This window comes from uncultured Gilvimarinus sp. (genome assembly GCF_963972205.1).
GTDB classification, from domain to species: Bacteria; Pseudomonadota; Gammaproteobacteria; order Pseudomonadales; family Cellvibrionaceae; genus Gilvimarinus; species Gilvimarinus japonicus.
Genome location: NZ_CAXAUC010000001.1, coordinates 346,029 through 461,371 on the forward strand (window position 1 = coordinate 346,029; position 115,343 = coordinate 461,371).

Here is a 115,343-nt window from a genome sequence, read left to right on the forward strand (position 1 = left end):
GGCGTTAGTGGATGAAGTATCTGCCGTCGCCGAAATATTGCCGGAGATTTGACGCCGGACGAAACGTTTGCGAGGGCGTTTGGGGGGATGTTTTTGGGTGAAGACATCACCGGATCGCTGATCTATCCGGTGATGTCAGGTGTAAAACCGCTACCTTTTAGAGTTTCGCGAGTGTTTCCAGCTGCTCGCGTAAAGTGACCAACGAGGCGTCAATGTCTTCGAGCTTTTGCTGCTCTTTGGATACGACCTCGGCGGGGGCTTTGTCGACAAATTTAGGGTTTTGCAGTTTGCCAGCGGTGCGCTCGTGATCTTTCGCCAGGCGATCGATCTCTTTGTTTAGCCGTGCGCGCTCGGCGTCCACGTCAATCAAGCCGGCCATGGGCACCAAAATTTCCAGTTTACCCACCAATGCGGTAGCCGATGCGGGGGCCTCGGCGTCAGTTGCGAGCCACTCGATAGATTCTAGGTTGGCGAGCTTTTGCAGGTATTGGCGGTTGTTGTCTAGCAAGCGTTGATCGTTGTCGCTGCCGTGCTGCAGAAACAGGGGGATGTGCTTGCCGGGGGCGATATTCATCTCGCCGCGAATGGTCCGAATACCCACAATCACGCCTTTTAACCACTCGATATCGGCGCTCGCCGATGGGTCGACTTTATCGTTGTCGGCAGCGGGGTAGGCGGCCAGCATGATGGTCTCGCCGGTGGCGCCGGTTAGGGGCTTAATACGCTGCCAAATCTCTTCGGTAATAAACGGGATCAGTGGGTGCGCTAGGCGTAAGGTAGCCTCTAGCACGCGAATCAAGGTGCGGCGGGTGCCTTTTTTCTGCGCGTCACTGGCGTTCTCGTCCCATAAAATCGGTTTGGATAACTCTAAATACCAGTCGCAGTATTCGTTCCAAAAAAACTCGTAGAACGCCTGAGTGGCAAGGTCTAAACGGTAGCTGTCCAGCGCCTCGGTAACGGCTTGCTCGGCTTGTTGCAAACGACTGGTAATCCAGCGGTCGGCCAGTGACAGTTCATAGTTGCCGCTGTTGTCCTGATCGCAGTCCTCGCCTTCGGTGTTCATTAGCACGTAACGGGTGGCGTTCCACATTTTGTTGCAAAAGTTGCGGTAGCCTTCTACCCGGCCCATATCGAATTTAATATCGCGGCCGGTTGATGCTAGTGAGCAAAACGTCATGCGCAACGCGTCGGTGCCGAACGACTCAATACCGTCGGGAAACTCTTTGCGGGTCTGTTTTTCGATTTTAGCGGCGTCTTTTGGTCGCATTAAGCCGGTAGTGCGCTTTTGTACCAAGGTGTCTAAATCAATACCGTCGATGATATCCAGTGGGTCTAAAACATTGCCCTTGGATTTGCTCATCTTCTGGCCCTGAGAGTCGCGCACCAAACCGTGGACGTACACGGTTTTAAATGGCACCTGCGCTTTGCCGTGCTCGTCTTTAACCAAGTGCATGGTCATCATAATCATCCGGGCAACCCAGAAGAAAATAATGTCAAAGCCCGTTACCAGCAGATCGGTGGGGTGGAATTTTTTCAAAAATTCCGTTTGCTCGGGCCAGCCCAAGGTCGAGAAGGTCCAGAGCCCAGAGCTAAACCAAGTGTCCAGTACGTCGTTATCTTGCTTAAGCACGACTGACTCGGCTAATTGGTGTTTGCTGCGCACTTCGGCTTCATCGCGGCCGACGTAGACTTTGCCGGTTTCGTCGTACCAGGCGGGAATGCGGTGACCCCACCATAGCTGACGAGAGATACACCAATCTTGAATGTCGCGCATCCACGAGAAATACATGTTTTCGTACTGTTTGGGCACAAACTGAATGTCGCCATCTTCGACCGCTTTAATAGCGGGCTCGGCCAAAGGCGTAGTGCTAACGTACCACTGATCGGTCAGCCAGGGCTCAATTACCACGCCCGAACGATCGCCGCGCGGTACCTTAAGGGCGTGATCGTCTATTTTTTCCAGCAGGCCAGCAGTTTCTAAGTCGGCGACGATTTGCTTGCGCGCCACATAGCGGTCCATGCCTGCGTAAGCGGTGGGCAGAGTGGTGTCCACTTGATCGTTGCTGCTGCCATCCATGTTAAAGACTTGGGCGGCAGCAAGAATCGCGGCGCTTTCGTCCAATACGTTGATCAGTGCCATGCCGTGGCGCTTGCCGACTTCGTAGTCGTTAAAGTCGTGTGCCGGGGTAATCTTGACGCAGCCGGTGCCGAATTCGCGCTCGACATAATCATCGGCCACGATCGGAATGCGGCGGCCTACTAGCGGTAGCTCAATCTCTTTACCAATTAACGACGCATAGCGCTCGTCTTCGGGGTGCACGGCAACGGCGGTATCGCCCAGCATCGTTTCGGGGCGCGTTGTGGCAACCACCAAATAGCTTTTGCCTTCGGTGGTGGTGGCGCCATCGGCGAGCGGGTAGCGCAGGTGCCACATAAAACCTTTTTCATCGTGATTTTCGACTTCAACATCCGAGATGGCGGTGTGCAGTTTTGGGTCCCAGTTAACCAAACGTTTGCCGCGGTAGATCAGGCCGTCGTCGTATAGGCGTACAAATGCTTCTTTAACCGCATCGGACAAACCATCGTCCATGGTAAAGCGCTCGCGAGACCAATCGAGTGACGAGCCAAGCCGGCGCAGCTGCCGGGTGATATTGCCCCCGGATTGCTCTTTCCACTGCCAGACTTTCTCCAAGAATTTTTCGCGCCCCAGATCGTGGCGGCTAACGCCTTCGGCGGCCAGTTGCCGCTCGACCACCATTTGCGTGGCGATACCGGCGTGGTCGGTACCCATTTGCCACAAAGTGTCGTCACCGCGCATGCGGTGATAGCGAATCATGGCATCCATCACGGCGTTGTTAAAACCGTGGCCCATGTGTAAGTTGCCAGTGACATTGGGCGGCGGAATCATAATACTGTAGGCGTTATCCCCGCCTTGGGGTTTAAAGTAGCCGCGCTCTTCCCAAGTTTGATACCAACTTTGCTCGATGGCTTGGGGCTGATAGGTTTTATCCATGGATGTCACTGCCTTTGATCATTGCTGGGCGCCATCTTTGGGGCGCGCTTTCGGTCGAAAGGGCGCAATTATAACGGGTTTGGCGGCACAAGTAGAGCGCCACAGACGCGTCCCGGTAGGGTGGCGTTAATGGCGCTTGATTTGACGCATTTGATAGGGGACAGTAAGTCTACCAACAGGGAGGCAGATGAGAATCTCATGATAAAACTAGTCTTTGCGGGCGATGTGATTACTGGCTTTGAGCGCGGCCAGGTTATAAGTCAGCTGGCCAAGCTGCTTAAGCGCGATGAAGCGCAGATACGCCGTATGCTGTTTAGCGGTAAAGCGGTGGTTGTTAAGAAAGTCGCGACCGACGAGGAGGCCTACAAATGGCGTAAAGCCTTTGCCAACGCCGGCGCGGTGTTAATGGTGTCAGCCGGAGATCAAGAGCCGGCCGACACAGCGCCAGATGATGAATCAGTCGCGGCAGGGCACTCACCTAAGCCCGCGGCGGTCGAGCCGGGTATTGCGGTCGACGAGTCGCTTGACGAAAACGCCGCCGACGCCAACGATAGCGCCGTGACGGGGGCGGTTGCTGAAGAGCCCACGCTAGCATCTGAGGCGAGCCGCAGCCCGGGTATTCGGCGACGTAATAAAGTGTATGTGCTGCTGGGTGCACTGGTACTGGTGGCCATTGCTTTGACGGTGTTTGTGCTGTGGGTGAGCCGACCCTTGTGGCAGGGCGCTCAGCTGGATGATCAGCAACAGCGGTGGGCCGAGGCACTGGCTTCGCCCGATACTTACGCGCTGGCCCATGTGGATGTCGCACGAGCCGTACAGCTGGAGGGGTTGGCGGGGACTCAGGCCGATTTGCCCTCACCGGTATCCGGGGATGACGATTTTTGGCAATCGTTGGCCCGCGCAGGTATTGATGTGCGTAAGCAGATCGCGCATATGTGGCTTGCGGGTACCCACAGTGCAAAGCATACCGGCGCGGTGATAGTGCTGTCGGGGGTGTTTTCACCGGACAAGGTTAAAAGCTGGCTGGGCGAGCGCTACACCATTGAGAGTGAGTCGGAAGAGGGGCTAATGTTTCGTACCTCCCGCGCCAACGCCTGCGATGCTGGCACCACGATGCGGGCGGTGATCGGCGCTGACCGCATCATCGTGGGTGATCCGGCCAGCGTTGAGCAACTGCAAATGCGCCTTGAGCAAAAAGCCCCGGCCAGCCAATCGCTACAGCGCTGGCAAGAGGTGAGTGCCAATCAGTTGGCCTCACTGGCGGTGTTTATTCCTGAAAACATTGGCGAGGCCGCCGGCGGCATGAGTGGCATGATGTTAAAAAGTGTGGGTGCTGCGGCGCAGCCCGCCGAGGGTTTATATCTTGATTTAGAGCCGGTGGCGGTGCCACCCGGGGTTGAGTTGCGCACCCAGGTGTTTAGTCAGGATGCCGAATTTATTAACAACAGCTATCAAGCTTTTGACGAGCGTATTGCCGAGTGGCGTGCTGAGGCAAAAAAAAATTGGCCCGAGGTTGCCGGGCTGTATGATCGCCTTGAGGTTACCCGTAGTGACGATAGCGTGGGCGCAACGGTCTTTTTTGATCGTCACCTGCAGCGCGATGTGAGCCGTTGGGTCAGCTCTATTTTCTCGGGAATGTTCTCGTCACCGGGTGAGGCGCCCACCGAAGAGCAATTAGAATCAAACCCGCCCGTGTTTACCAACCTGGCTAACGCCGAGGTTAAGCCCTACGCAAGCTATAGCGACTTTCACAATAGCTTTTTTACTCCGACGGCGGAGACGGGCCCTTTTGCCATCGCGGTAGAGTCGCTAACCCTCAACGATCAACAACAGCTGGAGGTCGCCCTTAAAACACTCGCGTATAACTTACCTAATGCACCCACCCGAGGCTCAGCGGCAAGCATGACGTTAGTCGATGTGCTGGATGCGCAGGGGCAGTCGCTACTGCCAACCGTTGAGTGTGGTGAGGATAAAAACCTTGCGCCCTCAGAAATTGGCTCAAGTATGACGTCGACCGCTTTTGTGGATGGTGAGCAAGTGGCCTATACCTCGACTCAGGGAAGTAAAGCGATCGCGCTCGATACGGGCGTAAGCGCCAGTGATGTTGCCGAAGTGAAGGGGTATATCGATTATCGACAAGTAAACGCCATCGAGAAGATTGTGTTACAGCAGCCGCTTGCGGGGCAGGTCATCGAGCGCAACGGCTTGATGGTGCGCTTTATGGACGCTGGTAAGCACGCGCTGCAGTATCGTTATAGTGGCGAGGTCGATAATTTATTGCATGTGGCGGCGTTAAATAAAGACGGCAAAGCCTTGTCATCCGGTAGTGCAATGTGGGGCGGCACACTTATTGGCAGTGGTAAAACCGCATCGGTCGATTATCACGGAGAGGTCGATCGTATTGAGGTGGTAATCGCCAAAAACGCCGAGGTGAAGCGTTATCCCGTTAGTATTAATACGGTCTGGCCAGCCGTTAACAATAGTTTGTTTGGTGCAAAAGCGTTACCGCTTGCAGATCCCGATGCAGTCCAAAAAGCCTTAAAAGCGACGCAACCCCCGTCAGTCACCTACAGTTGGCAAAAGCCGGTGTTAGAGACGGTTGCGGGCCCGGCAACGCTCGCTTTTCAAAGTTTGGAGTTTGATGACCGCTTTGGTATGAACATTAGCTTTAGTGCGTATCTGTCCAACGGTGTGCCATTAGTGGGCGCACTGGGGGCAGGGGCGGTGCGTTTAACAGCGTTAGAGTTTGCCAACAGTGAACCGCAAGCGTTGGCTAACACGGTGTACTTTCCGTTTGTACACGACGGTGGCTATTGGATGAACGGTGAGTATCAACCCGACGAGCAAAAACCCTGGATTAAAGGCGATGCGACGTTCCGTGATCGTGACACCAAAGTGACCTCACCCGAGCGCATACAAGGGGAGTTGCTACTCAATGTGGCTGACGCTTCTCATGTTGAAGAGTTTGCATTTGAGATTGGTGCAACCTGGCAAGATGAAGGCTTAAGTCTGCAAGTTACCGAGTTTAATCCGCGTGAAGTTATATTGAGTTTTAACGGCAATGTGAGTCGTGTGGTCGCCGTGCGCGCTAAGCGTAATGGTGAGCTGGTGAGCGATCCCGCAAAAATGCGTAATATGTTTGGCGAGGCGGGGGTTGTACTTGCGCTTAACGATCGTCCCGATACGCTTGAGTTGGAGCTGGCTGATTCATTGACGACTGAGCGCTATCCGTTTGAGGTTAATTTGGCTGAAGTTGCCGCGCCGTAGTTAGGCGTTACTCGCAACATTAAGCGCACTAAAAAGCCGGGGCATAGCCCTGGCTTTTTAGTGCGCGCTACCCTGACATGGTTTTTGTCAGGGTGTCGATTTAGGCGTTAACGTGTAACTCTTCGTTTAACTGCACGCTAGATTTGTTGGTTAAACATTCAATACGACCGGACATAGAGTTGCGACGGAAAAGTAAATCGGATTTGCCGGCTAAGTCGCGCGCTTTGGCAACATCCACTTCCTTGCCGCTGTCGTCAAGTACGGCAACTTTAGTGCCGGCGGTGATGTACAAGCCGGACTCAACTGTACAGCGATCGCCCAGTGGAATGCCGGTGCCAGCGTTGGCGCCCAGCAGGCACTCTTTGCCCAGGCTGATAACGATATTGCCGCCACCCGACAAGGTGCCCATGGTTGAGCTGCCGCCGCCCAAGTCAGAACCCGCGCCGACAAATACACCCGCCGAGATACGGCCTTCAATCATACCGGGACCATCGGTGCCGGCGTTAAAGTTAACAAAGCCTTCGTGCATGATGGTGGTGCCTTCGCCCAGGTAGGCGCCTAAGCGCACGCGCGCAGTGTGGGCGATACGCACCCCGGCCGGCACCACATAGTTGGTCATTTTGGGGAATTTATCCACGCATGCTACGTCCAAAAGCTCGCCGTTAAGGCGCGCTTGTAACTGTCGCGCGGGGAGCTCAGCCAAATCGATGGCGCCTTGATTGGTCCAGGCGACATTGGCCAGCACGCCAAACAAACCGGTGAGGTTGGTGCCGTGAGGTTTTACTAAACGGTGCGACAACAAGTGCAGCTTTAAATAACCCTCGGGTACGCTGGTGGGCGCTTCGTCGGCGGCGAGTAACGTGGCGACCAGCGGGCGCTCACTGCTGGCAAGAGACTCGGCAATGGCAGCTTGCTCGGCATCACCGGCCGCGCTGAGTGCTTTTGCGAGTTCTGCGGCCTGTTGCTTGTTTAACGCTAACGCCTGATTGCCGCCTTCATAACCTACTGTTTGGCTAATGGCCTGTGCTGTGGCGTCGCTGGGGTTAAGCAGTGGTGCAGGGTAAAACACCTCAAGCCATTCGCCTTTTTGGTTTTGGGTGCCGACACCGAGGCCGAGGCTGTAGAGTTTGCTCATGTGTAATCCTGTTTTGCGGTTATCAAAAGTCGTAAAGTGTTGTGTTAGCTAAAAACGGCAGCGTATTGTTCGGCTTTAAAGCCTACCTGAGTCGTGCCTTCGGCTTCTAATACAGGCCGTTTAATGATGGTCGGGTTGGCGACTATTAATGCCGGAGCTTGGTTGAGGTCAAAAATACGAGTTTTGTCGTCCTCGCTAAAGCTCTTCCACGTGGTGGAGCGCTTGTTGATAAGGGCATCGATCCCCAAGGCATCAATCCATTGCAGCACTTTTGCCTCACTGAGGCCGTCGCTGCGGAAGTCGTGAAATTGGTAATCGGGCACGTTTGTCGCTAACCATTGCCGCGCTTTTTTCACCGTGTCGCAGTTTTTAATGCCGTATAGGGTTGGCTGCATCGCTCGCTCCGCGCAAAAGCGGCCATAATAACAAATCTGTTTGGGTTTAGGGCTTTTGCACTTGCTTTGGGTGTTTACGCGCTGGGTAACAGGCGCGGCAAATCCCGCACACTAAACCGTTACAGCCGCGTGCGCTGCAGTGTTCGCGGCCGTAGTAGATAATTTGCAAGTGCAGCTTATTCCAGCTCTCTTTGGGGAATAAACGTTTTAAGTCTTTCTCAGTTTGCACCACATTTTTGCCGTGGGTTAGCCCCCAGCGCTGCGCTAAGCGGTGTATGTGGGTGTCGACCGGAAACGCAGGCACCCCAAACGCTTGGCTCATAACCACACTGGCAGTTTTGTGGCCTACTCCGGGCAGGGTTTCTAACGCGGCCATATCGGCGGGCACTTGGCCGTCGAATTCATCCACGAGCCTTTGGGACAATACCGAAATGGCTTTGGACTTTTGCGGCGATAGACCACAGGGGCGAATCACCGCTTTGATCTCCTCGATAGGCACTTTTGCCATGTCGTGCGGGTTGTCGGCCAGTTGCCACAGTGCCGGGGTAATTTGATTGACCCGCGCGTCGGTACACTGGGCGGATAGCAACACCGCGATCAGCAAGCTATAGGCGTCAAAGTGATCCAGCGGGATAGGCGTAGTGGGGTAGAGCTCATCCAGTGTTCGCTGAATAAGCGCGACCCGTTCGGCTTTTTTGAGGTTTACCGTAGCGGTTGGTGGCGTGTTGAGCTCGCACATGGTTAAAGGCTTTTTACAAAGTGGCGAATGCGGTGGGCCGCATCGATACATTCGGCCTCGGTGGCGACCAGTGCCATACGCACATAGTACTCTGCCGGGTTGCCTGTGTCGGCATCGCGGGCTAAATAGGCGCCTGGCAGTACGGTAATGTTTTGTTCGGCAAATAAGCGCTGGGCAAATTCCTCGCCCAAAATAGGCAGCTTGGGCCACAGGTAAAAGCCAGCCTCGGGGCGCTCGACGTCCAGACAACCATCTAAGATATTTAGCACCGCGTCAAACTTTGCCCGATACGCATCGCGGTTGGCCAGTACATGATTCTCATCTTGCCAGGCGGCAACGCTCGCCAGTTGTGTCGGCACTGGCATCGCGCAGCCATGGTAGGTGCGATACTGCAAAAATTTGCCGAGAATATCCGCATCGCCGGCGACAAAACCCGAGCGCAGGCCTGGCAAGTTAGAGCGCTTGGATAAACTGTGAAACACCACGCAGCGGCGGTAGTCATTGCGGCCCATATCGCTACAGGCTTCGAGCAAGCCGGCGGGCGCTTGGTTCTCGTGTTGGTATAGCTCGCTGTAGCATTCATCAGAGGCAATCACAAAATCGTAGCGATCGGCGAGTTCAATCAGTTGTTGCAGCTGCGCTGAGCTCATCACCGCCCCGGTGGGGTTGCCCGGCGAGCACAAGTATAAAAGCTGACACTGTTGCCAAACGCTGGCCGGAACCTCAGCAAAATTGGGAATAAAATGATTGGTCGCGCTGCAGTTTAAAAAATGTGGTGTGGCGCCAGCCAGAAAAGCGGCCCCTTCATAAATTTGATAAAAAGGATTGGGGCACACCACCAGCGGGTCGCTGGCGCTGCGGTCGATCACGGCCTGAGCAAAAGCAAATAGTGCTTCGCGGGTACCGTTAACGGGGAGCACCTGAGTTTCGGGGTCAAGCTTTTGGCATAAGTTAAAGCGCTGGTCAGCCCAACGCGCAATGGCCTTGCGCAGCTCTGGTAATCCTTTTGTGGCCGGGTAGTTGGCCAGCCGATCGAGGTTGTCGCTTAAAGCGCGCAGCACAAAGGCGGGCGGCAAGTGTTTTGGTTCGCCAATAGACAGGGCAATATGCTCGAGCGATTGCGGCGGGGTGATACCGGCTTTGAGGGCCGCGAGCTTTTCAAAGGGGTAGGGGTGTAATTGGTTTAAATCGTTATTCATGTGAAGTCGTCAGTGCGTTTGATCGGCAATGCTATGAATCTGTGGCATCGGCTTAAAAATATTTCTATAAAAGTTGCGGCGGCTTAAAAGCCCGCCGCACGGTCGACGCGGTCGTCTAGCTGCCGGCAAATTTCATCTTGCAGGCGCTGACACAGCGTGGGGTCAGAAAGTGGTTGGCCGTTGTTGTCGGTAATGTAAAACATATCCTCGACGCGCTCGCCCAAGGTGGCAATTTTGGCGTTTTGTAAGTGGAGCTCAAAGTCGATAAAGACTCGAGCGATGCACGCCAGTAAACCGGGGCGATCTGGGCTGATAACTTCCAATAGCGTGTAACCGCTAAGCATATCGTTGCGAATGCTGGTGCGGGTGGGGCGAGAGAAGTGTTTAAGGCGGCGCGGTGTGCGACGGGTGCTAAGGTTGCGGTTGTTGTCGCTAACGGTCAGTTCTTCATAGAGTCCGTCGTATATTCGCTGCAGCACTTTCGCGTCGGTGCCCAATGGTTCGCCATCTTGATTTAAGACAAAAAAAGTGTCGAGCGTATAGCCGGATTTTGAGTTGTAAATTCGCGCATCTTGTACGCTTAAATTCATGGCGTCGAGCACGGTTGCGACATCGGCGAAAACGTTGTTGCGCCCTTTGCTGCGAACAAAAATTTGGGTGGCGCCTTCCAGTTCGCGACTGGACGTTTCCTGAATCAAAATCAGCGGCCCGTCGCGATCGTCGTGATTGAGGATCGCCTCGGTGTGCCAGGCGATATCCTGATGTGACTCGCGCAAAAAATACTCGTCGTCGACGTCTTCCCACACCTGGAGGCACTGTTCGGTGCTTACGTGGTGGCGGTTAAGGCGGCTAATGGCCGCTTGCTGAGTCTCCTCGATCCAGTCTTGCTTGTCGATGTTGTTTTCGAGGCCTCTGCGCAGTGCGCGTTTTGTCTCTAAGTACAGGGTGCGCATTAAGCTGGCGCGCCAGGTGTTCCAAAGGTCAGGGTTGGTGGCGTTAATGTCGGCAACTGTCAGCGCGTATAGGTGATCTAAGTGGATCTGATCGCCGACGATTAACGCAAAGCTGTGAATCACATCTGGGTCAGAGATATCTTGTTTTTGCGAAACCGATGACATTAACAGGTGCTTTTCTACCAGCCAGCTCATCAACCGGGTTTCGCGAGGCGACAGGTTGTGACGTAAAGCGAACGCTTCGGCATCAACTGCGCCTAACGTCGAGTGGTCGCCGCCGCGACCTTTGGCGATGTCGTGATAGAGGCCGGCCAGTAGAATAATTTCTACCTTTGGCAGCCTTCGCATTACGTGCCAGGCAACCGGAAAGTCCTCTTTGGCTTGCGGTTGTAAAAAATTACACAAGTTTTGGATGAGCAATAATGTGTGCGCATCTACGGTGTATATATGAAATAAATCGTGTTGCATCTGGCCCGTTACCCGGCCGAACTCGGGCAAGTAGAGGCCCAGGATGCCGTAGCGCGTCATGCGCTTGAGTTCATCGACCAGCTGCGCGGGATACGTAAATAGCTGCAAAAATAACTGGTTGTTTGCGGGGTCTTCGCGAAAGGCGTCATCCAGTAGATGGCGGCTCTCGCGCATCAAGCGGATGGTGGAGGCGCGTACCCCTTTGATGTCTGGGTTTTGCGCCATTAAGACGAAAATTTCTAACAGGGCCGATGGCGACTCTTCAAAGACGTATATGTGGGCGACTTCGATGTAGTCATCGCGGCGCTGGAAGCGCTCGTTAATTGGGGTGACGGTTTTTTTAACGCCACGCTGTAAAATGGCCTCGTACAAAAACTGTAATAAGACGTCGTTGAGTTCGCGCAGCGACATCACTAAGCGATAGTACTTATGCATAAACTGCTCGACACCCAAGCGCTCGTCGGTGTCTTTATAGCCGAACAGTTTGGCCAGCTCGCGCTGATGATCAAACAGCAAACGCTCTTCAGGGCGGTTGGCGACCATATGCAGACCGTAGCGAACCCGCCAGAGAAACTCCTCACCGTTTTGCAATAGTGAGAATTCCTCTTCGGTAAAAAAGCCTTTGCCTTCTAGCTCTTTAAGTGTGCGCACCGCAAAAAAGCGCTTGGCCACCCAAGAGATCATTTGAATATCGCGTAAACCGCCGGGGGCATTTTTTAAGTTGGGCTCTAGGTTGTACTCGCTGTTTTTGTATTTCTCGTGGCGCTGGTTTTGTTCTTCGAATTTGGCTTTGAAGAACTCATCGGCAGGCCACATGTTGTCCGGCGCGGTAAATTTGAGTAGGTGGGCGCGCAAGTTAGGGTCGCCCACGAGGGTACGCGATTCCATTAAATTGGTGGCGACGGTAATGTCGTCGCGAGCGATATCCACGCACTGCCTAACCGTGCGAACGCTGTGGCCGATCTCAAGGCCTATATCCCACAGTAAGGTTAAAAACCGCTCCAGGTTGTCTTGGCAGCGGTCAATCATCAGGCCCTCTTCGAGCAGTATGAGGAGGTCGATATCCGAGTGTGGGTGCAGTTCGCAGCGGCCGTAGCCGCCGACGGCCTCAAGGCTAATGCCCTCGGGCCAGTCGAGCTGGTACCAAGCGTAATGCAGCAGACAGTCGACGAACAGTGCGCGTTCGTGCACCAGCGCACGGATGTCTTCACCCTCGCGAAACCGCACGTCAAACTGCGCATTTGCCGCGGTAATCGCATCTTTAAAAACGGTGATCAGAGGTTTTTCGGCCAGAGCTTTGCGAAACCGGCTCTGATCAAAGAAAAACAGCGGGCGGGTAAAGTAGGGCGTCTGGGCGCTGATCATGGGTTAAAAAGGTTCCTCGGTGCGCTTGGTGAGAACTTCGACGCCATCGGCGGTAACCGCGAGCGTGTGTTCCCACTGAGCCGACAGGCGGCCATCTTTGGTTTCGACGGTCCAGCCATCGCGCTTAAGTTTGGTCTGGGATTTGCCAGCGTTAATCATGGGTTCGATGGTGAAGGTCATGCCTTCTTTTAGTTCTAGCCCGGTGCCGGCACGGCCGTAATGCAGTACCTGCGGCTCTTCGTGGAATACGGTGCCAATGCCGTGGCCGCAGTACTCTCTTACCACCGAGTAATAATTGGCCTCGGCGTGTTGCTGGATAACGGCCCCGATGTCTCCGAGGCGGCAGCCTGGTTTAACCAGTTCAATACCCTTGTAAAGGCACTCTTGGGTAATCTCCACCAAGCGCTTGGCGTGGGGTGCGACGTCGCCGACAAAGTACATTTTACTGGTGTCGCCGTGGTAGCCGTCGTAGATGACGGTGACGTCTATGTTGATGATGTCACCATTTTTCAGAACTTTCTTCTCGGATGGGATGCCGTGGCAAATTACATGGTTAACCGAGGTGCACACAGACTTGGGAAAGCCGCGGTAATCTAAACACGCGGGGATCGCGTTTTGCACATCGACAATGTGGTCGTGACAGCGCTTGTCGAGTTCGGCGGTGGTGACGCCCGCCACCACATAGGGCTCAATCATTTCGAGCACTTCGGCGGCCATGCGGCCGGCGACACGCATTTTCTCGATGTCGGCGGGGGTTTTAATGGATACGCTCATGATTTCTCACTTTGGACTGCTCGCGCCCAAACGGCGCGTTTTTTACGGTAGCGGATAGTTTAACCGATCGGCGCGCAGGACTACAGCCCGTGCAGGGTGCGTGGTTTGGGTGGGGCGTCCTGGTGGACGCTACCTATAAAGGTTGCCGATGGATTTGTGCGTCTTTGATGCCCTGTGAGCGCTCTTTAATTTGGCGTTAAAGTGCCTTTTGTGCGGCCGGTGCCAGCTTAGTAGGCAGGTAAAAACTTCCCTTGGGCTCGTGTGTGTGGTATAAAGCGCGCCGTCCGTGCAAACTCTGGCTAAGCAGAGCTAAAAGCGGGCGAATAAACCTTAACGTCACACATATACCGACACGTTTAGCCTGGGTGCCCTTATGGGTTGGCTTGCGGGGTATATGGAGGCCTAACCCGATACAATCAGGAATACGATTATGCCTACAGTTAGCATGCGCGATATGCTGCAAGCGGGTGTCCATTTTGGTCACCAAACCCGTTACTGGAACCCCAAGATGGGCCGCTACATCTTTGGCGCCCGCAACAAAATTCATATCATTAACCTGGAGCATACTGTTCCTGCGTTCAATGAGACTCTTGAGCTGGTTAAGCAGCTGGCCTCGCAAAAGAAAAAAATCATGTTTGTTGGCACCAAGCGCGCCGCTCAGAAAATCGTTAAAGAGCAGGCCGAGCGCGTTGGTATGCCTTATGTTAGCCACCGCTGGTTGGGCGGCATGCTGACTAACTACAAAACTATTCGTGCCTCTATCCGTCGCTACCGCGAGCTTGAAGCTCAGTCTCAGGACGGTACTTTTGAGAAGCTGACCAAAAAAGAAGCTTTGATGCGTACCCGCGATATGGACAAACTAGAGAACTCTATCGGTGGTATTAAGGATATGGGCGGCCTGCCTGACGCGTTGTTTGTGGTTGATGTTGATCACGAGCGTATCGCTGTAGCAGAGGCCAACAAGCTGGGTGTACCGGTTATTGGTGTGGTTGATACTAACTCAAACCCCGATGGCATTGATTACGTTATCCCAGGTAACGACGATGCGATCCGTGCGGTTCGCTTGTACGTGACGGCTATTGCTGATGCTTGCGCCGAAGGCGTTGCGCAGTCGCAAGAAGTGCCGAATAAAGATGAGTATGTTGCTGCTGAAGGCCAGGCTGCTGCGGAGTAAGACCGCCGCCTAGCTGTCATCTACAACAGATACAGTAAGACGTAAAAGGGGTGGGCCGTCAGGTTGCGCCCCTTTTTTCCAACGGATTTTTAGAGAGGATAGTTACATGGCAGCTGTTTCTGCTTCAATGGTTAAAGAACTGCGCGACCGTACCGGTCTTGGCATGATGGAGTGTAAAAAAGCGCTGGCCGAGGTTGGTGGTGATGTTGAGCAAGCGATTGAGAATCTGCGTAAAGCGAGTGGGCTGAAGGCTTCTAAAAAAGCTGGCCGCACTGCCGCCGATGGTGTTGTGCTGGCTAAAGTAGCCGATGACAACAGTTATGCAGTGTTGGTGGAAGTGAACAGTGAAACTGACTTTGCCGCCCGCGACGAAGGCTTTTTGGCATTTGCGCGCGCTGTGCTGGATAAGGCTTTTGCCGACAAGCAAGACGATGTTGCCGCCCTGATGGCCGGCGACCTCGAAGCGGCTCGTGAGGCGCTGGTACAAAAAATTGGTGAAAACATCGGTGTGCGCCGCGTAGCGGTTGCTGAAGGTGGCTTAATTGACATCTACATCCACTCAAACAACCGTATTGCAACTGCCGTGAAGCTCGATGGTGGCAATGCTGAGCTGGCGCGCGACGTGGCGATGCACGTAGCGGCAGTTAACCCGCAAGTGGTCAAGCCGGAAGATATGCCTGCTGATATCGTTGAGAAAGAAAAGGATATCATTAAGGCGCAGCCAGATATGGAAGGCAAGCCTGCTGAGATCGTCGAAAAAATGACCATGGGCCGCATCAATAAGTTCTTGAAGGAAGGCAGCCTAAATGAGCAGCCTTTTGTTAAGAACCCTGAATTGACTGTGGGTAAGCTGGCGAAAGAGGCTGGTGCTACGATTAATGGCTTTGTTCGCTTTGAAGTGGGCGAAGGCGTTGAGAAAGAAGAGTCGGACTTCGCTGCCGAAGTTGCCGCTCAAGTCGCTGCCTCTAAGTCGTAAGTCCCTCATCTTACGCATAAAAAAGGAGGTCGGATGTCCATCCGGCCTCCTTTTGTTGTAAACTGCCCCCCGTTTTTGACCTTCTTCAGCCATGCGGAGCCCCACCATGCCAAATTCTCGGGATAAAAAGTACAAACGCATTTTGCTCAAGCTAAGCGGTGAAGAGCTAATGGGTGAAGTGGGTTTTGGTATTGACCCCAAAGTGCTCGATAAAATGGCCTTAGAGATCGGCCAGTTGGTGGGTATAGGTGTGCAGGTGGGGCTGGTGATCGGCGGCGGCAACCTGTTTCGGGGCGCGGCCCTAAGTGCCGCCGGGCTCGATCGAGTCACCGGTGATCATATGGGTATGCTGGCGACTGTGATGAACGCGCTAGCCATGCGCGATGCGCTGGAGCGCTCTAACATCTCGTCGCGGGTGATGTCGGCGATCCCCATGAGCGGTATCGTTGAGCACTATGATCGCCGCCACGCTATTCGTTGCTTAAACGCGGGAGAAGTGGTGATTTTTGCCGCCGGCACCGGCAACCCGTTTTTTACCACCGATTCGGCTGCCTGTTTGCGCGGCATCGAAGTCGAGGCTGATATTGTCCTTAAGGCTACCAAGGTTGATGGTGTTTATACCGCCGACCCAATGAAGGATGCCAGTGCTACTAAGTACGACCGTCTTACTTACGATAATGTGCTCGAAGAAAAGCTTGGTGTGATGGACTTAACCGCGATTTGCCTGTGCCGAGATCACGACATGCCGGTGCGGGTATTTCGTATGAATAAAAGTGGTGCTCTGCTGAACATTGTGGTTGGCAGTAATGAAGGCACCTTGATTGAAGAGGATACCTCGGATGCTGGATGAACTGAAAAAAGACGCCGATTCGCGCATGGAAAAAGCCCTGGCCGCGATGAGCAACAACTTCAACAAAATTCGCACGGGCCGGGCTCACCCCAGTCTGCTTGATGGTGTGACTGTGTCTTACTATGGCGTAGATACGCCGCTTGCTCAAGTGGCCAACGTCAATATTGAGGACGCGCGAACTCTGTCGATCAAGCCCTGGGAGAAGCCCATGGTGCCCGAGATCGAAAAAGCTATTATGAAGTCAAACCTAGGTCTGAACCCTTCGACCTCTGGTGATAATATTCGTATTCCCTTGCCCGCACTGACTGAAGAGACCCGTAAGGGGTACATCAAGCAGGCGCGCGCCGAGGCAGAGAATGGCCGGGTTTCAATCCGTAATGTTCGTCGTGATGTGTTGTCTGATGTGAAAGCGTTGCTAAAAGACAAAGAGATCAGTGAGGACGAAGAGCGTCGCACTCAGGATGAAGTGCAGAAAATTACCGATAAGTATATTGCTGAAGTCGATAAAGTTTTGGCTCAGAAAGAAGAAGAGTTGATGACCGTATAAGGTGATCAACTGTGCCCGCCCGGCGCAGGCGGGCACTGAAACCATTATTCGGGTTATGCCCATTGGCCCAGGAGATGTTTGTGACCGGCAGTTGTTTACGTCATATAGCTATTATCATGGACGGCAATAATCGCTGGGCCAAACAGCGAAACCTCGCAGGCATCTCGGGGCATAAAGAGGGTGTCGAGCGTATTCGCGATGTGATGTCCGCGTGCCAAGAGCTCGGTGTCGAGGTGCTCACCTTATTTGCCTTTAGCAGCGAGAACTGGAAGCGCCCCGCCCGTGAGGTGGAAGCCTTGATGTCGCTGTTTCACTTGTACCTTAAAAAAGAGGCGCGCGCCTTAAAGAAAAAGAGTGTGCGCTTGAAGGTCGTCGGCAATCGGCGCAATTTTAGTGCCTCTCTTAATCGTGCTATTGATTCTGCTGAGTCGCTAACTGATCAAGCCGATGCGAAAACCACGTTAGTTATTGCCGCTGATTACGGCGGTCGTTGGGATATCGCCGATACCGCAGCACGACTCGCGGCGCAAGTGGCTGCCGGGGAGTTGGATGCCGACGATATTGACGAAGAACGTTTCGGACGCGCGACCTGCTTGGGTGACTTACCACCGCTGGATTTACTGATCCGCACCGGGGGTGAGCACCGCATCAGCAACTTTATTCTGTGGCAGGCGGCTTACGCCGAGCTGTATTTTACCCCCGTTCTTTGGCCCGATTTTAATGGCGATGTTCTCGCCGGGGCCGCCAACGACTTTTTTTCGCGCCAGCGTCGCTTTGGCAAAACCTCCGAGCAGTGTGAGCCATCATCGAGTTTTAGCACCGGGAGCGGTTCTCATGCTTAAGCAGCGAATTTTAACGGCCTGTGTATTGGCCGCGACCTTTCTTGTCGTCTTGTTTTTCTTGCCGGTTCCGCTGTTTCCCGCATTTGTGGCAACCATTGTGCTTATTGGCGCCTGGGAGTGGTCGAATTTAAGTGGTTTAAAATCAGTTGCGGCCCGTGTTGGCTATTTGTTGGCACAGGCGGCGGCGATTGTACTAGCGGCGCTCTATGTTGGCCTGGTGTCGCTCGGTACGCCACTGGAGCCAACAGCCCCCTCCGTGATCGACAGCCGTTATGCGCACTTACTGCTTATTGGCTGTACTTGGTGGGCGGTCGCACTACTTTGGGTGCAGGGCTACCCCAGTAGTAGCTTGCTGTGGGCGCGACCGATGCTGCGGGCGTTAATGGGCTTTTTTGTACTGGTCCCTGCCTGGGTTGGTTTTAGCTATGTGCGCTTGCAGGATGACGGTGCCTGGTTGGTGTTGATGATTGTCGCGGTCGTCGCGGTGGCCGATATTGGCGGCTATTTTGTCGGCAAGCGCTTTGGCCGGCGCAAGTTGGCGCCTGCCGTCAGTCCCGGCAAAACCTGGGAGGGTTTCTTGGGCGGTATCGGTGCTAATATGCTGTTTGCTTTGGCGCTTTGGCTGTTGCTGGGTAGTCCGTTACTCGCTGTTATCGCACTTGTCGTGCCGACATCCCTTATCTCAGTGATTGGCGATTTACTGGAGAGCATGGTCAAGCGCGAGCGGGGTATTAAAGACAGTAGTGCGTTGTTGCCAGGTCACGGCGGGGTACTGGATAGAATGGACAGTTTAACGGCTGCGGCGCCGGTGTTTGCGTTGGTGTTGGCAATGTCGCAGGGGCCGTTTGGGTAACGCCATGGAGCGAATTACGGTACTTGGTGCGACTGGGTCTATCGGTGTTAGTACGCTGGACGTACTGGCAAGGCATCCCGAGCGCTATCAGGTTTACGCGTTAACAGCCAGTACCAGCTGGCAGCAGCTGGCGGAGCAAGTGCGAGCACACCGGCCGCGTTTTGCGGTGCTAAGTGATGCGACGGCGGCGCAAGCGTTGCGTGAGGCTCTGGCCGACGCCGATTGCGATACCGAAGTGCTCGCGGGTGAGCAAGCGTTGGTCGACGTGGCGGCTGCCGGCGAGGTTGATACGGTAATGGCGGCTATCGTTGGGGCGGCAGGCTTGTTGCCCACTTTTGCCGCGGTGGAGTCTGGTAAAAAAGTCTTATTGGCCAACAAAGAGGTGTTGGTCATGGCCGGCGGCTTGTTTATGGCTGAGGCCCGTCGCTCGGGGGCACAGATATTGCCGATCGACAGTGAGCACAACGCAATTTTTCAGTGTTTGCCGCTGCAAAAGGCGCTGGCGGCGGGTTGTGAGTTGGCAGAGCTTGGCGTGCGCAAAATATTACTAACCGCCTCTGGCGGCCCGTTTAGAAGCACACCGGTGGCTGAGCTGGCCGGCGTAACGCCTGTGCAGGCCTGTGCCCACCCCAATTGGGATATGGGACAAAAGATCTCGGTAGATTCCGCCACCATGATGAATAAAGGTCTGGAGTTAATAGAGGCCTGTTGGCTGTTTAACTGTACACCAGATGATATCGAGGTGCTGATTCATCCGCAAAGCGTGATTCACTCTATGGTGGAGTATGTGGATGGTTCGGTGCTGGCGCAGTTAGGTAACCCAGATATGCGCACACCGATCGCCCATGCGTTGGGCTGGCCGGAGCGTGTCGCATCCGGCGTACCTGCGCTGGATATGGTGGCGGCTGCGCGGCTGGACTTTAGTGCGCCCGATTACGAGCGCTTTCCGTGTTTGTTGCTTGCCGAGCAGGCCGCCAGCATGGGGCTAACGGCCCCGGCAGTCCTAAATGCTGCCAATGAGGTGGCCGTTGCGGCTTTTTTGCAGGGCGATCTGGCTTTTACCGATATAGCCGAGGTTAATAAGCGGGTATTGTTGGCGGCACAATTAACTGAACCGGTGGATTTGGGCGTTGTCCAACTCGCCGACGCAAAAGCTCGCCAACACGCCCGTCGTCTAATTGACGCTGGGCTTGTGTGAGTTAAATGAGGTAGCAGTGGGAATACTACAAATATTATTCTGGTTTTTTGTCGCCATCATCGTATTGGTGACGATCCATGAGTTTGGTCACTTTTATGTGGCCAGACGCTGTGGCGTCAAAGTGCTGCGCTTCTCCGTGGGCTTTGGCAAAGTTTTGTTGCGTCGCTACGACAAGTCCGGCACCGAATACGCGCTCTCGGCGATTCCCTTGGGTGGATACGTCAAAATGCTTGATGAGCGCGAGGGCAAGGTAGATCCGGCGGAGCAGCATCGAGCCTTTAACCGTCAGAGCGTTGCCAAGCGTATTGCCATTGTTCTGGCTGGCCCTGTGGCTAATTTTATTCTCGCTATTTTGGTTTTTTGGGTGTTGCTGGTGGCCAGCGGCGAGCGCGGTATTGCGCCGGTTATCGGTTCGGTAACGCCAAACTCGGTTGCTGCAGCGGCCAACCTAGAGGTGGGGCAGGAGATTCTCGCAGTCGATGGTGTCCCAACGGCCTCGTGGCAAAGTGTTCAGAGGCAGCTTTTGCGCCGGCTGGGTGAGAGCGGCCCGTTAACCTTTACCACTCGGTACCCGGATTCGAGCCTGCGCTACCAGTCTGAGGTAGAGTTAGACGGCTGGTTGCGCGGGGTGGCTGAGCCGGAGCCTTTATCCGGCCTTGGCGTCAAGCCTTTTGTGCCGCAAGTTGCCGCCATCGCGGCCGAAGTAAGCCCGGACAGTCCCGCCGCAAGTGCAGGCCTAATGCCCGGCGATAAAATTATTGCCGCGAATGATCAAAGCATCGACAGTGCGCGCGAATGGATAGATTACGTTAAAGCACGCCCCGGCCAAAGCATAGAGGTGCTGGTTGAGCGCGAGGGCGAGACGGTTACGCTCAGCATGACGCCGGCGGCGATCACCGAGGGCGGTGAAAGTTTTGGTCGGGTCGGTATGGCGATAGCGCCGGGGCAGTGGCCGGAGGATATGCTACGGACGCGCGAGTATTCTTTAGTGAGTGGTTTTGTCGCGGGCGTGGATAAAACCTGGGAAACTTCTGCCTTTGTCCTGTTGTCCGTTAAGAAGCTGATTTTTGGGGAAATTTCCACAAAAAACTTGAGTGGAGCAATCACCATTGCTAAGGTTGCGGGCTCTGAGGCTGAAAACGGCTGGCGCAGCTTTCTCGGGTTTTTAGCGTTACTTAGCGTGTCGCTCGGGGTCTTTAATTTATTACCGATACCGGTACTCGATGGTGGTCATTTAATGTACTACCTTGTCGAAGTCGTAAAGGGCAGTCCGGTATCAGAAAAAGTGCAAGCGGTGGGCTATCAGCTAGGGCTAGTCATGGTAATAGGCCTGACAATACTCGCGCTCTATAATGACATCATGAGGCTCTAATCCAGTAAGGAAACCGGTGGCCATCGGGTGTAGCCCGAAGGTTGACGGGCGTTGTGTTTGTACAAACTCATAATCCAAAAATAGAACGAACTATATGATGCAAGTTTTCATTCGATTATTCGGCCTGCTGTTGGCGGTGTGCTTCTCGGTTGCGGTACACGCTCAAACTTTTCGGGTCAATGATATACGTGTCGAGGGCTTGCAGCGGGTCTCTGCCGGTACTGTGTTTAGTGCGCTGCCGATTCGGGTCGGCGATACCTTGTCCAGTGTCGAGCTCCAGCGCGCCACCCGCGAACTGTTTAAGGTCGGCTTATTTACCGACGTCTCTATTGGTCGCGATGGCGATGTGTTGGTGTTGATGGTTAAAGAACGTCCCGCCATTAATGAAATCACAATTGAAGGTAACAAGGTTATTAAGACTGAGCAGTTGATGGAGAGCCTGACCGACAATGGGTTGTCAGAAGGGCAGATTTATCAAAGCGCCACGCTTAACGGTATTAGCCAAGCTTTGGAACGTGAATACATCGGTCAGGGCCGCTATGGTGCCTCGGTAGATATCGAAATTGAAGATTTGCCCCGCAACCAAGTGAAAGTGTTGATCACCATCGATGAAGGTGAGACCGCTCGGATTAAAAAGATTAACGTTGTGGGTAATGATGCGTTTGACAATGATACCCTGCTGGACCTTTTTGAGCTGCAAACCACCGGCTGGTTTTCCTGGATTACCGGTGATGATAAGTACAACCGTGAAAAGTTAACCGGCGATATTGAGCGGGTAGAGTCTTATTATCTCGATCGCGGTTATCTAGGTTTTAACCTCGATTCCACGCAGGTATCGCTGAGCCCGGATAAATCTCAGGTATTTATTACGCTTAATATTGCCGAAGGTGATGTTTATAAGGTTAGTGAAATTGACCTTGCCGGTGATCCAGCCATCGCCGAAGCTTATATTCGTCGTCTGATTTTGTTGCGCGAGAGTCAAACCTTTTCGCAAACGCTGATGACGACCACCTCCGAATACATTACGAATCGTTTAGGGAATGAAGGCTATACCTTCGCCGAAGTAGAGGGCATCCCCGAGCGTAATGAAGAAGATAAAACCGTAAAAGTTACCTTTTTTATCGATCCTAAAAAACGCGCTTATGTCCGTCGGATAAACTTTCGTGGCAATACCAGCACCAAAGATAATGTGCTGCGCCGCGAAATGCGGCAAATGGAAGGGGGCTCTGCCTCTACCGCGCAAATCGAACACTCTAAGGTGCGACTGGAACGTCTAGGCTTCTTTAAAGAGGTGACAGTGGATACCGTTGAGGTGCCTGGCGTTGCCGATCAGGTGGATGTTGATTTTACGGTGGAAGAACAGCCTTCCGGTAGCATGGGGCTGCAGGTAGGCTATGCGCAGTATTCCGGTTTGTTATTGTCTGGCAACATTCAGCAGAACAACTGGTTTGGTACTGGTAAGCAGGTGGGTATTTCTGCCAGCCATTCACAGTATCAAACGGCTTACAGTTTTAACTATAACGACCCTTATTTTACTCCTGACGGTGTCAGCCGTGGGTTCGATCTGTTTTATCAAAGTAGTGACTACGGCCAGATCAATGTGGCGGGTTATAGCACCGATATCTTTGGTGGTAATGTCAGTTTTGGCTACCCGATTTCGGATATTGAACGATTAAACTTTAGTGTTGGGTTTCGTAACTTGACGGTTAAGCCAAGCTCTTATTCTGTGCGCGAGATCATTCGAACACCGATCTACTCTGATAGTGCTGAGTATATTACTCAAAGCGATTACCTCGACTTGCTGGATGACATCGCGTTCGGGAATCTCCAGGCAGGAGACGATTTCCCCACGACTGCCTATGAAACCTTCCCCGTACCCTCTGACGAGGATGATGTTAACTCAATTAAAGGTGAGCCTGGGTTCTTAGACGTAAACGGCTCTGAGTTTCACGACTTTGTGAGTAAGGCGGCTTGGGCTAAGTCGACCCTAAACCGCGGTATATTGGCCACTCGTGGCGCCTCGCAGCGCTTAGGGATCGAGGTTGCATTGCCGGGTGGCGACCTCGAATATTACAAGTTGACCTACGATGCCCAGATGTTTCAGCCGTTGACGCGAAATCTCACCTTGCGTTTGCGCACCAGCCTGGGGTATGCCGACTCCTACGGCAAAACCGACGAACTTCCGTTCTTTGAGCATTATTACGCCGGTGGCTTTGGCTCGGTGCGTGGTTTTGAGCGCAACAGTTTGGGGCCCCGTGCAACACCTCCAGAGCAACAGTTTGCGCAGTACAGCACTTGGGATGATATAGATGGCGATGGTGTTATTGACCAAGGTGAGACGGGCGACTTTGTTAACGTTCTGTGTGAAGATCCAGAGCTCGGGAGTTTGGATCAATTGACGACTTGTCGCCCTGGTGAGCTTATGACCCGATCGCGTCCGGTGACCGACCAAAGCAGTTCATTTGGCGGCAATTTCTTAGTCGAGACCAGTGTTGAGCTATTGTTTCCGCTGCCTTTTATCGAAGATCAGCGCTCTTTCCAGACCGCCTTTTTTGTCGATGCGGGTAATGTTTTCGATACAAGCTGTAGTTCTACCCAAGTTAACTGTTATGATTTCGCCCTTGATCGCATCAGCTCTGCTGCGGGTATTGGGCTGACTTGGATTTCGAGCTTTGGCCCTATGACTTTCAGTTTGTCTAAGCCGCTGCACAAAAATGAGTTTGATCGCGAAGAGAGCTTCCAGTTCTCCATGGGCCGTACATTCTAGTGGGCGTTAGAGGCTTCGGCTTCGTTAGAACTGAATAAACCGACCGTATAAAGTATAAATACGATTAAAACTATAGAGGAAAGCGTTGTGAACATTGTAAAGAATTTGCTACTTGCTATGACTTTGACTGCCACGGCCGCCACGGCTACCTCGGCATTTGCGGCCGATAAAGTTGTCGTGCTGGATATGCAAGCGGCTATCCTTGGTACCGACCTTGCTAAAAAGAGCATGGAAACCCTACAGAAAAATGCTGAGTTCACGGCCATGCGTGCCAAACTAGAAAGCTTGGTGGCCGATATCAAAGCGTTGCAAGAAAGCGCCGAAAAAGACGGCATGACCTGGTCGGAAGACAAGTTAGCCGAGCACCGTAAGAAAATTGAGTACCTACGGGCCGATTACGAGCTGGCGCAAAAGAAATTGCAGGCCGAACAGCAACAGGTTTTACAACGTGTTCAGCAAGAGTTGGCGCCTAAAGTTCGCCCCGTACTTGAAAAGCTTATCGAAGATGAAAAAATTGGCATGATTGTCAATGCCCAGTCTGTTTTTCACGCTGATGCAGATCACGATATTACCGCGCAATTGGTCGAGCGCCTGAATAAATCTCAGTAAGCTACGTGGAAAAGTGAGTGACTAACTACACCCTCCGCCAGCTGGCGGACTACCTAAGCGCTGAGATTGATGCCAGCAATGCCGGTTTAGTGATAACCGGCATTGCTGGTTTGGCTGCGGCTAAAGATGATCAGATCACCTTTTTAGCGGGCGCCGCCTACTTAAAGCACCTGCCAGCTTGTAAGGCGGGTGCCGTTATATTGCGGCCGGCTGATGCCGAGCACTACAGCGGCGTCAAGCTCTTGGTTGAAAACCCTTATCTCGCCTATGCCCGCCTAAGTAAGCTATTTGATGTAAGTGGCGACACGATCCAGCGCTCGGTGCACGCCAGTGCTGTTGTTGCGTCTGATGCCCAGATTGGCGCGAATGTGAGTGTTGGTGCAAACGCGGTGATTGACAGCAAGGCTGTCATTGCGGACGACGCTATTATAGGTGCGGGGTGCTACATCGGTGCGGATGTGCTGATTGGAGCGCGTACCCGCATTGCGGCCAATGCCTCAATTTATCACGGTGTGGTTATCGGCGACGACTCCCTCCTGCATAGCAACTGCGTGATTGGGGCAGATGGTTTTGGCTTTGCACCGGATGGCGAAGGTGGTTGGTGTAAAATTCATCAGCTGGGCGGCGTCACAATTGGCAATCGAGTCGAGATAGGTGCATCGACGACGATTGATCGCGGCGCGCTGGATGATACTGTTATTTGCGACGGGGTCAAAATTGACGATCAGGTGCATATCGCGCACAACTGTCGTATTGGTGAAAATAGCGCTATTGCTGCAAACTGCGGCTTGGCTGGCAGTACCATCATTGGCCGTAACTGCACCTTGGCCGGCGCAGTGGGTATTGTTGGTCATCTGGAAGTGACCGATAATGTGCACATCACTGGCATGACGATGGTCACTAAATCGATTACAGTGCCTGGCAGTTACAGCTCTGGAAGCAGCGCCATTGACACCCGCGAGTGGCGTAAAAATGCTGTCCGCTTCAATCAGCTCAACGATATTGCCTCTAGGGTTAAAGCCCTGGAGAGCGACCGGAATAAATAATCTACCAAAAAAGCGGCACTTATAAGGTGCCGGGTGGTGGATCAACCTGCGTATTAGTGCTAATAAGGCCACAAAAAAAATGATGGACGTAAACGAAATTCGAGAATACCTTCCGCACCGCTACCCGATGCTTTTGGTTGATCGTGTGGTGGAATTGGTGGAGGGCGAGTCTATCGTCGCCTATAAAAATATCACCATCAATGAAGATGTTTTTAACGGGCACTTTCCCGAGTTTCCGGTGTTTCCCGGTGTCCTGATTTTGGAGGCTCTGGCCCAGGCATCAGGTGTACTTGGTTTTAAAACCATGGATAAAAAACCTCAAGACGGCTCTATTTATTTGTTTGCCGGAGTCGATGACGTACGTTTTAAGCGGCAGGTTATCCCCGGTGATCGCTTGCAGCTGGAGTCGCAAATTATTTCGTCTAAACGCGGTGTTTGGAAGTTTGCCTGTAAAGCGACAGTAGATGGCGAATTGGCGGCATCGGCGACGATTCTTTGCGCTGATCGCAAAGTCTAACCAAGAGGCTGGATTGCGTTGACCTTGATAGCCCCCCAAGCAATTATTCACCCAGATGCCAAGCTTGCTGATGATGTGAGAGTTGGCCCTTGGACGATTATCGGTCCCGATGTTGAAATAGGGGCGGGAAGTGTTATTGCCTCCCACGTGGTAATTAAAGGGCCGACCCGAATTGGTAAAAACAACCAAGTATTTCAGTTTTCTACCGTTGGCGAAGATACCCCTGACTTAAAGTACAACGGCGAGCCGACGAGGCTGGTCATTGGCGATCACAATATTATTCGTGAGGGCGTGACCATTCATCGCGGCACGGTTCAGGATCGCTCTGAGACGACGATTGGTAATCACAACCTGATCATGGCTTACGTTCACATCGGTCACGACAGCGTGCTCGGTGATCACTGTATATTAGTGAATAATACCTCGCTCGCCGGGCATGTGGTTGTGGGTGATTGGGCCATTTTAAGCGGTTTTACCTTAGTCCATCAGTTTTGCAATATTGGCGCCCACAGCTTTAGTGGTATGGGGTGTGCCATAGGTAAAGATGTGCCAGCTTATGTGTTGGTTAATGGTGCGCCGGCGGCCGCAAAAAGCGTCAACGCTGAAGGCCTACGCCGCCGCGGTTTTAGTAAAGATGAGATAGCGGCTGTTAGCCGAGCGTTTAAAGTGATTTACCGCCGTGGATTAACCGTCGATGAAGCGCTATTGCAGCTTGAGCAGCTAGCGCTTGAGTGTCCGGCAATCAGGCCAATGATTGACTCTTTGACCACCTCTAAACGCGGCATCGTCCGCTGACCGGAGCTATGACTCAGACGCTGAAAGTCGGCATCGTTGCCGGAGAGGCCTCCGGCGATATTCTGGGGGCAGGTTTAATTCGTGCCCTAAAAAAACACTATCCGCATATTGAATTCGCTGGTATCGGCGGGCCGCGTATGCTGGCCGAAGGGTTTCACTCGTTTTTTCCTCAAGACCGCTTGGCCGTTATGGGGCTGATTGAGCCCTTAAAACGCCTGCCCGAGCTGTTGCGTATTCGCCGCTTTTTGGTTGAGCACTTTAGTGAGCAACAGCCAGCAGTGTTTATCGGTATTGACTCGCCCGACTTTAATTTAACCCTTGAAGAAAAGTTGCACGACAGTGGTGTAAAAACGGTTCACTACGTCAGCCCTTCGGTGTGGGCGTGGCGCCAGAGCCGCATTAAAAAAATTCGTCGTGCCGTTGATTTGATGTTGACCCTGCTGCCGTTTGAAGCAAAGTTTTATCAGGACCAAGCGGTCCCTGTGCAGTTTGTTGGGCACACACTGGCTGATGATATTCCCCTTCAAACGGATATCGCGCTGGCGCGGGAGAAGCTGAAACTCGATTTGCCTACAGACACCCCGGTCGTGGCATTGTTGCCCGGTAGCCGGCAGGGCGAGGTCGAGCGTCTAGGGCCGGTTTTTTACCAGGCCGCACGTTTGTGTTTAAAGCAACGGCCAGGGCTTAGGTTTGTATTGCCAGCGGCCAGCGGCCAGCGGTATCGGCAAATTCATCAGCAGCTAAGTGAGTACAGCGACCTGCCGGTAACGTTAGTACAGGGCCAGTCTCACGAGGTAATGGCGGCGGCAGATGCAGTGGTGTTGGCATCTGGCACAACGGCCCTTGAGGCGATGTTACTGAAAAAGCCTATGGTGGTTAGTTATAAAATGGGCTGGTTATCGTACAAGATTATTTCAGCAATGTTGAAGGTGCCCTATGTGTCACTGCCTAATTTATTGGCCGGTGAAGAGTTAGTGCCTGAATTGATTCAAAAAGACGCCACTCCAGAGGCCATTGCTGCGCAAGTGCTAGAGTTTTTTGCCAATCCGCAAGAGGTGGCTGAATTAAAAGAGCGGTTTATTCAGCTGCACGACTCTTTGCGCTGCAATGCCAGTGCCACCGCCGCGGCGGCTATCGTCAAATTAATTGAGGGTGATGGTGCTGTGCCTTCAGAGCGTATTGAAGAGCACGCTCAGACCTAGAGGTTTATATCATGGAACCGTTTGTCTCTTGTTATAACGGGGTGTTAGCCGCTGGGGTTGATGAGGTGGGCCGGGGTCCGCTAGCGGGGGATGTCGTTGCGGCGGCGGTTATACTTGATCCTAGCGCACCGATAGAGGGCCTTAATGACTCCAAAAAACTAACTGAAAAACGCCGAAACCACCTTTTTACGCTCATCAAAGAGCGAGCTATGAGTTATTGTATTGCTCGCGCCAGTGTTGCCGAAATTGATTCGATAAATATTTTGCAAGCAAGCTTGTTGGCTATGCGGCGCGCCGTCGAAGGCTTGTCGGTTGAGCCAGAACACATTCTGGTTGATGGCAACAAAATCCCCAAGTGGCGCTACACCGCCGAGGCCGTAGTTAAAGGCGACAGCCGGGTTGCCGCTATCAGTGCCGCCTCCATTTTGGCAAAAGTCACCCGTGATGCCGAAATGGTAGCATTTGATAAAATGTATCCAGGTTACGGGTTTGCGGGGCATAAGGGCTACCCGACCAAGGTGCATATGCAAGCGTTGGCAACCTTGGGGGTTAGTGATATACACCGCCGCTCGTTTGCGCCGGTTAAACAACAGCTAGAACAATTAACTATTTTTTAACGGTATTTATGACTGCACAATTTGTACATCTCCGGCTGCATACAGAGTATTCGTTATCGGATAGCTTAATTCGTATTAAGCCTTTGGCGGCACGCTTAAAAGAGTTGGGTATGCCAGCGTGCGGCGTGTCTGACCAAACCAATTTCTATGGCTTAATAAAGTTTTATAAGGCCATGCAAGGGCAGGGTATTAAGCCAATAGTTGGCTGTGACTTTTTTATTAATGGCGTCGATTCGGAAGCGAAGCCAACTCTTATTACGTTGCTGGCGATGAACGATGCTGGCTATAAAAACATTATTGCGCTTATATCCCGTGCCTATCAAAAAGGTCAGCAACAGGGTGTTGCGTATGTAGAGCGAGGTTGGGTTAGTGAGTTTTCCGGCGGTGTGATCGCGTTGTCGGGTGGGCGCTTAGGTGACATTGGCTTGTCACTGTTGTCGGGGCGTAATGCCCAGGCGCGGACTGAGCTTGCTCACTGGATGAGAGAGTTTCCGGGACGTTTTTATTTGGAGTTGCAGCGAACCGGACGCGAGTACGAGGAGTCGTACTTGCACGCAGCGGTCGCATTGGCCGATGAAGTGCAGTGCCCTGTGGTGGCCACTAACGATGTGCGTTTTTTGCAGAGTGATGATTTTGAAGTGCACGAGGCTCGGGTGTGCATTGCTGAGGGGCGGGCTCTGGATGATCCGCGGCGAGAGCGTCGTTACTCCGAGCAACAGTATTTGCGCTCGGCAGACGAAATGCGGGAGTTGTTTAGCGATATTCCAGAAGCCCTTGAAAACTCGGTAGAAATCGCCAAGCGCTGCACGGTCAATATTCAGCTCGGTGAATACTTTTTGCCACAATATCCCATTCCGGATGGGATGACGGAAAACGAATTTTTCAAAAAAGTCTGCCTAGATGGCATGGATATGCGGCTTGAGAAAATCCTGGATAAAGCGGCGGCGGATTACGCCGAGCGTTATCAGGTGTATCGCGAGCGAATGCAGTTCGAGCTGGATATTATCCTGCAGATGGGTTTCCCCGGTTACTTCCTCATCGTAATGGACTTTATTCGCTGGGCGAAAGAAAACGGTATTCCCGTGGGGCCAGGGCGTGGTTCGGGTGCCGGTTCATTGGTTGCCTATTCGCTAGAGATTACCGATCTTGATCCGCTGCAATATGATTTACTGTTCGAGCGATTTTTGAATCCAGAGCGGGTATCGATGCCTGACTTTGACGTCGACTTCTGCATGGAAAATCGCGACCGCGTTATTAGTTACGTGGCTGAAGCCTATGGCCGCGAGGCGGTGAGCCAGATTATCACCTTCGGTACTATGGCGGCAAAAGCTGTGGTGCGCGACGTGGCAAGGGTGCTGGGTAAGTCTTATGGCTTGGCCGATAAACTCTCGAAGATGATTCCGCCAACTCCGGGGATGACGCTGAAGCAGGCGTTAGAGGAGGTCGATATACTGCGCGAGCTGCTCGAGACCGACGGCGATGCGCAAGAGATTTGGGATATGGCGGTTAAGCTCGAAGGCTTAACGCGCAACGTGGGTAAACACGCCGGTGGTGTGGTTATTGCCCCTAATCAGCTGATTGATTTCTCGCCGCTTTACTGTGACGAATCCGGCAAAGGGTTGGTGACGCAATACGATAAAAATGATGTTGAAGATGCCGGGCTTGTAAAGTTTGACTTCTTGGGGCTGCGTACTCTTACTATTATCGACTGGGCGCTAGAGATGATCAATGCCCAGCGGGCGAAAGCAGATCAGCCCCCGCTAGATATTACGACGATTGAGTTAGACGATAAGCCCACGTTCGATTTGCTTAAGCGCGCCGAAACCACCGCTGTGTTTCAGCTGGAATCGCGCGGTATGAAAGATCTTATCAAGCGCTTAAAGCCAGATAACCTTGAGGACATGATTGCACTGGTGGCTTTGTTTCGGCCGGGGCCACTGGATTCGGGGATGGTGACTGACTTTGTAAACCGAAAACACGGTAAAGCCGAAGTCGCGTATCCCGACGCCAAATATCAGCACAAATGTTTGGAGCCGATTCTTAAACCAACCTACGGCGTTATTGTTTATCAAGAGCAGGTAATGCAAATCGCTCAGGAGCTGGCCGGTTACAGCTTGGGCGGTGCAGATTTGCTGCGTCGTGCCATGGGTAAGAAAAAGCTCGAAGAGATGGCCAAGCAGCGAGAATTTTTTGCCGAGGGTGCAAAAGGCAAGGGCATTGATCCTGATCTGGCGATGAAGATCTTTGATCTGGTAGAAAAATTTGCCGGCTACGGTTTTAACAAGTCGCACTCGGCCGCTTACGCGCTGGTGTCGTATCAAACCGCTTGGCTAAAAGCTCATTATCCCGCGCATTTTCTGGCGGCGACTATGAGCTCGGACATGGATAAAACCGATAAAGTTGTGACCTTTATCGAAGAGTGTCGCACTATGGGGCTGACGCTACTACCCCCCGATGTAAACCGTGGTGAATTAAAGTTCACGGTTGATGACGACAACAATGTTATTTACGGGCTTGGCGCTATTAAAGGGCTGGGTGAGGGGCCTGTCGATAGTATTATCCAGGCTCGTGAAAGCGGCGGTCCATTTAAAGATTTGTTTGATTTCTGTGCTCGCATCGACCCGCGCAAAGTGAACAAGCGAGCTCTAGAGGCTTTGATTCGCTCGGGTGCGGCCGACAACCTTGGGCCGAGCCGCAGTTTGGATCATGACCGGGCGGTAATGTTTGCCGCGATAACCGAGGCCGTTAAAGCGGCCGAGCAAAGTGCAGCCAATGCCAGCGCGGGTATGGTCGATTTGTTTGGCGATGTCGTGCCCGCCGCGACTAGTGCGGAAGACGCATACCGAGATTTTGCCCGCGTGCGCCCTTGGTCGATGAAGGAGCGTCTCACGGCTGAAAACGAGACACTCGGTCTTTACCTGACCGGTCACCCAATCGATGAGTACGACCAAGAGATCAACTTTTTAGTCTCTTCGCGAATTGCCAATATTACACCAGACAAAAGCAGTCAGCGCATCGGCGGTTTAGTGGTGGCAACACGCACCATGAAAACCAAGCGTGGCGACACAATGGCGTTCATTACACTGGATGATCGCACCGGGCGTATTGAGATTGCCGTGTTCTCGGATACTTTTAACGAGTGTCGAGAGCTATTAGTCAAAGACGCACTGTTGCTGGTTGAGGGACAAGTTAGCCACGATGAGTACAGTAATAGCCTCAAGATGCGTGCCGATGCGGTCCGTAATTTAGCTGAGGTACGTCAAGAGAAAGCCCGCGCATTGTGCTTATCCCTTAACGCCGGCGAGCTGGGGGCAAATGCCTCGTCGCGCTTGCGCGAATGCCTTGAGCCGTATCGCGATGGCCGGTGTCCGATTGTGATCGCTTATCAGCGCTCAGATGCTCGTTGCCAGTTGCGGCTGGGGGCTCAATGGTGCGTGCGCCCAGAGGATGAGCTGCTGCAACGATTGCGAGATGACTTTGGTGCCAGTAGCGTGCGGCTTGACTACCGCTAATGAAAAAAGGATTAGTAAAGTAGCGGTTGAAAGGTAAATGCTTAGTACTCTAATGGCTGTAGAGGCAGGTAACCTTGTCTAAAAGAGTATTAGTGCACTAAGCAATATTTGAATGCACGCTTGCAACCTAGGCGGTTTATCTTAATCTACATATAGCGCTGTTCGCGCCGTACAGTGTGGGCTATGCCCGGTTAGTTGTGCTCGTTTTTTTCTATTTCGCCGCGATCTAGGGCCCCAACATCCAGGAAGGGGGAGGCGTCTAGGGTTTCGGCATTCATCATCTCGGCGACTCGTTGCAGTGACGCAATAATCATCCCTTGCTCCCAGTCATTCAAGTTCTTAAAGCGCCTGACAAAGTCGTCTTGCAGGGCTGTTGGGGCACTTTCCAGTATTTTGCTGCCCTTGTGAGTCAGCTGTGGGTAGACTTTACGTTTATCTTGCTGCGATCGCACCCGTGTTATCAGCTCGCGCTTTTCTAAACGGTCGAGCACGGTGGTCACCGTGGCTTGGGACAAGCTCATGTCTCGGGCCAGTTCGCTAATGGTCATATCGCCTTTATTTTGCAGTATTTGCATAAGCAATAGCTGCGGCCCCGTTACCGAAGCCGTTTTAACCAGCTTTTTTGAGTGTAGGTCAGTGGCGCGAATAACGCGGCGCAGTGATACCAGCACCTCTTCTATTTTATCCATTGCGGTTCTCTGGTTGGAAAGTGCGAAATTATAAGCAGTTTTTGCTTCGAGTCCTAATATTTCTGCATCTATTGGATAGTTCGCTGCATTGGCCATAGTAGTGCCTCGATGGAGTAGAGTGTCTCTGGACTTACCAAAGTACTTAGTGTACTATACATTAAAACTTAGACCACTAAACAAATATTTTGCTTGTCTCGCTCGATTAACGACGAAATAAGGCAATAATCAAGAGGTGCCACTGCTAAGCGCGACATTTCGTCATCGTTTGGGGTTTATCGTTTAATTTAGTTTTCAGGGGAATGCATTAGTTATGAGTGATTCAGACACAGTTTTATTGCGCCACCCCACTGCCGCCGATGGTTATGCATTAAATCAGTTGGTTGCGGCCAATCCGCCGCTCGACCCCAATTCGATTTACTGCAACCTCCTGCAGTGCTCGCACTTTGCCGATACGGCAATAGCGGCCTTTAAAGGTGAGCAAATGGTGGGCTTTGCCTCAGGCTATGTGCTCCCTAAAGAGCCTAACGTACTGTTTGTTTGGCAAATCGTCGTCGACCCGGCGGCTCGAGGTTTAGGACTTGCCAAAAAGTTGGTGAAGGCTCAGCTAGCCAGCGACGCCTGCGAGCGGGTGACTCATATGCATACCACGATCACGCCCGACAACGAAGCGTCGTGGGGAGTATTTAAATCCTTGGCCCGGGACTTACAAGCCGAGTTGAACAGCGACGTCTACTTCGAGAAAGAACAGCATTTTGGAGGTGTTCACGACGATGAGCACCGCTTGGTTATCGGCCCTTTTAAGCGCTAACGCTAGGGCAGTTGGGGCGGAGTCGTTAGGCCTGCCATTTACTACGCGAATTTTTGCAAAAGATTACTTATTTGAGGATATAGCATGAAGATTTTTGACGAGATGGAATCAGAAGTTCAGTCTTACGCGCGATCGTTTCCGGTAGTGTTTAACAAGGCTAAAGACTGCTATCTCTACACTGACTCGGGCGAGCGTTACATCGATTTTCTCTCGGGTGCGGGTTCTTTGAACTATGGCCACAACAACGACAACATCAAGCAGGCGTTGGTTGATTATATCGCTGAAGACGGGATTACCCACGGCTTGGATATGCACAGCGATGCCAAGCGCAACTTTCTTGAGGTTTTCCGCGATAAAATTTTAGCCCCTCGCGATATGGAATATGTTGTGCAGTTTACCGGCCCAACCGGTACCAATGCGGTAGAGGCGGCGTTAAAAATTGCTCGTAAAATTACCGGTCGCAGTAATATTATTTCTTTCACTAATGGTTTTCACGGCTGCTCTTTGGGCGCTGTAGCGGTAACCGGTAATCAGCATCACCGGGGCGGCGCTAACGTTTCTTTATGTGATGTTGATCGCATGCCATTTTGTGGCTATTACGGCCGTGATGTCGACACTGTGAAAATGATGGATAAGCTGTTGTCAGACCCATCCAGTGGTATCGATAAGCCTGCGGCAATGATTCTTGAAGCTGTGCAAGGTGAGGGCGGTCTTAACGTCGCTACTAACGAGTGGTTGCAGGCGGTTGATAAGCTTTGTAAAAAGCACGGTATTTTGTTGATTTTGGATGATATTCAGGCAGGCTGTGGTCGCACTGGTACTTTCTTTAGCTTTGAGAAAGCGGGTATTAAACCAGATGTCATCACTCTGTCTAAATCACTTAGCGCTTATGGCCTGCCGTTCGCAGTGGTATTGATTAAGCCAGAATTGGATCAGTGGGAGCCGGGCGAGCACAATGGTACGTTCCGTGGCAACAACCACGCGTTTGTTACCGCAGCGGCGGCTATTGAGCACTACTGGAGTGACAATAAGCTGGAGCTGGCAGTGCAAGAAAAAGCCGAGCTGGTCACCAAGCGGTTCAAGAAGATTATTGATGCTCACGGTGGTATTGCTCTGGGACTCAAAGGTCGCGGTTTAATGCAGGGCATTGATTGCCGTACTGGCGAGCTGGCGGGCAAGGTCTGCGCACAAGCGTTTAAAAATGGTCTGGTGATTGAAACCTCAGGTAATCACAGTCAAATCGTTAAATGTTTTTGTCCATTAACGATTGCGACGGAAGCGCTTTCTGAGGGGCTGGATAAGCTCGAGCAGAGCTTTGCTGAAGTATTCGCTGACGAGAAATTAAAAAAAGCATCATAATACGTGATTAACGTATTTCGATTGGCGGCTTCTAGCCGCCATTTTTAATAGATTTTGTAGGAGTGAGCAATGATTGTTAGACACTTAAAAGACGCGGAAAAAACCGATCGTAAAATTGTATCAGAGGGCTGGGACAGCACCCGCTTGTTATTAAAAAACGATGGCATGGGTTTTTCGTTTCATATCACGACTATTTATCGCGATGCTGAGTTGCACCTGCACTACCAAAACCACCTGGAGACTGTGTACTGCATTAGCGGTTACGGCTCGGTGGAAACCGTTGCCGACGGTAAGGTGTACCAAATTGCGCCCGGCACCGTTTATAACTTGAACTTAAATGATAAACACATTCTTCGCGCCGATGAAGAAATGAAAATGGCGTGTGTATTTAACCCGCCCTTGCACGGTAAAGAGGTGCACAATGCTGAAGGCGCGTATGAGTTAGATGCCGAAGAAGTTTCAGACTGAAGTCACAGCTGATAATAGCCAGGGCTTAAAGTTATGGCTTAATTAAGCCCTGGTTGTTTCGTTTTTGTTCCACTCAGTCACTGGCATTGCAAGGGTAATAGTATGAACCATACAGTAGAGAAAATCGGTGGCACCTCCATGAGTGAATACTCGGCGGTGCGCGATAACGTCATCTTAAAAGGAAACAACAGCAACGACATCTATAACCGGGTGTTTGTCGTCTCGGCCTACGGTGGCATGACTGACCTATTGCTGGAAAACAAAAGCAACGGCAAGCCAGGTGTTTATGGCCTGTTCGCCAACACTAGCAATGATGACGAGTGGCATGAAGCCTTTGAAACTCTGCGTGATAAAATGTTTGCTATTAACCTTGAGCTGTTTGGCGAGACTGAGCTTGGGCGTCAGGCGGACGAGTTTATCTCGGGTCGTCTGAGTGACGCTGAGCGTGTGCTGACTGACTTACAACGCCTGTGTCAGCACGGCCATTTTGAATTGCAAGCACACCTGTTTACTGTGCGCGAGATGCTTGCCAGTATCGGTGAGGCTCACAGTGCGTGGAATATGGCGCATTTGCTACAGCGTGATGGTATTAATGCACGCTTTATCGATTTGTCGGGTTGGCAGGCGGAAGGGGCTGAGAATCTTGACACTATGATTAGCCAGTCGTTTGCCGGTGTTAACTATGACACTGAGTTGCTTATCGCTACCGGTTATACGCACTGCGACAATGGCTTAATGGCCAGTTTTGATCGCGGCTACAGCGAGATGACCTTCAGCCGTATCGCCGTAATTACTGGCGCACGTGAGGCGATTATCCATAAAGAGTACCACTTGAGCAGTGCCGACCCACGTTTGGTGGGCGCCGATAAAGTGGTACCCATTGGGCGCACTAATTACGATGTTGCTGACCAGTTAGCCAATTTGGGCATGGAGGCAATTCACCCTCGCGCGGCAAAAGGCTTGCGTCAGGCGGATATTCCCTTGCGGGTGATGAATACCTTCGAGCCCGAGCATTCCGGCACCTTGATTACCGGTGATTACGTAAGTGATACCCCTAGGGTCGAGATTATTGCCGGCCGCCGCCGGGTTTACTCGATTGAGTTGTTCGATCAGGACATGATGGGCAACATTGATAGTTACGATTCGGCTATACTGAAAACCATTGCACGCTACAAAGCGCACGTGGTGAGTAAAGATATTAATGCCAATACCATTACCCATTATGTGGCCGCAAATTTAAAAACGGTTAACCGTATTCGGCGGGTGCTTGAAGAGGCTTACCCGGATGCCGAGATTAATACTCGCAAGGTCGCGGTCGTCTCGGCGATTGGTAGCGATATGAAGGTTCCGGGCATGCTGGCCAAAACCGTATCGGCACTGAGTGAGGTGAATATCAGTATTCTCGCCATGCACCAATCTATAAGACAGGTGGATATGCAGTTTATTCTCAATGAAGACGATTATGATCTGGCGGTGCAAAGCTTGCATCGCTGCCTGATTGAAGTCCATGATCACGGGGACGCCATATGCGCGGCTTAACCTTCGGCGCGCTGATGTGGTTGGTGTTGAGCGCCTTAGGCGCTCACGCGGACGACACCACAGATAATACTGACGATGGGGCCCAAGTGGCCCCATCGTCAGTTGCGGGCCCTGATGTTGATAAAACCTTAAGAGAAACCGTCGAAAACCTAGACGAGGCAATGTACAGCCCGTTTATTGAACGGTACATGCTGGATGAATTGAAGGCTCTGCGCACCGAGATGGCCGCCCAGCGTATAGAGTTGACCGAGAAGCTGGTTGACCGCCACGTCGAGTCTATCGACCGCGGTGTTAGCTACGCCACCAATACGATCACCTACTTCTTTTATCTTATCGCCGGCGTCAGTTCGATCCTGGTGTTAGTAGGCTGGACCTCCGTGCGTGATATTAAAGAGCGTATGAATAAAATTGCCGATGAAGAAGTCGGCAAGCTTGTTGAGACCTACGAAAAACGTTTACGTTTAATTGAGCACCAGCTGACGCAAAAAACCCAGCATATTGACGAAAACCGGGAAGAGATTGAGCGCACCCAGGAATTACACTCCCTGTGGCTAAAGGCTGCCCAAGAAACGCTCTCAGCCAATAAAATTGCGATTTACGATCAAATCTTAGAAATGCGGCCAGATGACTGTGAGGCTTTAACCTACAAAGCGGACGAGGTGCTAGAGTTAGGTGAGGTGCAGTGGGCTATTAACTTATGCCAGCATGCTCTGACCATCGACCCCGATAATGCCCACGCGTTTTATCAGTTGGCCTGTGCTAAAACTATGCTGGGCAATCACGATCAGGCGATTCACTACTTGCGCGAAACCCTAGAGCGCGCCGATAGTTATCGACAAACGGTTATGGAAGACCCCGCGTTAGAGCCCCTGTACGAGCTTGAAGAATTTAAAGCGTTATTGTCAAATTAAACGAGGTGCTTTTAATCTTGTTGTGCTTCGAACCTAGACCGAAGCACAACACAGGTGTGCCTCGTTCTCAGGTTTTTAGCCTTTCTCAGAGCGTATAATTCCCGCCCCTTAGTGCAACCCTTACCCAACTCTACAAGGGTATGTAAGAGCTACAACGTCGTGTCCACTACGGCTAAAGAGCCGCGGGCTTAATCTCTATTCCTTCTGTGCTTTAGCGCACAAATTTGCTCGCTTTTGTGGCGGGCTGCGCTCTTTTGCACGCAAATGTGGCGGGCATCTTAACTGGCAAGCAAATTGCTCTCGATAGGTTTCTGATTGATCTTGGACTCAAGGTTATCGTATATCAATATCTGATTCGGGACTGAACTATGAGTGATGCGTCGCACAGTTATCGCGAGCAGGGGGAGCTTGAGCTCACCTCTGTGTTAAAACGACTTTTTTACGGTACGTTGTTTTTTACGTGCCTTGCGTTAACTGGATTATCGCTACCAAGCGCTGCCCAATCTGCGCCAGAGGCGACCGCTAATACACCCGATGTGGTGTTTGCGACGGTTAAAGAGCGCGCCCAGGCTCTGGCTGACAAGCCTTACCAAAAGCCCGACCACAATGTGCCAGAGGCATTGGCTGCCATGAACTACGAGCAGTATCGCTCGATACACTTTCGCCGCGAGGCGGGCTTGTGGCAGCGAGACTCATTGTTTGAAGTTCAATTTTTTCACCCCGGCTTTTATTACAATGAGCCCGTAACAATTACCACTGTCGACAAAGCGGGAAGCAATACTCGTGTCCCGTTTAAGTCCGAATATTTTCGCTATGGCGATCAGGCCAAACCAGTGATGGATGCTGTGACGGAGGACCTTGGTTTTGCTGGTTTTCGCGTGCATTATCCACTCAATGAGGCAGATCGTAAAAGCGAGTTTGTGGTCTTTCAAGGTGCGACTTATTTTCGTTTAGTGGGCCCCGGTCAAGTGTATGGCTTGTCGGCTCGCGGTTTGGCGATCGATACAGCCGAGAGCAGTGGTGAAGAGTTTCCGGTATTTCGGGATTTTTGGTTGTTACAACCCGACAAAGAACAAACGACCATGACGGTAGTCGCGCTGATGGATAGCCCGTCTATCAGTGGTGCTTATCGCTTTACCTTAGCGCCCGGTGCGCCAACCGTCGTCGATGTGGATGCTGTCTTGTATCCTAGGACCGAGATCAACAAAGTTGGTGTGGCACCACTAACCAGTATGTTTCACCACGGTGAAAACAGTACCAACTACGTCGATGATATTCGCCCTGAGATACACGACTCGGATGGTTTACTGCTTAACAGCTCACAAGGCGACTGGATATGGCGGCCTCTGAGCAACCCCAAATCGCTGCGTGTGTCCTCGTTACAAGATACCAACCCCAAGGGGTTCGGTTTGTTACAGCGGGATCGGGAGTTCAACAGTTACCTTGACGCCGAGGCGCACTACTCGGACCGCCCCAGTTTATGGGTCACCCCTAAGGGCGAGTGGGGCGAGGGTCGGGTAGAATTGGTGGAGATTCCCACCAACTCCGAAACCAATGACAATATTGTCGCCTACTGGGTACCTAAGCAACCATTAGCGCCAAACACAGAGCACTTGTTTTCGTATCAGTTGCGTACCTTTGAAGAGCGCTTGCCGAGCCAAGGGTTGGCTCAGGTCGAGCGAACCCGTACTGGTTGGGCGGCGATCCCGGGACAAGAGGATGGCCCGCCGCGAACGCATCGCAAATTCGCTATTGATTTTACCGGCGGTGAATTAGACAACATCTCTACCGAGGCCAAGCTGAAGGCAAAAGTGAGCGCCATGGGCGGGGAGATCACACACATCGTCGTTGAGCCGCTGCCGGTTAAAGGAATGTGGCGTGTGGCGTTTACCCTGATTCCCGAAGGCGAAGGGCCTGCCGATATGCAGGTGTCATTAACAATGCGCGATCAACAGCTGAGTGAGGTATGGAGCTATGTCTGGTATCCCGACAGTGTGCAGTGAGGCATCAACCAAACAGCAGGAGTCATGTGTGCCAGCGAAACAAGCTGAAATTTCTATGTCGGGCATCCTAGGGCGTCGGGTGTTGTTTTTTAGTCTGGTGTTTATGCTCGGAGGGTTAGGCATCGGTATGATGTTTGAAATTCTTCGGCCCAATGGGGTAACCCTATTAGAGATAAGCTTGTTGCTGTTGTTTGGCATCACCTTTTTGTGGATTGTCTTTGCCTTTACCAGTGGCGCGATAGGGTTTGTGTTGCAGTTAATGCGGCTCGACCCACTTAGCTTGCGCCGGCAGTCCTCGGTGCCAAATCCCGAGCCCCGTGTTGCGACTCGCACAGCGGTTATTATGCCGGTGTACAACGAGGATACCGCCCGCGTTATTTCGGGTTTCGAAGTCAGCTTGCGCTCGCTTGAGGCTACCGGTCAGCTCGATGCTTTTGATTTTTACCTGCTGAGCGATACCCAAGACGCAGAGCTTGCCCGGGCCGAAGCCGGTGCTTGGCAGCAGCTTTGCCGGCGGTTAGGGCCGCTGGCGGCGCGCGTAAACTACCGTCGGCGAACGGATAATAGCGGCCGTAAAGTTGGCAATGTGAGCGATTTTTGTTGTCGCTGGGGGGATAAGTACGAGTCGATGATTGTCTTGGACGCCGATAGCGTGATGACCGGCGAGTGCATGCTGTCGCTGGTTCACGCTATTGAGCAAAACCCCAACGCTGCGCTGGTACAGACAGTGCCGATCCCCGTGCGGCAGCACACAATGTTCGGCCGGTTTTTACAGTTTGCGGCCGATTTATACAGCCCAATGTTGGCGACTGGTTTAGCCTTTTGGCAAACCGATACGGCCAACTATTGGGGGCATAACGCGATTATCCGGATTGAGCCCTTTATGCAACACTGCGGTTTACCCGAGCTAACCGGTCGCGGTCCTTTTGGTGGCGAAATCTTAAGCCACGATTTTGTCGAGGCGGCCTTATTGCGTCGCGCAGGTTGGAGCGTGGTGCTGTTGGCCGACCTCCGTGGTAGCTATGAAGAAGTACCCAGTAATCTGTTGGATTACGCGACGCGGGATCGCCGCTGGGTGCAGGGCAATATGCAACACTTGGCGTTGCTGACAGGTTCGCGATTGCACGGTGTTAGCCGCTTACACTTTTTGCTGGGGGCGGTGGCTTATGGCTCGTCCTTGTTGTGGCTAATGATGCTGGCGCTTAGCAGTATTGATGCGGTCGTCCGGGCGTTATCAAGCAATGTGTTTTTCACCGCGGGCTTTCAGATGTTTCCCAATTGGCCCATCGCTAAAACGGGTTTGATTTTTTCTCTGTTGAGTTTAACGGTGGCTCTGTTAATTCTTCCCAAAGTTTTTGGCGTGGTGATCGCGTTACAGCAAAGACGCGCCCAGTTCGGTGGCACGTTACGGCTTTTAATGGGCTCGCTGATTGAAACGGTGTTTGCTATTTTAATCGCACCATTAATGATGGTGTTTCACGCTTACTTTGTCGTATCCGTGTTAATTGGTCATAAGGTGAGCTGGAATGCTCAGGCGCGAGAGGGGCGTATGGTTCCTTGGGGCGAAGCTTTTGGGCACACATTTCCCGCCACCTTGGTCGCCATTATTTGGGGTGCCTTGACCTATGTGTTAACGCCGGTGTTTTTCTGGTGGATGACGCCGGTGCTGGCCGGGTTAGTGTTGGCGGCACCTATTGTGCGTTACAGCAGCAGCTTAGCTCTGGGTGAGTGGTTGCGAAACTTAGGTATTTTTATTGCACCCTCGGAGGCCCAAGAGCCTAAGGTGTTATCTGATTTAAGCGTTACGCTAAGCGGCCAAAACGAGGTATACCCAGATGTACCCGAGCCGGCATTGCCCGCTTCGCGCTGGCGGGATATGCCGATTCAGAGCTTTGCGAAATAACCGCTAGCTGGGGTACAAAGGCGCAAGGGGCGAGTTCGACGCGTCGCGCTTTTGTACGCGCAGCTTTTGAATCAAAGGCAGTAATTTACCCGGGTCAAACTCACTGTTATTAGGGCGGTAAATCGCTTGATCCAGTGCCCGTAACTGCCGCAATAGCTCTTCCTCATGCTCAGCGTTTGTAGCAAAGCCAGCGATTCGCTCAAGACGATTGATCGGCTGGGAATAGTGCATCTGGGCCCACCGCAAAAGTGCGCTGCGCAGTTCTGGTAAGTCGTGCTTTGCTCCCGCTTTTTTAATTGCTCGCCACAAATTGTGATCTTGTTTGTCGGACGATTTTATTTGTTGCGGCTGACTGCTCCGCGCGCGCAGATAGAGCGCTGTAACGATCACAAGCAGTATTAACGTGATCGCTTGTGAAATAATGAGATAGCGTGAAACGGCGCCATATTGATAGCCCGTGGCGGTTTGTGGGGCACCGCTTAATGATGTCGCTGTCGGCTTGGGCGGCGTTGCCGCCGCCGCAGGAGTATTGCCACCTACCGGCATTGCTGTTTTCGTTTGCGTTGCCGGTAAGCGGGCGGTTTCAAATTCACCGGTTGTGGTGTTAAACCACTTGAGCTCTATTGGCGGCAAGGTTTTACGGCCAGCCTCACTGGGCACCATGGCAATGGTGTCTGTGCGCTCACTGCTTAACCCCGTTTCAGAGCGACGCTCTTGGGTTTGAGGTTTGTCAGCGTAAGTACTAAACCCCGCTACATCGGGTGTTGCAATAGGCGGCAGTTGGCTTGGGTGTAAACCCTCGGCCTTTAAGGTAATGCTGCGTGTAATAGGTTCACCGGCGGTGAGCGATTCGGTATCGTGACTAAAATGCTGAGTCAAACTGATTGAACTGGCGGGTAGCCACGGTCCGTTACCATTGGTCGCCGGTATAGGTTTTACTTCAAGCTCGGTGGGTGAGCTGCGCCCGCGTCTAACATCGCCGCCACCAAAGCTGAGTATTGATTGGCGGCGTGAGCGCAAGCGCACTGCGTAATCGAGTGAGGGCAGGGTCAAGGTGCCGCTTTTTTGTGGGTAAAGAGCAAAGGTTAGCTCATAAACAGCATAGGGTGTACCGCCCACCTCGGTTACGTATTTATTCTCGGCAATTGCCTCAACTAGCGCGTCATCTAGTGTGAAGTCTTCTATTTCTTGGGCGTCAAAATTCTGTCTTGAATAAATCTTAGCGTTGAGTAGCACTTGTTCTTGAACATAGACACTGCTTTTATTCGGTTCGAGCGTCATAAAAAGCTCCGCACCGGCGGCCGCTGGGTTTTCTGGCGCATCACTGACGGAAATGGCGATAGACTCTGATTGGGCGCTTCCGGTGCGGATACTGGGAATAATTAGCTCGCCGCGGCGTTTAGGGGCAAGGGTTAAGGTCCACTCAAAAAACGCGTCGTGTTTGCCGTTGATATTGGTCGATCGCTGACTGCGATACGTTGAGAGTATTTCAAAGTCTTCTTGTACTGGCGAGAAATCAGGCTCGGAGTTCTGGCTGCCGCCGCGCAACCGAAACTTAACGTTCAGTTGATCGTTTATGTTGATTTGCGTGCGGTCCGCCTCGGCACTTAAGGTGGCGCTAGCCGCCTCAGCCGAAATGCTGATGCCGGCGACGCAGACGGCCAGTAGTACCAGCAGCCGCAAAAAGTTAGCGCTTAAAACCAGTGGTTGGGTCATAGTCTTACTTCTACTCATCGGTTGTTACCAGCGTTGTTCAGAGTTGCCAAACGTGTTCAGCTTTTTCTGTTGCCGATCCTGGCGTTGTTGGTTGTATTCATAGCGAAATTTATTGCGCAGCAGCCCAGACGGATCATCCGGTATTTGCCGTAGCCATTGTTCGGTAGCTTGGCGAGCCTCTTGCTCTTCAGGCGTCAGTGGTTGTGCCTGGGCCTCGATTTCTTGCTCACCTTCACCGTCTTCTCCAGTATTCTCGCCAGTGTTAGCGCCGGAGCTGGCGCTAGAGGTTTGTTGTTCGCTTTGCGCTTGATCTTGAGCGCTTTGTGAGTTGGCAGAGGACGATTGCCCGTCGCCGTTTTGTGTGTTTTGTTCGGCCTCGCCCTGAGACGGATCTGAGGAGGCTGCAGAGTTTTGCGGATCGGATTGCCCCGGCTTATCCTGTGGGTCTGAGGGCGAGCCGGATGAGGAGTTGGCTCCAGATTGAGAGTCAGCACTGCTGTTGTCACTCTCGCTATTTTGCTCGCTTTGCTGCTGATCCTGCTGCGAGTTTTGTGATTGTTGTTGCTCAGATTGTGACGAGTTTTGCCCGGATTGATCTTGTTGCTGCTGACTCTGTTGTTCTTGCTGTTTTTGTTGTTCTTTGAGCTGCTCTACGAGTGCCTTGTTGGCCTTGGCGTCGGTCATTTCCGGGTCTGCTTTTAGTGCTTGTTTGTAGGCAGTCAGTGCTTCGTCTAATTTACCAGCGCGGGCCAGAGCATTGCCCCGGTTGTAGTGGGCCAGTGGGCTGTCATACTGGGCAAAGCTGTTGGCGGCAGCCTCAAAGTTACCGGCGCGGTATTGCGCTGTACCTTTCCATAGCGGATCTTTAAACGCTTCGGCTGCGCTAGCGGTATCACCATCACTCAGTGCTTTGGCCCCGCGCTGGTCTGGCGTTAAAAAGGCCTTGTTTAAAATAGGGCTCTCTAACGCTTGTGCCTGTAAGGGAGGTGACTGGACGGCCAATAAAGGCAACATTAATATGGCCACAACCGTGCCGCGACGAAAGCTTAACAGTAATAGTGGCAGTAATAGCAGTACCAACCACGGACCGCGATCGAGCCATTGATCCATTTTTTGGTTGCGCGTGTTGTCATCCTTTGGCCGCTCTAAAAGACTGCCAGCAGGGTTTAGGTAGTCGATATCTTGCTGGTCGACGGTGTTGGTAATGTAACGTCCGCCGTTATTCTGCGCGAGTTTTTGCAATCGGGCGCTGCCTAAACGGGCGATCACCACATCGTTACTAGCATCGCGAACAAAACCACCGCGACCAGAGGGAATGGGGGCGCCAGCATCGGTGCCAACGCCCAAAATCAACAAACGAATACCGGTGTTTTTTAAAGTTTTGTTGATATTATGCGCTGCATCGGTTGTCACCTCATCTGTGACCAATAAAATGTGGCCGTGGTCGTAGCCGGCATCGCTAAACATTTTTAAGGCCCGCTGTATGGCTGCCTCTGGGCGGCTACCGGGGACAGGCATAATAGAGGGCGTTAACGTGGGCAACATGGATGCAATGGTTTTGGTGTCGTCAGTTAACGGGGTCACTAAATGGGCGTCGTCGCCGTATACGATGAGCGCGGTTTCACCTTCGTCGCGCGCTTTAAGTAGCTCGGCGACTTTTAGCCGGGCGCGCACTAATCGGCTCGGCTTAACATCCTTTACGACCATTGAGGGAGACAAGTCGAGGGCGATAATAAGGGCGTTGGCTTGGCGGTGTACCGGTGAGCTCTGGCGTTCCCACGCGGGCCCCGCTAATGCTAGGCAGGCAATCACTAATGCACTTGCGACGGCGATAACACCTAAACGCGACTGTTTTTTGCTAACCCCATCGATTAAATGAGTGAGCAACTCGGGGGCAATTAATTGCTGCCAGCGCGAGTGGTTGGCCCGCGTGCGCCACAGGACTGCGACAAGGATGCCAACAGGCACGATAAGCAGCAGTGCCCAAGGTCTTAAAAAATGAAACTCTGTTAGCCAGTTCATGAGTCTGCTCCCGCGGTTTGACGATGACTGGTGCGAGCGGCTGTCGTACCAAACGGAATAAAGCGCAGTGCGAGTAACAGGGTTAGTAGAAATGCCAATCCAAGCGGCCAAAAAAACAGTCGTTTACTGGGGCGTACTTTTAGCTCATCCAGCTCGATCGGCTCCAGTGCGTCGAGACGCTTGTGAATAAGCTCCAGCTCTTCGGTCGAACGGGCGCGAAAGTATTGCCCGCCGGTTAGCTCGGCGATCTCTTGCAAAGCTCCTTCATCTAAGTCTCGTGAGGGATTGTAGCGTCGCGGGCCAAAAGCGGTTTGCACGATTTGCTCTTCGGCGCCAAAGCCGATGGTGTAAATCTTTACGCCCATATCTCGCGCTTTTTGCGCGGCGTCCATGGGCTCTGTTTGGCCGGCGGTATTGGCACCATCGCTTAACAATATAATACGACGGCTGCCTTCGGGGCGATCTTTGAGTCGTTTAATAGCCAAACCCAGGGCATCACCAATGGCAGTAGCGGCGCCGGCAAAACCGATTTGTGCCTCTTGCAGGAGTTGGTTAACCGTTGCCGTGTCGTACGTCAGTGGCGCTTGTAGATAAGCTTGATCGGCAAATAGTATTAACCCTAAGCGGTCTCCTTGACGCTGCCGGGCAAAATCGCCAATCACCGCTTTAACAGCATCTAAGCGATTGTAGCTGCGGTTTTGAAACTGCATGCTAGTAACGCCGGGAGGCAGCATGTCTTTTTCATCCATACTTTTTGAAATGTCGACCGCTAGCATTAAGTCCCGACCGGTGTAAGGCAGGGATTTCGCTTCGCCTAACCAGCGCGGGTCAGCGGCGGCAAGCACGCAGAGCACCCAAATAAGCCATAGCAATAAATAGTTGGCGATATTTTTACGGCCGCCCTGAGAGCTTTGCCCCATGCCGTGTACCTGATTAAAAAACGGTACACGCAAAGCGGCATCATTTTGTGTCTTAGCGGGCACAAAGCGCATTAGCAATGGGGCGGGTAATAGGGCCAGTAGCCAGAGCCAGCCGAATTCAAACATGGGCGTGCTCCTGTGGTGTTACGTTGTTTTTGATTTTGTGCTGGCTTATCCAGCGCTTTGCCAGCGCGGTAACGGCTTTGTGGTCAACCTCGGGAGAGGGTTGATAGGCCGCCTCGCCCAATGCGCGTCCGCAACCTTCGCGAAACGCTGTTGAGTTTTTTGCCAACGATTGGTCCAGGTAGGCAAGCCAAGCTTGGCCGCTTAGGGTCCCGATTTTATAGTTTCGGTTGCGATGCAGCGCTACACGTTTAAGTATGCCGTTAACCGCTGCGATAAACTCGTTTGTGTTGAGTTTGCTATTGGCTAAAGCTTGCAGCTCAGTTTGCGCTTGCGTTACGTAGCGGCGCTGGCGTTTACGTTTTAACGCCCACAGGATCAGTGCGATAAGTAAAGCCACACCAATAAAAATCACCACCCACCAGCCTAGGGCCAGCGGCCACCAGGCAACGGGGTCGGGGGTGTGAATATCTTTTAATTGTGCCAGAGGATCGGTTGGGTTCATGGTGTGCGCTTGCTACTCGATTGTCGCTGTTGCCGGCCAAAACGTTGGCGTAGTCGCTCGACTGGGTCGTCACTGGTGCTAATGTCGATTACCTCCAGACCCAGACGCGCGGTAGTGTCACTAAGCTGTTGCTCGCGGCGTTGGTTGAGCTCGCGATACTGCCTTTGAAAACGCTTGTCGCCCACCGGCAGCTGTTGGCGATCGTGGCCGTTGGTAATAGTGAGCTGGCCGCTACCGCTGATGGCGTGCTCTAGTGGGTCGTGAGTGCGGATCAGGGTGATATCTAAATGTCGGTGCAAGTGAAACAATTGCTTTTCAGCCTCGGCGTCTAGATCGTGTAAATCACTGACAATAAATAGCGCTGAGCCGGGCTTGGCGATACGACGTGTGTCTTTAAGCATTTGCGCCAGAGTTAATGGCCCGCTACCAAGGGGGCTGGTTAATCGGTGATTAAACGATTGCAACAGTTGCAGTCCTGCCAGCACCGTGTGCTTGCTACGCTTAGGGCGTAGGTCGCGAAATTCTTGATCGTTAAAAACGAGTGCGCCAAGGCGGTCGCCCCCTTCGAGGGCGGCCCAACTTAGTAGGGCGCTGATGTGGCAGGCGAGTACCGATTTAAAACAGTTAACACTGCCAAAAAACATGTCGGGGCGCTGGTCGCAGAGGATGTACACGGGGCGCTCGCGCTCTTCGCTGTACAGCTTAGTGTGCGGGACCTGGGTGCGAGCGGTAACGCGCCAGTCAATTGCGCGAATATCGTCGCCGGCTTGATACAAACGAACTTCTTCAAAATCGACACCGCGGCCGCGAAACCGAGTACGCAGGCGGCCGCTTTGCATGCTGCGCGCCGGGCGACGGGCAAACAGGTTTAGCTCCCGCGCGGCAAATCGCGCGCGTAGCAAGTTGCCCATGTCGCAGTAAGCGCCTTGGGCTCGGCCTAGTGCGTTAATCGCTGGCTTATTGGCACCCATAAATAAACCTTAGGCAACTGGTACGCTGGCTAGCAGCTGATCGATGACATCGTTGGCTGTGGTGCCGGCGGCTTCTGCTTCAAAGCTCAAGATTAACCGGTGGCGCAGGCAGTCGTGAATTACCGCAGCAACGTCGTCGGGGCTAACGTAATCCTTACCGGCGAGCCAGGCGTGGGCACGGGCGCAGCGTTCTAGGGCGATGGTGCCCCGGGGGCTGGCGCCATATTCTAGTTGTCCTGCGAGAGTTTCACTGTAGTCCCCGGGGCGCCGGGTGGCGTTGATGAGCTGGACGATGTATTCCTCTACGGCATCGGTCAAATGTAGCGAGAGAATGTCACGTCGTGCGTTTAAAATAGTGTCTTGGCTAATCGGCGGTGGTGGTGTCGCTGCGGTGGCGCTGGCCTCGGCGCGGATAATCGCCAAGATTTTGCGCTCGGCGGCAATGTCGGGGTAATCAACATTGACGTGCAGTAAAAACCGGTCGAGCTGAGCCTCGGGGAGCGGGTAAGTCCCCTCTTGCTCAATGGGGTTTTGGGTGGCCATCACCATAAAAAGCGGTGGTAGCGGGTAGGTTTTGTTGCCCACGCTCACCTGGCGCTCGGCCATTGCTTCTAGCAGGGCTGACTGCACTTTTGCCGGTGCGCGGTTAATTTCATCGGCCAAAACTAGGTTGTGAAAGATCGGGCCGGCTTGGAATTCAAAGCTGCCGTGTTCGGGGCGGTAAATGTCGGTGCCTGTGACATCGGCCGGCAATAGGTCCGGAGTAAACTGGATACGATTAAAATCGCCTTCAATGGCGTCCGCCAGGGTTTTAATCGCCTTGGTTTTTGCCAGCCCCGGAGCGCCCTCAACCAATAAATGGCCATCGGCGAGTAGCGCGATCAATAGGCGCTGGACTAAGTGGGGTTGACCAACAATTTGATCGTTAAGCCAGTGGGTTAGGGCTTCGATGTGCTGTTGTGGCTGCATGGGATAAACCTTCGTTTATATTTTGTCAGTTTATGTGTGCGGTATAGAGCCGTTGCGGTTAGCCGCGCTAGCAAGTGGCCCTATAAACCCAGTTTTTGTACATAAAAAGACCAGTTGGGGTTGTGAACGATACGATGATAAGTGGCAGTGAGTCGCACTTTTGGCGTTCAAATCCGAATAACAGGCCGTAGACTCACAAATGTGGCGTCAGTTCCTTAAAATTCAAGGGAATTCTACGCTTATCAGCTTAATAAAGGTGCTAATGCAGCCCTTTATTTATTTAGCCAAATTTACTCACTCTTTTATACAAGTGAGCCGCGTGTTTGCTAAGGTATGAACACCAACTGAAAAACAGGAGTGATCAACCGCAATGAGCAACACTGATGTTTTTTCGAGTGCAAGCGACCAAGTTGTGCAAAAAGTCACCGATACGGTAGCGGCGCAGGCCAAGCCCGATCAAGCTGAAGCTTGTCGACAGTGGTGCCGGTTGTTTTTTAGGCATTTTCCGGGGGAGGATTTTGATGGGCGTCCTTTGGGCGATGTTTCCGCCTTAGTGAGTTGGATCTGGCAACAACTCACTTACACAGAGGCTTACCCCAATGTGCAAGTTTTTAACCCGCACCACGAGACGCACGGCTTTGATGGTGCTCACACAGTACTACTGGTGCATCAGCGGGACATGCCATTTTTGGTTGATTCAGTCAGGCTCGAATTAACCGCAAAAAATATCCCGATTTACAGTGTGAAAAGTACGCCGTTTGCGGCAGATCGCCGTGATGGATGGTTGCGTAACGTTGCGCCACTAAACAGTCAAGAAGCGCCCGCGGAGGCGTTGTTGTACTTTGAGATAGGCACGATTACCGATGCCGATGTGTTGCGGGAGCTGGAGCAGGCCCTGCGAGAGGTGCTGGGACAAGTCGTGCAGGTGGTGCGCGACTTTCCGAACTTAAAAGCGTGTGCGCAGCAAGTGGCCGATGAGCTCGATGGTGTCTTGGATGACAACCAGTTACATGGTGTTGCCGGGGCGCAGGAGTTTTTACGGTGGTTGATGGCCGACCACTTTACCTTTTTGGGCTACGCCGAGTTTGACCGGGTTGAACGTGATGGTCAGGAGGTATTACAAGAAAATACCGCGCGAAGGCTTGGGTTGTTTGACGATGGTGGGCCGCGCAAAGTAAAAACCTTTGACGGTTCAAGCCCTGGCGTGGAGCGGTTTTATTTGTCACCGTCGGTTATGGCGTTTAGTAAGTCGCCCGAGTTAAGCCGCGTGCACCGGCATGTTTACCCCGATTACGTTGTGGTGAAACGTTTTGATAACACAGGTGCAGTATGCGGTGAGGCGCGCTTTTTAGGTCTTTACACCTCTTCGGTTTACTACGACTCGCCTGAAAAAATCCCCTTGGTACGCGATAAAATCACCGAGCTGCGGGAACGAATTGGCCTAAACCCCTGGACCCACGAGGGTAAAGCGCTCGCACAAGTGATAGCGACCTACCCAAGAGACGAGCTGTTTCAGGCGAGCACCGCCGAGCTCTATGAAACCATCACGGGTATTTTAGCGATAGGGGAGCGCTATCAGGTGCGGGTGTTTGCGCGTGCGGACAGGTTCGGCAAGTTCTTAAGCTGTTTGGTTTATATCCCCCGAGACTTATTTTCAAGCGCAGTGAGAGAGCGTATCCAGACTTATATTGCCGAACAGATTGGCGCGTGTGATCAGCAGTTTAATACTTATTTCTCAGAGTCCGTATTAGCGCGTGTTCACCTGGTGTTTCGCCTGCCGAAAGATGACAGCGCTGAGTTTGACCTAGAGGCGATAGAGCGGGGTGTGGCTGCTGAGGTTCGATCTTGGGAGGATGATTTATATCAATCTTTGAAGGAGGTTTACGGGGAAGAGCGTGCCTGGCAACTGCAGCAAAAATACCGGCAAATTTTTGGCAATAGTTATCAGGAGTATTATGGCGGTGGTGATGCGGTTGCCGATATCGCAATATTAGAGGCGCTTACAGCAAACGATGAGCCTCTCGCTCTAGAGCTGCTGGACGGCGAAGAAGCGAAAACACTGCGGTTTAAATTATTTCACCGTGGGGATGCGGTCGCCTTATCGGATATTATTCCGTTAGTGGAAAATATGGGGTTACGGGTTATTGCCGAGCATCCGTTTCGCCTTAAACATCACACAGATGTAACGGTCTGGCTGCACGACTTTACCTTGCAACCTCGCCGCGGTGAGGTGGTGTTTAGCCAAGCTTTAGCCGAGCGTTTTAAAAATACGGTGGAGGCGCTGTGGTACGGTCGTGCCGACAACGATAGCTTTAATCGGTTAGTAATCGACGCCGGTTTAGATTGGCGCAGTGCTGATATGTTGCGTGCTTATGCCGCTTATCTGCGACAAACTTTAGTGAGCTATACGCTCGATTACGTTGTTGATGCCTTAGTCGCTCACTCAGATATTACGGCACAACTTTGTCGTTACTTTGCGATCAAGTTTGATCCGAATTGGCGAGCAGAGAACCAAGATGAGGAGAACCATAAAAACCGAGACGTGGCGTTAGAGGATTGCGAAGCCTCAATATTGGCGGCGCTCGATGATGTTGCCAATCTCAACGAAGACCGGATTATTCGTCACTACCTGAATTTATTGAAGGCGAGCTTGCGCTGTAACTTTTACCAAGGGCGTGAGCGGGATTATTTTGCGGTTAAACTCGCCTCGCGACGTCTGCCAGATATCCCCGAGCCCCGGCCTTTGTATGAAATATTCGTATACTCTAAGCGTTTTGAAGGGGTGCACTTGCGTGCTGGAAAGATCGCCCGCGGAGGGCTGCGCTGGTCCGATCGCTTGCAGGACTATCGCACCGAAGTGCTGGGACTGGTAAAAGCGCAGCAAGTTAAAAATGCGGTAATTGTGCCCAGCGGCGCCAAGGGCGGCTTTGTATGTAAGCAGGCAGCACAATTAAATCGCGATGACTTCTTAGCCGAGGGCATCGCCTGTTATAAGCAGTTTATCAATGCATTGCTGGATTTAACTGATAACTTAGTCGACGATAAAATCGCACCGCCTGAACAGCTGTTGCGTTATGACGAGGATGACCCATATCTAGTGGTTGCCGCCGACAAAGGCACGGCGAGTTTCTCGGATACCGCCAATGCTATCGCTCTTGAACACGGGTTTTGGTTGGGCGACGCATTCGCTTCCGGCGGGAGTCATGGATACGATCATAAGGCCATGGGGATTACCGCTCGCGGCGCTTGGGTGTCAGTGCAGCGACATTTTTTAGAACGTGACCTCGACGTTCAGAAAACCCCGTTTAGCGTGATCGGTATCGGTGATATGGGCGGTGACGTGTTTGGTAATGGCATGTTGTGCTCCGCGCAAACAAAGTTGTTGGCGGCGTTTAACCACTTGCATATTTTTATCGATCCAAGCCCTGATCCGGCGGCCAGTTATGCCGAGCGCGAGCGTTTATTTAAAATGCCACGCAGTAGTTGGGCTGATTACAATCGCGAACTTATAAGTGCCGGTGGCGGGGTGTTTGAGCGCAGCGCCAAGTCGATTTCGATTAGCGATGCAATGCAGGAGCGCTTTGCGTTGGAGGCCGATCAGCTGACGCCAGATGAACTTATTCATAAACTGCTGCAGGCACCTGTAGACCTTATTTGGAATGGCGGCATTGGCACCTACGTGAAAGCCCGTCAGGAGTCGCACGCGGATGTGGGAGATAAAACCTCCGATAGTTTACGTGTCAATGGTGAACAATTGCGCTGTAAAGTCTTTGCCGAGGGCGGCAATTTAGGGATGACTCAGCGTGGCCGGGTAGAGTTTTGTCGCAACGGTGGTGCTTGCAACACGGATTTTATCGACAACTCAGCTGGGGTCGATTGCTCTGACCATGAAGTTAATATCAAAATACTGCTGGCCGATTTACTGAAACGCGGAGAGCTGCAAGAGAGTAACCGCGATGAGTTGCTGGAGGCGATGACTGAAGAGGTGGCCGCCAGTGTGTTAGCTCATAATTATCAGCAAACGCAAGCCATTAGCTTGGCCGAAGGAGACGTGCTAGAGCGCAGCTCAGAATACCGCCGTTTTATTAATCATATGGAGAGCGAGGGAAAGCTTGATCGCACCTTGGAGTTTTTACCTAGTGATGAGGAGTTAATTGAACGGCATGGTAAAGAGCAGGGACTCACTCGGCCCGAGCTGTCGGTGCTTATCTCGTATGCCAAAGTGGATCTCAAAGAGCAGCTTGCGAGCTCTGTCATCGTCGATGAGCCAAGCGTCAAAAGGCTGTGTGCTGAGGCGTTTCCCGAGCGTTTGCGCAAACCTTATAAAGACGCTATTGAGCGTCATCGGTTGCGTCGTGAAATAATCGCGACGCAGCTGGCAAACGAGTTGGTCAATCGTCAGGGTTTTACGTTTGTACAGCGGTTGCGTGATGCCACTGGGGCCGATTCAGCTAAAGTGGCGAGTGCATACCGGGTCGCTCGCGAAGTCGAGCAATCGCCCCAGCGTTGGGCCGCTTTAGAGTCTCTTGATTATCGGGTGTCCGCCGAGATTCAAATGGCGTTAATGCAAGAGCTAATGCGTCGCGTCCGGCGAACCACTCGTTGGTTTTTACGCAATCGGTCGGGGGGCATCGACATTGGTGCAGATATAGAGTGCTTCGCGCAATCGGTGCAGGAGGTAAAGCCCATGCTGGCCCAAGGCATGGCCGATACAACAAAGGCGTCTTGGCATGAACGGATTGGGTTTTTTACTGCGGCGGGCGTTTCTGAATCGCTGGCTCAGGAGACGGTATCGGCGGGGTATTTATACGCGGGTCTAGGGGTCGTGGAGGTTGCGCGTGGGTGTAACCGGGCGCTGGCATTAGTGGCGCGGGTCTACACGGCTCTGATTGAGACATTAGAGTTGGATGGGTTTGCTCGTCAATTGAGCAGCGTCAGAGTGGATAACTATTGGCAAGCGTTAGCCCGTGAAGCTTATATGGATGATTTGGAGTCTGAGTTGCGTCGAATGACGGAGATTTTAGCTCGCGAGTGTGACCCCGCAGCGGATGCTGAAGCTGGGGCGGTGGCTGTAGAGCGCTGGTGCGAGAAGCACCGTGCCGCTATTGATCGTTGGGCCTTGATGGCCGGCCATGTTCGTGCATCGCAAACGGCTGACTATGCGATGTTTTCAGTCGCGTTGCGGGAGTTAACTGATTTGGCACGAATCGCAGAGTCAAGGTTAGATTAAACGCAGTAAAAGCAAGGATGCCATAAGCACTTTGGGAGGCTATGGTTTGCCTAATAATGTGTTTCAAGGTCGTGGAGTATCAACTGGTGACTTAACAAGCTGATGTTACGGCTCGCCTTTTGGTGGCGAGCTGTAGTAGGCACTATTTACTTGTGATGGTAAAACCGCGTACGAAATCTCTTACAAGTATTTCAGTGATGTCTTCATTGCGTCACTATTGAGTGAAAACTAACCTGTAAGTGCGCAGGAAATGCATACTACTCAAAATAAGGAGATTCCTATGAAGCGTTTATTCTGTAGCTTTCTAATTGCCATTACCTCTGTTGTATTCTCACCGCTAGCGGTTATTGCGGCCGAACCAGATACTGCGGCAAGTACCGTCGCTCCGATAAATATTAATACAGCGGATGCCCAACAGTTGACGGCGTTAAACGGTGTGGGAGAGGCAAAAGCCGAGGCCATTATTGCGTGGCGTGAGGAGAACGGGCCTTTTGAAAAGGTCGATCAGCTGCTTGAGGTCAACGGTATTGGAGAGGCCACTCTAAGTGATATTCGTAAACGGGTTGTTTTGTAGCCAAACAACATGGCGACCTTAGACCATGCGCTGGACTCTAGAGCTCACCGCATGGTCTTTTTGTGTTGTGTGTTTAATAACCCGTCTTTTTGCGTCATCGCGCCCATTTAATTTTTTGCCTCGGCGGTTATGCAAAACGGTTTTTGTACGTAGTCTTTCCCCTATCTAGTTCGTGGTTGCTGCGAAGTCATCGGAAGTTTGTTTTAATATCGCCCTGACCGGCGTCTTGCCGGTGATAGTGCTAAACGGGGGAGATATGTCAGTATCAGGAATGGGCACCAGCCAACCATCATCGCCACAGCCGCGTATCGTCGTGGCAATGGATTACCACAATGCAGACGATTGCCTGCGGGTGGCGCATCAATTGTCACCTCAGTTGTGCCGGCTAAAGGTGGGTAAAGAGTTGTTTACTGCGTGTGGGCCGCAATTGGTTGAGCAGTTAATGACGCTTGGCTTTGATGTGTTTCTCGATCTTAAATTTCACGATATCCCTAACACTACGGCAAAAGCGGTACGAGCTGCGGCTGAGTTGGGCGTGTGGATGGTGAATGTTCATGTTAGTGGCGGTCGGCGCATGATGCTGGCGGCGCGCGAAGCGCTTGAGGGGTTGCAGTCACCGCCGTTATTGATTGGCGTGACGGTACTGACGAGTATGGATGCCGATGATCTAGCGGGGGTCGGTGTTCAACGCTCACCAGAGCAACAGGTGCTGTATTTGGCTGACCTGGCTAAACAAGCCGGGCTCGATGGTGTGGTGTGTTCTGCGCGCGAGGCCCATGCCTTGAAGCAAGCCTGCGGCAAAGATTTTACCTTAGTCACCCCCGGCATTCGGCCGGTGTCCGCCGAGCAGGGCGATCAGCGCCGGATAATGACGCCCGCGGAGGCCATAACGGCCGGCAGTGATTACCTTGTGATCGGTCGTCCTATCACTCAAGCCGCAGACCCTATGTTGGCGTGCCGCGAAATCCTAGCGGACATTGATGGGGCTTGCGACCATGTGCAGTGATAGCAACAGCACGATAGTGACCGTTGATGGCCCTTCCGGGGCGGGAAAAGGCACCTTAAGCCAATTGCTGGCTCAGCGCTTAGGCTACCGGCTGTTGGATAGCGGCGCCTTGTATCGCCTGGTTGCCCTCGCTTCAATCAATAAGGCCATCTCGGTTGAAAACGCGTCGGCTTTGCGTGATTGCGCGAGCACTTTGGACGTCGAGTTTGCGCCCGCCGATGACGGTGTGACGGTCATCCTTGAGGGACGGGATGTCACTGCCGCCATTCGCCAAGAGCACGTGAGTATGCGCGCCTCGGTAGTGGCGGCGGTTGATGCGGTGCGCACCGCTTTGCTTCAGCGTCAGCGCGACTTTGCGGTCGCACCGGGGTTGGTCGCCGATGGCCGCGATATGGGCACGACCGTTTTTCCTGCGGCGCAACACAAATTTTATTTAACCGCCAGTGCCGAAGCGCGCGCCCAGCGTCGTTATCAACAATTGCTTGGGCGAGGTGAGTCGGTCGACTTAGCGGCCTTAGTGGCCGATATTCAGGCGCGCGATCAGCGCGATCAGTCTCGTGCGACGTCCCCGTTGCGACCTGCACAGGACGCGCACATTGTGGATAGCACAGAGATGAGTATCGCCCAGGTACTTGAACATATGATCGACATCATTAGCGTTTAGTCTGAGCGCGCTAATTATATTTACCGTAACTCACCATGTTGGTGCGAAAGCTGCTTTAGCTGCTACGTGGCGGCGGTGAGTAATGGCAACCCAGCGCCACAAGGAGGCATCGGCTCGTAGCGATGGTAAATTTGGTGCATGTTTTCGAATTTTTTACATTTATGCCTCACGGTGGCGCTGCGCTTAAAGGCTGGTGTCGCCCAGATAAATAATTGATCACGCAAAGTATGGAGTCGGCAGTGAGTTCACAAAAACTGACATGTTTTAAAGCCTATGATATCCGCGGCAAGCTCGGAGAAGAGTTGAACGAAGATATCGCTTATCGTATTGGCCGCGCGTATGGCCAGTTTCTTAAGCCGCAAACCGTTGTTGTGGGTGGCGACGTGCGCGAAACCAGTGAGTCGCTAAAGGCCGCCGTAGGTAATGGCCTTAGGGATGAGGGCGTCGACGTTGTCGATATCGGCATGGTGGGTACCGAAGAGGTGTATTTTGCCACCAGTCACCTTAATGCAAGCGGCGGGATTGAGGTGACCGCGAGTCACAACCCCATCGATTACAATGGTATGAAGCCAATTCGCGAAAACTCAAAACCGATCAGCGGTGATACTGGCTTGTTGGATATTAAAAAGCTGGCGGAAGAGGGTGAGTTTGCGCCGGTTGACTCGGCGAGCCGAGGCAAACTGATAAAGCAAAGCACCTTAGATGCTTATGTTGAGCATTTGCTTGGGTATGTCGACGTCGACCAACTAAAGCCTTTTAAAATAGTGGTGAATGCCGGTAATGGCGCCGCCGGTCATGTGATCGATGCACTTGAATCGCACCTGCCTTTTGAGTTTATTAAAGTTCATCATGAACCCGATCCAACCTTTCCCAATGGTATTCCCAATCCGCTTTTGGTAGAAAACCGCGGCCCAACCCGAGACGCTGTGTTGGCCCACGGTGCCAACCTGGGTATCGCTTGGGATGGTGATTTTGATCGCTGCTTTTTCTTTGATGAAAAAGGCGAGTTTATCGAAGGCTACTACTTGGTAGGGCTATTGGCCGAGGCGTTTTTAACCAAAGAGTCTGGTGGCAAGGTGGTGCATGATCCGCGCTTAACGTGGAATACGATTGATATCGCCGAGCAATGTGGCGGTAAAGCCATTCAATCTAAGACCGGCCACGCCTTTATCAAAGAGCGGATGCGCAAAGAGGACGCTATTTATGGCGGGGAGATGAGCGCGCACCACTATTTTCGAGACTTCTTTTACTGCGATAGCGGCATGATTCCCTGGTTGCTGGTGACTGAGCTGATGTGCCGCAAAAATGCGACGCTGTCATCCATGATGGAAGCGTGTATTGCGCGTTTTCCGTCGCCTGGGGAGATAAACCGCGAAGTCGCCGATGCCAAAGTCGCAATCGCCAAAGTGCGTGATCACTTTCAGGCTGATGCTCTGGAGATTGATGAGACCGACGGCGTGAGTATGATTTTTGCCAACTGGCGTTTCAATTTGCGGATGTCGAACACTGAGCCAGTGGTGCGTTTGAACGTGGAAAGTCGCGCTGACCGAGAGTTGATGCAAGCGAAAACTGACGAGATTGTCGCCTTGCTCGATAGTTGAGCTGGTTTTAGTGAAAGCGAACCCGATTTCTGATTGTTGAAGAAGGAGTAGAGGATGCAAGTCAAAAAAGCGGTAATTCCGGTCGCCGGGCTGGGCACGCGTATGCTGCCTGCGACGAAAGCAATTCCTAAGGAGATGCTGCCAGTTGTCGATAAGCCTTTGATCCAGTATGTCGTCGATGAGGCCGCTGCTGCGGGTATTAAAGAGATTGTGTTGGTGACGCACGCCTCAAAAAACTCTATCGAGAACCACTTTGATACCAGCTTTGAGTTGGAAGCACAGCTTGAGGCGCGTTTAAAGCGCTCGCTGCTTGAGCAGGTAAAATCCATAACCCCGCCTGGTTTGACAGTCATTTCGGTGCGCCAATCGGAGGCGAAAGGGCTAGGGCATGCCATTTTGTGCGCCAAACCGGTCATCGGTGATGAGCCTTTTGCGGTACTGCTGCCCGATGTGTTGGTCGACAGCTATGAGTGCAACCCTAAGCGTGACAATCTGGCCGGAATGGTCCGCCGGTTTGATGAAACCAGCGCCAGCCAGATCTTGGTTGAAGGGGTGCCTTGGGAGTGGGTTTATAAGTACGGCGTCGTTGACTGTGGCGGCGCGGCTATTGGCGCTGGCAACAGCCACAAAATTAGTGCCATGGTCGAGAAACCGCCTGCCGATGAGGCGCCCTCTAACTTGGCGATTGTTGGGCGCTATATTTTATCGGCTGCCACCTGGGAGTTGCTTGAACGCACGCAGCCCGGTGCCGGCGGCGAGATCCAGTTGACTGACGCGCTGGATAAACTTCTCGAGCGGGAGACGGTTGAAGCCTACGAATTAGTGGGAAAAAGTCACGATTGCGGCAGTAAAACCGGCTATGCCATTGCCAATATTGCCTATGCTACGCGCAATAGCGAAGTGGGAGAGGGCGTTAAAGAGTACATTCGCGCCACCTACTGTAGTTAGCCGTAGCGTAAATTGCACCGTCCAGCCGCGCTGGGCGGTGCTTTGCGTGAAATCATACCTTAAATATTGCTTGCCAAAACACGGTCTCTCTGCTAGCCTGCCCGACCTGCTGATACCCATAGCAAATTTATGTGGGACAGTGGTAGTAAGTCGCTACTCGCCAGTGTTAAGGGCGGCTTGCGTTAATCATTCATCAACCCGTACGTCTGGCCTTACGGTTTGCTGTAAGAGCGTCGATTTTTAGACCGCTCGCAGCGTCTTTTATAGGTAATTTTGTGACCATGAGCGAAAGTTTTGCTGAGTTATTTGAAGAGAGCTTAAAAACAGTCGATATGGTGCCCGGCACCATCGTTACCGGTGTGGTAATTGATATCGATAAAGATTGGGTAACTGTACACGCCGGACTTAAGTCTGAAGGTGTTATCCCAGCTAGCCAGTTCATCGATGAAAACGGTGAAGTTAAGCTGGAAGTTGGCGATGAAGTACAAGTTGCACTGGAAACCGTAGAAGACGGTTTCGGTGAGACCCGCCTGTCTCGTGAGAAAGCCAAGCGCGCTGAAGCTTGGAAAGTGCTGGAAGCGGCGCACTCTGCAGACGAAGTGGTTAAAGGTGTTATTAACGGTAAGGTTAAAGGTGGTTTCACCGTTGACGTTGCTGGTATCCGTGCTTTCTTGCCAGGTTCGTTGGTTGACGTACGTCCTGTGCGTGAAACCGCTCACCTAGAAAACAAAGAGCTGGATTTTAAAGTTATTAAGCTCGACCAAAAGCGCAATAACGTTGTGGTATCTCGCCGCGCGGTATTGGAGCAAGCTAACTCAGCTGAGCGTGAAGAACTGCTGGCAACTCTGCAAGAAGGCATGGTTGTTAAGGGTATCGTTAAAAACCTGACCGACTACGGCGCGTTCGTAGATCTGGGCGGTGTTGACGGCCTGTTGCACATCACCGATATGGCCTGGAAGCGTATCAAGCACCCAAGCGAAATCGTTAACGTTGGCGACGAGATCGACGTTAAAGTGCTGAAGTTTGACCGTGAGCGCAACCGCGTATCACTGGGTCTGAAGCAATTGGGTGAAGATCCATGGTTGCAAATTACCGGCCGTTACCCTGAAGGCGCCCGCGTTAAAGCGGTTGTGACCAACCTGACTGACTACGGTTGTTTTGCCGAGCTGGAAGAGGGTGTTGAAGGTCTGGTTCACGTATCTGAAATGGATTGGACCAACAAGAATATCCATCCTTCTAAGGTTGTGAACGTAGGTGACGAGATCGAAGTAATGATTCTCGACATTGATGAAGAGCGTCGTCGTATTTCTCTGGGCGTTAAACAGTGCCAAGAGAACCCTTGGGATGCATTTGCCCGCACTTGCGCCAAAGGTGAGAAAATCACCGGTAAGATCAAGTCAATCACCGACTTTGGTATCTTCATCGGCTTGGATGGCGGCATCGACGGTCTGGTTCACTTGTCTGACATCTCTTGGCACGAAGCCGGCGAAGAAGCCGTGCGTAAGTACAAGAAAGGCGACGAGATCGAAACCGTTGTATTGGCTATCGATCCAGAGCGTGAGCGTATCTCGCTGGGTATCAAGCAGTTAGAAGCTGATCCGTTCTCAGAGTATGTTGCCGAGAACGATAAAGGTACTGTTGTTAAAGGTATCGTTAAAGAAGTTGAAGCAAAAGCAGCCGTTATTACTCTGGCTGACGACGTAGAAGCTGTACTGAAGGCCTCTGAGTTGTCTCGCGAGAAGGTTGAAGATGCGCGCAATGTGCTGAAAGAAGGTGAAGAAGTCGAAGCTAAGATTATTAGTGTTGACCGCAAAAACCGCTCTATCAGCTTGTCCGTTAAGTCTAAGGACGTTGCCGAAGAGAAAGCTTCGATTAAAGAGCACTCTAGCAAGCAAGCCGAGCAAGCTGCTCCGGCCACTACCTTGGGTGATCTGATCAAGGCACAGATGGACGCGAAAGACTAAGTCTATTTGTGATGATAAAAAAGGCCGACCTTGTGTCGGCCTTTTTTATGCCTGTTATTTGGTGTTTAAGTACAGTTGTTTATTCCGGATAATAGATAAAGATCAATAACTTACCTTCTGTTCATAATCCGTCCATCAAGTATTGCGTCCGCTCTGATGTCGTTATAAGCTAAGTTCTGGTCGCGCCGAGCGATCACGCCTGAACAACAACGTACACGAGAGCAGGCTATGACTAAATCTGAATTGATTGAATATATCGCTGAAAAGCAAGATCATTTACCGGTTCGGGATGTCGAACTCGCGGTAAAGTTGCTTTTGGACTATATGTCGGAAATGCTGGCGGATGGCGAGCGGATAGAGATTCGTGGCTTTGGCAGCTTTTCACTGCATTATCGCGCACCGCGTATGGGGCGAAACCCTAAAACCGGCGATGCGGTAGAGCTTGAAGGAAAGTTTGTACCACACTTTAAACCGGGTAAAGAGATGCGCGATCGCGTTAATGAAAGTATTCAACCCTAATTTACGTACCCCTTTTTGTAACTTCACACGCCCAGAGAGGTTTTTATGAGGCGCATTGGCAGATGGATCTACGTGCTGGTTTTGTTGGCTGCGCTTATATTGGGGTTTGTCTTTAACTCTGAGAATGCCTCTGAAGTGACAGTAACGCTGCTGGGAAATGTTTTACCAGCCCTCAGGTTAGGTATTTGGCTGTTGATATTCACCCTGGTTGGCCTGCTAATAGGCTTTGCTCTGAACCTAATCCCATCAATGGCTACCCGACGCTCACTTTCTGCTGCACGCAGGCGCAACGAAAAGCTTGAGCAGGAAATTCATGCGTTGAGAAGTCAAAGTCTGCGGAATTAAATAAATGGCCGACTTATTGATGTATGGCCTATTGCTATTGGCTGTTGCCATTGGTTTTGCGGCTGGTCGTTGGCGTACCCGTGGAAAGTCATCCGACTACCCTAAGGATTATGCGCTCAATTACTACAAAGGGTTAAGTTATCTTTTTAATGAGCAACCCGACGGTGCTATCGATGCCTTTATTGGCTCGTTAGCGGTCAATAGCGATACGCTTGAAACCCACCTGGCGCTAGGTAATATGTTGCGCCGCCGGGGTGAAGTGACTAAAGCTATAAAAATCCACCAAAATCTCTTAGCTCGTCCCGGGCTGAATGTGCGTCAGCAGCATGAATCTCAACTAGAGCTGGCGCGGGATTATATAAAATCAGGTCTGTTGGATCGCGCTGAGGCGCTGCTGTTAGAGCTGGTTAAATTATCCTCAGCCTATAAAATGCAGGCGCTTGAGCACCTGATAGAGATATATCAGGACGAAAACGAGTGGGACAACGCAATTGCTATGGCGAGCCAGCTCGACCGCCGCTACAAAGGCTTGGATGCCGGTCAGAATCTAGCGCAAATGCAGGCTCACTTTGCCTGCGAGCAAGCCTTGCAAGATATGGAGGTGCGCAACACGTCAAAAGCGCGAGTCCACTTGCAGGAAGCGCTAAAATTTGATTCCGGCTCGGCTCGTGCGAGTATTTTGTTTGCTCGGTTAGAGTTTTCTCTTGGTCGATACCGTGAAGCCCTTAAGTATTTGCATAGGATTCCGAGCCAAGATGCGGAATATTTGGTTGAGGTGTTGGGTATTTTGACTGAAAGTTACGAACGGTTGGGCGAAACCCAAGCCCTTGATCGTTATTTACAGCAGTTGCTTGAAGAGCACCCCAGTAACTCACTGATTATTACCATCGCTGACCGACTGCGCTGGAGTCAGAACGATTATGTTGCGGGGGATTTTATTGCCGAGCAGCTAAAACGCACACCAAGTATTCGCACCCTCAATCGTCTGGTCGAGCTGCATTTGCCTCATTCGGATGGCAAAGCAAAAGAAAACCTAGAGCTTTTAAAACAACTTGTCGACCAGGTTATTGCTGAAAAGCCCAGTTACTGTTGTAACAAATGCGGCTTTACGGGCAATAGTTTGCACTGGTTGTGCCCGGGCTGTAAGTCTTGGGGCAGCGTGCGACCTATTCGGGGCGTTGCCGGCGAGTAAGCTGATACACACCTCTATTGTTTGAAATTCACACAACTGTAAAAAACCACTGATTTACTGTGCCTAGCGCGCGCGGTAGGGCTTCACTATTGGGAGTCGCTACTGGGCGGTGGTCTAGTCTTGTAAATGACAGTGGAGTTGGCGATGAAAGTAACGGTCTTTGGGGTAGGGTATGTCGGGCTGGTACAGGCTGCAGCACTTGCTGAGGTGGGGCATCACGTGGTCTGTGTCGATATCGATAAAACGAAAGTGACACGCCTGAATGATGGTTATATCCCCATCTACGAACCGGGGCTAGAAAATGTCGTACGTGATAATCATCGTAGTGGTCGCTTGGTTTTTAGTGATGAGCCCTCTGTAGGTGTGGCTCACGGGGAAGTTCAGTTTATTGCGGTGGGTACACCCCCTGACGAATCTGGTGCCGCCGATACTCGTCATGTATTAAGCGTTGCCAGTACCATTGGGGCACTGCTGGACAGGCCGGCACTGGTGGTTAATAAATCTACGGTTCCCGTGGGTACGGCCGATAGGGTCGCCCAGTGTATTGATGCGGAACTCAAGTCTCGCGGCGAGCGCTTTGCGGCAACCGTTATTTCTAATCCCGAGTTTTTAAAAGAAGGTTCTGCGCTGACCGATTGCATGAAGCCTGACCGGATCATCATTGGTACTGATGATGCCGCTGCGGAAGCAACAATGCGCGAGCTATACGCCCCCTTTAACCGTAATCACGAAAAAATTATTGTCATGGATGTACGTAGCGCCGAGCTGACCAAATATGCAGCCAACTGCATGTTGGCGACAAAAATCAGTTTTATGAACGAGATTGCCAATCTGGCAGAAAAACTCGGGGCCGACGTCGAGGCGGTGCGCTTAGGAATTGGTAGCGACCCACGTATTGGCTATCATTTTATTTACCCGGGTGTTGGCTATGGTGGCTCTTGTTTTCCAAAAGATGTGCGGGCGTTAATCAGTACGGCCAAATCGGTGGGTTTTGATGCGGACGTATTAAAAGCTGTTGAGCATCGCAATAATTGCCAAAAAAATACGCTTTTCAGCAAAATTTCTAATCACTTTAACGGGGATTTAAAAGGTAAAACGTTTGCGTTATGGGGATTGGCATTTAAACCTAATACGGATGATATGCGAGAGGCGCCCGCCAAAGTATTAATGGAGGCGTTGTGGCAAGCTGGCGCCCGCGTGCAAGCTTACGACCCTGAAGCAATGAACGAGGCGCAGCGTATTTACGGCGCGCGCAATGATTTACAGTTATGTGGCACAAAAGAGTCGGCTTTAAACGGTGCAGACGCTCTGGTAATAGCCACCGAGTGGCAGGCATTTCGCGCTCCCGATTTTGACGTCTTACAGGAGGCGCTTACAGAACCTGTAATTATTGATGGCCGCAACCTGTACGATCCTGTGAAATTGGCCGGGTTGGGGTTTGATTACTATAGTGTTGGGCGAGCACATGCCAGTCCGGTACGTCAGCCGGTACTAGGTCTCGTATCCAGAGGGCAAATGGCCGCAATCTAGCGGGGCGCGTTTTCTAATAGCCACCTATATGCCAAAATAGGCGCCGGCGGCCCAAAATGGGTCATTGCCATTTATGCTATTAGAGATACGTTATGATCATACCGGTTTTGCTTGCGGGTGGCTCGGGTAATCGCCTGTGGCCACTGTCGCGCGAGCTATACCCTAAACAGTGCATTAATTTAACTGATCCCAATCAGACGCTGATTCAGCAAACCCTGGAGCGTGTTAGGCTATGCGGTATTGATGCCTCACCCGTTGTGGTCTGTAACAACGATCATCGCTTTCTTATTGCTCAGCAAATGCTTGAGCTCGGCATTAGCGGCACTATCATGCTGGAGCCTGCCGCCCGCAATACGGCCGCAGCGATTGCCTTGGCGGCCTTTGAGGTTCGCCGGGAGAACCCCGATGCGAGTTTGTTGGTACTGCCTGCCGATCACTTAATTGCCCAAGCTGAGCGATTTTCCGAGGTTGTGGCCATGGCCCATGCGCGGGCCGCAGCCAATGAGTTGGTCACTTTTGGTATTGCGCCTAGCTACCCTGAGACTGGGTATGGCTACATTGAGGCGCACCACTTTGGCCAAGTTTCTCCGATTAAAGCCTTCCATGAAAAACCTGCACTCGAAACGGCAACCGGCTACGTGAAGGCGGGTAACTGCTACTGGAATAGCGGCATGTTTATGTTTACGCCAGAAGTTTATCTATCCGAGTTGCAGCGTTTTCAGCCGGCTGTTTACCAGGCGGTGGAGCAAGCTATGGCCGAGCGTTACACCGACTTGGATTTTGTGCGAGTCGGTGAAGACGCATTCTCCCAATCACCGGCCATATCCATTGACAATGGAATTATGGAGCTTACCCATCGAGGCACGGTAGTGCCTTACCATGGGGATTGGAGTGATATTGGCAGCTGGCAATCTGTTTACGATCATCTCGATAAAGATGCCGATGGCAATGTTGTTGTTGGTGATGTGTTGGTTGAGGATGTGCAAGATTCCTTAATAAGGTCTAACTCGCGATTGGTGACGGCGGTTGGGGTTAGCAATCTTGCTATTATCGATACCCATGACGCTCTTCTGGTTATGTCTCGAGAAAACTCCCAAGCGGTAAAAACGATCGTCGCACGTTTAAAAGAGCGCGGTAGAGCTGAAACTCGTCACCATCAAAAGGTGTATCGCCCCTGGGGTAGCTACGAAACCGTGACTCTAGGAGAGCACTACCAAGTAAAGCACGTCAAAGTGAACCCGGGCGCCAAGTTTGCCTTACAGGTGCATCGGCACCGCGCCGAACATTGGGTGATTTTGCACGGTATTGCAGAGGTTCGTATTGGCGAGCGCGAGCATCTCCTACACGCCAACGAATCTATCCACATTAATGTGGGTGATGTGCATACGCTGCACAATCCGGGTAATACCACACTGGATTTAATCGAGGTGCAAACGGGGGATCATATCGATGAAAATGATGTGGTGCGCTTTACCGATTATTATCAAGAAGCGGTTGGTGGCTTAGATGAGCCTTGAGCGCAAGGTGCTAATTACCGGTGCTAATGGATTTATTGGCGGGCACCTACGCGCCGGGCTGCTGCGCGAGGGCGGTTACCAGGTTGTTGCCGGCGTGCGCCAGCCTGTTAATGACGATGAAATTCTTGTGTCAGAAGATTTAAGTGTGGAGCAGTGGGGCGAACGCCTACACGCAGTGGATACTGTTGTTCACGCTGCGGCCCGCGCACATGTGTTGCAAGAGAGTGAGGCCGACCCTAAGCACTTATACAACCAGATCAATATCGAGATGACCCGAGCCCTTGCCCTTGCCGCCTCACTGGCTGGGGTGCGGCGGTTTATTTTTATCAGCTCTATCGGCGTTAATGGTGTTACCAATACCGCTCCTTTTAAGGAAACCGATCGTCCTGCACCGAGTGGTGCTTATGCCTGCTCTAAATACCACGCCGAGCAGGCCCTATGGGAAATTGCTGCCAGCTCGGCGATGGAGATTGTCATCCTTCGGCTTCCATTGGTGTACGGCCCTGGAGTCAAAGCCAACTTTCACGCTATGTTGCGGTGGATTGATTCGCATATTCCGTTGCCATTAGGTTCTGTACGCAATAAGAGGTCGTTACTTGGCGTTGATAATCTTGTGAGTTTTATTGAGCTTGCGGTTCGTCATCCAGCAGCAGCCAATCAATTGTTCCTGTTGGCTGACGGGGAGGATCTTAGTACACCCGAGCTGCTGAATACTCTTGCCGATGGGCTTGGCAGCCGCTCGTTATTATTCCCTTGCCCTCAGCGCTTGCTGGTGTTGGCGGCACAAGTGATGGGGAAAGGCGCATTGGCGACAAAACTGTGTGGATCATTACAGATCGACATAAGCAAGGCGCGCAATCTATTGGGGTGGCTGCCAATCAAGCCTCTTAAAGAAGGCCTCTCCAATACCGCCCAAGCTTACCGTTGGGCTAATGATGGGGACAAAACACCGAGGCGCCAAGCGTGAGTCTAACAGAGATGGTTGCTGGTTTACTGGCGAGCTTTATTTTAACGGCGCTACTAACGGGCCTTATTCGTTTCTATGCGCTTCGGCGTGGCCTGTTGGACGCGCCGGGCGCTCGCTCATCCCATAGTGTGCCAACGCCTCGGGGCGGCGGTTTAGCCGTTGCGATTGTTGCGTTGGGTTGGATCTTGTTGCATTGGCTGTCTGATGTTGCTGTGAGTGATTTGTCTGGCGCCAGTAATCTTGTTGTTGTCTATGTGGTGGCCGCCCTGGTTGCTGCTGTGGGCTTTTGGGACGATCACGGCCATGTTCGCTCCGGGGTGCGGCTGTTTGTGCATTTGTTGGCTGGAGTTATTTTGGTCGCGCTTCTGCCTCGTTTCCAAATCACATTTTTGAATCTGGATATAGGCTCTGGCACGTTTGGTTTTATTGTGCTGACGCTTGTTGTCGCTTGGTATATTAACCTCTTTAATTTTATGGATGGTATCGATGGTATCGCGGCATTTGAAGCGATGTTTGTGTTTGGCGGCTACGCTTGGCTAGCTTATTGGTTTGGGGCGCCGCAACTGGTTAGCTCGGCGCTGTGTGTGTTGGCAAGTGTGGCGGGTTTTGCATTGTGGAATTTTCCTCGCGCGCGGATCTTTATGGGGGATGTCGGAAGCGGGTTTCTCGGCACGCTGATCATGGGTTTTTTATTTGTGTTGAGCGGGATCGAGAAAAACCTTTTTTGGGCCGGGTTGTTGTTGTCGGGTGTGTTTATTGTCGACGCCACTTTAACCTTGCTCCATCGTCTTTGTCGTGGGGAGGCGTTGTACAAAGCTCATCGCACTCACGCTTATCAGTACGCCGCCCGTCGCTATCATTCGCACGCTTTAGTGACGCTCACGTTAATGGTGATAAATCTATTGTGGTTGCTGCCAATGGCCTGGGTGGCTGCGACGGGGCTGTTGCCTGGCTGGGTTGTTTTGTTGATTGGCTACGCCCCGTTAGTGCTGTTGGCCGCTGTCTTTCATGCGGGGCGCGCCGAGCGGGCGTAGTCTTTATGGTGTGATTCGTTCAGCGCTGGCGAGTGGTGTGGGTGTGGCGCAAAGTAGGTTCAATAAGTGGGCCCAAGCAAGTCGCTATTTAATAACCCGCAATTGGGCGGTATTGGTTTTGTGCAACCACACGGCATCACCCAATGCCTCTTCGGTCGCATATCCCGTGGGTGCGCGCATCAGCAATTCGCGCACTCGGTCACAGGCGTAGTCGTGACAAGCACGGTCTAGCTCCCACAGTAAAACTTCTGTGTCGACCCAGCTTAAACAGAACTCTTCAGCGCGCATAATTCGGTCGTGCGCGGTGCCGGTGACATTGTCGCCCACTAGCAGCTCCTCGTAGAGTTTTTCGCCAGGGCGCAACCCTGTATAAGTGATCTCTATGTCGCCATCGGGCAGCCCTGTGGTTTTTATGGTCAGGCCTGACAGGTGGATCATGCGTCTTGCGAGATCGACAATTCTTACCGGCTCGCCCATATCGAGTACTAAGACATCTCCGCCAGTTCCCATTGCCCCGGCCTGAATCACGAGTTCAGCGGCTTCTGGTATGGTCATAAAGTAGCGAATAATCTCGGGGTGGGTAACGGTGACTGGACCGCCCATTTTGATTTGTTGGCGGAACAGGGGCACCACCGACCCTGATGAGCCCAACACATTGCCAAACCGAACCATACTAAAGCGGGTGTTGCTTTGGCGCTGAGATAAGCCCTGTAGGACAAGCTCTGCCATGCGTTTAGAGGCGCCCATGACGTTGGTGGGGCGAACAGCTTTGTCGGTAGAGATTAAAACAAACGATTCGACGCCAGCGCGTATCGCCGCCTCGGCAGTGTACCAAGTGCCATAAACGTTATTGCGAACGCCTTCGACGATATTGTGCTCGACCAGTGGAACGTGTTTGTACGCGGCTGCGTGATATACCGTCTGCACACCAAATGTGCGCATAACGGTTTCAACCCGGTGCTCGCGCTGGACGGAGCCGAGTAGAGGAATGATCTCGACGTCTAGCTTTTTGGCCTGCAGTATTTGACCAAGCTCTGACTCGAGTTGATAGAGACTGAATTCGTTTAGCTCGAACAGCACGATACGTTTGGGTGACTGCAAGATGATTTGGCGGCAAAGCTCCCCGCCGATGGAGCCGCCGGCGCCAGTCACCATCACCACTTTATCGGTTATACAAGCGCTCAGTAAGTCGTTGTTGGCTTTGACTGGGTCTCGGCCAAGGAGGTCTTCAATGTCGACATCGCGTATATGTTCAATGCGGGCGCGACCACTGATTAAGTCCGGGATGGCGGGTGCTGTTTGCACTGACACGCCTAGGGGTTCTAAGCCTTTGATGATCTGGGCGCGGCGCGAATGGGGTGTATTGCCTAGCGCCAGAAGGACTCTGGTAGCGCTATGTTTGCGAATAATGTGGGGTAACTGCACGGGGCTTTGTACTTTAAGGTTGGCAAATACGGAACCCTGCCTTGCGAGGTCGTCATCGACAAAGGCCACCACTTTGTAGTTGGTAGCTTTTAGCGCTAGGCGCAGCTGGTGACCCGTGTAGCCAGCACCGTAGACAATCACCGGCTCGCGCTTGCCTTGATGAGAGCCATTTAGGATCATAACCAAGTGGTGAACCAGAAGGCGGGGTCCGCCGAGCAGTAACAGAGCGATCGTGAGGTAAATAAAGGGAACGGAGCGGGGGATAAAAGAGTGAGTAAAAAAACTGCCTACCGCTAGAATCAGTGCCGAGAAACAGCTGCCTAAAAACACCGTATTAAGAGCTTGAGGCGTCATGTAGCGCAGTATTGCGCGGTACATTCCCATGCGTATAAACGCCCCAAGCGTGAAAACGATGGTGATTGCCAGGGTGGCGAGTTCACGTTCGGTGACGGGGATCTCAAGGCTGCCGAGCCGCAGGCAAATGGCAATGTAAAGTGAGCAGCTGATCGCCAAGGTGTCGTAAGCGAGCGATATAAGCCGCTTAGTGGTTCTGGACGAGTCGAATAGCGCTTTAAGCATGGTTGCAGGCCTTAGAGTGAGCGTCACGCTGGGCTGATTCCTTAACTGAGTAGTATACGTGCTTTTGCGGATAAAAGTGAGAGCTGCTATGTAATATTGCGTATTATTCAATAGCTTAGCGCTGAATGCTGTATAAAATTGTTACTCCTTAGGGGCAAAAAATACTTGCGTGCCGTCATTCGGGCTGATAAAGTTCGCGCCCAGTTGTCGAGTGCTATCGGGCTCGCAACCCTGTCTTTATGTACGACCGTAGCTCAGTTGGTTAGAGCACTACCTTGACATGGTAGGGGTCGGTGGTTCGAGTCCACTCGGTCGTACCAGTTTATCCTTGCCAATCAGGCACATAGAAATCCCCCTGGCGCCTGCTTGCCTGCTATCTAAGCTCTGCAATTTTTTGCGCTCCGCTTGAAAAGCACAAAATAGCCCCCAGTTACTGAACCTGAACTGAACAGTGCCGCTCACTTGTGCGGCTGGTTATTTTGTATACAGGAGTCGTACCCCATGACCGTAGAAGCGCAAAAAGAAACTCGAGGCTTTCAGACCGAAGCCAAGCAGCTTTTGCATCTGATGATTCACTCGCTTTACTCAAACCGTGAGATTTTTCTCCGTGAACTGGTTTCCAATGCCTCAGATGCCGCTGATAAGCTGCGTTTTGCCGCGGTAAAAGACGATAGTTTGTACGAAGGCGATAGCGACCTCCAGGTTCGAATTAGTGTTGATAGTGACGCCAAAATCATCACCATTAGCGATAATGGTATAGGTATGGGGCGCGAGGATGTGATCGAAAACTTAGGTACGATCGCGAAATCGGGCACTGCCGCCTTTATGCAGAACCTAACGGGTGATGAGAAAAAAGATGCCCAGTTAATTGGCCAGTTTGGTGTGGGCTTTTATTCATCTTTTATTGTTGCTGATAAAGTGGTCGTGACCACCCGTAAAGCGGGCACACCCACCGATCAAGGTGTTCGCTGGGAGTGTGACGGTGAGGCCGAGTTTGATATTGAAACCATCGAGCGGGCCGAGCGTGGCACAAGCATTGAGTTACATTTAAAAGACGACGCGGCTGAGTTTGCCGATGACTGGCGCTTGCGCTCCATCATCAAAAAGTACTCGGACCATATTGCCATCCCCGTGGTGATGCAAAAACAGGCCCCGGCAGAGGAGGGCGAGGAGCCACCAGAGCCCGAAGACGAGGTGGTGAACACGGCTAAAGCACTTTGGACACGTTCACGCTCGGATGTCAGCGAAGAGGAATACAAAGAGTTTTATAAGCATGTGAGTCACGACTTTGCCGATCCGTTAACCTGGAGCCACAACCGTGTCGAAGGTAACCTCGACTACACCAGCTTGCTCTATGTGCCGGCGAAAGCCCCGTTTGATTTATACAATCGCGAGGGTGCCCGAGGCTTAAAACTTTACGTGCAGCGCACCTTTATTATGGATGACGCCGAGCAGTTTTTGCCGCTATACCTGCGCTTTGTGAAGGGTGTCGTTGATTCGAACGATCTGTCGTTGAACGTTTCTCGCGAAATTCTGCAAAAAGACCCTAACATCGATAGTATGCGCACGGCGTTAACCAAGCGTGTTTTGGATATGCTGAGTAAGCTTGCCAAAAATAAACCAGAAGAATACGCCAGCTTCTGGAATGAATTTGGTGAGGTTCTCAAAGAGGGGCCGGCAGAAGATTTTGCGAATCGCGAAAAAATCGCCAAACTACTGCGCTTTGCCACGACTTTGAATAACACCTCGACCCAAGATCAGTCACTGGATGACTACATCGGTCGCATGCAGGCCGGGCAAGACAAGATTTACTATATTGCCGCGGAAAACCACAACACGGCTAAAAACAGCCCGCACCTTGAAGTGTTCCGTAAAAAAGGCATCGAAGTATTGTTGCTTTCGGATCGGGTCGATGAGTGGTTGATGAGCCATTTGGCCGAGTTTGATGGCAAAACCTTACAGGATGTGGGTAAAGGTGAGCTAGATTTAGGCGAGCTGGATACCGCTGAAGACAAAGAGGCTCAAGAAAAAGTTGCAGAAGCTCTTAAGCCTTTGCTGGAGCGTGTTAAAACGGCGCTTGGCGATGAGGTGGCGGAGGTTCGTTTGACGCACCGCCTAACTGATTCGCCCGCCTGTGTGGTGGTTCCCGAGCATGAGATGGGTGCCCAAATGCGTCGCTTGCTTGAGTCTGCCGGTCAAGCGGTACCCGAGTCTAAGCCAATCTTTGAGGTGAACCCCGACCACCCGCTGGTACAAAAGCTGGATCAAGAGCAGGATGAAGACCGCTTTGCCGATTTGAGTAAAGTGTTGTTTGACCAAGCAAACTTGGCTGAAGGTAGTCACCTAAGCGACCCTGCCGCGTATGTTCAGCGGTTGAATAAACTGTTGCTGGAGCTTAGCCACTAATCGAGCAATGGCTTGATGACTCAAAAGGCCCGCATCGTCCGATGCGGGCCTTTTTTGTGGTGTAAACGAGGGTTTATTTTATCGTGGCGCGAGCTTTCATGTAGCCTTCGTAGTCGGGCACGTTGCGTTCAAACTCGCTGTTAAACAACGGGGAGGCCACCATAAAGTCGGCGCTGATGGGGTTGCAGGCTACTGGGATGTTCCACACCGCCGCGATGCGCAGCAACGCTTTAACATCCGGGTCGTGAGGCATGGGCTCAAACGGGTCCCAGAAGAAAATCAAAAAGTCGACTTTTCCCTCGGTAATCAACGAGCCTACCTGTTGGTCTCCCCCCAGCGGGCCACTAATTAAGCGTTCAATCTCAAGCCCGGTTGCGGCATTAATCACTGTGCCAGTGGTTCCGGTGGCGTATAGCTTGTGGTGGGCGAGGTCGGACTGATGTTTTTCACACCAGCGAATAATATCGGGTTTTTTATTGTCGTGCGCGACCAGAGCAATCGATTTGTTGGCCGGTAGAGTAATCTTTTTGTATTGCATAAATGCGGCTCCTAACTTTTAATTCGCCCCAATATTCTGTCCATCGCTCGCGTACTTAAAAAGCGCTTAAGCGTGCCCATTAAATGAGTGGGAAAGGTGACATAATAGCGTGCTTTTGGTGTTTTGGCGGTTAAGGCATGCTGTAGTTTTTTATAGACGGCGTCAGGGCCCAGTGTGAAACGTGATGCGGGGCCAGGCTTACTGAGACGTGCAATGGCCGAAGCGTACTGAAACCCAAAGCGACTGCTGTTGATGTCGACATTGGCATCCAGTGCGCGCAGTGCATTAGCGCGAAACTCACTGCTAATGGGGCCGGGCTCGATCAAGCATATGTTGATGTTGGTATCGGCCAATTCTAGGCGCAAGGTATCGGTGATGCCTTCTAGTGCAAACTTGCTGGCGTTGTAAGCACCCCGAAAGGGCATCGCGGCAAACCCCAAGACTGAACTATTGTGAATAATGCGACCGGATTGTTGTTTGTGCATTATTTTTAGCACAGCATTGGTTAGCTCGCACCAGCCAAAAAAATTAGTTTCAAACTGTTGGCGCAGGGTGTCTCGCGTTAAGTCCTCCACGGCGCCTGGTTGGCCGTAAGCCCCATTGTTAAACAGCGCATCTAAGGTGCCGCCGGTAAGCTCCAGTGTCTTGCTGAGCCCGGCGGTTATGCTCTCGGTACTGGATACATCCAGTTGGACGCATGTTAAGCCTTCGGCTTGCAACTTTAATACGTCGGCCTGTTTGCGACAGCTGGCAATAACGTACCAGCCGTCTCGCTGCAGTGCTTTGGCGCAATAGTAACCGATGCCGCTTGAGCACCCGGTAATAAGAATGCTGGGTTCTTTACGCATTGCTGGCTTCCTTATTTATCTGCATACACAAAAAAGCCCACCTTTTGGTGGGCTTTTTGCTCAAAAAGTCGCGGGATTAAACCGCAACGTTTTGAATTTCTACTGCGGCGATACGCTTGCCTTCGTCCGCGGCTTTTTGGTATTGCTCGATCTCGTTAAAGTTGAGGTAACGGTAAATATCCGCGCTCATGCTATTAAGATCGCTGGTGTAGCTTAGGTACTCTTCTTTATTGGGGATCTTGCCAATAATGGCCGCCACCGCTGCCAGCTCGGCCGATGCCAAGTAAACGTTGGCGCCCTGGCCTAAGCGGTTGGGGAAGTTGCGGGTCGAAGTAGAAACCACCGTCGAGCCGGGCGCTACCCGTGCTTGGTTCCCCATGCACAATGAACAGCCAGGCATTTCTGTACGCGCCCCTTTGCGGCCAAAGATGTTGAAGTAACCTTCTTCCATCAGTTGGTGTTCGTCCATTTTGGTTGGTGGTGCGATCCACAAGCGGGTCGCCAGCTCGTCTTTAGAGGCGTCTAACAATTTACCGGCGGCGCGGAAGTGACCGATGTTAGTCATGCAGGAGCCGATAAACACTTCATCGATCTTGGTGTCTTGTACTTCGGCCAAGGTTTTCACATCGTCCGGATCGTTCGGGCAGGCCAAAATAGGCTCTTTAATGTCGGCCAGATCAATCTCGATTACCGCTGCGTACTCGGCATCGGGGTCGGCTTCCATTAGTTCAGGGTTGGCCAGCCAGTCTTCCATCTTTTGGGCTCGACGCTCCAGCGTGCGAACATCGCCATAGCCTTGTTCGATCATCCAGCGCAGCATCACAACGTTGGATTTTAGGTATTCGATGATGGGTTCTTCGCCAAGCTTGATGGTACAGCCTGCCGCCGAGCGCTCGGCGGAAGCGTCGGAGATCTCAAAGGCTTGCTCGACTTTTAAATTTGGCAGGCCTTCAACTTCTAGGACGCGGCCCGAGAAGATATTCTTTTTGCCTTTTTTGTCGACGGTGAGTAGGCCGTCTTTGATGGCGTACAGCGGAATCGCATTAACCAGGTCACGCAGGGTGATGCCCGGCTGCATTTCGCCTTTAAAGCGCACCAGTACCGACTCTGGCATATCCAGCGGCATGACCCCGGTAGCGGCGGCAAACGCCACCAAGCCAGAACCTGCCGGGAACGAAATGCCCAGCGGGAAGCGGGTGTGTGAATCGCCGCCGGTACCCACGGTGTCGGGCAACAGCATACGGTTTAGCCAGCTGTGGATGATGCCGTCAGCTGGACGCAAAGACACGCCACCACGATTCATAATAAAGTCGGGCAGGGTGTGCTGGGTTTCAATGTCGACGGGCTTGGGGTAAGCGGCGGTGTGACAAAAAGACTGCATGGTTAAGTCGGCCGAGAAACCAAGGCAGGCCAAGTCTTTTAACTCGTCGCGAGTCATTGGGCCGGTGGTGTCTTGCGAGCCAACGGTGGTCATTTGTGGTTCGCAGTAAGTGCCAGGGCGTACACCGGCGGTGCCGCACGCTTTGCCTACCATTTTTTGCGCAAGTGTATAGCCTTTGCCAGAGTCGGCAGGTTGCTCGGGCAGACGGAACATATCGCCAGCGTCGAGGCCTAGTGAGGTGCGTGCCTTACTGGTTAAACCGCGTCCCACGATCAGCGGAATCCGGCCGCCGGCTTGCACTTCGTCCAATAGCACTTCTGACTTAAGGTTAAACTCGCAAATCACCTCGCCGGTTTCGGCGTTGAGGATCTTGCCCTCGTAGGGGCGAACGTCAATGACATCGCCGGTGTTTAAATCGTCTACCGGCGCCTCAAATACCAGAGCACCCGCATCTTCCATCGTGTTGTAAAAAATAGGCGCTACTTTGCCGCCAATACAAACACCGCCGGTGCGCTTATTGGGTACGCCGGGAATGTCTTCACCGATATACCACAGCACTGAGTTGGTGGCTGATTTGCGCGAAGAGCCGGTGCCGACGACGTCGCCGACAAACGCCAGCGGGTTGCCTTTGGCCAACAGTTCATCAATTTGCTTGATTGGGCCGACATTGCCTTCGTCTTCGGGGGTGATGCCGTCGCGACTCATTTTGTACATGGCGCGTGCATGCAGTGGGATGTCAGGGCGTGACCACGCATCTTGCGCAGGAGATAAGTCGTCGGTGTTGGTTTCGCCCGTGACTTTAAAAACGGTGAGCTTGGTGCTCTCGGGGACTTTTTTACGACCGGTAAACCACTCAGCATCGGCCCAAGATTGGATCACGTCTTTGGCAATGTCGTTGCCTGCTTTGGCTTTTTCTTCGACGTCGTGGAAGGCGTCAAACATCAATAGGGTGTGCTTCAACTCAACGGCCGCCAGTGGCGCTAGTTCGTTGTCGTCTAACAGTTTAACCAAGGTTTCGATGTTGTAACCGCCGTGCATCATGCCCAGCAGTTTAACGGCGTGAGCGCGATCAATCAGCGGCGATTGTGCTTCGCCGTCAACCAAGGCGCTGAGAAATGCCGCTTTCACATAGGCTGCTTCATCGACACCGGGGGGAACACGTTCAGTGATCAGCTCTAGCAGAAAATCCTCTTCACCCGCGGGTGGGTTCTTTAATAGCTCGACCAGGCCTGCAACCTGTTCAGCGTTTAATGGTTTAGGTGGAACTCCTTCTGCTGCGCGTTCTGCAACATGTTTGCGGTAGGCTTCAAGCACGATTGTGATCCTCTGGTTTTAATTTGATGTACTCCGCTAGCAGGATCGCTGCTTTGGAGGCTATCCATGACCCACATGGATGAGGTGCCCTCAACAGGGCGAATCGGGCGCGAATTATACAGCATGACGCCCAGACTGTTAACTGCTGCGAGTAAATGAGCTGCCGGCAAATGCGCTATGGTAACGCAATCATTTCTGCTAAGATGCCGAAAAACATGAATACGCTTATAAGTTAATCAGCCAAGCGATTAAACCTCTCCCGTACCGAGCCACGAGATGCCCATGCAAAAGTCATTAGTTAGTCTAGGTTTTGCCTTGTCAGTCACTGCCTGTGCGCAGTCGACCACACACGATGTTAGCGATGTTCAGCCGGTGAGGTCGGACACTTACTGCGCCGCTGGGGAATACCAGGCACCCAGAGGTGCGCTTGAGGCCACCCGGATAGAGGCGGCGGATTTTAGTGCGCCTGGCTTATACGAAGGGCCAGTATGGGTGGGCGATAAGCTGTTGTTTTCGCGCTTTGGCTTTGGTGCTGGTTTTCCATCCAACGTATTAAGCTACGATGGCCAAGAAGTTGCGGTGGTGCTGGCCGATGCTGGTACCAATGGGTTGGCAATCGATAATGCCAACCAGCTTATTGCCGGCACCCACAAGTATAAAGCGGTCGCGAGGTTTAACCTGAAGGATGGTCAGCGCCAGGAGTTGGCGAGCCAGTATCAAGGTCAGGCTTTTAACTCCCCGAACGATCTAACGATGAGTGCCCGGGGGGATATTTATTTTACCGACCCTGATTTTCAGCGCGCAGCAGCGCCCGGTGGCCAAGACGCGACGCGGGTTTATCGCGTAGATGCACAGGGGCAAGTCAGTGTTGTTGATGACACTATTGCTAACCCTAACGGTATCTCGCTGTCGCCCGACGAGCAAACGCTGTATGTCGCCGGTGGAGGCGAAAATGGCTTTGTGCGGTCTTATCCGCTCGACAATGGCGAGGCGGGTGCTGGGCAGACTTTACTGGCTGACGTTACGGTGCCCGACGGTATGGCAATCGACTGTTTGGGAAACATCTACGTCACCGAGCATACCAAGCAACGGGTGCGGGTTATTACCCCCGAGGGCGATGAGATCGCCATCATCCATGTTGACGCCAACATCACCAATGGTGCCTTTGGTGGCGAAAATGGCAAAACCCTGTATCTGACCGGTGCCGGTGCGCTCTGGTCTATTGAGCTGGATGTTGCCGGCTTGCCGTACTAACTGACAATGCGCGCCGTGGTAGTATCTTTGCCGCGGTGCGCGCACCAGCCTCTTTAACCGTGTAAAATACTGGCCCGATTCATCGTACCGGACTGACATGGCTGTATTTAAACCCGTTAAAACACCTTGTGTCGGCATTTGCTCAACCGGCATTGGTGACGCTGTTTGCCGTGGGTGCAAACGCTTTTCTCATGAGGTTATTCATTGGAATGCCTATGGCGAAGAGCAGCGTCGTATTATCGCCCAGCGACTAGAGAGCTATCTGACGCAAGTGGTCGACAACCGGATTGAGGTTATTGATCAGGCGCTTCTGTTGACCCAAATTCAACACCAGCAAATCCAGTTTAAGCCCGAGCAAACGCCGCAATGCTGGGTGTTTGATTTGCTGCGCGCCGGCGCCAGCCAGATTTCATCGCTACCGGATTATGGTCTTGCATTGCGTCGAGAGTGGCGCGACTGCCCGCTCACGGTTATTCGTGACGATATCGATAAAGATTTTTACGCACTGTCTTGCGCTTATTATGAGCGTTACATTGCACCGGGTTTGCCCGGGTAAGCAAGGTTGTTTTATGAATGATTTACAGGCGATTAACGATTTTTTGTTGTGTGAAACACCGGATAGCTGGATAGCGGGGGCGCTCGCCAATCCAGATTTGTTGTTGCTCGATCATGCAAACTGCGAAAAAAAGGCCGCATCTACCGCGCTGAACTTAATGTATCGTTATGTGGATGATTTTGAATTACTGAATAAGATGTCGCGCCTGGCTCGCGAAGAGTTGCGCCACTTTGAGCAAGTCATTGCGATTATGCAGAGCCGCGGTATTGCCTATGAGCAGATCTCGGCTGCTCGGTACGCCGCCGAGTTGCGCAAACCGGTTCGCACCCACGAGCCGGCTCGTTTAGTGGATACTCTTATCGTAGGGGCGATTATCGAGGCGCGCTCTTGCGAACGTTTTGCCAAGCTGGCGCCGCACTTAGATGAGGAGCTGCAAAAGTTTTATTTGTCACTGCTTAAGTCAGAGGCGCGTCACTTTAAAGACTATTTAAAGCTCGCTCAAAAAGCCGCAGAAGGCGACTCAATAAATGACAGGGTCGAGTTGTTTTTGACGCGAGAAAAGCGTTTGGTGCAAGAGGTGGATGCCGAGTTCCGCTTTCATAGTGGGCCAGCTAAATAACAAACAAGCAGTCGTTACTCTCAATACAGCCACAAAAAAGCCCCGAGGTTCGGGGCTTTTTTGTGGGTCGTTAGTGCTGGTTATGCGGTGCGACGTCGAAACAGCGGGATTGGTTGGTCGACACCGGCTTGATAAAACTCGGTAAAGTCATCCAAAGACTTTATCGCTTGATGTAGGTCGACTTGATCGTCGGCAAACTGAAAGGCATTGACGCCGCAGCGGCTCAAATAGCAAAGCTGGTCGCGCATAAAATCACCAATAGCACGCAGTTCACCGGTAAAGCCAAAGCGCTCACGCAACAGACGCGCGGTTGAGAATGCCCGGCCGTCCATAAAGCTTGGAAAGTTAACCGCAATAACCGGCAGGCTGTTGGCGTCTGCGCCAATTTGCTCAGCCGTTTCGTCGCTGTCGAGCCATACCCCTATGTCGGTGCGGGCTTGTAGGGCATCTCGTTGCGCTAGCCAAACCGTTAACGGGACAAGCCATTGTCCGGCGGGGACACTGGTGCTCGCATCACTTTCGGGCTTGGGCAGCACTTGCCACTGATCGTCGACAATAACGCCATCTTTAACTAGCTTTGGCATAGACGCGCTCCTTAAATGGCGTAAGACCGATGCGGTTGTAGGTATCGATAAAGAGTTCTTCATCGGTGCGGTGCTCGAGGTAGACATTGACTACGTTTTGTACAACCTCGGGCATTTGATCGGCGTCAAATGCGGGCCCGAGCACCTTGGCCAGTGACGCGTTGTTGCCAGCGTTACCGCCAAGCATGACTTGATAAAACTCTTCGCCTTTTTTGTCGACGCCGAGCACGCCAATATGACCCACGTGGTGATGGCCGCAGGCATTCATGCAGCCCGAGATGTTGACATCGAGCTCGCCCAGATCGTACACGTAGTCCAAATCGCTAAACTGGCGCTGAATCGCCTCGGCAATGGGGATCGACTTGGCGTTGGCCAGCGAGCAGAAATCACCGCCGGGGCAGCAGATGATGTCGGTCAGGGTGCCAATGTTTGGCGTGGCAAAGCCTGCCGTTTTGGCAGCTTGCCATAAAGTGAACAGATCTGACTTTTTCACATCGGCTAGCACGATATTTTGCTCGTGGGTGGTGCGCACCTCACTAAAGCTGTATTGGTCAGCGAGATCGGCGATGGTCTCTAGCTGAGTGTCGGTAATATCGCCAGGCGCGATACCGGTGGGCTTCAGTGATAGTGTTACCGCAGCGTAGCCGGGCACGCGATGGGCGCGAACGTTGCGCTCCAGCCATTTCCCGAACGCGATGTTATCGGCCTTTTGCGAACCCAGAGCCGCTTGAGCGGCACTGTCATCCAGCGCCTCGTAGGCCGGCTCGGTAAAGTAACCTTTAGCGCGGCTAATGTCTTCGGCGCGCAAGGTGCTTGGAGCATCTTTTAGGTGCGCCCACTCTTGCTCGACAGCTTCGGCAAATACTTCAGGTTTCATGGCGCGCACTAAAATTTTAATCCGTGCCTTGTATTTGTTGTCTCGACGGCCGTGCAGGTTGTATACCCGCAAAATGGCCTCTAGGTAGGTCAGGATATGGGCTTCTGGTAAAAACTCACGGATAACGCTACCGATGACCGGGGTGCGACCCAAGCCGCCGCCTACAAGTACTTTAAAGCCAATATCACCGGCGTCGTTTTTAACCAGCTGGAGGCCAATATCATGCACCGCAATGGCGGCACGATCGCTCTCAGAGCCAGAGATGGCAATTTTAAATTTGCGCGGCAAAAACGCAAACTCAGGGTTAAAGCTGGACCACTGACGGATGATTTCGCAGTAAGGGCGCGGGTCGACCACTTCGTCGGGGGCAATGCCAGCAAACTGATCCGAGGTGATGTTGCGAATGCAGTTGCCGCTAGATTGCGTGCCGTGCATTTCGACCTCGGACAGTTCGTGCAGAATATCTGGCACTTGCTCAAGGGCAGGCCAGTTGTACTGGATGTTTTGGCGGGTACTGACGTGGCAATAGCCTTTGTCGTAATCGCGGGCAATGCGGGCCAAACGTCGCAGCTGAACGGTGTTGAGCATGCCGTAAGGCACGTTAATTCGCAGCATTGGTGCTAAGCGCTGAATATACAGACCGTTTTGCAGGCGCAGCGGCAGAAATTGCTGTTCTGATAACGAGCCCTCAAGATAGCGTTCGGTCTGATCCCGAAACTGGGCGACACGCTGTTTTAAGATCGCGTGATCATACTCGTCGTAAATATACATAAATCGTTTACCGTCTACGTAGAGAGAATGTGAGGTCAATCCTCAGATCTGGCAGGCGCGCAAGGATACACGAAAACCTCGCAGATCGCGAGATGTAAGGCCCCAGAGGCGGCACCATAACAATTTGCCCTTTAGATTCAAACGAATAGTTATGTCTAAGCCAAAATCATTTGGTTATAACAGCGGGCTAGGGGTTGCAGAGTCTAATGGTTTTATGTATAAGAGAGTGAGCATGATGGGAACGGTAACGCATGGATTGCTGGGCCTTATGTCTAAACTTAAACCTTAGAGTTTAAGTGGGCCACTAGCACAAATACAGATTTGGCGGTTGCAAATCTGGCGTGCTCTCCATAAACCACGACCTAAAAACTAAGGTGCTAACGGCAACCTTTGACGGGAGAATAAAAATAATGAATGACCAAATCGAAATGCAAGATCAAGGCGATAGCGTAGCGGATGCCATAGCGGCCGTTTCACTGATAGCCATTTTTGTCGCCACCTGTATATTTTGGATTAGCGGGCAGTAAGCTGTTTTAACGCTTTGTTGTAGCTCCATTGCAGCCGCAGCAGCGGGCAATTTTATCGGGTATGCACTTTGCGCTATCGGTTGGCGGGTCTAGCTCCTTCCCAATTATCGGTCAGTGCTCTGTGGGTACTCGATGTTGTTTGTGCTTAGCGCTTGCTCGCGTCTTATCGCCGGTATCAACTGAGTAGAACCATGCCCCAGAGCTTTGAGCTGCACGGCAGCTACACTTACTGGATTAGTCGCTTGGCGAGCTTAATGCGTGAGAGTTTTAATCTTGCGCTAAAAGATGCCGGGGTTAGCTGGCCTCAGTGGATGATTCTTAATTGCCTTTACCATAACAACGCACAGACCCCGGCTCAGCTGGCCGATTGCCTGGGTATTGATCGCTCGGCGATTACCCGGCTGTTGGATCGTCTGGCGGAGAAAACGCTAATATTGCGCACCCATGACGACGGTGATCGACGCAGCGTGCGAGTGACCTTGACGGAGTATGGCAGTGCTGAAATGCCGGCGATTGATGAGTGCGCGCGAGCGCATCAAGCCAGCTTTCTTAGTAACCTGCCGGCGACCGAGGTGAGGGCTTTTAAAGGTAACTTACAGAAGCTGTTGCGCGCTGGCGATGTAGGTACCACGCACCTGTGGCGCAACTTGGATTAGCTGCGCGGGAGCGCGCCGTTACATCAGCTGCTTGCCAATAAGTGCTGCACCCACATAATTAACCCGGCGACAAACACAGCGGTAAATATCAGCCCTGCGGCGACATAGGTGAACAGGTTGTTGCCGCTAAAGTCGCGCTCGCGGTTACGGCTGCTTTGCACTCCCACCGCAGCTGCCAACGTGCTAATAATAACCTGAAAGACACTCAGCTTAGAGGTGGGCTTGCGGGTGTTGCTGTCTTTTGAGTTCATGTGTCGAGTTCACCTCAAGAGTTACCTTGGTGGGCATCAACCCGTATACTACTCGCTTTTGCCCCCGACCGGTCAACCCATGTATGAATAGCCCAACTGATCACTTAGCGGTGCTGCCCAAATGCAGTGAGCCTGTCGACATCCTGCGCGAGGAGGAAGGCTTTGTCTTAGTGGCTAAGCCCGCTGGCCTGCTGAGTGTGCCCGGGCGCAACCGGGCCAATTACGACTGTGTATTAGCCCGCCTGCAGCTGGAGTACGTCAATGCCTCCATGGTGCATCGTCTCGATTTTGATACCTCGGGGGTTATGGTGGTCGCTCGCCACAAGCGGGCACACGCCGCCATTGCCCGTCAGTTTGAGCAGCGTGAGACGCGTAAAACCTACATAGCTGTGGTGAGTGGGGAGCTGCCATCGGAGGATGGCGAAATTGCACTGGCCATCGCGCCGGACAAGCAAAATCGTCCGCGCTATAAAGTTTGCGAGCAAACGGGTAAACCTTCGCTAACGCGTTACCATAGGCTTAGTTACGATTCGGTCACTGATACGAGCCGAGTGGCGTTGTACCCAGTGACAGGTCGCTCGCATCAGCTTCGGGTGCATCTCAGTGCTATTGGCCACCCCATTTTGGGGTGCCAGTTCTATGCGCCCGACGCTATCCGTGCGGCAGCGCCACGCTTGCTGCTACACGCGGCGGAGCTAGAGTTTGTGAGTCCCGATGACGGCTCGACAGTCTGTGGCCGTGTCGAATGCCCTTTTTAAACATAACGGCCAGTAAGGTAAAAGCATCAAGGAGTAGGGCATGGTACGCAAGTCGCTGCGCCATCGGCTTCATGTTCAGTTAGAGCCCGCCGCATGGGGCTACGGTCTGTCGCCGGTGAATTGGGTGCTCTGTATATTGATCTTGTTATCGTTTATCGGTGCAATTCTGGAGACAGAGCCGAGCATTAGCGATGGGCAGGAGCAATTGATACGGGTGCTCGAGGTGGCGTTTAGCTCGGTATTTATGCTGGAGTACTTGCTCAGGGTCTGGGTGTGCGTCGAGGACGGTCGTTACCGGCATCCGGTGGCCGGGCGCTTACGCTATCTAGTGACACCCGCTGCCTTGATTGACCTTGTTGCCGTACTGCCTTTGTTGGTTGGTGTTGTGGGGACTGAATCGTTAATGCTGCGGTTTGTTCGCCTGCTGCGGATCGCACGGTTAGCCCAGTTTGGCAAGCTCTCCCGTTCGGTGCATTATTTGCTCGCGGCGATCGTCTCGCGACGCTATGAGTTGTCGATCAGTGTGGTGGTGGCCGCGATGATGATTGTGCTTGCCTCTATTATGCTCTATTGGGTAGAAAAGGATGTTCAGCCCGAGGCCTTTGGCAGTATCCCCCGCGCCATGTGGTGGGCCATTATCACTTTTACCACCGTGGGCTATGGTGATGTGTACCCGGTAACACAGCTCGGTCGCCTGTTCGCAGCGCTGTCTGCACTTGCCAGTGTCGCAATGGTGGCAATGCCCACCGGTATTATGGCAGCGGCATTTAGTGATGCGATGCAACGCGGCCGTCATGAGCTTGACGATCCCGTAAAATTACCAGGCTCATACCTCGATAAAAACAGCCAAAAACAACGCAGTAGGCGCTAAAGGTTAAGTGATTTCTAATCTTGCAGGCGAGAGCTTGGTTTGTTTCTTTGCGGGCGAGTGTTTTTATTTGGCGGTCAGATGGGGTAAAATACCTGAGTAAATTAATCAGGTATACAACAGGTGTAGTACAGTCCGATATGGCCAATGTAGAAATTACCGAATCCGCACAGACCTACCTTAAAGAGCTGCTCGACAAGCAAGAAGACAATGCCGATATTGGCATTCGTATGTTTGTTGCCAATCCGGGCACGCCACAAGCTGAAACTTGTATCGCCTACTGCCGTCCGGGTGAGGTGAAAGAGGGTGATGTAACCGTCGAGCTGGATGCCTTTAAGGCTTTCTTTGAAGAGCGTAGCTTGCCGTATCTGAAAGATGCCAAGGTCGACTATGCGGCTGATCGTATGGGCGGCCAACTTACGATTCGTGCTCCCAACTCAAAAATGCCTCAAGTGACCGATGATAGTCCGCTTGAGGATCGCATCAATTATGTGCTCTATAATGAAGTGAACCCTGGCTTGGCGGCCCACGGTGGTGAGGTTAGTTTGGTCGAGATCACCGACGACAGCTACGCTATTTTGCGCTTTGGCGGCGGTTGTCAGGGGTGTAGCGCCGTTGATATGACCTTGAAAAATGGCGTTGAGGTAGCTTTAATGGAGAAGTTGCCCGAGCTTAAAGGGATTCGTGATATCACCGACCATACGGATCGCACACAGGCATATTATTGATCGGCCAGCGAGTCGCTCGTCTTGCCCTAGCAACCAAGCGATTCGCGGATTAATTCAGATTTAGGGTAATGGCAATGGACACCTGCCCCAAACAGCTATTTTTTTGTGCTATTCATATCATGGGCGATAACGTAAGGCGCCTCTCATTATTCGCGGTCACGGCGCTGGTGTTGTCTAATCCTGTGCTAAGTGCCGAGCCTGCAGCCGTAAACCCCGCCAATACTGCGCCGCAAACCTCACCAATAGCGCCGGCGGCGAGTGTCAATAAAAACCCGACCAAATGGCCCAAAGCGCCGGAGTACCTCGATGGGTGGGACTGGATTCAGTTTACTTCTGGCGAGTGGCTTAAGGGTGAAATCATCGGCCTGTACGATCAGGTGCTGGACTTTGACTCAGACCAATTGGACGATCTGAGTATTGATTGGGATGATGTTGCGCGAGTGCTGTCGTCGCAAAGCATGAGCATTCGATTAGAGTCGGGTGATACGGTGATTGGGCCGGTTAAAATCGATCAAAAAACCTTGGCCTTTGCCGGGCCGGTCAAGAGTCAGTACTCGCGCAGCGCTATCGTCTCTATGTCCGCCAGTGGTGAGCATGAGCTCGATTTATGGCAGTTTCGCATCGGCTTTGCCGGCAGTGTTAAGGGCGGTAATGTTGATGAGCGCTCTTTTGATACCGATGTCGATTTAACCCGGCGTTCGGCGCGCTCGCGGTTTGCGTTTTCTTATGACGCTGGCACAACCGAGGTGCAAGGTGTCCGTACTGAAGAAAGCCATCGGGCCAACAGTCGCTACGATGTTTTTATCAGTCCACGTACTTATTGGACGCCGGGGTATGTAGAATACTTTCGCGATCGTTTTCAGAACATTGAGCACCGGGCAACCGTCGGTGTTTTTATCGGTTACTATATCGCCGACAGTGATCGTGTCACTTGGACGGTCAGTGGTGGTCCCGGTTATCAGTACCTCGAGTACACGACGGCTCCGGCGGGCTCGGATAAAACCGAAGAAACACCAGCGTTGCTGGCCGATACACAGCTCGAGTATGATATTACCGGCGACATAACCTACACATTAAAGTATCAGCCCCAGTTTACGAACAACGCTACCGGTAACTACAAGCATTATATCGAGACTGGGCTTAACGTCGATTTAACCGACCGACTGGAGTTGACGTTAAGTTATGACTGGAACTATACCGACAAACCGCAAGCCGATGAAAACGGCATTATTCCAGAGCAGGACGATTACACGATCAGTGTTGGGGTTGCCTGGGATTATTAGTCGGCGGTGAAGAGGGGTAATCAGTACCTAACTTATCAGTAAAAAGCCCCGCTTGTGCGGGGCTTTTTACGTTTGGCTCGGGTAACCCGCGCTATTAGTTATTGCGGTTTGCGAGTACAGGTTTAATTTTATCGCGCATATCGCGCAAAGCTTTTTCGGTTGCTTCCCAGTCAATGCAGGCATCGGTAACGGATACGCCGTACTCAAGCATGCTCAAATCCTCGGGAATCTTTTGATTGCCAGCGCCGATATTGCTCTCGACCATCAAGCCGATAATCGACTTATTGCCCTCTACGATTTGGTTGGCAACGTTTTCCATTACCAGTGGCTGCAAATTGTGGTCTTTGTTGGAGTTGGCGTGGCTGCAGTCGACCATAATATTGGGTGTGACTTTCGCTTTTTCCAGCTCCTCTTCGCACATGGCAACACTGACGGAATCGTAATTAGGTTTGCCGTTGCCACCGCGCAATACGACGTGGCCGTAGCTGTTGCCGCGGGTGTGAATAATCGACACTTGCCCTTCGGTATTGATACCCAAAAAACGGTGCGGGTTAGATACCGACTGCAATGCGTTGATCGCAACCGTTAAGCCACCGTCGGTGCCATTTTTAAAGCCGACTGCGGACGATAAACCACTGGCCATTTCCCGGTGGGTTTGCGATTCCGTGGTGCGCGCCCCGATCGCTGACCAGCTGATGAGATCGTGCAGGTACTGGGGCGAAATCGGGTCGAGTGCTTCAGTCGCGGTGGGCAGCCCGAGCTCGGTGATGTCCAGCAGTAGCTTGCGACCGATGTGCAACCCTTCTTGAATCTTAAACGAGTCGTTTAAGTAAGGGTCGTTGATTAGACCTTTCCAGCCGACTGTCGTGCGGGGTTTTTCAAAGTAAACGCGCATAACCACATAAATGCTGTCGCTCACTTCTGCTGCCAGCTTTTTCAGGCGTGCCGCATAGTCTTTGGCGGCCTCTACGTCGTGGATAGAGCAGGGGCCAATAACCACAAATATCCGCGGATCTTTACGATCGAGGATGTTGCGGATGGTTTCACGGCCTTCGGTAATCACCTGCCGGGCGTGATCGCTCAGCGGTAACTCGCGTTTGAGTTCGGCCGGTGAGATCAACAGCTCTTGCGAGACGACGTTTAGATCGTCAACGGCAGCATCTTGCGTTGCATTAGACATCAGCGTTCCAGTCATTAAATATGTGGTCGTTAGTAGGACGTTTTACGCCCTTTTTGGCTTATGAGCCGCTATTGTACTGAAACTTCTCACCTTTTTGTGGAAGTTGTGGATGTTTTTTGTTATCGCTCCGATAGATAGCATAAATCTACTGCATGCTATTAATAGAAACCTCAATAAGTTGCTCGTCGTTGGGTAAAAACGGACAGTAGAGCGCCATTTTTACGGGGGTTGGCGCGTCGCCAAACAAGTCCCGGTAGCGCTCTAACTGTTCGCGGTATTCATCGATAAGGCCGGTTTTAAAGGACTCGGTACATTCGCCTGCAGCGGGCTCGGAGGTTTTGTAGTCGATGATCCAGCGGCGGCCATCGGCCATAAAAGAGCGATCAACAACCTGAAGGGCAAAGGCTTTACCCCGCGCGCTGACGTATCCGGCCTCGCTGGTGGCCTGCTCGTGCTGCTCCAGCACCCAGCGTCCCACCGGGCTGTTTAACGTATTGTACACGGCGCGCTCAACTCGATTAAGGGCGGTGGCTAAGCTATCAATACCAACACCGTGATGCTGCAGTAAAAGCTTCCAGCGTGGCGCTTGTGCTTGCACGTACTCGGCAACCGCGGTCGGTAGCGGGTGTTGTGACAGGGCATCGTAAATCATGTGGATGACCGTGCCGGTAAGGCGCGCGGTGGTATTGGCGCGCGCCTCACGGGTGGGGATATTGTCTTGCTCCGTGTATTCGCGCCCGCGCAGATGCGCCAAACGAGGGTTATCTTGCGCTACCGGCGGACACCAATCGTGGGTCAGGCGGCGAATAATGCCAGACTCGCCGGCGCTGCTGGTGGCGGTGGTGCTCGCCGCGCTCGTTAATAGTTCGTCTACGATGAGGGCTGTCTCGGCCACCTGTGGCCAAATGTGCCGCAGCATACCTCCCGGGGTACTTTCTGAGAGTGCTTTGTCGGTCTTTTGGCTGGCGCAGCCCAGTAGATAGAGGCGCTCGATGGCGCGGGTACAGCCCACATACAAGAGCCGCGTTGCCTCGTAATCATCCTGTTGGCGCTGTTCGTATTTTAGGTGTTGGTAGAGGGCGCCGTGATTTTCTCCGGCGGGGGCCAGCGGGCCTAACAGCAGTTGCGGCTCACCAGCGGCTGATAAGCGCTCGCGCCAGAGCAGTAGGGATTTGCCATCCGAACGCGTCGGGCGGTCGAGCCCCGGGATAATCACCGTGTCAAACTCCAGCCCTTTGGATTTGTGCAGAGTCATAATCTGCACTGGGTTTTGCTCATCGGCAGCTTCTGTTGCGCTTGCCATCGGTGCGGCGAACAAGCGCTTAAGGCCCCGGTCAAACCCCGCCCAATCTTCGATGCCGCCGGCACAGTCAAACGTGTCGATCAAGGTAAAGAATGCTTCGGCGTCTTCGTGATCGGTCGGGTTGAGTAACCCCGCGGGGCCGCCAAGCTCGGTCCACACGCCCCAAAGCCACTCGCGCAAGCTTATTCGGCCGGCGTTATTCATGGCCGCATTGAGTGTCGTGGTGACTCGTTCCAGCGCGTGGCGGCCATCTTTGCTCATAGCGGTTAGCGCTTGCTCGTTAACCGTTTGTTGCCAAATAAACGGCAGCTCCATGGCGTCGCGCGGGCCAGACTTGGCACAGGGTGCGTGGGCTAAAATGTGTAAATCGTGCAAGTCTAACCCGCACCAGGGCGCGCGCAATAAAGCCAGCCAGGCAATTCGGTCATCGGGGCGCAACAGCGCACGGGTGAGGGAGGTTAAATCGCGGATCACCATCCGACTTGCCAGTGAGTCAATGGCATTGGCCTGATAGGCAATGTTGGCGCTTGCCAGCTCACTGATAATTTGTTGTAGGTGGCTGCGGCCGCGCCCTAACACGGCAATACTGCCGTTTGGGTTGCGTATCTGCGCTTGCCGCACCAGCTCCACCGCGGCGCGGGCTTCGTCAAGCCGGGCTTGTTCCGAGCTTCGGGCGCCGGACTCGTCTTGCTCGGCCTTGGGGGCGTAGGGGCTCAAATAGACGGCAACGGCGGCGTCCGGTTGGTTGGGTTTGAATGCGCTGGAAGGCGTGTAGCTTACGGCGCCGCGAGAAATATCGTCGGCGGCCGGAAAGGCGCGCTCGAAGGTGTTGTTCACCCACTCGACAACACCGCCATAGGAGCGAAAGTTAACCTCCAAATCAACGGCGTTGAGTGGTACTTGGCCAATACCTTCGTGCCGCGCCTGTAAAAACAACCCGACGTTGGCGTTGCGAAACCCGTAGCACGATTGCATGCCGTCGCCGACGATAAATAGAGTGCGGCCATCGTCCGCCTGCCAGCCGGCGGTGAGCTTCTCAAGCAAATGCAGTTGCGGCAGCGATGTGTCCTGAAACTCGTCAACCAAAATGTGCTTAATTTGATAATCCAGTTTAAGCGCTAACTCACTTGGGTCATCGCTGTCTCCGAGCGCTTGCAGTGCCGCCAGGGTCACTTGCGTAAAATCCGTCGCACCCAGCTCGGCAAAACTTAACCATAACTGAGCGGCCAGCTGAGGCAGCAGCCGAGTCAGACAGGCGAGCAGGTGCCACTCGTCCTCTTGGTACTGGCTGGGGGGCAGTGTGTGCAGCTCGTTGACCAGCTGCAGCGCATCCGGTGCCAGGGCGAATTGCTCGACTAGCGTTTTAAAGCGCTCTTTTAGCGGCTTGCCTGCTGCGCCTGCCGGAATTCCTTGAGCGACGTTGATGGTTTTGCGCCACTCGCCTTTACCCGTTAATAAAAAATCGGCGATTAAGCGCCACTCGGCCAAAGCGCTCGGATCTGCGGCTGGCAACTCTTTGATGCCGCGCAGTGCACCGAGCGGTGCCTCGGGCTTGTGCTCGGTTAAATAGTTGGCGCCACAGTCGATCAATAAGCATAGTTCGCTCGCGTTGGGTAGCAGTGTGCGGCGCAGGCGCTGTAAGTGTTCGACGCAGACTTGGGTTAAGGTCGCCTCAAGAAATCGCCGCGCCTCGGCACTGGAGGCCATAATCACCGGGCCCAGCCACTGCTCGCGCTTTTGCAGCAGGGCTACAAATAGCCCTTGGAGACTATCGAGGTTGTTATCGAGGTGGCGACACAAGTGAATTAAATCATCGCGGTAACTAACGTCTTGCTCAATCGATTGTAAAAATATTTGCGCCGCTTCGCGATAAGCCGCTTCGGCGTCTTCTAGGGTTGGCGGGATCGCGCCCAGTTCACTGTCAAACGGTAGCTGTGAGGCAATCGAACGGCAGAGCCCGTCGATGGTTTGTACCCGCAGCCGGTTGGGGTTATGCAGCAACTGCCAGTTAAGTTGTTGGTCGCGCAGCATTACGGCCCGGGCGCTGTGCCACAGTGCGCGCTCGTGTTCACTGCTGGGTTCTTGCGCGCTGCCGGCGCGCTCAAGGGCGGCCAGTAAGCGCTCTTGCATCTCGCTCGCGGCTTTATTGGTAAAGGTGATTGCCAGTACTTCTTCGGGAGCGTCTACCGTTAGCAATAATTTGAGAATACGGTGCGTTAGCAATCCGGTTTTACCGGAACCCGCCGGCGCGGCAACGGCAAACGATTGATGTGGGTCCAGCGCTTGTTGCCGCACCTGTGCGTCGCGTGGCTGTTTGGCTTGCGGGGGGCTCAATTCGCTCATGGTAACGACACTCCTGAGTGTTTAAGCCAGTGGGATATGTCCGCTAACTCATCGGCGCGGGTTAGCCCCTCAAAATCTTGATCGTAGGCTCGGGCGTTTTTGTTGCGGTAGTCGACTGATGCCCAGCCACTGCGAAACTCTTGGGCCAGCTCGGTTAGGCGCTGTTGCCATTCATCTAATTGCTCGGCCCATTGCTCGTCGGTGACGTCGTTAATACCGTCGACCGCAGTGTTGTAACCGAGCCCGGCAAAGCGTTGATCACCGGCATTTATTTGCGCAAAAGCGATTGCCTGGGCGCCCCCGGGGGCGAGTGTGCAGGCGTATAAAGGAAGCTGCGGATCGCTTAAATTATCGGCCCGCCAGCTGGCGGTGTTTACCTGACCGGTTTTGTAATCGATGATGAGTTGACCGTCACCCTCAAGCCGATCAATACGGTCGACCCGAACGGTTAGCTCCAACCCGGCAAAGCGTATTGTGTGCTGGGTTTCTATTTCCTGGGCAATAAACGGCCCTCGCTCGCGCTCAAAGCTCAGCCAGTGCAGCAGTAGTTGCGTTAAACGCGCTGCTTCCAGATCGCGAAACATAGCGCCAATCTCGGCGCCGCGCGCTTTGCCGGTGCGGCTCACCGCGTCGCTGCAAGCCTTGGTTACCAGCGTTTGCAACTCGCCCTCAGTGGTGGCACCAAGGTTGATTGAGTTTTGCAACTGCTGCCAGACGCTGGCCAACGCATCGTGTAAAACGTTACCTCGCTCAATCGCAGAGAACCCCAACGTAGGCTCGCTCGGGCTGTGGGCACCCAGCCGAAAACGCGCAAACGCGATAAAAGGACAGCTGGCTTGGGCTTTAAAAAGACCGGCGCCGCCGCGTACTGCGGGGTCTGTTAGCGTAGGGCCGCGGCGGCAGTCCACCGCTTCAAGTCGCGCCGAGTCCACCAGGGCGCGGTAGTGTTCGGCGCGCATTGATTGTCCTGCAATTCCCAGCGCTTGAGGTGCGACGGTTGTGAGCCCGGCGATTAGGCTGCTGGGTTTAAGCGGTTGATCATCGGCACTGGCCCCGTGGCTAAATACAACCTGAGTGGCGCAGTGTTTAAAGTTGTTGGTTAAGCGCTCGGCGTATAGAAGTTCGCGTTCGGCGCTGGCGTTGGGCATTTGCCAGTCGCGCTGTAGGTTGATTGGTAGCAGCGGATTGGGCGCTGGCGCTGGCGGCCAGGCGCGGTGATTCATGCCCAGTACCCAGCAGTGGGTAAAGTTGAGCCCCGAGGCCTCAAGCGCCCCCAAAATTTGAATGGGCGAGTCGGGTGTTTGCGCTTGGAAGTGGGTTTTGTCGGCGCTGCGGCGCAGTAGGTCTGTTACTTCATATAAGCTAAACAGCGGCTGCACTTGACTAAGGCTTAGTAGCTCGTCGTGCAGTTCATACCACTGTTTGATTTGTTGATATTCGACACTGTCGAGGGGCCGTGTGCCGGGCCAGCCAAGTTGCTCCAGATACTCCATGGCGCGATCGAGCCATTGCGGTAAGCTGTGTTTATGATGCCGCTCACGCTCGACCTCACTGGCAATTTGCAAACGGCGTGATAATTCAGACTCAAGCTCGGGATGCTGTTGGGTTAATTGCTCAAGCATATAGCGCAAGTTGGCGATACTGATTTTTTGTCGACCGGTGCGCCGAATACGCTGTGCAAGCGCCGCGCGCAGGGACCGCTCGGGCGCGCAATCGCCCCAAAAGTGATTAGCCAATAGCCGGCAAACCCGTTCTACCGGCTGTGCTTGCAGTGCCAAAGCGAGCCAGTCGAGTGCGGTGCGAATAACCGGCGCCGCCCCCAGAGGCGTGCCGCTAGAAAAATTAAAAGGCGCCACTGTGCGGGCTTTGCCAGGCTGGCATGCCAGAGGCTCGAATATTTCTTTAAAAATACGTTCGACACGGGTGCGCTGCTGACCAAGGTTGGGCACCACGATACCGATAACAGCATCGGGGTTGGTTGCGAGAGTGTTATCGGCCCAGTGAGCGGCGGCGCGCACCTCGGCGTCAAAATCGGTAAGTGTGACTCGCACTGGTATTGTTTGAGTATGTTGCTGGGCTTTTAAAGGCTCGGCGTCTGGCAGGGCACCCGCCAGTAAGCGTTGCGCCAGCGGGGCTAACTCATCAAAACCATAGAGTAGGGCGCCTTGCTCGGGGGGAAGCTCGTTATTTATAAACGCGGTTAGCAAAAGCTGCTGCGCCTGCTCTTGGCTTACCAATTGATGGCGCTCAAGTATCTGGCGGTACTGGTTTAACCAGCTCATAAAGGTTGCCGCATTAGGGCGGTGAGCACTGGCGCTGACAAGCTCCTCTATGGGGCAGCACCAGGCATCGAGGCTCTGGCGGGCGGATTCGGCGGTGCTGGCCAGCTCCCGTTGGCGCAGTAGGCGACCAACCGTGTTGTTGGCTGCGATAACCTGCTCCCACAGTGACAAGCTCTGCCAGCTATTGGCAATGGTGCCAGATATCTCTGTTTTGCCGCTGAGTAGTAGGGCCTGCCACTGTTGCTCAGTCCATTGCCGCAAGCTAAAAATACGCGGTTGGCGCCATGCTTTTGCCGCATTTTGCCGCGACTGATACTGATGGTAGGCGCGCATGATTTGATTGCGCTGGCGGTTGTTTGCTGTGAGCACCAAGGTGCCGCGCTCCAGGGCCTCGCGAAGCGGTTCTATGTCAAATAGTACGGCCGCCATAAAATCTCCTTGAGCTGGGGCAGGCTGGTGGGCTGCAGCAGTTTACGTTGTCCCCTGCAGGACCATCAAGCGCTATGGTACAGGGCATTCGCAATTGCTATTAATCGTGTAAAATGATTTATCTGACACCGGTGGCCCGCGTTACCGGTGCCGCCATCACCAGCTTGATGGTTTGTATCGCTTTGTAAGGGGGCCTATTGAAACCTGTTATCCGCTCATTAAACGCGAAGCTTTTGCTGATAGTGATTGGCTTCGTCGTACTCAGCGGCATTATAGGTGCAATTCGTGTCGGGTTTGGCGAAACTCAGCGGATTCAGGCGCTGTATGATAATCGCTTGCAGGCACTTTCTACCCGCTACAATAGCTATCTTGAAAACGAACTCGACAGCCGTTTGCAGGCGCTGCAATCGGCCCGCCAGGTGTTGCTGGAGGATCTTACCCAGCTGCCACAACGCTCACTTAATATCGCCGAACATCGCGATGCCGACGGAGCTTATCGGCTTTACTCCGAGCACTCTGCCGTATTTGTTCATCAAGACACGCCAGTGACTGAGCAATTGAACCGGCAAATTGCCGCCAGCGGCCGCAGTTGGGACTATATTGCCCCGGTGTTATCCCACGCGTTTAGCGGATTGTATTTTATCAGTACTCAGCGGATGTCACGGGTGTGGCCCAGCACTATTGCGCGCGCTCACAAGCCTGACCACGACGTTACCCACGAAGTATTTTTTCAGTCCGCCGCGCCGGCAAATAACCCCGAGCGCGAGGCGCGCTGGACCCCTATCTATTTTGACAATTACAGTAATGTCTGGATGACGTCGCTGGTGCTTCCTGTTTACATTAATGACACTTTTATCGGTGTGGTTGGTGGCGATATCAATGTGACCTATCTGCTTGATAAACTCGATGACTTGGATGCCGACGGCAATCAGATACAGGCGTTTATCTTTAACCGCCAAGGCGAGCTGATTTTGCACAGCGAGTCATCGCCCCACAAAACCTCCGGCGATGATATTTACCCCACATTAAGTGCGACCAGTAGCCAGGTTGACGATTTATCTGACTATATGCACGATGTTGCCAGTGGTGAGTTGGCGTTAGGAACCATTTATCGCGAACCGGCCGCCGAGGGTAAATTAAACATTGTGGCCAATCGCCTGACGCAAATGGATTGGATGATCAGTTTTTATTATCCCCAGTCTGTGATTGCCGATGCCTTTCGAGAGTCGATGATGGCGGTTTATGTCAATATTCTCATGTTGGCCGTGTTCTTATTTGTGGTGCTGTTTTTTAGTATACGCCGCATCGTGATTTATCGTATTCAAGCGCTGGCCGACGCCACCGAAAAAATTGATAGGGATCGCTGGTATTTAAGTGTGCCCGAGATTGGCCAAGACGAAATTGGCCGTTTGGGAAAAAGCATCAACAATATGCTCGATCAGATCCGCCATTTGGTGCGGGGGCTCGATGATAAAATTGTTCTGCTGGACAAAGCCGGTGCCGAATCGCGCAAACTTATGAGCGCTATTGAAAACAGCGTCAGTTTAGTCGCAATTTTAAATAAGCAGTGGCAGCTGGATTACGCCAACACCCAGTATTGGCAAGTTACGGGCTTTAACTTAGACGAGCACTGTGAAGGCTATCAAGCGCTGTTGTTACCCCAGAAAAACTCGCAGCAGATCACGATAGAAGGCATTAAGGCTGAAATACTTTCCGGTAAACCGCGTCTTGAAGGTGAGGATACCGGTCAGTGGCAAGCGGAGTATCTCGCCGTGACTGGGCGCGGTGAACGTTTTTGGATTATGCAAACGATCACGGCGATTATGGGACAGGATCAAGAGCCGGAGTTTTATGTCTGTGTTGGTCAAGATATTTCTGACCTAAAAGAAAAACAACAGGAAGTCGAGAAGCTGGCCTATTACGATCATTTAACCGGGCTGGCCAACCGAACAGAGTTTAAACGCCTGCTGGGCCGCGCCCTGCAGCATGGGCAGCGCGCCAGCAGTAAAGTGGCGTTGTTTTATCTTGATCTCGATCATTTTAAGCGCATTAATGATACGTTTGGCCACGAGGCGGGCGATCAACTATTGACCGAGGTGGCGCGTCGTTTAAAAAGCGAGCTGCGCGATGACGATGTGGTGGCAAGGCTCGGCGGTGATGAGTTTGCCGTGTTGCTTGATCAGGTCGAAAGCCCGCAATATGCCTACGTGGTTGCCAATAAAATAATCACTGCCTTAAACCGCCCCATGGAGTTACAGGGCAAAGAAGTCGTGGCCGGGGTTAGTATTGGTATTACCATGGCGCCGGACGACAGCAGCCATATCGACACTTTAATGAAGAACGCCGATTTGGCTATGTATCAGGCCAAAGATAAAGGCCGCAATGCATTTCAGTTTTATACCTCGGATATGAATTTGGCGGTAGAGCAACGCTTAACCGTAGAGCGTGAATTGCGCGTCGCGTTAAAAAATGGCCAGTTCGAACTGTACTATCAGCCGGTGATTGATCTGACGACGGGTAAAATGGTAGCCGCCGAAGCCTTGGTGCGCTGGAATCATCCGACTCGTGGTTTGGTGTTGCCTGGTGAATTTATTCCCGCTGCGGAGGATTCGGGCTTGATCGTCCCGCTGGGTAAATGGGTGCTAAAAACCGCCTGTTATCAAGCGCGGCTTATTCAGAAATCTATGCACCGTAAGTTTAGTGTTTCCGTTAACTTGTCGGCGCGACAGTTAAACGATCCGAGCTTTTTAACTAACCTTGATCGGGTGTTGGAAGTGACCTCTTTACCGCCTGAGAGCTTGGTGCTAGAGGTGACCGAAAGCACGCTGATGGAAGACTCGGAGAATGTGATACCGCGGTTAGAAAAGTTGCGACTTAAAGGTTGTTCACTGGCAATTGATGATTTCGGCACGGGCTATTCGTCGCTAAGTTATTTAAAACGATTGCCGATTAACAGTCTTAAAGTAGACCGCAGCTTTGTCAAAGATTTACCGGACGATGAAGAGGATCGGGCGATCACCTCACTGATTGTCGCGATGGCCAACTCGCTGCACTACAAAGTTGTGGTTGAAGGGGTCGAGACCGACCAGCAACACCGCTTTTTATCTGATTGCGGTTGTCACTTTGGCCAGGGGTTTCTCTACAGTCGGCCATTACCGGCCGACCATTTAATGGCAATGCTGTTTGATGATGTGGCGCCTTAACGGTTGTTTGCTATGGGGCTAGCGCAAAATCCGGCTCTCGCTAAAACCAAAAGCTGGCAGCGCTGCGCTCAGCTCTGCAATTTCCGGGGCCGTTTTGGTAAACCAGGCGTAGGTCGGCAGCTCGGGGTCGAGACCTATCGGCTCAATGCGTTCAGTCCAGTACTCGATTCGGCGCGCAATAGCGCTACCTGAGTCGATCAGGCGTATGTGCTCGCCCAAAACTTGCTGAATTTCGGCGGCTAACAAAGGAAAGTGAGTGCAAGCAAGCACCAAGGTGTCCAGTCGATCTGGCGTGGGGTTTGTTTTGCTGGCGGTTAATAGCGGCGCTAGGATCGCGAGTAACTCCTGTGAATCTACCGGTCGTTGCCGCAGCTTACGCTCTGCGAGTTCAACCAATGCCGACGAGCCGACACAGACCGTTTGACAGTCGTGGGCAAACTCTTGGATCAAGCGTTTGGTGTAACTGCGTTTGACGGTTCCGGGGGTCGCCAGCAACCCGATATAACGGTTTTTACTGATCTCGGCGGCAGGTTTAATGGCAGGCACAACACCCACCACCGGGCGAGTAAAATGTCGGCGCAGGCGCGGCAATGCTAAGGTGCTGGCGGTGTTACAAGCGACGACGTAGATATCTACATCCTGCACTTGCGCAGCAAACGCCTCTAGTACCTGGCAGGCGCGCTCAATAACTTGATTGGCAGGCTTGTTACCGTAAGGGAAGCCGCCATTGTCTGACAAATAACTAAAACGGCAGTGGGGAAGCTGTTGGCGCGCGGCCTGTAAAATACTTAAACCGCCAACGCCTGAGTCGAAAATAACGATATGGGGTGCGGCTGGTAAGGCGGTCTCACTCATGTGGTAACAGATCTTCGATGGCCTTGCGGTAGCGCGGTGGTTCGGACTCAAATAGAGTCTCCCCCTGGCTTTGATAGGCGTGAAATAAGCATTTGCGAGCTTCGGCGTGGCGGCCCAGCTCCCACAAACATTGGCCAAGCCGCAATTGTACAAACGGGCTTTGCTCGGCAGTGGGGCAGCATAGCGCAGATTGCAGCGACTCAGCCCCGGGCTCGTATTGCTTCAAACGGAAGTACCCGTCACCTATGGCAGTTAGTACCCATCCGGCTTCCGCGTATTGTGTTTGAGGTTTGGGGATTATCAACCATGCTTGGTAGAATGAGCGCAGCGCGAGACGATACTCACCGCTATCGTACAAGCGGTAGCCGTCGGCGCATAGGCGTCGTACCTGTCGGCTTAAACCGCTGTTTGGCGACGGATCCACCGGGGGGGCGTCACTTGTGTCGTCTGGTGAACGGCTCATGTATGAATAGCTTACCTGCGTTCTGGCGCTTGGCCTGTAATGTATTAGGTTGTTTAGGTTGCCGCTAAAGCTTAGCAAACTGGCGGCGGTCAATAGGATAACTCGCTCACCATAATCGTTTTTATTCAGCACGTTGGCTTAGCCGTCGTCGGGCGATCAAATGTTAACCGGGGCTAGGGTTGGCGGCTTTTGCTAGTATAGCGATAATCCCCCGCTGAGGTGAAGTAGTCGGCCGCTATGACGGTGCAGCGTCATAGCTTAATTTTTAATGGGTATTCTACACGTGAGCAATGCAACTTAACTATGTCTGAAATTTTGGCAAGCTCCCACATTCTATTGCCCGTACTCGTGGCCGCATTATCTATTTGCGTCACGTTACTGGTTGTTTATGGCTGGCGAATGCGTCCTTTGCAGCGGCAAGTGGCAGCGCTAAATGAGCAAAATTTGCAGCTAAATCAAAGGTTCGCTTTGGCTGAAAGCGATTGGCGCCACCAGGTTGCTGAACGTGACCGTGAACTCGAGGGTTGCGCGCAGCAATTGCAGCAGCTGCAACGGCGTAGCCAATCGGTAGAGCAGACTCGAGATCAGGCGCAAGATCTTGCGGCGCGCCTGCAGGAGCGGCTTAGCCACTTTGAGCAGCTGGATGAGCGGGTTTTACAGCAAGAGGCGCGTATTATTGAGCTGAGCCAGCAGCGCACAGAATTGCAAACCCAGTTGACCAGTGAGCGCGAGTCACTGGCGGAACAATCGCGCTTTTTAGAACGTGCGAAAACAGAGCTTAAACAAGAGTTTGAACTGACGGCAAACAAGCTGTTTGAGCGTAAAAGCGAGCAGTTTAGTGTCGCTAATCAAGGTATGCTAGAGGGGACGTTAAGCCCGTTTAAGATTCAGCTGCAAGAATTTCGTAAAAAAGTCGAAGATGTTTACGAAAAAGAAAACGCAGAGCGCAGTCGGCTCTCGGGGCAGATTATCGAGCTGCAGCGCCAAGCGCATAAAATTGGTGAAGACGCGGTTAATTTGGCGCAGGCGCTAAAAGGCAATAATAAAGCTCAGGGCGGTTGGGGCGAGATTGTGTTGGAGCGATTGCTTGAGCAGTCGGGCCTACAAAAGGGGCGGGAATACGATACCCAAGTGAACTTTTCGGCGGGTGATGGCAGCCGCCGAATGCCCGATGTTGTGGTGCACCTGCCGGAAGGGAAAGACATTATTATTGATGCAAAAGTCTCGTTAACGGACTATGAACGCTACTCTAATGCTGAGGAAGAAACGCAGAGACAACAGTACCTGCAGCGACATATTCAGTCGTTACGTGCCCACATCAAAGGGTTGAGCGCTAAAGATTACGAGCGCCTGCCGGGTATTAAAGCGCTGGATTTTGTGTTTATTTTTATTCCCGTTGAGGCGGCGTTTATGCTGGCCATGCAGTATGACAGCAATTTATACAAAGAGGCGTACGACCAGAACATAATTCTCGCCAGCCCGTCGACCTTGCTTGCTATTTTGCGTACGGTCGATAACGTATGGCGCTATGAGAAACAGAATAAAAATGCGGAGCGAATTGCCTCTGAGGCAGGCGCCTTGCACGATCATTTTGTGCGTTTATTGGAGGCGCTTGAGGCCGTTGGCTCGCAATTGGCGAAAACTCAGGATGCTTACCAAACCGCTCACAAACGTTTGGCCTCTGGCCGCGGAAACCTCGTTAAGCGAGTCGATAATATCCGCAAGCTGGGCGCTAAAACCAAAAAGTCTATTGATGCTCCTCTGTTGGAGCAGGCCGTAGATGACGATCAATTTGAGGATGATGATGACTGATACAACGGTTTGGTTAATGTTTGTTATAGGTGTTTTAATTGTCGCGATACTGGCGCTTGTGGCCGCTTATTATTTGTGGCAGTTGTACCGTTTACGACAGACTCAGAAACTGCAGCTAAAGAAGGTTGAGGCGGAGTCGAGAGCGCAGCGCGAGCGCATTAATACCAGCATTCAAGTGATTGCCAGCTCGGTTGGACGCGAGGACTTGACCCTGACGGAGGCGAGTATCCGTATATCGGTGCTGCTGGATTCGCTGTCGGTAGACGATACTGTGCGAGACGAGTACTCCGCGTTTTACCAGTTGCGCGACGCAACCGCCCATATACCGATTTTAGAACAGTGGAAAAAGCTCCCTGTGGCCGAGCGGCGCAAGCTCGACAAAGAGCGATTAAAGCACGAGCACACCTACAGTGCGTTTGTGTTAGCCGCGGCCGAGCGCATTCGCGGCAAAACATTTTAACCCCAAAGCTTTTCTTGTAAGCGGCGGTTAAACGCGCCGCTTAAGAATGGCCCCGCACTCAATGTGATGGGTAAAGGGGAATTGGTCGAATAATGCAAACGCTTCGACTTGGTGTGTGGCGGCGATAACCTTAAGGTCCCGGTGCAGTGTCTCGGGGTTGCAGGACACGTAAACGATGGTGTCGTAGCGTTGGGTGATGGCGGTGGTGTGCGGATCAAGCCCCGCTCGCGGTGGATCGACAAAAATAGTGGTGAAGTTAAAGCTGTCTAAGTCGATGTCTTTTAAGCGACGAAACTCCCGGACTTTATCCAGTGCCTGCGAAAACTCCTCGCTAGACATTCGGGCAATATCGATATTGTTAACGCCGTTTAACTGCATGTTATAGCGCGCCGAATGGACCGACGATTTTGCCAGCTCAGTGGCCATTACTCGTTCAAAGTTGGCGGCTAAAGGCAGGGTGAAGTTGCCGTTGCCACAGTACAGCTCGACTAAATCGCCACCGCATTGGCGGGTGTTAGCAACGGCCCAGGCGAGCATTTTCTCGCACACTTGAGCGTTGGGCTGGGTAAAGCTACTCTCGATTTGTTGGTAGCGATATTCTCGGCCGCCTACCTGTAAAGATTCAGTGACAAAGTCTTGCCCCAGTACTCGCTTTTGTTTGCGGCTGCGGCCAATCATCGATACGCCAAGCCGTTCGCGTATAACCTCGGCTTTATCTTGCCAAACGTCATCGAGTTTTTTGTGATAGATCAAGGTGACAAGCGCCTCGCCTGACAGGGTCGTTAAAAACTCTACCTGAAAAAGCTTTCGGCGGATTGTCTCGCAGGCGTTAATTTCTGTTAGTAGTGCCGGCATTAATCGGTTAATGCTCTCGTGCCCCTGAGGAAAGTCATCGATCCGGTAAGGCGTTTTGTATTCACCTTGACGATACATCGCGTAAAACGATTCATCACCTTCGTGCCAAATTTTAAACTCAGCACGCATACGAAATCCGGTGGGGGACGACGTGTAAATTTCGGGCGTGGGGATTTCGCTATCGGCAAATAACGTATCGATGCGCTGCGTTTTTTCTTGCAGTTGTTGACGGTAGGCGTCGGGGGTAAAGCGTTGTTCGGTCATGCGGGCTCTCAAGCAGCCCGAGCGCTATGAGCGCTCGGGTAATTCGGATGTCGAGGCCTCACAGGTGCCCCATTCACATTCATACAAGCCGACTGGCTCCGTGCCACAATATACAGCGTAGCGCTCGTTGGGCCAGTTGTTGTCTAGCGTGATTATACGCGATTGCGTCGTGCATTGTGCTTTTGCTGACTCGGCTAGCGTGATATAGCTGCGGCCGGGTTTAGGCCAGCGTGCCCAGCGTGTCAGAATATCGGCCACCCCGGTTTCAAGTTCTGTAAGTGACTGAGCCTGCTCGCTTAAAGCCATTCTTGTGGGCAGGTCGGACAACGAGCTATAAGTTTCGGTCTCGATTCGCGTCAGCTCTCGTTGGCAGACATTTTTTTGCCCGTTAGGGCTGCGCCCTGCCAAATTGAGTTGTTCGCCCGCCTCGACGGATAAATCGTGCACTCGTGCAATAGCTGCAAGCGAGTAGGGCATAGCATCAATGGTGACGTGATTAACACGGCTATCGTTAAGCAGGCGTTCGGCATCGGTTAGTAGCTCTTGATTGGCAAACTGCCAAGATTCGCGGGCCGCCTCGGCATAAGAGCCGCTGGGCCCGCCCAGTGCGCTACAGTGGTTCATTATGGTCATGTCGGCGACCGCAGCCGCTTCGACGTCCAGCGCTAACTGGTTGATTTGCGCGGCCGAGGGCGGTGGCGGAGCGCTCGTTTGGCAGGCGCTAAGTCCTAACATGAATGCCAATGGCACGGTTAAAGCCTTTGGCCACGAGAGATAGCGTTGCGTTGGTGCCCTAAGAAATTTCGTCATAGCCATAAACTCTCTTTTTAAGTGATCTCGTGAATAAGGGATAGTGTGGCGTGATTGATCATTTTTTAATACGGCTCAGCACGAGCTTGAGCGTGCGCCAGATGCTCACCTCGATGTTAATGCAGGTTATTGGGTAGGTGCTTATCGACGTTGGCTTCACGCTGAGGGCCCGCTTTAGGCAGCTTAATGGTAAAGCGTGTACCTCCTCCTAAAGTGGACTCAACATCAATTGTGCCTCCGTGATGCTCGGTGACAATAAAGTAGGATACCGAAAGACCTAACCCCGTGCCTTGGCCAATTTCCTTAGTTGTGAAAAACGGCTCAAAAATATGTCGCGCGACTTCATCGGCCATGCCCGCTCCGTTGTCTTCGACGTGCACCGTTGCGTACTTTTCGCACTGGCTCACTGTGATGCGAATCAAGGGCGCGTTGCTATTAGCTTCGGCTAATGCTTGGGCTGCATTGCGCACAAGGTTGAGGAGTACCTGTTGAATTTCAGCCGCACTGCCGTAAATTTGCTCTAGGGATGGATCGATATTCAGCTCAATGGCGGGCAAGCTAGCGCGCTCGGCGGCCAGCAGCTCGACCCCGTGGCGAACCACGTGCCCCAAATCAAAAGGGCGCTGGGTTTGTGAGCTGGTTCGGGAAAAGTCCAGCATATTGGTCACAATGTCTGCCGAGCGTTCGCCGGCATCGCGAATGTCCTCTAAAAATTGTGAGATGCGCCGCTCATCTAGGTAACTGGTTAACTGCGAGAGCGTCATGCCATGTCGCTCAGCGGCCTGCTGATTGGCCGCAAGAGTGGGGGAGATACGACGATAGATGTTTTGTACGCCGTGTAAAATAGTACTTAACGGGTTGTTAATTTCGTGGGCCATTCCCGCCGCCAGCTCGCCCAGCGATAACATCTTTTCATTCTGAATCATCATATTCTCGACGCGCACACGCAGGGTGACGTCATCGATGCGAATCACAGCGCCAATGGCTTGCGCGGCTATCAGCGGGTAAATCGTCAAGTCGCTGTAGTGCAGCTCACCCCCATAGCTTTCTTGGATGTTTTGACTAAGGTAGGGCGCCCCGGCCTCGATAGTTTCGCCAATGATATCGCCATCGACCGGTAAGGTTGGGTAAACATCCCGCAGGTGTTCACCCAACGCCGAGGCGGAGTTAATACCGGTTTTTTCTTCGGCGGCGGCATTCCAGTGGGTGACAAAACCTCGGTGGGTAACGCCAATAATGACGGAGGGCATCGAGTTGATAATGCTGTGCAGATATTCTTGGGTTTCGCGCAGCAAAAGCTCGGTGGCCTCGTGTCGACCGATCTCTTGATAGAGCTGGTCATTGGTTAGATGCAGCGATTCGGTGCGGTCTCGCACTTTGGCTTCTAACTCTTTTTGCGATTGCGACAGCGCGTGGCGGGCATGCTTGTTGTTTAAGCGGCTGCGCTGTAGGCCGATAATCAGTGCCGACTGCAGCCCCAGTAAGACGACGATAATGATTAATAGCCAATTTTTTTCCGACAGTGAGGTGGCGGCCAGGACTTCGCTGTGCCAGCCAAGCCCTACAGCTAATAGGCTCCCGAATAGAGCCTGCCGATGCGGGGTTATCGCACGGATATGTGGGGCATGGTTGGTGGCGGGTCTCATGGTGGCTTGAGTTCTCGCAGCAGTGAGTGTGCCCGAAAGTCTAGCACCAACCGTCGCGCCAACCCAGAGCGCAAGACAACGAACCCTCGGCGAGAAAACGAGAAGGTTGGTTCAGTTATCGAGCGGGACATTAAATGGGTGAGCTTGGTTTGCGGGTCTCGGGCCCAGGAGGGCTGTTTAAGGCTCAGCCAAAGTGACCAAAAATCGTAAAAAACGTATGCAATATAATCACTTAGAAAAGAATCTTTAAAAAGAGTTTGACACCTTTCACGGATCGAGTAGAATGCGCAGCTTCTGAACGACGCGGGTGGTTAGCTCAGCTGGGAGAGCATCGCCCTTACAAGGCGAGGGTCACAGGTTCGATCCCTGTACCACCCACCACTTAACAGTTTGTACCGGGTTAAGTTTTGCGGACCGGTAGTTCAGTTGGTTAGAATGCCGGCCTGTCACGCCGGAGGTCGCGGGTTCGAGTCCCGTCCGGTCCGCCACTATATTAAAAGGCTCCTCACTTGTGAGGGGCCTTTTTTATTGCCCGCTAATAACCCCTCTGTGCTGCTAGCTTCCTGCACCCAGCCTCATATCTTGCTTTCGCAGTGTCGCTAAGCGGCGCTTGATCTATCCCTGTTTGCCACACCGTGTTGAAATTTTTAATCGCTCAGCAAAAGCCATCATCTATTTGTCATAAAACTGTGGGAATCTGGTTGTAGCTGAACGATCTGCTCAGCGAGTGGTCATTAGATAACAGCATTATTGCTGTGACATAACGGAAAAAGAGGTAATTGATATGCAAGACTATTTAGAGGAGCTGCTGGAGCAGCCAATCGACGACTGTGATGAAGACTTTGGCGAGGACTACTTCGAGGTCTAACGTGGACAATCCGAGCGCAGGCTCGGCAATTGTCCGCAGGCCCGGGTAGGGCACAAAACCTGAACCAACTCTCACATTTCTCCCTCCGTTGCGTAATACTCCCCGTTTTTGCTGATTTCTCGCGCTACTCCCCCTATACTTTTGGTAATAGATGCATTAGGTGATAATACCTAGCGCCATATAAAAATTGTAATATAAATATTATTTTGTAGGGGCCGATAATGGGTAGCAAGAGCGACACTCAGCTCGAAGCCGTGATTGTGTTTGCCGACGGTCGAATCGACCGGCAACTGCAATACCCTGAATTTGAAGCCGTTATGGATGGTTTCGTGCCGATGCAGGATTTCGCTGGCTGCCGCGCTCAGGCCGTCTATGTGCGAATCAACGCTAAATTGCAAATCACCACCTGCGTATTCTTCTATGTCAACTTTGACCCACGGGGCATGATTGCCAAGCGCTGGAATGTGCCTTTGCAGCAGTTGGCCGAGGCTGCCAGTCGCGGACCCGATTTGGGGGCGGGCCCCATTGCCTTGGCGTGCTACAGCCAATGCCCGGTGGAGTGGCAAAAGAACAACTTGTGGGATCCGCTGATGGAGCCCGGTCGCAATAGCTTTGTGTTAATGAAAAAAGCGGTTGCCACTAATGTACTCGGGTTGATATTTCCGGAGGTTGAGCCAGAGCCAGATGAGCCCGCGGGTAACCATATGGCCTCGGAGCTGGCGGCGTCTGAGTTAAAAGCAGCGTTGGAGCGCGAGTACGCACAGGCCATGCGAACTCGTTTGGCGCACACATTAAAAGAACAGCGGTTGCATATTAATACGGTGCGCAGCCGTATGAAATTAAAACTCGACGAGCTAAAGCGTGATCATCAGGAGCGCATTGGTGAGTATCAGCAAGCGTTAGAGGTGCAAGCTCAGCAGTTGACGGGCCTGCAGGACGAGCATCAAGCGTTGCAGCAGCAGTTTGCGATGCAAGAGAGCAAGCTGGGCGGTCTACGCGAGTATTACGAGCACAAATTAAGCGCCGCGCGCTCCGATGAGAACACCCAAGTGCGCGAGCTAGAGCAGGAGTTCGACGGGCGAATTGCAGCTGCTCGGAACGAGGCGCAAGAGGCCCTGCAAGAGCGCTTGGATATGCGCGAGATGGAGCTTTTTTATCGCCAACAGCAAGAGGCGGCGGTACGCGAGGAGCTTGAACTGTTGCGTGCCGAGCATGAGCAATTATTAGAGCAGGGCGCCACGCAAATATTAACGCCACTGCAAAAGGCTGGCATCAGCTTTGTGGTGTTTGCTCCAGGTGTGGGGCAAACGACTTTGCCGGCTGCCAGCGTGGCCGATTACATGGCCAACCCAGAGGCCTACTTTGCCGAGTTATGTGGTTTGAGCGATCAGCACTATCGGTTGTGGCTGGATCACTCTCACTCACCATACTGCATGGCCATTAATGCTGAGGGTGAAGAGTGCGGTGTTGGTGTAAACCGTGTTACCCAGCCAACCGACTTTCACGATGGCGAGTCAAATCGCTGCGCCGAACATCGCTCTATTCGTTCGACGTTTGCTCTGCAGCGAGGTTGAGGTGCAAAGCGCGTTAATCGATAGGGCGCTGCTGGAGCGCGCCCTCAGTGTTTCACATCAACCGATTTACCTTCCCCATTGTGCCGCTGCGGGCGTCGATGTTTTGCTGCGGCGCGACGATCACTTGCCCGGTGGCAATAAGTTTTACAAGCTCTATTTTAATCTCAAAGAGGCGCGGGCAGCGGGTAAAGATACCTTATTAAGCTTTGGCGGCGCTCACTCTAATCATTTACACGCGCTGGCATTGGCGTGCCAGGCCGAGGGTTTTAACGGGCGTGTGCTGGTGCGTGGTTACCCTCAAAGCCCGACAACCCACACGTTACAAGATGTAAGCGCGGCCGGTTTAAAGGTGCAGTTTGTCGGCCACGGCGAATACCGACGTCTGTGTCAGACTCAGCAGGTGCCGCTGGCAAGCGATGAATATCTCATCCCCGAAGGTGGTGCAAACGCTTTGGGTGAACAAGGTGCAAGCTATATAGGTCGCGCGGTGCAGCAGCAGTTGGGCGGTGATGTGCGGCATATCGTCATGGCGGCCGGTACCGGCAGCACCTTGGCAGGGGTAGCAAGCGCGCTAGAAGGGGGCACCGAGGCGTTGGGTGTCAGTGTGCTCAAGGGCCCGCCGGGGCGCAGTTTGTATACGGGCGGCAAAGGCCGGTTACCCAGTTGGAAAATGCTGTGGGGTTTTTGCGGCAAAGGTTATGGCCGGCCGCTTACTCCGGCTATGCTGGCATTTTGGCAGGAGTTCGAGTACAACAACTCTGTGCTGATCGATCCCATTTATACGCTCAAAATGCTCTGGGCGGTCAACCAGCTCGCCGGGCTTGGTTATTGGCGACGCGGCGACCGAATTGTGGCGGTACACACCGGCGGCTTGCAGGGTAGGCGTGGTTTTACACAGCAACCGGCAACAACAATAAGTACAGTGCCAGAAAAAACTTTTGCTCGTATTAAGGTATAAAACGGTGGATCAAACTATGTCCAACCCTACAGTATTTGCGGCGGCCCACCCAAGTATCGATTTAGCGCAAACGCGCTCATTGATCCCGTTAAAATACATGAGCCAGGCTCACCTGGATGTGCTGTTAGAAAACGCCCAGGTACATTACCTTTACCCGGGCCAGATCTTATGGCGGCGCGGCGCCATGGATGGCCGCTGTTACTTTTTACTGTTTGGCGAATTGCAGCTCGAAGGCTCTGAGGGTGAGCTGCATTTTATGAAAGGGCGTGATACCGCACGACCGGTTGCCCCTTGCGAACCACGCGAATATAGCGTTAGCGCCAGCAGTGATTGCGCCTTGCTTTCGCTGGACGCCGAGCAAATGGATAAACTGCTGTGCTGGAGTCAGGCGGCAGATTATTTACACACCGTGATTGCTCGTCAGCCCGACATGGATGAAGACGTCGACTGGATGATGCAAGTGTTGCATTCCAACCTATTTTTTAAAGTGCCGCCGATCAACGTTAAGAAGATTTTTAAACATATGCAGGTACGTTTGGTCGAGCCCGGCGAGCGGATCATCCGCGAAGGTGAGGTAGGCGATCAATGCTACTTTATTAAAGAGGGCAATGCTGAGGTGACCCGCAAGCGCGGTGAAAGCACCGAGCACCTGGCCAGTATTAAGGCGGGCCGCTGCTTTGGGGAGGATGCGCTCGTCAATGAGGCGCCGCGCAATGCGTCGGTCACCATGACCAGCAAAGGCGTACTGATGTGTTTGCCGAAACAAGATTTTTACCGTCTGCTTAAAGCGCCGGATGTGCCCTGGGTCACCCCGCAGGCGCTTACCGACCTAGATGCAGATACGGTAGTCGTCGATGTTCGCAGTGAGGAAGAGTACAGCGCAGGTCACTACCCTGGTGCTGTTAATGTGCCGCTGCACTTGTTGGCGATTAAAGCGCGCCTGCTGCAGCCCGGTGTGCACTACATTAGTTACTGCGACACCGGCCGCCGGGCCGAGGCTGCCACGCACTTTTTACGCGAGCAAGGCATCCGTGTTAAAGCGTTGCTTGGCAGTAAACAGCTGTTTGCCCGCAGCGCTCAGCCGGCGCTCGAGGTTGATGCCAATTATGTGTTGCGCGACGGCCGCGCGGTGCCCGGCCACTGATCGGGCACCACAAACAGCCGGCGCGCTTCCCGCCACTGCCCCCTGCCATAGCGTAAGCCAACGACCATTAATCCCTGCTGCCGCAAAGATATCTGCCTTAGCAACGCTTGTTTGAGTGTTGCTAAATTTAACGGCGCCAGAGCCCCTGCGTAACATGCCGGGGACAGCCAATGGTTGCGCGGCAAAATAGTAAAGTAGTCGCAGCCCTCCAAGGCGTTAAGCTGTAGGAAGCTGGTTAAATGCCACCAGCGGCCGGCGTTCGCAAGTGGGTTAATGTCGTCGTTTGGGCTCGCTGGTGCTTGCCTCCCGGCACTATCATCATCAGTGCCGGGCCAAAATAGACAACCGCGCAGTAAAAACCGTGAGCCAACCGGACGCTGTGTGCCGCTGGCCCGGGCAATCGCTGCCTGGCTTTCGGGGGCCTCACTCAAGGGCAGCTGATGGCGCCGCATATGCTCAAGCTTCCACGCTAGCCGATCATTCGCGTTGGGGCCTATCCAGTCTAGGGTCGTCGAGTCCCAAGCCGGTGAACGGGCGGTTTTATCGGCGCGTACGTGACCCAAAAAGAACTTGGCTGCCGCCTCGATATGCAAAAGCTCGCCCGCTGTTGTTTCTATGACAAAATCTAATGCCCCTAAGGTTTTGCCGTTGCGGCTAAGTTGATGGTTGTGCAGCAGCAATCGGCTTTGGTCGATGTACTGCCAGTAAAAGCTCCAAAGGGATTCAAAATAAAGCCCAAGCCGTGTGCTGGTGCGTTTGGCTAAATGGGCCAAAAGTGGCGCTGGCTGCCGGTCAAGCTGGCGCAACCAGTCTTTTGCGGCAGCATCAAACCTCAATGTGTAGGGCTTTGCCGGGCAGTCGTGCATGTGCCGCAAAAGCGATTCACTGTAAAGGCTAAACGCTAAATCGCGCACACAGCGCTGATGCAACCGCTGGCAGAACTCACGCAGCTCGCAGATAGATGCCTCCCTTTGCTTGTTTACGGGTTGGTCGTTGGCCTTTAGGTGGCGCTTGGGCATAATGGCGCCAGAGATAACTCAATCGTGCCATAGGCGTAAAGGTCTCGCACAGGAGCAAATAATGACACAGTTTTCGACCGTTGGCCTTATCGGTAGGCTCGACAACGATCGCGCGCGCTACAGTGTAGAGCGCTTAGTGCGGTTCCTTGCTACCCGTGATGTCAACACGATCATTGAGGAGCAAACCGCCGCGTTGCTGGGCGGGGGGTTTAGCGGACCGGATATTCGCGTTGCCGATATGGATGAATTGGGCAGTTGTTGCGATTTGGCGATTGTTGTCGGCGGCGATGGCAGCTTGCTTAGCGGCGCCCGTGACCTTGTGCAGTACGACGTGCCCTTGCTGGGCGTTAACCGTGGTCGCCTGGGCTTTTTAACGGATATTGTCCCGGATGCCATTGAGCAAAAAATGGGCGAGGTGCTCGACGGTCAGTACGCCGTCGAAAAGCGTTTTTTACTGGATATGAACGTAATGCGCGCGGGCCGACCGGTGAGCACTGGCGATGCCTTAAACGATGTGGTGTTACACCCGGGTGAATTTATTCGCATGCTGGAGTTTGAGCTGTATGTCGACGACTACTTCGTCACCAGCCAGCGCTCCGACGGTATGATTGTCTCGACGCCCACCGGTTCGACTGCCTACGCCCTAAGCGGCGGCGGCCCGATTATGCACCCTAAACTCGACGCCATCGTGTTGGTGCCGATGAATCCCCACACCTTAAGCAGCCGGCCGATGGTAGTGGCGGGTGATAGCATCGTTAAAATCTTAGTGGGCGAGGGTAATAGCGCCGTTCCTCACGTCACCTGTGACGGCCAAACGCACGATGTGGTGGCGGGCGGCGATGAAATAATCATCAGTAAAAAGCCTCAGCACTTGCAACTGCTGCATCCGCTTAATCACAATTTTTATGAGCGCTGTCGCTCTAAGCTGGGCTGGGGAGGGCACTTGCTGGACAAGTCATGAGTCAAACCAAGCTAACCGAAGATGCGTTGCGGGCCGAGCGGCTGGACATTATTGGTGATGTGCACGGCTGCGAACAAACCTTAATACGGTTGCTAACACAGCTCGGTTACCAAAAAAGCGCCGGTGTTTTTCGTCACCCAGAGCGTTTAGCGGTGTTTCTGGGGGATATTGTCGATCGTGGCCCGCGTATTCGCGAGGCGCTAAATCTCGTGCGCGCCATGGTTGAGGCGGGCAGTGCGCGAATGGTGCTGGGCAATCACGAGATCCATGCGCTGTGTTACTGCTCGGCACACCCCAGCGCCCCCGGAAACTACTTGCGCCCCCACACGCCGCGCAATACCCGGACCATCGCCGATACCCTAACGCAGTTTGCCGCCCACCCCGACGAGTGGCAGGATCATTTGCGGTGGTTTAAAACGCTGCCGCTGTACCTCGATTTTGGCAAATACCGGGTTGTCCACGCCTGCTGGGACGAGGCGGTTATCGCCGCGCGCAGCAGTGCCTATGTGAGCGAGGCCGAGTTGGTGGCAATGGCTGACCCCGCCAGCAGCAGTGCCCGTGCGATCAAACGCTTGACCTCAGGAGTCGAGGTGGCGCTGCCCGAGCATTGCCGCATGTTTAGCGCCGAGGGTTATCGGCGGCGTAGTTTTCGAGCGAAATTCTGGGTTAAAGCCCCCGCGTGCCTCGGAGATCTTGAGTTTCAGCCGGATGCGCTGCCCGATGAAGTGGCGCAACTATCGGTTGATGACGAGCTGAGAGCGCGCTTGGTGGTGTATGATAGTGCGCAGCCGCCGGTGTTTGTCGGCCATTACTGGCTGTCGGGTAAGCCTGCACCGGTTGCCAGTAATGTGGCTTGCTTAGATTACAGCGCCGTTAAGTTTGGTCGTTTAGTAGCGTATCGTACCGATGGCACCGGTGTTCTCAACCGGCAGAATTTTGCCTGGGTGTACGTCGACCCTTAAAATAGTTTTACTATCAATACACGCCAATTGCCATTGGCCCAAACGGATGATGTCTGTGTCCTGGAACAACGTCAGTGTTTTCCCTCTCAGTGATGACTTAAGCGCCTTGGAGAACGAGTTGCGGGCCCGAGCGGTGCCACATCGTATTGTTGAAGTTCGCGGCCAACAGGCGCTACAAGTGCCCGATGCCAGGTTGGTTGAACCTGTGGCGCAATTGCTGGCGCAGTGGCAACAAGGCGAGCTCGCGCCCGCAGACCAAGCGGCAAAGCCGACCCCTTGGCTGCGCCCTAAAGCCCTGTCGCCGTGGCGTACCCCGGTTACGCTGTTGCTTATCGCGCTAAGCGTTTTTGGTTTTGCGGTGGTCGAGACGCAAGTGCTACGTCAGTGGTTGGGTTATTTAACCTTTTTCCCGATCGAGGCTGTTGCCGGTGGTTATCGCTGGCAGCCTTTCTCCGAGGCCATGGCGAACGGGCAGTACTGGCGTTTGGTCACGCCGGCTTTTTTGCACTTTGGCATTTTTCATATTGTCTTTAACAGTTTGTGGATGTGGGACTTGGGCCGCCGGCTAGAGTTTGTCGTCGGCACCCTCAACTACACCTTGTTTTTTTTGGCGGCCGCCAGTGTGAGTAATTTGGCGCAGTATTTTTGGTCCGATGAGGTCAGCCTGTTTGGTGGGATGTCTGGTGTGGTGTACGCCTTAGTAGGCTACATTTGGATTCGCCAGTGGCTTAATCCTAACCCTATGTTGGCGGTGCCGCGCGGGATTATTATTTTTATGCTGGCCTGGTTGGTTCTGTGCTTCAGTGGTGTTATCGATTATTTTTTGGCCGGTGGCATCGCCAATGGTGCCCATTTGGGCGGCTTGCTGGTGGGGATGTTTATCGCCGGGGCTTTTTCGCTGGCTAAACGTGCCGGGTTTGTGCGCCACTAATATCGCCCTTGATGGGTTGGCCACATTTTTGAGTGTTTTGATTGGTTAGGTTTTTCCATGAGTAATTTACAACAACTGTTGCAGAGCATTACCCCGGACATCTACGAGCGATTAAAGCTTGCGGTAGAAATTGGCAAATGGCCCGATGGCCAGCGGCTAACCCAGGAGCAGCGCGAGCTTTGCATGCAAGCGGTTATTTCCTATGAGCATCAACATTTACCCGCCGAAGCTCATACCGGGTATATCCCCCCCAAACCGCATCAACACTGTGGCAGTGACGGTGGCGATAAGTCGGTGCCCGACAGCGACGCCGAAACACCGCTGAAGTGGCGATAGGTACTACAATGGCTGTGATATCGGTGAATGGTCCGCTAAAAAAAATGCATACCCAGCTCGATAGCGATGGGCTGGCGCATTACGAGCTAGAGTTAGGTGATACCCGGGTGCCGCTTAGTGAGCTGCTTAATCATCAACTAACCCTCGTGGCCAGTGGCGAGATTTTTTGCGTTTTGTGTGGCCGCAAAACTAAAAAAAGCTTTTCTCAGGGGCATTGTTATCCGTGCTTTACCCGCTCTGCCTCGTGCGATATTTGTATGGTGAGCCCCGAGAAGTGTCACTTTGATCAAGGCACTTGCCGCGAGCCGGAGTGGGCGCAATCGTTTTGTTTTAATGAGCATGTTGTGTATGTGGCCAACTCGTCAGACCCAAAAGTGGGCATTACCCGTGCAACCCAAATACCCACACGTTGGGTTGATCAGGGCGCGAGCTGGGCAAAACCCATATTTCGTGTTGCCACTCGGCAGCTGGCAGGCTTGATCGAAACAGAGCTTAAGCCACACATTAGTGACAAAACCCGCTGGCAAGCGATGCTGAAAGGCGCGCCTACCGAAGTGGATCTAACCGCGCTCGCTGCCGAGTTAACCGCTATCGTTATGCCTTACGCCAATACATTAAATGAGCAGCATGGCCCTGGCGCTGTTCGCGCGCTGCTAGGCGGCGGTGATGCCGAGCCGGTTAAAGTGATCAGTTACCCGGTGGTGCAATACCCCAGCAAAATTAAATCACTCAACCTTGATAAACAACCGATTCTGTCAGGACGTTTAACCGGCATTAAGGGGCAGTATCTGATGTTTGGTGACGAAGTTTTTAATGTTAGAAAATTTTCTGGCTATCAGGTGCAGCTTGAGATAAGCGAATAGAGCGCCTGACCACACCCAACAATACCACATGTACTGAGGTTTCTATGAACGCACCCGCAAACGCTTCAACAAGCGATCAAAAAACCGATGCGCCGCATACCATCTATTTAAAAGACTATCAGCCGCCGGCGTACCGTATCGACAAAACCGAGTTGCGGGTGGATATCCGCGAGCAATCGGCTCGGGTCAGTGCCTGCTTAGCGTTCGAGCGCCAAGCGAGCGCGTGTGAGCAGTTGTTTTTACATGGCGAGAACCTAGAGCTTGTCAGTGTTGCCATCAACGACCGAACTCTCGCCGACGATCAGTATCAGGTGGATGAGAAAGGCCTGACACTGTTTAACCCGCCGGCCTCTTTTACCTTGCAGACGGAGGTGACGGTATACCCAAAACAGAACACGTCGCTTGAAGGGCTGTATAAATCGCGCAGCATTTACTGCACCCAGTGCGAAGCCGAGGGATTTCGTAAAATCACTTACTTTCTTGATCGCCCCGACGTCATGAGCGATTTTACCACGACGATAATCGCCGATCGCGCCAGCTGCCCAGTATTACTTTCAAACGGCAATAAGATCGATAGCGGCACCTTAGAGGACGGCCGGCACTTTGCCACCTGGCACGACCCCTTCAAAAAGCCAGCCTATTTATTTGCCTTGGTTGCCGGCGATCTGGCTTCGATTCAAGATGAGTTTGTCACTCAGTCAGGCCGCAAGGTGGCGCTGGAAATCTTTGTCGAAAATAAAGATCTCGACAAATGCGATCACGCCATGACCTCGTTAAAGAACTCTATGGCGTGGGATGAAAAGGTTTACGGCCGCGAATACGATTTGGATATTTTTATGATCGTGGCGGTGGACGACTTTAATATGGGGGCGATGGAAAACAAAGGCCTGAATATCTTTAATACCTCTTGCGTGCTGGCCAAACCCGAGACGACAACCGATGTAGGTTTTCAGCGGGTCGAAGGGGTGGTGGCACACGAGTATTTTCACAACTGGTCAGGTAACCGCGTGACCTGCCGCGATTGGTTTCAGTTGAGCCTTAAAGAGGGCTTTACGGTTTATCGCGATTCGTGTTTTTCGGCGGATATGGGCTCCAGTACCGTTAAGCGGGTAGAGGATGTCAGTGTGTTGCGCGCGCATCAGTTTGCCGAAGATGCCGGGCCTATGGCACACCCGATTCGTCCGGCCAGCTTTATTGAAATTTCTAACTTTTACACCATAACCATTTACGAAAAGGGTGCCGAGGTCGTGCGCATGTTGGCAAACTTGCTTGGGCCCGATGAATTTCGCAAGGCGACCGATTTATACTTCGAGCGTCACGATGGCCAAGCGGTCACTACAGAAGAGTTTGTTCAGGCAATGGCCGATGTATCGGGGCGCGACTTAACGCAATTTAAGCGCTGGTACGACCAAGCGGG

At 52.8% G+C, this 115,343-nt stretch carries 89 protein-coding genes and 3 tRNA genes (1 of these 92 only partly in view); 62 read left to right on the plus strand and 30 right to left on the minus strand.

What is annotated here, in order from left to right; genetic code table 11:
• Positions 1–157 precede the first annotated feature (157 nt).
• Positions 158–3,013: a valine--tRNA ligase gene (locus AACY82_RS01470; RefSeq protein WP_339614984.1), complete on the minus strand. Its 2,856-nt coding sequence runs from the start codon at positions 3,011–3,013 to the stop codon at positions 158–160.
• Positions 3,014–3,211: 198 nt separating this feature from the next.
• Between AACY82_RS01470 and AACY82_RS01475 the strand changes: the two genes are divergently transcribed.
• Positions 3,212–6,280 carry a hypothetical protein gene (locus AACY82_RS01475; RefSeq protein ID WP_339614985.1) on the plus strand — a complete coding sequence of 1,023 codons (3,069 nt, stop codon included), beginning with the start codon at positions 3,212–3,214 and terminating at the stop codon, positions 6,278–6,280.
• Between the two features lie 100 nt (positions 6,281–6,380).
• Here AACY82_RS01475 and dapD read toward each other — a convergent pair whose 3' ends face one another.
• The 6 genes from dapD to map all read right to left on the minus strand — a co-directional run bounded on the left by dapD (position 6,381) and on the right by map (position 13,308).
• Positions 6,381–7,415, minus strand: a complete 1,035-nt coding sequence (gene dapD, locus AACY82_RS01480; protein WP_339614986.1) for a 2,3,4,5-tetrahydropyridine-2,6-dicarboxylate N-succinyltransferase — start codon at positions 7,413–7,415, stop codon at positions 6,381–6,383.
• A 44-nt stretch (positions 7,416–7,459) separates the two neighbouring features.
• Positions 7,460–7,810 carry an ArsC family reductase gene (locus AACY82_RS01485; RefSeq protein WP_339614987.1) on the minus strand — a complete coding sequence of 117 codons (351 nt, stop codon included), beginning with the start codon at positions 7,808–7,810 and terminating at the stop codon, positions 7,460–7,462.
• 46 nt (positions 7,811–7,856) lie between these two features.
• Positions 7,857–8,549: an endonuclease III gene (gene nth / locus AACY82_RS01490; protein ID WP_339614988.1), complete on the minus strand. Its 693-nt coding sequence runs from the start codon at positions 8,547–8,549 to the stop codon at positions 7,857–7,859.
• Positions 8,550–8,551: 2 nt separating this feature from the next.
• The gene (gene dapC / locus AACY82_RS01495) at positions 8,552–9,748 is read right to left on the minus strand and encodes a succinyldiaminopimelate transaminase (RefSeq protein WP_339614989.1); all 1,197 of its coding nucleotides are present in this window, start codon (positions 9,746–9,748) and stop codon (positions 8,552–8,554) included.
• A gap of 83 nt (positions 9,749–9,831) precedes the next feature.
• Positions 9,832–12,534 (minus strand): [protein-PII] uridylyltransferase, encoded by a 2,703-nt coding sequence (locus tag AACY82_RS01500; protein WP_339614990.1) that lies wholly within the window; start codon positions 12,532–12,534, stop codon positions 9,832–9,834.
• 3 nt (positions 12,535–12,537) lie between these two features.
• A complete protein-coding gene (gene map / locus AACY82_RS01505) occupies positions 12,538–13,308 on the minus strand; it encodes a type I methionyl aminopeptidase (RefSeq protein WP_339614991.1) in 771 nt (256 codons plus the stop codon).
• A gap of 430 nt (positions 13,309–13,738) precedes the next feature.
• On the opposite strand from map, the gene rpsB reads away from it, so the two are divergent.
• From rpsB to dnaE, 16 genes are all read left to right on the plus strand, one after another.
• Positions 13,739–14,482 (plus strand): 30S ribosomal protein S2, encoded by a 744-nt coding sequence (gene rpsB / locus AACY82_RS01510; RefSeq protein WP_339614992.1) that lies wholly within the window; start codon positions 13,739–13,741, stop codon positions 14,480–14,482.
• Positions 14,483–14,588: 106 nt separating this feature from the next.
• On the plus strand, positions 14,589–15,458 hold the full coding sequence (gene tsf, locus AACY82_RS01515; RefSeq protein ID WP_339614993.1) for a translation elongation factor Ts: 870 nt from the start codon (positions 14,589–14,591) through the stop codon (positions 15,456–15,458).
• A gap of 106 nt (positions 15,459–15,564) precedes the next feature.
• Entirely contained in the window at positions 15,565–16,308 is a 744-nt protein-coding gene (gene pyrH, locus AACY82_RS01520; RefSeq protein ID WP_339614994.1) for a UMP kinase, read from the plus strand.
• On the plus strand, positions 16,298–16,855 hold the full coding sequence (gene frr / locus AACY82_RS01525; RefSeq protein ID WP_339614995.1) for a ribosome recycling factor: 558 nt from the start codon (positions 16,298–16,300) through the stop codon (positions 16,853–16,855). Before pyrH ends, frr begins: the two co-directional genes overlap by 11 nt.
• A gap of 74 nt (positions 16,856–16,929) precedes the next feature.
• Positions 16,930–17,697 carry a polyprenyl diphosphate synthase gene (uppS, locus tag AACY82_RS01530; protein ID WP_339615590.1) on the plus strand — a complete coding sequence of 256 codons (768 nt, stop codon included), beginning with the start codon at positions 16,930–16,932 and terminating at the stop codon, positions 17,695–17,697.
• Positions 17,690–18,550, plus strand: a complete 861-nt coding sequence (locus AACY82_RS01535; protein ID WP_339614996.1) for a phosphatidate cytidylyltransferase — start codon at positions 17,690–17,692, stop codon at positions 18,548–18,550. The genes uppS and AACY82_RS01535 overlap by 8 nt, the downstream gene beginning before the upstream one ends.
• Positions 18,551–18,554: 4 nt before the next feature.
• Entirely contained in the window at positions 18,555–19,748 is a 1,194-nt protein-coding gene (gene ispC, locus AACY82_RS01540) for a 1-deoxy-D-xylulose-5-phosphate reductoisomerase (protein WP_339614997.1), read from the plus strand.
• A gap of 16 nt (positions 19,749–19,764) precedes the next feature.
• Positions 19,765–21,120: an RIP metalloprotease RseP gene (gene rseP, locus AACY82_RS01545; protein WP_339614998.1), complete on the plus strand. Its 1,356-nt coding sequence runs from the start codon at positions 19,765–19,767 to the stop codon at positions 21,118–21,120.
• Between the two features lie 94 nt (positions 21,121–21,214).
• The gene (gene bamA / locus AACY82_RS01550) at positions 21,215–23,887 is read left to right on the plus strand and encodes an outer membrane protein assembly factor BamA (RefSeq protein WP_339614999.1); all 2,673 of its coding nucleotides are present in this window, start codon (positions 21,215–21,217) and stop codon (positions 23,885–23,887) included.
• Positions 23,888–23,974: 87 nt separating this feature from the next.
• On the plus strand, positions 23,975–24,496 hold the full coding sequence (locus AACY82_RS01555) for an OmpH family outer membrane protein (RefSeq protein ID WP_339615000.1): 522 nt from the start codon (positions 23,975–23,977) through the stop codon (positions 24,494–24,496).
• Between the two features lie 17 nt (positions 24,497–24,513).
• The gene (gene lpxD / locus AACY82_RS01560; protein ID WP_339615001.1) at positions 24,514–25,542 is read left to right on the plus strand and encodes a UDP-3-O-(3-hydroxymyristoyl)glucosamine N-acyltransferase; all 1,029 of its coding nucleotides are present in this window, start codon (positions 24,514–24,516) and stop codon (positions 25,540–25,542) included.
• 79 nt (positions 25,543–25,621) lie between these two features.
• Positions 25,622–26,059: a 3-hydroxyacyl-ACP dehydratase FabZ gene (fabZ, locus tag AACY82_RS01565; protein WP_339615002.1), complete on the plus strand. Its 438-nt coding sequence runs from the start codon at positions 25,622–25,624 to the stop codon at positions 26,057–26,059.
• Between the two features lie 18 nt (positions 26,060–26,077).
• Positions 26,078–26,854: an acyl-ACP--UDP-N-acetylglucosamine O-acyltransferase gene (gene lpxA, locus AACY82_RS01570; RefSeq protein ID WP_339615003.1), complete on the plus strand. Its 777-nt coding sequence runs from the start codon at positions 26,078–26,080 to the stop codon at positions 26,852–26,854.
• Positions 26,855–26,862: 8 nt separating this feature from the next.
• Positions 26,863–28,056: a lipid-A-disaccharide synthase gene (lpxB, locus tag AACY82_RS01575; protein ID WP_339615004.1), complete on the plus strand. Its 1,194-nt coding sequence runs from the start codon at positions 26,863–26,865 to the stop codon at positions 28,054–28,056.
• 11 nt (positions 28,057–28,067) lie between these two features.
• Positions 28,068–28,673 (plus strand): ribonuclease HII, encoded by a 606-nt coding sequence (gene rnhB / locus AACY82_RS01580; RefSeq protein ID WP_339615005.1) that lies wholly within the window; start codon positions 28,068–28,070, stop codon positions 28,671–28,673.
• Positions 28,674–28,681: 8 nt separating this feature from the next.
• On the plus strand, positions 28,682–32,185 hold the full coding sequence (gene dnaE / locus AACY82_RS01585) for a DNA polymerase III subunit alpha (protein ID WP_339615006.1): 3,504 nt from the start codon (positions 28,682–28,684) through the stop codon (positions 32,183–32,185).
• A gap of 191 nt (positions 32,186–32,376) precedes the next feature.
• On the opposite strand, the gene AACY82_RS01590 is transcribed toward dnaE, so the two are convergent.
• A complete protein-coding gene (locus AACY82_RS01590) occupies positions 32,377–32,874 on the minus strand; it encodes a MarR family transcriptional regulator (RefSeq protein ID WP_339615007.1) in 498 nt (165 codons plus the stop codon).
• 310 nt (positions 32,875–33,184) lie between these two features.
• Between AACY82_RS01590 and ectA the strand changes: the two genes are divergently transcribed.
• The 7 genes from ectA (at position 33,185) to mdoH (ending at position 41,865) form a co-directional block, all read left to right on the plus strand.
• A complete protein-coding gene (gene ectA / locus AACY82_RS01595; protein WP_339615008.1) occupies positions 33,185–33,682 on the plus strand; it encodes a diaminobutyrate acetyltransferase in 498 nt (165 codons plus the stop codon).
• 84 nt (positions 33,683–33,766) lie between these two features.
• Positions 33,767–35,041: a diaminobutyrate--2-oxoglutarate transaminase gene (gene ectB / locus AACY82_RS01600; RefSeq protein WP_339615009.1), complete on the plus strand. Its 1,275-nt coding sequence runs from the start codon at positions 33,767–33,769 to the stop codon at positions 35,039–35,041.
• Positions 35,042–35,110: 69 nt separating this feature from the next.
• Positions 35,111–35,509, plus strand: coding sequence for an ectoine synthase (locus tag AACY82_RS01605; RefSeq protein ID WP_339615010.1), 399 nt, complete (start codon positions 35,111–35,113; stop codon positions 35,507–35,509).
• Positions 35,510–35,611: 102 nt separating this feature from the next.
• On the plus strand, positions 35,612–37,048 hold the full coding sequence (locus tag AACY82_RS01610; protein WP_339615011.1) for an aspartate kinase: 1,437 nt from the start codon (positions 35,612–35,614) through the stop codon (positions 37,046–37,048).
• Complete coding sequence (locus AACY82_RS01615) at positions 37,036–37,959, plus strand: tetratricopeptide repeat protein (RefSeq protein ID WP_339615012.1); 924 nt, start codon at positions 37,036–37,038, stop codon at positions 37,957–37,959. The genes AACY82_RS01610 and AACY82_RS01615 overlap by 13 nt, the downstream gene beginning before the upstream one ends.
• A 368-nt stretch (positions 37,960–38,327) precedes the next feature.
• A complete protein-coding gene (locus AACY82_RS01620; protein ID WP_339615013.1) occupies positions 38,328–39,962 on the plus strand; it encodes a glucan biosynthesis protein G in 1,635 nt (544 codons plus the stop codon).
• A 28-nt stretch (positions 39,963–39,990) separates the two neighbouring features.
• Positions 39,991–41,865: a glucans biosynthesis glucosyltransferase MdoH gene (gene mdoH / locus AACY82_RS01625; protein WP_339615014.1), complete on the plus strand. Its 1,875-nt coding sequence runs from the start codon at positions 39,991–39,993 to the stop codon at positions 41,863–41,865.
• 3 nt (positions 41,866–41,868) lie between these two features.
• Here mdoH and AACY82_RS01630 read toward each other — a convergent pair whose 3' ends face one another.
• Genes AACY82_RS01630 through AACY82_RS01655 form a run of 6 tightly spaced genes read right to left on the minus strand, consistent with a single transcriptional unit; the run spans position 41,869 to position 49,091 of the window.
• On the minus strand, positions 41,869–43,581 hold the full coding sequence (locus AACY82_RS01630) for a BatD family protein (protein WP_339615015.1): 1,713 nt from the start codon (positions 43,579–43,581) through the stop codon (positions 41,869–41,871).
• Positions 43,582–43,605: 24 nt separating this feature from the next.
• On the minus strand, positions 43,606–45,603 hold the full coding sequence (locus tag AACY82_RS01635; RefSeq protein ID WP_339615016.1) for a VWA domain-containing protein: 1,998 nt from the start codon (positions 45,601–45,603) through the stop codon (positions 43,606–43,608).
• Complete coding sequence (locus AACY82_RS01640) at positions 45,600–46,649, minus strand: VWA domain-containing protein (RefSeq protein ID WP_339615017.1); 1,050 nt, start codon at positions 46,647–46,649, stop codon at positions 45,600–45,602. Before AACY82_RS01640 ends, AACY82_RS01635 begins: the two co-directional genes overlap by 4 nt.
• A complete protein-coding gene (locus AACY82_RS01645; protein ID WP_339615018.1) occupies positions 46,642–47,151 on the minus strand; it encodes a DUF4381 domain-containing protein in 510 nt (169 codons plus the stop codon). The genes AACY82_RS01640 and AACY82_RS01645 overlap by 8 nt, the downstream gene beginning before the upstream one ends.
• Positions 47,148–48,122 (minus strand): DUF58 domain-containing protein, encoded by a 975-nt coding sequence (locus tag AACY82_RS01650; RefSeq protein WP_339615019.1) that lies wholly within the window; start codon positions 48,120–48,122, stop codon positions 47,148–47,150. The genes AACY82_RS01645 and AACY82_RS01650 overlap by 4 nt, the downstream gene beginning before the upstream one ends.
• Positions 48,123–48,131: 9 nt before the next feature.
• Entirely contained in the window at positions 48,132–49,091 is a 960-nt protein-coding gene (locus AACY82_RS01655; protein ID WP_339615020.1) for a MoxR family ATPase, read from the minus strand.
• 370 nt (positions 49,092–49,461) lie between these two features.
• On the opposite strand from AACY82_RS01655, the gene AACY82_RS01660 reads away from it, so the two are divergent.
• From AACY82_RS01660 to AACY82_RS01725, 14 genes are all read left to right on the plus strand, one after another.
• Entirely contained in the window at positions 49,462–54,321 is a 4,860-nt protein-coding gene (locus AACY82_RS01660; RefSeq protein ID WP_339615021.1) for an NAD-glutamate dehydrogenase, read from the plus strand.
• A gap of 280 nt (positions 54,322–54,601) precedes the next feature.
• Positions 54,602–54,895: a ComEA family DNA-binding protein gene (locus tag AACY82_RS01665; RefSeq protein WP_339615022.1), complete on the plus strand. Its 294-nt coding sequence runs from the start codon at positions 54,602–54,604 to the stop codon at positions 54,893–54,895.
• A gap of 256 nt (positions 54,896–55,151) precedes the next feature.
• Positions 55,152–55,901 (plus strand): orotidine-5'-phosphate decarboxylase, encoded by a 750-nt coding sequence (gene pyrF / locus AACY82_RS01670; protein ID WP_339615023.1) that lies wholly within the window; start codon positions 55,152–55,154, stop codon positions 55,899–55,901.
• Positions 55,891–56,565 carry a (d)CMP kinase gene (gene cmk / locus AACY82_RS01675; protein WP_339615024.1) on the plus strand — a complete coding sequence of 225 codons (675 nt, stop codon included), beginning with the start codon at positions 55,891–55,893 and terminating at the stop codon, positions 56,563–56,565. Before pyrF ends, cmk begins: the two co-directional genes overlap by 11 nt.
• A gap of 239 nt (positions 56,566–56,804) precedes the next feature.
• Complete coding sequence (locus AACY82_RS01680) at positions 56,805–58,166, plus strand: phosphomannomutase CpsG (protein WP_339615025.1); 1,362 nt, start codon at positions 56,805–56,807, stop codon at positions 58,164–58,166.
• A 54-nt stretch (positions 58,167–58,220) separates the two neighbouring features.
• The gene (gene galU, locus AACY82_RS01685) at positions 58,221–59,114 is read left to right on the plus strand and encodes a UTP--glucose-1-phosphate uridylyltransferase GalU (RefSeq protein WP_339615026.1); all 894 of its coding nucleotides are present in this window, start codon (positions 58,221–58,223) and stop codon (positions 59,112–59,114) included.
• A 281-nt stretch (positions 59,115–59,395) separates the two neighbouring features.
• Entirely contained in the window at positions 59,396–61,078 is a 1,683-nt protein-coding gene (gene rpsA, locus AACY82_RS01690) for a 30S ribosomal protein S1 (RefSeq protein ID WP_339615027.1), read from the plus strand.
• 228 nt (positions 61,079–61,306) lie between these two features.
• On the plus strand, positions 61,307–61,597 hold the full coding sequence (gene ihfB / locus AACY82_RS01695; protein ID WP_339615028.1) for an integration host factor subunit beta: 291 nt from the start codon (positions 61,307–61,309) through the stop codon (positions 61,595–61,597).
• A 45-nt stretch (positions 61,598–61,642) separates the two neighbouring features.
• Positions 61,643–61,942, plus strand: coding sequence for a lipopolysaccharide assembly protein LapA domain-containing protein (locus tag AACY82_RS01700; protein WP_339615029.1), 300 nt, complete (start codon positions 61,643–61,645; stop codon positions 61,940–61,942).
• A gap of 4 nt (positions 61,943–61,946) precedes the next feature.
• Positions 61,947–63,134 carry a lipopolysaccharide assembly protein LapB gene (gene lapB, locus AACY82_RS01705; protein ID WP_339615030.1) on the plus strand — a complete coding sequence of 396 codons (1,188 nt, stop codon included), beginning with the start codon at positions 61,947–61,949 and terminating at the stop codon, positions 63,132–63,134.
• A 144-nt stretch (positions 63,135–63,278) separates the two neighbouring features.
• Positions 63,279–64,664 (plus strand): UDP-glucose/GDP-mannose dehydrogenase family protein, encoded by a 1,386-nt coding sequence (locus AACY82_RS01710; RefSeq protein WP_339615031.1) that lies wholly within the window; start codon positions 63,279–63,281, stop codon positions 64,662–64,664.
• 92 nt (positions 64,665–64,756) lie between these two features.
• Positions 64,757–66,181: a mannose-1-phosphate guanylyltransferase/mannose-6-phosphate isomerase gene (locus tag AACY82_RS01715; protein ID WP_339615032.1), complete on the plus strand. Its 1,425-nt coding sequence runs from the start codon at positions 64,757–64,759 to the stop codon at positions 66,179–66,181.
• Positions 66,171–67,148: an NAD-dependent epimerase/dehydratase family protein gene (locus AACY82_RS01720; RefSeq protein WP_339615033.1), complete on the plus strand. Its 978-nt coding sequence runs from the start codon at positions 66,171–66,173 to the stop codon at positions 67,146–67,148. Before AACY82_RS01715 ends, AACY82_RS01720 begins: the two co-directional genes overlap by 11 nt.
• Positions 67,145–68,182, plus strand: a complete 1,038-nt coding sequence (locus AACY82_RS01725; protein ID WP_339615034.1) for a glycosyltransferase family 4 protein — start codon at positions 67,145–67,147, stop codon at positions 68,180–68,182. The genes AACY82_RS01720 and AACY82_RS01725 overlap by 4 nt, the downstream gene beginning before the upstream one ends.
• Positions 68,183–68,266: 84 nt before the next feature.
• Here the strand turns inward: AACY82_RS01725 and AACY82_RS01730 are convergent, their stop codons facing one another.
• Entirely contained in the window at positions 68,267–70,186 is a 1,920-nt protein-coding gene (locus AACY82_RS01730; protein WP_339615035.1) for a nucleoside-diphosphate sugar epimerase/dehydratase, read from the minus strand.
• Positions 70,187–70,429: 243 nt separating this feature from the next.
• Between AACY82_RS01730 and AACY82_RS01735 the strand changes: the two genes are divergently transcribed.
• Both AACY82_RS01735 and htpG read left to right on the plus strand, forming a co-directional pair.
• A tRNA-Val gene (locus AACY82_RS01735) sits at positions 70,430–70,506 on the plus strand.
• Between the two features lie 181 nt (positions 70,507–70,687).
• Positions 70,688–72,592: a molecular chaperone HtpG gene (htpG, locus tag AACY82_RS01740; protein ID WP_339615036.1), complete on the plus strand. Its 1,905-nt coding sequence runs from the start codon at positions 70,688–70,690 to the stop codon at positions 72,590–72,592.
• A 73-nt stretch (positions 72,593–72,665) separates the two neighbouring features.
• Here the strand turns inward: htpG and AACY82_RS01745 are convergent, their stop codons facing one another.
• The 3 genes from AACY82_RS01745 to acnB all read right to left on the minus strand — a co-directional run bounded on the left by AACY82_RS01745 (position 72,666) and on the right by acnB (position 76,673).
• Positions 72,666–73,130 (minus strand): methylglyoxal synthase, encoded by a 465-nt coding sequence (locus AACY82_RS01745; RefSeq protein ID WP_339615037.1) that lies wholly within the window; start codon positions 73,128–73,130, stop codon positions 72,666–72,668.
• Between the two features lie 11 nt (positions 73,131–73,141).
• A complete protein-coding gene (locus tag AACY82_RS01750; RefSeq protein WP_339615038.1) occupies positions 73,142–73,978 on the minus strand; it encodes an SDR family oxidoreductase in 837 nt (278 codons plus the stop codon).
• 76 nt (positions 73,979–74,054) lie between these two features.
• On the minus strand, positions 74,055–76,673 hold the full coding sequence (gene acnB, locus AACY82_RS01755) for a bifunctional aconitate hydratase 2/2-methylisocitrate dehydratase (protein ID WP_339615039.1): 2,619 nt from the start codon (positions 76,671–76,673) through the stop codon (positions 74,055–74,057).
• Positions 76,674–76,955: 282 nt separating this feature from the next.
• Here acnB and AACY82_RS01760 point away from each other — a divergent pair, with 282 nt between their 5' ends.
• From AACY82_RS01760 to AACY82_RS01770, 3 genes are all read left to right on the plus strand, one after another.
• A complete protein-coding gene (locus tag AACY82_RS01760; protein WP_339615040.1) occupies positions 76,956–77,927 on the plus strand; it encodes an SMP-30/gluconolactonase/LRE family protein in 972 nt (323 codons plus the stop codon).
• Between the two features lie 97 nt (positions 77,928–78,024).
• Positions 78,025–78,483 carry a DUF1289 domain-containing protein gene (locus AACY82_RS01765; protein WP_339615041.1) on the plus strand — a complete coding sequence of 153 codons (459 nt, stop codon included), beginning with the start codon at positions 78,025–78,027 and terminating at the stop codon, positions 78,481–78,483.
• A gap of 13 nt (positions 78,484–78,496) precedes the next feature.
• The gene (locus AACY82_RS01770; RefSeq protein ID WP_339615042.1) at positions 78,497–79,102 is read left to right on the plus strand and encodes a tRNA-(ms[2]io[6]A)-hydroxylase; all 606 of its coding nucleotides are present in this window, start codon (positions 78,497–78,499) and stop codon (positions 79,100–79,102) included.
• Positions 79,103–79,182: 80 nt separating this feature from the next.
• On the opposite strand, the gene AACY82_RS01775 is transcribed toward AACY82_RS01770, so the two are convergent.
• Together AACY82_RS01775 and AACY82_RS01780 are read right to left on the minus strand one after the other, a co-directional pair.
• Complete coding sequence (locus AACY82_RS01775) at positions 79,183–79,686, minus strand: DUF934 domain-containing protein (protein ID WP_339615043.1); 504 nt, start codon at positions 79,684–79,686, stop codon at positions 79,183–79,185.
• Positions 79,670–81,334: a nitrite/sulfite reductase gene (locus tag AACY82_RS01780; protein ID WP_339615044.1), complete on the minus strand. Its 1,665-nt coding sequence runs from the start codon at positions 81,332–81,334 to the stop codon at positions 79,670–79,672. The genes AACY82_RS01775 and AACY82_RS01780 overlap by 17 nt, the downstream gene beginning before the upstream one ends.
• A 718-nt stretch (positions 81,335–82,052) precedes the next feature.
• On the opposite strand from AACY82_RS01780, the gene AACY82_RS01785 reads away from it, so the two are divergent.
• The gene (locus AACY82_RS01785) at positions 82,053–82,517 is read left to right on the plus strand and encodes a MarR family transcriptional regulator (RefSeq protein WP_339615045.1); all 465 of its coding nucleotides are present in this window, start codon (positions 82,053–82,055) and stop codon (positions 82,515–82,517) included.
• Positions 82,518–82,540: 23 nt separating this feature from the next.
• Here AACY82_RS01785 and AACY82_RS01790 read toward each other — a convergent pair whose 3' ends face one another.
• A complete protein-coding gene (locus tag AACY82_RS01790; protein ID WP_339615046.1) occupies positions 82,541–82,768 on the minus strand; it encodes a DUF2970 domain-containing protein in 228 nt (75 codons plus the stop codon).
• A gap of 83 nt (positions 82,769–82,851) precedes the next feature.
• Between AACY82_RS01790 and AACY82_RS01795 the strand changes: the two genes are divergently transcribed.
• The 4 genes from AACY82_RS01795 to AACY82_RS01810 all read left to right on the plus strand — a co-directional run bounded on the left by AACY82_RS01795 (position 82,852) and on the right by AACY82_RS01810 (position 86,405).
• Entirely contained in the window at positions 82,852–83,526 is a 675-nt protein-coding gene (locus AACY82_RS01795) for an RluA family pseudouridine synthase (protein ID WP_339615047.1), read from the plus strand.
• Between the two features lie 40 nt (positions 83,527–83,566).
• Entirely contained in the window at positions 83,567–84,397 is an 831-nt protein-coding gene (locus AACY82_RS01800; RefSeq protein ID WP_339615048.1) for an ion transporter, read from the plus strand.
• Positions 84,398–84,534: 137 nt separating this feature from the next.
• Positions 84,535–85,122: a Fe-S biogenesis protein NfuA gene (gene nfuA / locus AACY82_RS01805; protein WP_339615049.1), complete on the plus strand. Its 588-nt coding sequence runs from the start codon at positions 84,535–84,537 to the stop codon at positions 85,120–85,122.
• A gap of 74 nt (positions 85,123–85,196) precedes the next feature.
• The gene (locus AACY82_RS01810; protein WP_339615050.1) at positions 85,197–86,405 is read left to right on the plus strand and encodes a DUF481 domain-containing protein; all 1,209 of its coding nucleotides are present in this window, start codon (positions 85,197–85,199) and stop codon (positions 86,403–86,405) included.
• Positions 86,406–86,499: 94 nt separating this feature from the next.
• Here the strand turns inward: AACY82_RS01810 and AACY82_RS01815 are convergent, their stop codons facing one another.
• The 3 genes from AACY82_RS01815 to AACY82_RS01825 form a co-directional block, all read right to left on the minus strand.
• Positions 86,500–87,585 carry a 3-deoxy-7-phosphoheptulonate synthase gene (locus AACY82_RS01815; RefSeq protein WP_339615051.1) on the minus strand — a complete coding sequence of 362 codons (1,086 nt, stop codon included), beginning with the start codon at positions 87,583–87,585 and terminating at the stop codon, positions 86,500–86,502.
• Between the two features lie 145 nt (positions 87,586–87,730).
• Positions 87,731–91,231: a UvrD-helicase domain-containing protein gene (locus AACY82_RS01820; RefSeq protein ID WP_339615052.1), complete on the minus strand. Its 3,501-nt coding sequence runs from the start codon at positions 91,229–91,231 to the stop codon at positions 87,731–87,733.
• Positions 91,228–93,942, minus strand: a complete 2,715-nt coding sequence (locus tag AACY82_RS01825) for a PD-(D/E)XK nuclease family protein (protein WP_339615053.1) — start codon at positions 93,940–93,942, stop codon at positions 91,228–91,230. Before AACY82_RS01825 ends, AACY82_RS01820 begins: the two co-directional genes overlap by 4 nt.
• A gap of 197 nt (positions 93,943–94,139) precedes the next feature.
• On the opposite strand from AACY82_RS01825, the gene AACY82_RS01830 reads away from it, so the two are divergent.
• The gene (locus tag AACY82_RS01830; RefSeq protein WP_339615054.1) at positions 94,140–97,145 is read left to right on the plus strand and encodes an EAL domain-containing protein; all 3,006 of its coding nucleotides are present in this window, start codon (positions 94,140–94,142) and stop codon (positions 97,143–97,145) included.
• Positions 97,146–97,163: 18 nt separating this feature from the next.
• Here the strand turns inward: AACY82_RS01830 and murI are convergent, their stop codons facing one another.
• Positions 97,164–98,000 carry a glutamate racemase gene (gene murI, locus AACY82_RS01835; RefSeq protein ID WP_339615055.1) on the minus strand — a complete coding sequence of 279 codons (837 nt, stop codon included), beginning with the start codon at positions 97,998–98,000 and terminating at the stop codon, positions 97,164–97,166.
• Positions 97,993–98,463: a tetratricopeptide repeat protein gene (locus tag AACY82_RS01840; protein WP_339615056.1), complete on the minus strand. Its 471-nt coding sequence runs from the start codon at positions 98,461–98,463 to the stop codon at positions 97,993–97,995. The genes murI and AACY82_RS01840 overlap by 8 nt, the downstream gene beginning before the upstream one ends.
• Positions 98,464–98,766: 303 nt before the next feature.
• Between AACY82_RS01840 and rmuC the strand changes: the two genes are divergently transcribed.
• Positions 98,767–100,275: a DNA recombination protein RmuC gene (gene rmuC / locus AACY82_RS01845; protein WP_339615057.1), complete on the plus strand. Its 1,509-nt coding sequence runs from the start codon at positions 98,767–98,769 to the stop codon at positions 100,273–100,275.
• The gene (locus tag AACY82_RS01850; RefSeq protein ID WP_339615058.1) at positions 100,268–100,735 is read left to right on the plus strand and encodes a DUF2489 domain-containing protein; all 468 of its coding nucleotides are present in this window, start codon (positions 100,268–100,270) and stop codon (positions 100,733–100,735) included. Before rmuC ends, AACY82_RS01850 begins: the two co-directional genes overlap by 8 nt.
• A gap of 27 nt (positions 100,736–100,762) precedes the next feature.
• Here AACY82_RS01850 and trmA read toward each other — a convergent pair whose 3' ends face one another.
• The 3 genes from trmA to AACY82_RS01865 form a co-directional block, all read right to left on the minus strand.
• Positions 100,763–101,854, minus strand: coding sequence for a tRNA (uridine(54)-C5)-methyltransferase TrmA (trmA, locus tag AACY82_RS01855; RefSeq protein ID WP_339615059.1), 1,092 nt, complete (start codon positions 101,852–101,854; stop codon positions 100,763–100,765).
• A 24-nt stretch (positions 101,855–101,878) separates the two neighbouring features.
• The gene (locus tag AACY82_RS01860) at positions 101,879–102,604 is read right to left on the minus strand and encodes a hypothetical protein (protein ID WP_339615060.1); all 726 of its coding nucleotides are present in this window, start codon (positions 102,602–102,604) and stop codon (positions 101,879–101,881) included.
• Between the two features lie 176 nt (positions 102,605–102,780).
• Complete coding sequence (locus AACY82_RS01865) at positions 102,781–104,310, minus strand: ATP-binding protein (RefSeq protein ID WP_339615061.1); 1,530 nt, start codon at positions 104,308–104,310, stop codon at positions 102,781–102,783.
• A gap of 305 nt (positions 104,311–104,615) precedes the next feature.
• Here AACY82_RS01865 and AACY82_RS01870 point away from each other — a divergent pair.
• The 5 genes from AACY82_RS01870 to AACY82_RS01890 all read left to right on the plus strand — a co-directional run bounded on the left by AACY82_RS01870 (position 104,616) and on the right by AACY82_RS01890 (position 108,854).
• Positions 104,616–104,691 (plus strand) — tRNA-Val (locus AACY82_RS01870).
• 30 nt (positions 104,692–104,721) lie between these two features.
• Positions 104,722–104,798 (plus strand) — tRNA-Asp (locus AACY82_RS01875).
• Between the two features lie 601 nt (positions 104,799–105,399).
• Positions 105,400–106,752, plus strand: a complete 1,353-nt coding sequence (locus tag AACY82_RS01880) for a hypothetical protein (protein WP_339615062.1) — start codon at positions 105,400–105,402, stop codon at positions 106,750–106,752.
• 1 nt (position 106,753) lies between these two features.
• Positions 106,754–107,710, plus strand: a complete 957-nt coding sequence (locus AACY82_RS01885) for a pyridoxal-phosphate dependent enzyme (protein WP_339615063.1) — start codon at positions 106,754–106,756, stop codon at positions 107,708–107,710.
• Between the two features lie 16 nt (positions 107,711–107,726).
• Positions 107,727–108,854 (plus strand): cyclic nucleotide-binding domain-containing protein, encoded by a 1,128-nt coding sequence (locus tag AACY82_RS01890; RefSeq protein ID WP_339615064.1) that lies wholly within the window; start codon positions 107,727–107,729, stop codon positions 108,852–108,854.
• On the opposite strand, the gene AACY82_RS01895 is transcribed toward AACY82_RS01890, so the two are convergent.
• The gene (locus AACY82_RS01895; protein WP_339615065.1) at positions 108,815–109,873 is read right to left on the minus strand and encodes a DUF1853 family protein; all 1,059 of its coding nucleotides are present in this window, start codon (positions 109,871–109,873) and stop codon (positions 108,815–108,817) included. The genes AACY82_RS01890 and AACY82_RS01895 overlap by 40 nt on opposite strands.
• 61 nt (positions 109,874–109,934) lie before the next feature.
• Between AACY82_RS01895 and AACY82_RS01900 the strand changes: the two genes are divergently transcribed.
• The 6 genes in view from AACY82_RS01900 to pepN are tightly spaced (at most 57 nt apart) and all read left to right on the plus strand, a layout consistent with a single transcriptional unit that may run on beyond the window.
• Positions 109,935–110,834 carry an NAD(+) kinase gene (locus tag AACY82_RS01900; protein ID WP_339615066.1) on the plus strand — a complete coding sequence of 300 codons (900 nt, stop codon included), beginning with the start codon at positions 109,935–109,937 and terminating at the stop codon, positions 110,832–110,834.
• Complete coding sequence (locus AACY82_RS01905) at positions 110,831–111,796, plus strand: metallophosphoesterase (protein ID WP_339615067.1); 966 nt, start codon at positions 110,831–110,833, stop codon at positions 111,794–111,796. The genes AACY82_RS01900 and AACY82_RS01905 overlap by 4 nt, the downstream gene beginning before the upstream one ends.
• Positions 111,797–111,851: 55 nt before the next feature.
• Positions 111,852–112,727 (plus strand): rhomboid family intramembrane serine protease, encoded by an 876-nt coding sequence (locus AACY82_RS01910; protein ID WP_339615068.1) that lies wholly within the window; start codon positions 111,852–111,854, stop codon positions 112,725–112,727.
• Positions 112,728–112,784: 57 nt separating this feature from the next.
• Positions 112,785–113,063: a DUF1315 family protein gene (locus tag AACY82_RS01915; RefSeq protein WP_339615069.1), complete on the plus strand. Its 279-nt coding sequence runs from the start codon at positions 112,785–112,787 to the stop codon at positions 113,061–113,063.
• Positions 113,064–113,071: 8 nt separating this feature from the next.
• Complete coding sequence (locus AACY82_RS01920) at positions 113,072–113,926, plus strand: DUF2797 domain-containing protein (protein ID WP_339615070.1); 855 nt, start codon at positions 113,072–113,074, stop codon at positions 113,924–113,926.
• A gap of 44 nt (positions 113,927–113,970) precedes the next feature.
• Positions 113,971–115,343, plus strand: partial view of an aminopeptidase N gene (gene pepN, locus AACY82_RS01925; RefSeq protein ID WP_339615071.1) — the 5' portion only. It continues 1,333 nt past the right edge of the window; only the first 1,373 of its 2,706 coding nucleotides appear in the window; it begins with the start codon at positions 113,971–113,973; its stop codon lies off the right edge, out of view.

Coding starts and splice junctions, on each gene's coding strand:
- nfuA (WP_339615049.1), top strand. CDS start 84,535: ATGGCCAATGTAGAAATTACCGAATCCGCACAGACCTACCTTAAAGAG.
- ihfB (WP_339615028.1), top strand. CDS start 61,307: ATGACTAAATCTGAATTGATTGAATATATCGCTGAAAAGCAAGATCAT.
- AACY82_RS01630 (WP_339615015.1), bottom strand. CDS start 43,581: ATGACCCAACCACTGGTTTTAAGCGCTAACTTTTTGCGGCTGCTGGTA.
- AACY82_RS01665 (WP_339615022.1), top strand. CDS start 54,602: ATGAAGCGTTTATTCTGTAGCTTTCTAATTGCCATTACCTCTGTTGTA.
- lpxB (WP_339615004.1), top strand. CDS start 26,863: ATGACTCAGACGCTGAAAGTCGGCATCGTTGCCGGAGAGGCCTCCGGC.
- AACY82_RS01590 (WP_339615007.1), bottom strand. CDS start 32,874: ATGGATAAAATAGAAGAGGTGCTGGTATCACTGCGCCGCGTTATTCGC.
- AACY82_RS01900 (WP_339615066.1), top strand. CDS start 109,935: ATGACACAGTTTTCGACCGTTGGCCTTATCGGTAGGCTCGACAACGAT.
- AACY82_RS01880 (WP_339615062.1), top strand. CDS start 105,400: ATGGGTAGCAAGAGCGACACTCAGCTCGAAGCCGTGATTGTGTTTGCC.
- cmk (WP_339615024.1), top strand. CDS start 55,891: ATGTGCAGTGATAGCAACAGCACGATAGTGACCGTTGATGGCCCTTCC.
- AACY82_RS01650 (WP_339615019.1), bottom strand. CDS start 48,122: ATGGGTGCCAATAAGCCAGCGATTAACGCACTAGGCCGAGCCCAAGGC.
- rpsA (WP_339615027.1), top strand. CDS start 59,396: ATGAGCGAAAGTTTTGCTGAGTTATTTGAAGAGAGCTTAAAAACAGTC.
- AACY82_RS01635 (WP_339615016.1), bottom strand. CDS start 45,603: ATGAACTGGCTAACAGAGTTTCATTTTTTAAGACCTTGGGCACTGCTG.
- AACY82_RS01470 (WP_339614984.1), bottom strand. CDS start 3,013: ATGGATAAAACCTATCAGCCCCAAGCCATCGAGCAAAGTTGGTATCAA.
- AACY82_RS01765 (WP_339615041.1), top strand. CDS start 78,025: ATGGCTGTATTTAAACCCGTTAAAACACCTTGTGTCGGCATTTGCTCA.
- AACY82_RS01535 (WP_339614996.1), top strand. CDS start 17,690: ATGCTTAAGCAGCGAATTTTAACGGCCTGTGTATTGGCCGCGACCTTT.
- AACY82_RS01785 (WP_339615045.1), top strand. CDS start 82,053: ATGCCCCAGAGCTTTGAGCTGCACGGCAGCTACACTTACTGGATTAGT.
- ectB (WP_339615009.1), top strand. CDS start 33,767: ATGAAGATTTTTGACGAGATGGAATCAGAAGTTCAGTCTTACGCGCGA.
- pyrH (WP_339614994.1), top strand. CDS start 15,565: ATGCCAAATTCTCGGGATAAAAAGTACAAACGCATTTTGCTCAAGCTA.
- dapC (WP_339614989.1), bottom strand. CDS start 9,748: ATGAATAACGATTTAAACCAATTACACCCCTACCCCTTTGAAAAGCTC.
- AACY82_RS01640 (WP_339615017.1), bottom strand. CDS start 46,649: ATGTTTGAATTCGGCTGGCTCTGGCTACTGGCCCTATTACCCGCCCCA.
- galU (WP_339615026.1), top strand. CDS start 58,221: ATGCAAGTCAAAAAAGCGGTAATTCCGGTCGCCGGGCTGGGCACGCGT.
- lapB (WP_339615030.1), top strand. CDS start 61,947: ATGGCCGACTTATTGATGTATGGCCTATTGCTATTGGCTGTTGCCATT.
- AACY82_RS01715 (WP_339615032.1), top strand. CDS start 64,757: ATGATCATACCGGTTTTGCTTGCGGGTGGCTCGGGTAATCGCCTGTGG.
- AACY82_RS01905 (WP_339615067.1), top strand. CDS start 110,831: ATGAGTCAAACCAAGCTAACCGAAGATGCGTTGCGGGCCGAGCGGCTG.
- AACY82_RS01605 (WP_339615010.1), top strand. CDS start 35,111: ATGATTGTTAGACACTTAAAAGACGCGGAAAAAACCGATCGTAAAATT.
- AACY82_RS01700 (WP_339615029.1), top strand. CDS start 61,643: ATGAGGCGCATTGGCAGATGGATCTACGTGCTGGTTTTGTTGGCTGCG.
- AACY82_RS01770 (WP_339615042.1), top strand. CDS start 78,497: ATGAATGATTTACAGGCGATTAACGATTTTTTGTTGTGTGAAACACCG.
- AACY82_RS01815 (WP_339615051.1), bottom strand. CDS start 87,585: ATGTCTAATGCAACGCAAGATGCTGCCGTTGACGATCTAAACGTCGTC.
- AACY82_RS01890 (WP_339615064.1), top strand. CDS start 107,727: ATGTCCAACCCTACAGTATTTGCGGCGGCCCACCCAAGTATCGATTTA.
- AACY82_RS01720 (WP_339615033.1), top strand. CDS start 66,171: ATGAGCCTTGAGCGCAAGGTGCTAATTACCGGTGCTAATGGATTTATT.
- dnaE (WP_339615006.1), top strand. CDS start 28,682: ATGACTGCACAATTTGTACATCTCCGGCTGCATACAGAGTATTCGTTA.
- AACY82_RS01895 (WP_339615065.1), bottom strand. CDS start 109,873: ATGCCCAAGCGCCACCTAAAGGCCAACGACCAACCCGTAAACAAGCAA.
- pyrF (WP_339615023.1), top strand. CDS start 55,152: ATGTCAGTATCAGGAATGGGCACCAGCCAACCATCATCGCCACAGCCG.
- AACY82_RS01840 (WP_339615056.1), bottom strand. CDS start 98,463: ATGAGCCGTTCACCAGACGACACAAGTGACGCCCCCCCGGTGGATCCG.
- AACY82_RS01500 (WP_339614990.1), bottom strand. CDS start 12,534: ATGATCAGCGCCCAGACGCCCTACTTTACCCGCCCGCTGTTTTTCTTT.
- frr (WP_339614995.1), top strand. CDS start 16,298: ATGCTGGATGAACTGAAAAAAGACGCCGATTCGCGCATGGAAAAAGCC.
- AACY82_RS01795 (WP_339615047.1), top strand. CDS start 82,852: ATGAATAGCCCAACTGATCACTTAGCGGTGCTGCCCAAATGCAGTGAG.
- AACY82_RS01780 (WP_339615044.1), bottom strand. CDS start 81,334: ATGTATATTTACGACGAGTATGATCACGCGATCTTAAAACAGCGTGTC.
- AACY82_RS01660 (WP_339615021.1), top strand. CDS start 49,462: ATGAGCAACACTGATGTTTTTTCGAGTGCAAGCGACCAAGTTGTGCAA.
- AACY82_RS01820 (WP_339615052.1), bottom strand. CDS start 91,231: ATGAGCGAATTGAGCCCCCCGCAAGCCAAACAGCCACGCGACGCACAG.
- map (WP_339614991.1), bottom strand. CDS start 13,308: ATGAGCGTATCCATTAAAACCCCCGCCGACATCGAGAAAATGCGTGTC.
- ispC (WP_339614997.1), top strand. CDS start 18,555: ATGGAGCGAATTACGGTACTTGGTGCGACTGGGTCTATCGGTGTTAGT.
- htpG (WP_339615036.1), top strand. CDS start 70,688: ATGACCGTAGAAGCGCAAAAAGAAACTCGAGGCTTTCAGACCGAAGCC.
- dapD (WP_339614986.1), bottom strand. CDS start 7,415: ATGAGCAAACTCTACAGCCTCGGCCTCGGTGTCGGCACCCAAAACCAA.
- AACY82_RS01745 (WP_339615037.1), bottom strand. CDS start 73,130: ATGCAATACAAAAAGATTACTCTACCGGCCAACAAATCGATTGCTCTG.
- rmuC (WP_339615057.1), top strand. CDS start 98,767: ATGTCTGAAATTTTGGCAAGCTCCCACATTCTATTGCCCGTACTCGTG.
- AACY82_RS01610 (WP_339615011.1), top strand. CDS start 35,612: ATGAACCATACAGTAGAGAAAATCGGTGGCACCTCCATGAGTGAATAC.
- AACY82_RS01615 (WP_339615012.1), top strand. CDS start 37,036: ATGCGCGGCTTAACCTTCGGCGCGCTGATGTGGTTGGTGTTGAGCGCC.
- nth (WP_339614988.1), bottom strand. CDS start 8,549: ATGTGCGAGCTCAACACGCCACCAACCGCTACGGTAAACCTCAAAAAA.
- AACY82_RS01655 (WP_339615020.1), bottom strand. CDS start 49,091: ATGCAGCCACAACAGCACATCGAAGCCCTAACCCACTGGCTTAACGAT.
- tsf (WP_339614993.1), top strand. CDS start 14,589: ATGGCAGCTGTTTCTGCTTCAATGGTTAAAGAACTGCGCGACCGTACC.
- AACY82_RS01775 (WP_339615043.1), bottom strand. CDS start 79,686: ATGCCAAAGCTAGTTAAAGATGGCGTTATTGTCGACGATCAGTGGCAA.
- AACY82_RS01645 (WP_339615018.1), bottom strand. CDS start 47,151: ATGAACCCAACCGATCCTCTGGCACAATTAAAAGATATTCACACCCCC.
- AACY82_RS01750 (WP_339615038.1), bottom strand. CDS start 73,978: ATGCGTAAAGAACCCAGCATTCTTATTACCGGGTGCTCAAGCGGCATC.
- AACY82_RS01760 (WP_339615040.1), top strand. CDS start 76,956: ATGCAAAAGTCATTAGTTAGTCTAGGTTTTGCCTTGTCAGTCACTGCC.
- AACY82_RS01920 (WP_339615070.1), top strand. CDS start 113,072: ATGGCTGTGATATCGGTGAATGGTCCGCTAAAAAAAATGCATACCCAG.
- AACY82_RS01850 (WP_339615058.1), top strand. CDS start 100,268: ATGACTGATACAACGGTTTGGTTAATGTTTGTTATAGGTGTTTTAATT.
- AACY82_RS01915 (WP_339615069.1), top strand. CDS start 112,785: ATGAGTAATTTACAACAACTGTTGCAGAGCATTACCCCGGACATCTAC.
- AACY82_RS01710 (WP_339615031.1), top strand. CDS start 63,279: ATGAAAGTAACGGTCTTTGGGGTAGGGTATGTCGGGCTGGTACAGGCT.
- AACY82_RS01485 (WP_339614987.1), bottom strand. CDS start 7,810: ATGCAGCCAACCCTATACGGCATTAAAAACTGCGACACGGTGAAAAAA.
- AACY82_RS01620 (WP_339615013.1), top strand. CDS start 38,328: ATGAGTGATGCGTCGCACAGTTATCGCGAGCAGGGGGAGCTTGAGCTC.
- ectA (WP_339615008.1), top strand. CDS start 33,185: ATGAGTGATTCAGACACAGTTTTATTGCGCCACCCCACTGCCGCCGAT.
- AACY82_RS01475 (WP_339614985.1), top strand. CDS start 3,212: ATGATAAAACTAGTCTTTGCGGGCGATGTGATTACTGGCTTTGAGCGC.
- murI (WP_339615055.1), bottom strand. CDS start 98,000: ATGAGTGAGACCGCCTTACCAGCCGCACCCCATATCGTTATTTTCGAC.
- fabZ (WP_339615002.1), top strand. CDS start 25,622: ATGATGGACGTAAACGAAATTCGAGAATACCTTCCGCACCGCTACCCG.
- trmA (WP_339615059.1), bottom strand. CDS start 101,854: ATGACCGAACAACGCTTTACCCCCGACGCCTACCGTCAACAACTGCAA.
- AACY82_RS01865 (WP_339615061.1), bottom strand. CDS start 104,310: ATGAGACCCGCCACCAACCATGCCCCACATATCCGTGCGATAACCCCG.
- uppS (WP_339615590.1), top strand. CDS start 16,930: ATGTTTGTGACCGGCAGTTGTTTACGTCATATAGCTATTATCATGGAC.
- AACY82_RS01800 (WP_339615048.1), top strand. CDS start 83,567: ATGGTACGCAAGTCGCTGCGCCATCGGCTTCATGTTCAGTTAGAGCCC.
- rpsB (WP_339614992.1), top strand. CDS start 13,739: ATGCCTACAGTTAGCATGCGCGATATGCTGCAAGCGGGTGTCCATTTT.
- rnhB (WP_339615005.1), top strand. CDS start 28,068: ATGGAACCGTTTGTCTCTTGTTATAACGGGGTGTTAGCCGCTGGGGTT.
- AACY82_RS01730 (WP_339615035.1), bottom strand. CDS start 70,186: ATGCTTAAAGCGCTATTCGACTCGTCCAGAACCACTAAGCGGCTTATA.
- bamA (WP_339614999.1), top strand. CDS start 21,215: ATGATGCAAGTTTTCATTCGATTATTCGGCCTGCTGTTGGCGGTGTGC.
- AACY82_RS01810 (WP_339615050.1), top strand. CDS start 85,197: ATGGACACCTGCCCCAAACAGCTATTTTTTTGTGCTATTCATATCATG.
- AACY82_RS01790 (WP_339615046.1), bottom strand. CDS start 82,768: ATGAACTCAAAAGACAGCAACACCCGCAAGCCCACCTCTAAGCTGAGT.
- AACY82_RS01825 (WP_339615053.1), bottom strand. CDS start 93,942: ATGGCGGCCGTACTATTTGACATAGAACCGCTTCGCGAGGCCCTGGAG.